We start from the raw sequence: 110,868 nt of genomic DNA on the forward strand, positions 1-110,868 counted from the left end.
CAGGCCGTCTCCGAGTTTGACGCCACGACCACGGGTCTGACCGTCAACGTCGAGGAGCTGTCGCGGAACGTGCCGATCGCGCGTGACGCCGGCGCCGTGGCCCTGCTGGCCCCGGGCGTGACCGCTTCGGACGGTGCCTTCGGCGGCATCCCGACCATCGGCGGTGCCTCGGCCGGTGAAAACACCTACTTCATCAACGGCCTGAACATCACGAAATTCCGTGACTTCACGGGCTCGTCGACCGTTCCGTTCGAATTCTATCAGACGCTCGAAACCAAGACCGGCGGCTATTCGTCGGAATTCGGTCGCGGCACCGGCGGCGTGCTGAACGGCACGACCAAGTCGGGCGGCAATGAGTGGGAATTCGGCATCACGGCCTACTGGGAGCCCGACGCGCTTCGCGATGACTCGCCGGACACCTACCTGGCCCAGAACCGCTTCGACGAAGTCAACACCTCGGACATCATCTTCGACTTCGGGGGTCCGATCATCCAGGACCGCCTGTTCATCTTCGGTCTGGTCGACTTCCGTGACCGTACCTTTGTCAACATCGGTTCCACCACGACCGACCCGGCCTTCGGCTTCGGTGCCAACGGCACCCGCGTCGAGTCCGATGATCCTTTCTACGGTGCCAAGCTCGACTATCTGATCAATGACGACCACCGTCTGGAGTTCACCTACTTCTCGGACGAACAGACCCAGGACACCCGGAACATCTTCGTGGATGCCGCCGGGAACTACGTCGGTGAGTTCACGCCGTCGACCTTCGAATTCGGTGGCTCGAACTGGATCGCCCGCTACACCGGCATCTGGACCGACTGGCTGACGACCTCGATCGCCTATGGCGTCAACGAGTACAACGAATACAACTCCTCGCCGGGCGATGCTGGCGCCCTGATCACCGATCAGCTTCCGGGCTTCCCGCGTCGCGGCGTCTGGGGTGTCGGTCAGCCGTCGGTCAACGAGGACGAGCGCACCATCCTGCGTGCCGACGTCGACATCTACGCCGACTTCTTCGGTTCGCACCACTTCCGCTTCGGTATCGACCAGGAGAAGCTGGAAGCCTACCAGGAGCTCGACTACTCGGGCGCCGGCTACAACTATTGCCGTCCGGGTGGCATCACTCCGACCATCGCCTGTACCGGTGAAGTGACGGGTGGTCTCTGGTATCGCTACCAGTCCGTGGTCGGCGGTCAGCCGACGCGGGTCCGCATCCGCGCCTATGACAACGACGGTGGCTGGACCTCGACCCAGAACGCCTACTACCTGCAGGATTCCTGGCAGGTGACGGACCAGCTGACCCTGAACCTGGGCATCCGGAACGAAGGCTTCGAGAACGAGAACATCGCCGGCGTGGCCTTTGTGGACCTGCAGGATCAATGGGCTCCGCGTGTCGGCTTCACCTATGACGTGACCGGCGATCGCACCTCGAAGCTGTTCGGCTTCTACGGCCGCTACTTCCTGCCGGTCGCGGTCAACACCAACCAGCGTCTGGCCGGTGCCGAGTTCTTCATCCAGGATGTCTGGACGCTGGACCGCACCACCTGCGCGCCGGGTGTTGACGCCAACTGCGACGGCATCAATGACACGACCGACGAGCCCATCCTGGGATCGTTCGTCAGCGGCACCAACCTCGCGGATGGCACGGTCAAGCCGATCTCGACCCAGGTCGACAAGGAAATCGACCCGATGTTCGTGGACGAGTTCATCCTCGGCTACGAGCAGCAAATGTGGGACGGCTGGACCCTGGGCATCAAGGGGACCTACCGTGATCTGGGTACGGCCATCGACGACGTCGCCATCGACGCCGCCGTTCTGGACTACTGCGATAACGTCGCAACGGACCTGACCTACACCCAGTGCTATTCGGTGTGGTACGGCTTCCACCAGTACGTCCTGACCAACCCGGGTGAGGACATGGTCATCACTCTGTCGGGTGCCGACCTGTCGCGCGCCACCGGCGGTGTGATCACGACCGATCGTGAAATCACCCTGACGGCGGACCAGCTGAACTATCCGGAGCCGGAGCGGACCTACAAGGCCGTGGAAGTGTCGATGGAGAAATCCTTCGACGGTATCTGGGGCGCCCGGTTCAGCTACGTCTGGTCGGAAAGCGAAGGCAACTACGAAGGCGCTCTGAAGTCGGACAACGGCCAGACCGACCCCGGTCTGTCGCAAGACTTCGACCAGCCCGGCCTGACCGACAACTCCTACGGCTTCCTGCCGAACCACCGTGCGCACAGCTTCAAGGCGTTCGGTAACTGGCAGGTCACGCCGGCGCTGAACATCGGGGCCAACCTGATCGTTCAGTCGCCGCGGAAGTTCGGCTGTCAGGGCGTTCACCCGACGGACTTCTTCGCCTCGCTGTACGGCCCGGCGTCGTGGTTCTGTCAGGGCGTGGCCACGCCGCGTGGTTCGGTCTTCGAAAGCGACTGGACCAAGAACCTGGACCTGACGTTCGCCTACAACCTGTCGGAAGTCTTCACCATTCCGGGTGACTCCCTGGTTCTGCGGGCCGACGTGTTCAACGTCTTCGGCTTCGAAGCCGAGACGGACTACAACGAGTTCGGCGATCTGGATGCGTCCACCCCGGATCCGAACTATGCCCGTCCGACGGCCTATCAGGCCCCGCGCGGTGTCCGTCTGAGCGTTGCCTACCGCTTCTAATCGGTAGATCAGACACAGGATTGGGGCGGCGAACCTTCGGGTTCGCCGCCCTTTTCTTTGCCGTGGACGGAACCGCCGTCAAAATGCCCGGTTGAACGGTGAGGCTTCGCCGGACTATCGGGGCCAGACCCACAGACTTCAGGACCGCAATGATCGTTCGTACGCTTCTCCTCGGAACCACGCTTGCCCTCGGCCTCGCCGGCACGGCCGTCGCACAGGACGCCGTCATCCGCACGGGCGGCACCGACGCGGTCTTTGCCTCGCAGAACACCGAGCGCATGTGGGAGGCGGTCGCCTATTCCAATCCGTTGCCCCCCGGTGCGCCGACGGCGGACTATCCGCTGGTGGCTTGGTGCGAGGCCATGGTCAGCGGTCATGTTGCCCTGGGACAAAGCCTTGAAACGGATGACGAACTGGATCTGGAGCTGATCCAGCTGGGTCAGGCGGAAGCCCGCAAGTTCACGCGCGCCCTCGAGGCCGCCGCTCCGCGCCAGAGCCCGGAAAGCCTGTCCGCGGCCGAAGCCGCGGCGGCGAGCGTGCGGGCCAGCTGGGCCCAGGTGATGCAGCAGGATCTGGCCACGCGTGATCAGACCTTCGGCCTGTTCTTCGGTCTGCCGGGCCGGTGCGAACACGCGGCGCGCCGAATCCACGACAACATCACCACCCCGCCGGCCACACTGGCCGAAGTGGGACTGGAGCCGGCCGTCGCTGCGGAATAGGGGCGGGTCCCGTCAGGTCCCGGGCGTGTAGTTGAGAATGGGGGCCAGCCAGCGCTCGGCGGTCGCCACGTCCCAGCCCTTCCTCGCCGCATAGTCCTCGACCTGGTCGCGATCGATCTTGCCGACGCCGAAATAGTGGCTGCCCGGGTGGCCGAAATAGAGGCCCGAGACCGAGGCGGGCGGTGTCATCGCGAAGCTGTCGGTCAGATCCATACCGGCAGCCTCGCGGGCGTTCAGTATACGGAACAAGGTCGACTTTTCGGTGTGATCCGGCTGGGCCGGATAGCCGGGAGCCGGGCGGATGCCGAGGTATTTCTCTTCGATCAGGTCCTGGACCGAGGTCGCCTCATCGGGCGCATAGCCCCACAGTTCGGTACGGACCTGTTTGTGCAGACGCTCGGCGAAGGCCTCGGCCAGACGGTCGGCGAGGGCGGTGGCGAGGATGGCCGAATAGTCGTCGCCGGCCTCGCGGAAGCGCCGGGCGATCTCCAGCTCTCCGTGGCCGGCGGTGACCGCGAAGGCGCCGATGTGGTCGGCGCCGTCTTCGGCGACGAAGTCCGACAGGGCCAGATTGGGCTTGCCGTTCGCCTTGGCGATCTGCTGACGCAGGGTGTGGAAGCGGGCCAGCTCGGTCGTGCGCCCGGCGTCGGTCCAGACCACAATGTCGTCGCCGCGCGCATTGGCCGGCCAGAAGCCGACCACCCCACGGGCCGTGAACCAGCGCTCGTCGATGATGCGCTTCAGCATCGCCTGCGCATCCTTGAACAGGTCGCGCGCGGCCTCGCCGACAATGTCGTCTTCCAGAATCTGCGGATAGCGGCCGATCAGCTCCCAGCTGGCGAAGAAGGGGGTCCAGTCGACGTGCTCGGCCAGATCCGCAAGGTCCCAGGCGTCAAACGTCCGTGTACCGATGAATGAGGGAGCGGGGGGCAGGCTGACAGCCTCCTCCGGCCGCCAGCGGTTGGCGCGAGCCTGTCCGATCGGTGCGCGGGCCTTGGTGTCCTGACTGCGCGCATATTGCTCGCGGATGCGGGCGTATTCCTCGCGCGCGACCGCCTCATTGCGGGCGCGGTCGTCCTTCGACAGCAGGCCGGACACCACGCTGACCGCGCGGGAGGCATCGACGACATAGGTGGTCGAGCCCCGCGCATAGGCCGGCTCGATCTTGACCGCCGTATGGGTCCGGCTGGTCGTCGCGCCCCCGATCAGCAGGGGGATGTCGAACCCGCGCCGCTCCATTTCCGAAGCTACGAAGACCATCTCATCCAGGGACGGCGTGATCAGGCCTGACAAGCCGACGATGTCCACCTTGTGCTCGACCGCCGCGTCCAGAATACGATCGGCCGGAACCATGACGCCCAGATCGATGACCTCATAGTTGTTACACTGCAGGACCACGCCGACGATGTTCTTGCCGATGTCGTGGACGTCGCCCTTGACCGTGGCCATCAGGATGCGGCCGGCCTGCTCGCGCGGTTTGCCGGCCTTCTGGGCCTCCATGAAAGGCTCCAGCCAGGCGACGGCCTGCTTCATCACCCGCGCTGACTTCACCACCTGCGGCAGGAACATCTTGCCCGAGCCGAACAGGTCGCCCACGACATTCATGCCGTCCATCAGGGGGCCTTCGATGACGTGCAGCGGCCGTCCCGCGGCCTGCCGCGCCTCCTCGGTGTCGGCCTCGATGAACTCGGTGATGCCGTGGACCAGGGCGTGTTCGATCCGCTTGCCGACCGGGGCCTCACGCCATTTCAGATCGACGACCCGCGCCGCGCCCTTCTCACCCTTGTAGCGAGGAGCGAGGTCGACCAGCCGCTCGGTGTTCGTGACGTTCGTCCGCTGCGGCCGGTTCAGGATCACATCCTCGACCGCCTCGCGCAGGGTCGGGTCGATGTCGTCATAGACCGGCAGGTCACCGGCGTTGACGATGCCCATGTCCATGCCGGCCTGGATGGCGTGGTACAGGAAGACCGAGTGGATCGCCCGGCGCACCGGCTCATTGCCGCGGAATGAAAACGAGACGTTCGACACCCCGCCCGACACGCGGGCAGAGGGCAGGGTCTGCTTGATGACGCGCGTCGCCTCAATGAAGTCGACGGCGTAGTTGTCGTGCTCCTCGATCCCGGTCGCGACCGCGAAGATGTTCGGATCGAAGATGATGTCCTCGGGCGGGAAGCCGACCTCATCGACGAGGATGCGGTAAGCGCGGGTACAGATCTCGATCTTGCGCGCGGCGGTGTCGGCCTGACCCTCCTCGTCAAAGGCCATGACGACCACGGCCGCCCCGTAGCGCAGGCATTTTACCGCCTGCTCGCGGAACTCGGCCTCGCCCGCCTTCAGCGAGATCGAGTTGACGATCGGCTTGCCCTGGACGCACTTCAGGCCCGCCTCGATCACCTCCCACTTCGAGCTGTCGATCATCACCGGCACGCGCGCGATGTCGGGCTCGGCCGCGATCAGGTTGAGGAAGGTGCGCATGGCGACGGCGCCGTCCAGCAGGCCCTCGTCCATATTGATGTCGATGATGGCCGCGCCGGCCTCGACCTGCTGGCGCGCGACCTCGAGGGCCGCCCCATAGTCACCCGCGACGATCAGCTTCCGGAATTTGGCCGAGCCGGTGACGTTCGTCCGCTCACCGACATTGATGAAGGTGGGACGCATCAGACTCGTGTCAGGGTTTTGATCGCGAGCAGGAGGGCCCCCGTTCCCGTCGGCGCGCTGTAGGCACCGATCGCGTCAGATAGGCGAACGACGGCTGCCGTCAGGCGCCAGCCGACCGGCTCCAGGTCGGCCGCGGTGACAGAAGCCTGCGAGAGCTCCTCAATCCCATGCTCGTCGCCGAAGGCCTTGGCCAACGCGCTATCCTGAACAAAGGCGGCGGGCAGGCTCGTGTTTGCCCAAGCCCACAGCCAGTCCTTGGAGCCGCGCGAACCGACAATCTGTACCTCGCCGACGACGCGGACGCCGCTCTCGTCGGAAAAGAAAATCTTCCCGGCTGCGAGGTCTGCGTTCCAAGACGTCCACTGGCCTAGGTTGAACGCGTCCGTCAGCGCGGCCTGCTTGGTTGCGAGCTCAATCTCTGCGGCTGTGATCCACTGGTCGTAGTCGAACCCGCCCGGCCCCTTCTTCTCGAAAATCTTCAGAAATTTCATGCCACCAGCTCAAACGGTTCGAGCCCCGACAGCCGCATGGCCACCGGACGCTGGGGAATCGCGCGCGGTGTCACGCCTGCGACCTCTTCGGCCACATGGCGGATGTGGTCGGGCGTGGTGCCACAACAGCCGCCGACGATATTGACCAGACCCGAGCGGGCCCATTCCTCGAGGTGGTGGGCGGTCTCGTGGGGCTGTTCGTCATACTGGCCCATGGCGTTGGGCAGGCCGGCGTTGGGATAGGCGGCGACCAGGGTGTCGGCCACGCGGCTCAGCTCGGCGATGAACGGCCGCATCAGGTCGGCCCCGAGTGCACAGTTGAAGCCCACGGCGAAAGGCCTTGCGTGGCGCACGCTGTTCCAGAAGGCCTCGGCCGTCTGGCCCGACAGGGTGCGACCCGAGCGGTCGGTGATCGTGCCCGAGATCCAGATCGGCAGGGGCTCCATGCCCTCGTCCTCGAGGTCCTTGATGGCCTTGATCGCCGCCTTGCAGTTCAGCGTGTCGGTGATGGTCTCGATCAGATAGAGGTGCACGCCCCCTTCGTTCAGCGCCTGAACCTGATGGCGATAGGCGTCATAGACCTGATCGAAGGTCACACTGCGGGCGCCGGGATCGTTCACGTCGGACGACATCGACAGCATCTTGTTCAGCGGCCCGATCGAACCGGCGGCAAAGCGGGGCTTGTGGGGTTCCTTCGCCGTCCAGCGGTCGGCGGCGGCGCGGGCCAGTTTCGCGCCCTCCAGATTGATGTCGCGCACCGCGGTGGCGTCGAGGGCGTAATCCTCCTGCGCGATCACGGTGGCCGAAAAGGTATTGGTCTCGGAGATGTCGGCCCCTGCGCCGAAATACCGGTCGTGCAGGTCGGCGATCACGTCTGGCCGGGTCAGGCACAGGATGTCGTTATTGCCCTTCAACTGGCCGGTATGATCCGCGAAGCGCTCGCCGCGAAAGTCTGCCTCGTCGAGGTTGCCGCGCTGGATCATGACGCCCCAGGCCCCGTCGAGGACGAGGATGCGCTCGCGGGCTGCGGCGTGCAGGGCCTCGATGCGGTCGGCGCGGGTCATCGGCGATCTCCCGCCCGCTGACGTTGCAACTCGGCCTCGAAGGCCTCGCGATAGGCCTCAACGATCTCGCCCAAGGCGGCGGAGTCAACGAACGCGTTGGCGTCGCCCTTGATCTGCCGCTCCCGCCGTTCGAACAGATCGGCGACCTCGGGGTGGTTGGCCAGAACCACATCGGTCTTGATCCCGCCCAACCGTTGGAAGGTCCGGCGGTAGTCGTCGACGATCCCCGGATACTCCGTATTGCCGACGAGGCGGTTCCCCCCGATGGAGGCACTGCAGAAGAACAGCACATTGAGATCACGGTCGTGATCCCGGACCGGCAGGCTCCAGTTCGTACATCCTGCCGTGTGGCCGGGCGTGATGATGGCCGTCAGGCGGACGCCGCCCAGCTCGATCGTTTCGCCGTCGGCGATCACCTGATCGACATGGACGGGCGGAAACCACCAGGTTCCGTAGTTGGTCAGGCCGTGATGGCGCCCTGACTCCAGAGCTCCCCGGTCGCCTTCGCTGGCAATAATCCGGGCGCCGGTCACCGCCTGGAGTTCTGCCAGACCGCCCGCATGATCGACGTGGGCGTGGGTGTTGAGAAGGATCCGGACGTCGGTCGGTTCAAAGCCCAGTTCGCGGATGGACTGGATGATGCGCGGAGCTGATTCCGGCAGGCCGCCGTCGATCAGGATGTGCCCCTCGGGGGTCGTGATCAGCCAGGCGCCCAGCCCGGCGACGCCCACGAAATGCACATTGCCGACAACGGTGAACGGCGGGGCGGGGCGGTTCCATTCCACCCGCGCGTCTTCTTCGTCCTGGGCCAGAGCGGGCGCCGCGCCCAGCATCAGGGCCACAGCCAGAAGGATGGATCGCAGCATCAGTCGGCCCCCACGGAGGTTTCTCGCACGCCCAGCACCCGGCAGATGGCATAGACCAGGTCGGCGCGGTTCAGGGTGTAGAAGTGGAAGTCGGCAAAGCCCTCTTCCTGCAGGCGCGCGCACATTTCGGCGGCGACCGAGGCGGCCAGCAGCTTGCGGGTCTCGGGGTCGTTGTCGAGGCCCTCGAAGTGGGCGGCCAGCCAGTCGGGGACGGCGGCGCCGCACCCTGCGCTCATCCGCTTCAGTCCGTTGAAATTCGACACCGGCATGATGCCGGGGGTCAGAGGCACCGTGATGCCAGCGGCCCGCACCCGGTCCCGGAACCGCAGGAAGGCGTCGATGTCGAAGAAGAACTGGCTGACGGCCCGGGTCGCGCCTGCGTCGACCTTGGCCTTCAGCACCTCGATGTCGTGATCCAGCGAGGGGCTCTCGGGGTGCTTCTCGGGATAGACGCCGACCGAGATTTCCATGTCGCCGTGCCGGGCAATGGCGGCGGTCAGCTCGGTGGCATTGGCATAGCCGTCGGCGCGGGGGCGATAGACACCGCCGATGCCCGCTCCGTCCGGCGGGTCCCCGCGCAGGGCCACGATGTGGCGGACCCCGAGGGCCTTGTAGTCGGCGATCACCGCATCGACCTCATCGCGCGAGGCGTCCACGCAGGTCAGGTGCGCTGCGGGCGAAAGCGTTGTCTCGGACAGGATGCGTTCGACGGTGCGGTGCGTCCGCTCGCGCGTTGATCCCCCGGCGCCATAGGTGACCGAGACAAAGCCCGGGTTGAGCGGTTCCAGCCTGCGGATCGCGCGCCACAAAGCCGCCTCGGCATCATCCGAACGGGGCGGGAAGAACTCGAACGAGACATTGACGGCATTGCGGTTGCTGCCCGCCCGCGCGACCGGGCCAAGCGGGGACAGAAGCAGGGCGCGGGCTTCGGCCAGCGAGGTCATGAGGCGCGCTGCCGACGGGCCTCGGCCGGGCGGGTCGCCGTCCAGATCAGAACGGTCAGGCCGTCCTTGTCCGGGGGGAGGGCGATGGGCGCGCTGGCGGTCAGGCCGGCGTGGTCCAGCCAGCCCTTGATCTCGGCATCGGTGAAACCGAGCCGCCGGTGCTGGTGCTCGTCCCGCAGTTCCTCGAGGTCGTGGGGAGCGAAATCGACGATCAGCAGCTTGCCACCCGGCATGACCAGACGCGCCGCCTCGCCGACCGCGGCCGCCGGGTCGGACAGGTAGTGCAGAACCTGATGCACCAGCACCAGGTCGGCGCTCTGCGAGGGCAGGCGGGTGGCAAAGATGTCGCCATGGCGCAGCTCGACGCGGCCCACGCCCGCCTGGGCCACCTTGGCGCGCGCGATGTTCAGCATGTTCTGGGACAGGTCCAGACCCACGGCCATCCGGGCTCGCCCGCCCAGCAGGGTCAGCATCCGGCCCGAGCCCGTGCCCAGATCGACCAGCCGCTCGAACGGGCCGGGTCCGGCGGCACGCTCGATGGCGGCCTCAACCGCCGATTCGCAGACATAGAGGGAGCGGATGCGGTCCCACTGGGGCGCGACCTGCTCGAAGTAGGCCTCGGCGGCGGCGTCGCGATCGCGGCGCACCTCGTCCAGCCGACGATGATCCTGCTCGCTCGACCGGTCATCCAGCAGATCCAGAACCGTGTCGACCAGCCGACGGGCCGTGGGCTCGGACGACAGGCGGTAATAGACGCGCGCGCCGTCGGGGAAACGCTCGATCAGACCGGCCTCGGTCATCAGCTTCAGATGGCGTGAGACCCGGGGCTGGCTCTGGTCGAGGATGTGCGACAGCTCCATCACCGACAGTTCGTCGCCGGCCAGCAGGGCCAGCACGCGCAGGCGCGTGGGCTCTCCTGCCCCTCTCAAGGCTTCGATGGTCTGATCAGCGGTCCAGCTCATCCAATCATATAAAGATATCCTTATACGATTATGCAAGCGAAATTCCGCGACGGAACGCGTGGGCTTGAGCGTATGTTTGTCGAAGGTGCAGCGCGGAGACACGCCATGTCGAAGATTCATCCAACTGCGGTCTTGGGCCTGATCCTCGCCCTCGCCGCCTGCGGCCCGGCGCCGGAGGAAGAGGGGGACGTGGCCCCGGTGGCGCAGGTCGCACCGGAATCCGAAAGCAGACAGCAGATGGCGGAGGAGGCCGGCGCAGCGCCGCCCGCGGGGGCACCGTACGACCGTCTCCCTCGCCGGTCTGGTCCGGGCGGCGCGGACCAGACCCTGCGTGGTCTGGAGCAACGGATGCTGGCGGGCTTCGACCGTCAGGACATCGACGGCGACGGCCGCCTGACGCCGGACGAGCTGGGCGCGGGCGATGGGCCGAACGGGGCCCGCATGCTGCGGCGGGCCGATCTGGACGGCGATGGCACCCTGACCCGCGATGAGGTCCGTCAGGCCGCGACACGCCTGTTCGCCATGATGGATGTGGACGGCGACGGCGTCGTGACCGCCGAGGAGCGTCCGGGCCGCCGGCCTTAGTCCGCCGTGCTGTCGGACGGCCGGTTTCGCGCGGCGGCCAGGCTGGACCAACTGCGGAAATCGACCTTGCCCTGGGGCGTGACGGGCGCCTCGGTCAGACCGGCCAGTCGGCGCTTGTTGACGTGGGCCTCGGCCTTGCGGTCACTGTCCGGGTACTGACCCCGGAAATAGAAGCGCTGCCAGGCCTCGCGCAGTGCCGCCGGGTCGCCGCCCGCCATCCGCTGGTTAAAGTCGGTGCGCTTCTCCTTCCACGCCTCATATTCTCCGGCAAGCGCGGGATCCTGATCGAGGGTGAGCCTGACGGGCTGGAAGGCCTCGATCTGGCGATGGGGCACCGGGCTGATGAAGCAGAAGGGCTCGCCCCTTTCGAAGCGCACCTTGCCCGGGCGGGTGAACTGCCAGTTCATGGTGAAGGGGTAGGGCAGCCAGTCGGTCTCGATCAGCCCCTCCAGCGCGGCGATCCCGTCCTTGGGCCGGTTGGGGGTGCCCGAGGCCCGAAGCGCCCAGCCCGGCGGCGTCCGGAACATCCAGCCGAGATGGAAGGTCAGAACCCCATGGCTGAAGTGCGAGGCGACCACATGGTCAGGGTAGAGCGCGCCCTCGTCGAACGTCAGGCGGATGTCCTCGACATTCATGCCGCCCGACCATTCGGCCTCGAATCCGAACGGGCACAGCACCTCCCAGCCGGTGGTGTTGGCCATGGTCAGGGGCAGGCAGCGATAGGCGTGGCGCGCGGCGAAGGCATCCATCCAGACGCGCTCGGGGCGCCCGGGCTTCAGTTCCGGCGGCTCGGGCGTGAGGGGCACGCATTCCAGGCGAAACTCGGCGGAGGCAGCAGGCTGGGTCACGGGCACCCCTCACAAAAGGCAACAACAGGCGGCACAGACAGGCGCAATTCGCCCGCCCTGTCCATCGTCTAGTCCCTGACGGGACTGACCAGCGGCTGGTCCGCGAACAGGGCGGCCAGGTTCTGCATCAGCAGCATCAGCATGCCCTGGACCGACTCGGTCGTGGCGCCGGCGGTGTGCGGGGTCAGGACCGTATTGGGCACATCGGCCCAGCGGGCGGGATCGGTCGGCTCGTCCTCATAGACGTCGAGGGCTGCGGCTCCCAGCGTTCCGCCCTTGAGGGCACGGATCAGGGCGTCCTCGTCGACGAGGCTGCCGCGCGCGACATTGACCAGCAGGCCGGAGGGCCCCAGCGCGGCCAGCACGTCGGCATCGATCAGGCCCCGGTTGTCGTCTTCGGCCTTGCAGGCCACCACCAGAATGTCGGACTGTCGCGCCAGCGCCAGAAGACTGTCGGCGCGCGGCCATTCGACGTCCTTGGGTCGGGGCCCCCACCAGTCGACGGCCATGCGCAGGGGGCGGGCCCGTTCCGCGATTGCCTGGCCGATCAGGCCCATACCGACGACGCCGAGCCGGGCGCCCTTGAGCGAGGGGGTGATCAGGCGGGACTCGGGCGTCCAACCCCCGCTGCGCAAGGTGCGGTCGCCCTCGACCAGTCGCCGGCGCGACGCGAGGATCAGGCCGATGGCGTGGTCGGCGACGTCTTCGTGATTGACCGCCGGGGCGTGGGTGACGGGCAGGCCGCGCGCCCGGCACCAGTCAACATCGATGCCGTCATAGCCAGAGGTGAAGCAGGCGATCAGCTTGAGCGCCGGCAAACGCTCGATCAGGGCGGTGTCGAGCGGGAACTCTCCGGCGACGATCAGGGCCTGGATATCGCGCTCGGCCTCGACCGGCGGGTGCTCCCAGAACCGGTAGACGTCATAGCTGGATTCCAGAAAACCGGTCAGCGGCGCCAGATGCCGCTGCATGATCAGGACTGCGGGGCGTTGGGTCATGGCTGATCCTTTCCGCTTCAAGGGCCGCTGGCAAGCGCGGCGAACCTGTCACGGGTTTCATGCCGCAGCCTCATTCCTGACTCAATTCGCTACAAACGTAGCGCTACATTTGTAGTGAGAGAACGCCATGACCTCCGGCCCCCTCGAAACCCTGCCCAGACGCGAACGCGAGGTGTTCGAAACCCTGTGTAGGCTGGGATCTGCGACGACCGCCAGCCTGCGCTCGGCCCTCAGCGACCCGCTCAGCGATTCCGCGACGCGCACCCTGTTGGTGCGTCTGGAGGCCAAGGGTCTGGTCGCCCGATCCTCGGAAACAGGGGGCATTGTCTACGCCCCGGTGCCGCGCACCGACTCGGTGGCGGCCGGGGCGCTGCGGCGGATGGTCGACACCTTCTTCGCCGGATCGGCAGCCAGCGCCGCCACCGCCCTGCTGGGCATGGGGACTTCGCTCACACCCGAGGAAGCCGAGGCCCTGCGCAGGACCATAGACAGTCTCAAGTCGCCGTCGGCCGAAGGTGAAGAACAATGATCGCCCCCCTGCTGATGACCCTGACGGTCAAGGCCGCCGTGATCGGCACGGCTGGTCTGGTCGGCTCGCTGCTGCTGACCCGCCGCCCGGTCGAGCGCGTCGACATCCTCCGGGCGACCGTCTGCGTCCTTCTGGCCCTGCCGCTGGTCACCCTCATGGTGCCCGCCTGGAACCTTGCCCTGTTGCCGGCATCATCGGCGGCTGAGGCGGCAGCCCTAACGGTAGGGCCGGCCTGGCAGGGGGAGATCGGTCCCGTGGCGGGCCTGTCCGTCTCGGCCGCCATGCCCTGGCCCGGGCCCTTGCAGATCGCGGCCATCGTCTGGCTGCTCGGCAGTCTGGCTGTTGTGGCGCGGCTGGTGGCCGGGGTGATGACGCTGGATCGCTGGAGCGGGGAGGGCAGTCCCGTGACGCAGCCGGTCTGGCGCGCGGCGCTCGCCCGGCTGGCCCCCCGCCGGACTCCCCGGCTGATCGCGACCCCGCGGCTCGGCGGCCCCGTCAGCTGGGGTGTGCCGCCCGGCACCATCCTGCTCGATTCCGCCAGCCTGTCCGACGCCTCGGCCGCCGAGGCCATCCTCGCCCATGAGCTCGCCCATCTCCGGCGCGGCGACTGGATGTTCCTGATGCTCTCGCGGCTGATGTTGGCGGTCTTCTGGTTCAACCCTGTGGTCTGGATGGTTCACGCTGCCCTGGTCGCGCGGACCGAGGAAGCCGCCGATGCCGCCGCCGTCGCCGGCATGGATCGCCAGACCTATGCCCACGCCCTCGTCCGGTTGGCCAGCCAGCCCGCCTCTTCGTCCCCCGCCCTGTGGGCCTCGACCGCCATGGCGGGAGACGTCCGCCTCCTCAAGAAAAGGATTGCCTGTCTGATGTCTGAACACACCCCCCGTTCGCGGCCCTTCGCCGTGGCCATGGCCGTTGTCGGCCTGTCGCTGGTCGCCACCCCGCTAGCGGCCCTGCAGGTGACCCAGGACCCGCCGCCGCCGCCGCCGGTCCCGGCTGCGCCCCGGGCACCCGCTGCACCTATTCTGGCGCTCGCGCCCGTGCCGGCACCGCCCGCGCCGCCCGCACCCCCGCGCAGGCTTCAGGATCCGCCCGCCCCGCCGGCGCCGCCCGCGCCTCCGGCCAGCACACGCAGCACCACCACACACTACCGTGTGACGTCCTATGAAGACCTCTCGCCACAGGAACAGGCCGAGGTGGACCGCGCCCGGGCCTCGGCCGAGACCGCCCGTCAGGATGCAGAGGCGGCTCGGGTCACCGCCCGGTCGGCGCGGGTGGAAGCCGAGCGCGCGCGCGCCGAAGCGGACGTTGCGCGGGCCGAGGCGGGACGGGCGCGGGCAGAAGCGGCCGGTGCGCGACAGCAGGCGACCGCAGCGCGTCGTGAAGCCGCCCGTCACATGGCCGAGGGAGCGGACGACATGCTGGCCGGCGCCCGCGAGATGCGGGAGGAGGCCGCCCGTCTTGAGGATCCGGCCTATCGAGCCGACCAGATCGCCCGCAACCGTGCCCGCGGCGAGACCGTGACCGATGCCGAACTGCGTGCGCTTGCGCCCCGGCTGCGGGAACAGGCCGACGCGATGGAGCGCCAGGCCGCTGAAATGCGGGCGCAGGCTGCCAATATGGGCTGAAGAAAAGGGCGGGAGGCGCGTCACCGCGCCTCCCGTTCGGTTTATCGTCCGAACTTCTGGAATTTGATGCGGTGGGGGATCAGGGCGTCGGTGCCGAGGCGGCGCTTCTTGTCTTCCTCGTACGCTTCGAAGTTGCCCTCGAACCATTCGACGTGGCTGTCGCCTTCGAAGGCCAGGATGTGGGTGGCCAGACGGTCGAGGAACCAGCGGTCGTGGGAGATGACCACGGCGCAGCCGGCGAACTCCTCCAGAGCCTCCTCGAGGTTCTGCAGGGTCTCGATGTCCAGGTCGTTGGTCGGTTCGTCGAGCAGGATCAAATTGCCGCCGGTGGCCAGGGTGCGCGCCAGGTGCACCCGGTTGCGCTCACCGCCCGACAGCTGGCCGACCTTCTTCTGCTGGTCACCGCCCTTGAAGTTGAAGCTGCCGACATAGGCGCGGGTGTTGATCTCGCGCTTGCCGACCATCATCACATCGGTGCCGCCCGAAATGGCCTGCCAGATGGTCTCGTCGGGCTTCAGGTCGTCGCGTGACTGGTCGACATAGGCGAGCTTGACCGTCTCCCCCACGCGGATCTTGCCGGCGTCGGGCTGGTCCTGGCCGGTGATCAGCTTGAACAGGGTCGACTTGCCCGCGCCGTTCGGGCCGATCACGCCGACGATGCCGTTCGGCGGAAGCTTGAAGGTCAGATCCTTGAACAGCAGCTTGTCGCCATAGGACTTTTCCAGTCCCTCGACCTCCAGCACCACATTGCCGAGGCGCGGCCCGGGCGGGATCTGGATGTGGGCGTGGGTCTGGGCGCCGCGCGCGGCTTCCTGCTCGTCGACCATGCGCTCATAGGCTGCCAGACGGGCCTTGGACTTGGCCTGGCGGGCCTTGGCGCCCGAGCGCACCCACTCCAGTTCGCGGGTAAGGGCCCGCTGACGGGCCTCGGACTCGGACTGTTCCTGCACCACGCGCTTCTGCTTGGCCTCAAGCCAGCTGGAATAGTTGCCCTCGTGCGGGTGGCCCTTGCCGCGGTCCAGCTCCAGCGTCCACTTGGTCACCTGGTCCAGGAAGTAGCGGTCGTGGGTGACCAGGATCACGCAGCCCGGGAAGTTCTCGAGGTGGTGCTGCAGCCAGGCCACCGACTCGGCGTCCAGGTGGTTGGTCGGTTCGTCCATCAGCAGCATGTCGGGCTTGCTGAGCAGCAGGCGGGCCAGCGCCACGCGGCGCTTCTCACCCCCCGACAGATTGGTCACTTCCCAGTCGTCCGGCGGACAGCGCAGGGCGTCCATGGCCATTTCGATACGGCTGTCGATGTCCCAGACGTCGGCAGCGTCGATCTTCTCCTGGAGGGAGGTCATCTCCTCCATCAGTTCGTCGGTGTAGTTTTCACCCAGCTCGCCGGCCACCGCATTGAAGCGGTTCACCCACTGCTTCTCCTCGCACCAGGCCTCGACGTTCTCGCGAACGTTCAGATTGGGGTCCAGCTGGGGCTCCTGCTCCAGATAGCCACGCTTGATGCCGTCGGCGGCCTTGGCCTCGCCCTGGAACTCCTTGTCCAGCCCGGCCATGATCTTCAGCAGGGTCGACTTGCCCGAGCCGTTGACCCCGACCACGCCGATCTTGGCGTCGTTGTAGAACGACAGCCAGATGTTCTCGAAGATCTTCTTGCCGCCGGGGAAGGTCTTGGTCAGACCCTGCATCTGAAAGATGTACTGCTGCGCCATGGAGTGCGGTGCGCCCTTGAAATCGTGTGGGGGGAGGTTGGGGCGGGATGTAGCGACTGCGGGGGCGAAGGGCAACGCCCGCCCCGGCACCGGCCTGCATCCATTCGCCCCGCTCGAAGCCTCCTGAGAGGAAACCTCGGGAAGGATGACCTCACCATGTGCGACCCATTCGCCGGACTTGCCCTCGCCCTCGCGTGCCTTCTGGCACCGGCCGCCAGCGTGAGCGCCCAGTCCACAGATCCTCGCGCAGCGCGGGCTGACGCCTTCATCGCGCGCAGTCTGGAGGCGGTGGACGTCGTGCCTGGCATGGCCGTCGCCGTCGTGATGGATGACGAGATCGTCTATCTGTCAGGGCATGGCGTGGCCGATGTACGCACCGGGACTCTGGTCGACGCGGACACGCGCTTCTACATCGCCTCCTCGACAAAGCCGATCGTGGCCCTGTCGATCGCCGCCATGGATGCCCGTGGAGAGCTGGACCTCGATGCGCCCCTGGGCGCCTGGTCCCACGCCGGCCTGCCATCGGATATCGCCGGCCGCGTGACGCTTCGCGACCTGCTGTCCCATCGATCCGGGCTCCGGAACGAGGGGCTAACCTTTCGCCTGGCCTATTCCGGCGATCATACCGCCGACGTCCGGCGGGACCTGATCCCGGCAACCGCATGGGATGACGAGAGCCCCTATGGCCAGTTTCTCTACTCCAACCTCGGCTACAATCTCGCGACCACGCTGATCGAGGCGGATCGGGGACTCGACTGGCGGGATCTGGCCACGCGCGAGGTGCTGGAGCCTCTGGGCATGGAAGCGACCACCCCCTGGATCGAGGCGGAGCGCGAGCGGGCGACCGTCACCGTCGGGCACCTCGGGCATCTGGCCGGCGGTCCGGTCGTGGCGCCGGTACAGAAGACGGATCAGACGATGCACTCGGCCGGAGGTCTGGTGTCGACCGCGCGGGACATGGCGCGCTGGGTCGAAATCCAGCTGACCGACGGGGTGCTGGACGGCGAGCGGGTGTTTCCGGCGGGTCTGGTGGCATCGACCCACAGGGCGCTTGTCGACACCGACACGACCTTCGGTCCCTATCGGCGTCTGGGATATGGACTGGGCTGGTATGTCGGACGCTATGGCGACGAGACCCTGATCCATCATTTCGGCAATTTCGGCGGATCGCGGGCCCACGTCTCCTTCATGCCCGAACGCGGTATCGGCGTTGTCGTGCTGATCAATGAGGACGCCGTGGCGGGAGGGCTTGCCGACGTGGTCGCCAACTATCTGTATGACCTCTACAGCGACCGGCCCGACGCGGAGACCGTGCACGGGGCGGAGGTGACGGCGCTCGCGGAGCGGATCGCCGGACTCATCCCCCGCATCGCCGCCGATGCCGAGGCCCGGCAGGCCCGTCCCTGGCGTATGGATCATCCGCTGGGCGCCTATGTCGGCGTCTATGAAAACCCTGAGATGGGCCGGCTTCGGATTGCCTCGACCGGAGAGGGACTGATCGTCTCGATCGGCGTCCTGTCCTCCGAGGCCCAGCCCTTCCCGGAACCCAACAGCCTGCGCGTCGAACTCATACCGGTGCGGGGCCAGACCATTACCTTCGTGGGTACAGACCGGCTCACCTATGACGGCGCGGTATTCGAACGCCTGCGCTGAGGGTCATTCGGCGTCTGCGAGCAACGCCTTCGCCGCCTTCAGATCGGCGATGAAGCGGGCGCGTTCGGCCTCGCGCATCTCTGCGTCCGGCAGGCGCAGCAGGTAGGACGGGTGAACGGTGGGCAGGACGGCCGTTCCATCGTCCAGCCGGACGGGGCGGCCCCGCTCCTTCGTCACCGCGATCTTGCGGCCCAGGACGCCCAGCGCCGCCGTCGCCCCCAGCGTCACGATCAGTCGGGGTTTCACCAGCGCCCGCTCGGCGTCCAGCCACCAGCGGCAGGCCTGAACCTCCCCGGCATCCGGGGTCTTGTGCAGGCGTCGCTTGCCGCGGGGTTCGTGCTTGAAATGCTTGACCGCATTGGTGATCCACGCGGCGTTCCGGTCGAGGTCCGCCTCGGCCAGCGCGGCATCCAGCACCTGACCGGCCGGGCCGACGAAGGGCTCGCCGGCCAGATCCTCCTGATCGCCCGGCTGCTCGCCCACGATCATCAGCGGGGCCTGCGTCGGCCCCCGGCCACAGACGGCCTGGGTGGCATCGCGCCACAGGGGGCAACGCCGGCATCCCTGAACCCCAGCCGCCAGCGCGGGGAGCGAGGTCGGCACCACTTCATTGGTCGTGGCGCGCTCGACCACCGGCGCGGTCGCGCGCGACAGGCGGGCATTGGTGGGTGTGGCTGGCGCACGGACCATGGCCTCTTCCCGAACCGCCGCCCGCGCCACCAGTTCCGGGATCAACGCCGCCTCGGGCAGGTTGGCCCAGTAGCGACGCGGCATCTCGCTCTGCATCATCTTCGTCTTCAGCCGGGCCGGATTGAAGGTCGAGGCGTAGTAGGTCTTCCAGAACTCCTCGACATCATCGCCCTCCGGGGCCTGATCCTTCGTCGCGGGTGGTCCGAAGGTCAGGTGTTTGCCGTCCCAGTCGGCCGTGCCGTCGGGCGTCAGGATCGTCCAGCGCATGGTCGTGAACCGCCTTTGGAAAAAGGGCGCCGTCCGCTCCAGAACCCTGTGCGCGGGCTCGAACCAGGCGATCCAGCGCTCATCGCCCGCGTCGCCGATCCGGCGAAAGCGGACGAAGGCCTTCATCTTGTGGCTCGCGCGGCTCACGTTTTTCGCCCGCTCCATGGCGTCAGCGACATCGCGGTCCGAGACGATGTTCAGCAGGTGCCGGTCCTGCTGCAGCCGCCACAGCAGCCGGTACAGCAGGTCGAACCGGTCTTCCGACCGGTGCAGCGCGACCGCGGCCGCCAGATCCATGAAGGCACGCGGCACCGTCAGGGCGAGGCTCGCCGGGGCAGGCGAGGGGGGCGCGACCTCCTCGAACAGGCCGGCGGTCGTCGTCCCCGTGCGGAAGGCCGCATGGGCCGGCTGAACCCCCTCGAACAGCAGGGCGCGGGCATGGGTGCGCCAGCCGTCCAGATCGGTCTCCGACTCCAGCCGCACGGTGCGCATCAAAACAGGCTCAGCTGCTCGGGCTCACGCGGCTTCACCAGACGCGCCTTGAGGTCGGCGGCATCGGTCAGGCCGCCGGGGTTCCAGTCCAGCGTGGTGATGAAGGGCCGGATCTTGTCGAGACTGCGCGTCAGCCGCTGGATGTCCTCCAGCCTCAGCGTCCGGTAGCGCCGGACCTTGAGGATCCGGTCGACCGAGCGCACGCCCAGGCCCGGCACCCGCAACAGGGTCTCGCGCTCCGCCAGGTTCACATCGACCGGAAAGCTGGCCCGGTTGGCCAGGGCCCAGCCCAGCTTGGGATCGACCGCCAGGTCCAGCATGCCGTCGGGCGTCGCCGAGGCGATCTCGGGCGCGGAAAAGCCATAGAACCGCATCAGCCAGTCGGCCTGATACAGCCGATGCTCGCGGATCAACGGCGGCTTTGACAGCGGCAGCTGCGCCGACGAGTCCGGTATCGGGCTGAAAGCGGAGTAATAGACCCGGCGCAAGCCATAGCCGCCATAGAGCGAGGCGGACCGCTCGAGGATTTCCCCGTCCGGCGCGCCATCGGCCCCGACAATCAGCTGGGTCGACTGCCCACCGGGGGCGAAGCGGGGCGGGCGCTTGCGATCCTTCTTCGCCGGGCGGGCGGCCTCGACCCGCTGGCGGACCTGACCCATGGCCTTCTTGATGACGCCAGCGTCCTTCTGTGGGGCCAGCCGGGCCAGCGCCTCGTCCCGCGGCAGTTCGATATTGGCTGACAGCCGGTCGGCATACAGCCCCGCCTGCGCCACCAGATCGGGGTCGGCCTCAGGGATCAGCTTCAGATGGATATAGCCGCGAAAGTCGTGCTCCTCGCGCAGGATGCGCGCGACCCGCACCAGTTCCTCCATCGTATAGTCGCCCGACTGGACAATGCCCGACGACAGGAACAGCCCCTCGATATAGTTGCGCTTGTAGAAGTTCAGCGTCAGGTCGACGACTTCCTGCACCGAGAACCGCGCCCGCGGCACATTGGACGACACCCGGTTGATGCAATAGGCGCAGTCATAGATGCAGAAGTTGGTCAGCAGGATCTTCAGCAGGCTGACGCACCGCCCGTCCGGCGTATAGGCGTGGCAGATGCCCATACCCTCGGTCGAGCCGATCCCCTTGCCCCCGACCGAGTTCCGCTTGCCCGCGCCCGACGACGCACACGACGCATCGTACTTGGCCGCATCGGCGAGGATTTCCAGCTTCTTGCGCAGGTCGAGACGGGCCATGCGTTCATGCTATGTTCCATTCCGGCGGCGACGTCCAGCGTGGCCGTAAAGGGCGGAATGTCGCGGCTTGCGCACGCGACTCCCTTGCCTGTTGCGGTGCAGCATGCGACAGGGCGGGCAACTTGGACCCGCGCCCTCAAGGGGCCTGCGGGTGGCTATTCCGGCCGCCGATCCGCCGGAGCAATGAGACCGGCCCCTGTCTGAACCTCGCCCATGGGCGCGGCCGGTCGTCTGGTGTGTGACCCTTCATGTCCGTCTTCCAATCGGCCCGCGCCCAGTGGCTGGCCCATCCGCGCAAGGACCTGCTGGCCGGCACGGTTGTGGCCCTGGCCCTGATCCCCGAGGCGATCGCCTTTTCCATCATCGCCGGGGTCGATCCGGCGGTCGGCCTGTACGCCAGTGTGGTGATCGCCATCACCATCGCCTTTGCCGGCGGGCGTCCGGCCATGATCAGTGCGGCGACCGGGGCCATGGCCCTGCTGATGGTGACCCTGGTCCGCGATCACGGGCTGGAATATTTGTTCGCTGCCTCGATCCTGACCGGCATCTTCCAGATCGGCATCGGCCTGTTGCGGCTGGGGCGCTACATCAAATTCGTGTCGCGCTCGGTCATGACGGGCTTCGTCAATTCGCTGGCGATCCTGATCTTCATGGCCCAGCTGCCCGAGCTGATTGGCATGGGCTGGCAGACCTATGCCCTGGTCGCCGCGGGGCTTGCGATCATCTACGGCCTGCCGCGCCTGACGAAGGCCGTGCCCTCGGCGCTGGTCGCCATCATCGTCATCAGCGGCTTTGTCATCTGGAGCGGGCTGGATGTCCGAACCGTGGGCGACATGGGCGAGATGCCGACAACCCTGCCGATGTTCCACATCCCCATGGTGCCCCTGACATGGGAGACCCTGGCCATCATCGCCCCGGTCGCCGGGACGCTGGCCTTCGTCGGGCTGCTGGAAAGCCTGCTGACTGCCAATCTGCTGGACGACATCACCGACACCCCGTCCGACAAGGATCGCGAGACCCGGGGCCAGGGCATCGCCAATGTCGCGGCCGGGCTCTTCGGCGGCATGGCGGGATGCGCCATGATCGGCCAGTCGATCATCAATGTGACGTCCGGCGCGCGCGGCCGCCTGTCGACCCTGTGGGCCGGGGTGCTGCTGCTGGTCCTGATCCTGTTGCTACAGGACTGGGTGGCCCGCATTCCCATGGCTGCACTGGTGGCGGTCATGATCATGGTGTCGATCGGCACCTTTGACTGGGGATCTATCCTCAGGCTCAGGACCATGCCGTTCCAGTCGTCCATCGTCATGCTGGCCACGACGATCACCGTGGTCCTGACCCATGACCTGTCGAAGGGCGTGGTACTGGGCGTAGTGCTGTCGGCCATCTTCTTCATGCGCAAGGTCGGCAAGACCGTGGTCGTCGAAGAGGTCGAGGCCCCCGAGGGGGAGCTGAAATACCGCGTCAGCGGCAATCTGTTCTTCGCCTCGGCCGATGTCTTTGCCGCCAGCTTCGAGCACCACGGCCATCCGACGCGCGTCGAGATCGACATGTCGAATGCCCACCTCTGGGACATCACGGGCGTGGTCGCCGTCGACAAGGTGGTGTTCCGCTATCGCCGCCAGGGCGCCGTGGTCGAGGTCAGCGGCATGAATCAGGCCGCCCAGACCCTGGTCACCAAACTGGGGCGCCACGAGAAGGAGCACCTGCCCGACGGGGCCGGCGCGCACTGACGTCAAGGGCACGTCACCCTCGGACTTGATCCGAGGGTCGGTGTCACGCTGGCCGCCGGAGTGCCCGCACCGATCCTCTGGTCAAGCCAGAGGATGACGGGTTCATCGGACTTACGCGTAGTTGAAGCTGATCGAGATGCGCTCGGCCTTTGCGCCGTTCGGCGGCACTTCGTGGCGCAGCCAGCTCTCCCACATCAGCACCGTGCCGGGACGGGGCTTCAGATAGACGAAGGGCTGTTCGGCCTCAGGCGCATCGGGGGCGACGCCGGGGCGGGCCATCATCATGGGCAGGCGGGGGTCTTCCAGCTTGAGCGCGGAGGCTCCCTCGGGCACCTCGATATAGACCGTGCCGGACAGCACGGCATGCGGGTGGATATGGCCGGTGTGGCCGCCGCCGGGCTTCAGGACATTGACCCACAGATTGTCGAGCTTCGGCTTGCGGGCCAGCTGGAAGTTCAGAGCCCTGGCATAGGCCTTCGCATGACGATCCAGTTCCCGCTTCAGCGCCTCGAACTCGGGCATACGCTTGGGCAGGTCATTCAGCGAGCCGTAGGAGGTGTAGCCCGGATAGCGGTGCTCGCGGCACCAGGCCCGGCCCGCACCGTCTTCGGCCGCGAGCAGGCGACAGGCGTCGGCCAGTTCCGGGACCAGTCCGGCTTCGCTCAGTTCGGACTGATAGATCTGGGTGACGAACAGGGGGCGCAGGGTCATGCCCCCGGGATAGCCCGTTCGGGCCGGGTCGAGAAGCCGCTCAGAAGGGCAGGGCCGCCTCGCCGCGCAGAATGGCCCCGGCCTCGGGGGTATGGGGCGCCCCGTTGCGGTCATGCAGGACCAGCGGTGGCAACAGGCGCAGCGGGCCCTTGCCGGTCTTGATCGCCTGAACCAGCACCCGTTTGGCAGGCTGGTCGGCAAAGGGATGGATCGGCCGGATGGCGAACGACCCGGCCTTGGGCGCCAGCAGGGCCAGAATGTCCCCCAGCCGCTCGGCCCGGTGGATCATGACGATGCGCCCGCCCCCGCGCACGGCCTTGAGCAGAAAGCCGGTCCACGCCTCAAGCCCGTCGTCGGCCATCCAGGCGGCGCGACGCTCCGGCGCGGGGGGCCGCAGACGGCCCGGATCGTCAAAGAAGGGCGGATTGCTGATCGCCCAGTCAAAGGGCGGCAGGTCCAGCGCCCGGAAACCCGCAGCGACATCGCCCAGCCGGACATCGGCCCGATCGTCCAGACCATTGGCCTCGATGTTTCGCCGCGCCAGGGCGGCGATCTCCGGCTCACGCTCCACCCCGAACAGCCCGGCCTCGGGGCAGCGCGCGGCCACCTGGGTCAGCACGGCTCCGGGACCGCAGCCGGCCTCGATCACCCGCTCGCCGGGCCCGGCCGCGACCGTCGCCGCCAGCAGGGCCGCATCCATGCCGGCCCGATAGCCCCGCACCGGCTGATGCAGGCGCACGCGCCCGCCCAGCAGGGCGTCTTCGCGGATTTCTGGAGAGGAGGCTGCGACCGTCACGCGTCTTGACCCTTCATGGCCCGGTCACCATTGTGCGCCCGCACCCGCTCCGGCAATACGGGCGCTGAATTTTCTCTCCCCGATTGCCCATCACGAGTACCGCCTTGGACGCTGTTGCTGATCCTGTTCGCCGCCCCGCCGGAGACGTCGCGCCTATCGTGCGGCTCAGCCAGCCCGACATGGACCGCGTCAACCAGCTAATCCGCGACCGGATGGCGTCGGACGTGCCCCTGATCCCGGCGCTGGCCGATCACCTGATCGCGGCGGGTGGCAAACGTCTGCGTCCGATGCTGACCATCGCCGCGGCGCGCGCTTCCGGCGGGGACAGGGGCATCGACAGCCCGCTCAAGCTGGCCGCCGCCGTCGAGTTCATCCACACCGCCACCCTGCTGCACGACGATGTGGTCGACACCTCGGACCTGCGCCGGGGCAAGGTCGCCGCGCACCTGATCTGGGGCGCGCCTTCCAGCGTGCTCGTCGGGGACTTCCTGTTCGCCCGCGCCTTCGAGCTGATGGTCGAGACGGACTCCATGCGCGCGCTGGGCACCCTGGCCCGGGCCTCAAGCGTGATCTCGGAGGGCGAGGTCCTGCAGCTGACCCGCGCCCACGACATCAACCTCGACACCGACGTCTATCTCCAGATCATCACCGCCAAGACCGCCGAACTGTTCGCCGCTGCCGCCGAGGCAGGCGCGGTCGGCGCCGGCGCCGACGACGTGGCCGTCACCGCCCTGCGCGACTATGGCATGGCGCTGGGCATCGCCTTCCAGCTGGCTGACGACGCCCTCGACTATGGCGGCACGGCCGCGGCGCTGGGCAAGAACGCCGGCGACGACTTCCGCGAAGGCAAGGTCACCCTGCCGCTGATCCTGGCCATGGAGCGCTCGCGCGGCGCCGAGGCCGGGTTCTGGACCGAACTGTTCGACAAGTCGTCCCGCGACGACGACGACTTTGCTCGCGCCTGCGAGCGGGTGGTCGGCACCGGCGCGCTTTCGGCCACCCTCGACGTCGCCGGCGACTATGCCGATCAGGCCAAGGCCGCCCTGACGGTCCTGCCCGCCAGCGACTGGTGCGACGCCCTCGACCTGCTGGCCGACTACGCCGTCAGCCGGGTGGTCTAGTTACTCGCCGTTTGGCGGCCTGTCGGTGCTTGCTCGAAGGGCCGCTGAACGGGAGTCGATCTGGGCGGCAAGAGTGTTGATCCGCTTCATGTGGCCGTCGAAGAACTCCAGATCCTCTTCGCGATAGAACGAGAATTGGCCGTTCTGCGCCTCCCATCTCCGAGGGCGGAGGGCGAGGAAATCCAAAATCGCCTCCCACGAGTTGAGGATTTCGCTCTCGAGCAGCCGGAGTGTCTTCATTTCCCGAGTGATGCGGCTCGTGTTCCGATCAAACCCGGTCAGGCCCCGCCCCTTGAAAAGGGCGCTGGTTTCGGAGGCCTCGATCTCGGCGCGGGTGGCTTCTACCTGAGCCTGGTAGGAAGCGTCATCTTCAGCCATCAGCTCGCGGTAGGCGGCAATATTGGCGCGCGCCTGATCAATGCCCCTCTGACGCATCAGTGTTTCGGGCGCCAGGACGTCCCCGCCGAGCAAGGCCTCGTACTGCGCCTCATACTTCCGGGCATCGGCCTCTACGCGTTCGGTGTGCCCGGCATCAATGGCCAGAAGTGTGGCTTCGTCGCCTCCTGTTGCTGAGACAAGGAAGGTCAAGGCGAGCGCCGGCAACGCCCCAAAGAAAGCCGCGCCAAATACGAACGCACTGTGGCGTCCGACCAGTTCGCCTCCCCGCTTCCGCAAGAAGATCAGAAAGTGGATGCCGCTCATCACCACACCCACAAAGGCGACGCTGCCAAAAATCCTGCCCAGCATGTACGAAGTGCGCACGTCGTCGGCATCCGCCGCGATATGTGTCGTCTGCCCGATCGTGCTGACCAGCGACCAGATCACGGCGACAAGGCACGTCGGAATCAGCCAGCCCCAGCGGCGCGGTCGCGGTCGAACAAGGCTGTCGGTCATGCGTTTGATCTCCCCCGACGGGAAGCTTAACGATGACGGTCCGTCTGGCAAGCCGCGTGCGCGCGGCGCGTGGCTGCTAGCGCAGGCTGGCGCAGAAGCGCTGGATGCGTTCGCAGGCGTCTTCCAGCACGGTGTCGCTGGTCGCATAGCTGATGCGGAAATAGGGGCTGAGGCCGAAGGCCGAGCCTTGCACCACGGCCACGCCCTCGGCGTCCAGCAGCGCGCTGGCGAAGGTGTCGTCGCTGTCGATCACCGTCCCGTCCGGCGTCGCCTTGCCGATCAGACCGTCGATCGAGGGATAGACGTAGAAGGCCCCCTCGGGTGTGGCGCAGCGGATGCCATGGGCCTGGTTCAGCATCGACACCACCAGATCCCGACGCGCCTCGAACGCCTTGCCGCGCTCGGCGATGAAGTCCTGGGGTCCGTTCAGCGCCTCGACCGCCGCCCACTGGCTGATCGACGACGGGTTCGACGTCGTCTGCCCGGCCACCTTGCGCATCAGGTCGATCAGGGCTTTCGGCCCGCCCGCATAGCCGATGCGCCAGCCGGTCATGGCATAGGCCTTGGACACGCCGTTGACCGTCAGCGTCCGGTCGTAGAGGTCGGGCGCTACCTGGGCGATCGTCACATAGTCGAAGTCGCCGTAGATCAGGTGCTCGTACATGTCATCTGTCAGCACCCACACCTGCGGGTGGCGACGCAGCACCTCGGCCAGCGCCTCCAGCTCGGCGGCGGTATAGGCCGCGCCGGTCGGGTTCGAGGGGCTGTTGAGGATCAGCCATTTCGTGCGGGGCGTGATCGCCGCCTCCAGCACATCGGGCCGCAGCTTGAAGCCGTCGGCTTCCTCGCCGACCACCCGCACGGGCTCGCCGCCGGCCAGCAGGACCATGTCGGGATAGCTGACCCAGTAAGGCGCCGGCACGATCACCTCATCGCCCGGCGACAGCGTGGCCAGCAGGGCGTTGTAGATCACCGCCTTGCCCCCGCCCGCAACATGGATCTGACTGGTCGCATAGTTCAGGCCGTTCTCGCGCGCGAACTTGGCGACAATGGCGGCCTTAAGCTCGGGCATGCCGTCGGCGTCGGTATATTTGGTCTCGCCCCGGCGGATGGCCTCAATGGCCGCTTCCTTGATGTTGTCGGGGGTGTCGAAGTCCGGTTCGCCCGCCCCCAGCCCGATCACATCGCGTCCCGCCGCCTTCAGCGCGCGCGCCTGGGCGGTGACGGCCAGCGTCGCAGACGGCTTCACGCGGGCAAGGGCCTTGGACTGCAGCTCGGACATGGACAGGGACTCGCAGACGGGGAGGGGAGAGGCCCCTTCTTAAGCAGTCGGGGAAAGCGGAGCAATGTGAGGCTCGCCTGTCGCCGGAGCCGGTGGTAACCGAAGACGAATGATCCGTCGCATCCTCGACTTTGTCCTGAACATGGAGGCGGCCCGCTGGCGGGCGGCGCTGGCGACGGCTGTGCTGCTGGGTGCGGTGGTCGGCCTGTTGCTGCTCGGCAAGGCGGCGCTGGGGCTGGAGGCCGAGCACCGGCTCGAGGCCTGGCTGCAGGGCTATGCCGGCGGGCCGTGGGCGTTTCTGGCGACCGTGGTGCTGTTCGTCGGTGCGGCCTTCATCGGGGCGCCGCAGTTCCTGCTGATCGCGGCCTGTGTCGTGGCCTTCGGACCGTCGCTGGGGTTCTGGTACAGCTGGGCCGCGACGGTGGTGTCGGCGGGGGTTACCTACTGGATGGGGCGCGGACCGACCGCCCGGCTGCTGGATCGCTGGGGCGGCAAGACCGTCACCCGGCTGAAGGGGTTCGTCGGGCGAAATGCCTTCTACGCCAGCTTCATGATCCGCAATGTGCCCTCGGCGCCCTTCATCGTCGTCAACATGGCCTTCGGTGCGGCGCGCGCCGGCTTCGTGCCCTTCCTCGCCGGCTGTGCATTCGGGGTGCTGCCCAAGACGGCGCTGGTGGTCTTCTTCGGCGGAGCGGTCGCGGCGGCGGCCAGCGGCGAGGGCACCTGGACCAGTCTGATCCTCGCCGGAGTGGCCGTGGTCTGGCTTGCCCTGATGCTGGGCGTCCGCGAATGGGTGAAGCGCCGGGAGGCTAAACGCAACTGAAGCGGTTGCAATATGGAGCCGTCTCTCTATCTGTCCGTTCAGGTCGCACCGACCCGAACCTGAAAGGAGAGATCGTTTGTCCCTGACCGTCTATATCTCGCCCGGCGCCTGCGCCATGGCCTCGCACTCGGCCCTCGAAGAGGCCGGTCTCGACTATCAGGCCACGGTCATCGACCTGAAGAAGGGCGAGCAGAAGACGCCCGAATATCTGGCCGTCAATCCGGCGGGCGTGACCCCGGCGCTGAAGACCGACAAGGGCGTGATCACCCAGAATGCCGCCATCCTCGGCTGGGTCGCCGCCGCCCATCCGGACAAGAAGCTGGCCCCCGTTGACGACGCCTTCGCCATGGCGCGCTTCGACGCCTTCAACGGCTGGCTGGCTTCCAGCCTGCACCCGGCGATCGGCAAGGTGCTGTTCAGCCGGCCGCCGCTGGAAGGGCAGGCCAAGGACGATGCCATTGAACAGGCGCTGGCCAAATACGACCTGGCCGAACAGCATCTGGTCGAGGGGCCGTACGTCTTCGGCGACGACTGGACGCTGGCTGACAACTACCTGGCCGTCTTCACCCGCTGGGCGCGTCAGGCGAAGCTTTTGGACGCCGACCGGTTCCCGAAGCTGAACGCCCATCTGGACCGCGTGCAGCAGCGTCCGGCCATGCAGCGCATGCTGAAGGCCGAGGGGCTGGAGCCCGTCGCCGCCTGACGACGATCTCGTGATGCGCCGGGCCGATTCAGGGCTTGTAATCCCTGTCCCATAAGGGCAAACGGGCCACGGTCGGCTCGGCGATATCGATCAGGACGGCCCGTGCGTGGGGATGCGTAGCGGGGCGGGGCTTCGTCGCAGCGGACATAAACGCTGACCGCCCCAAAAAGGCCCAACCCGGAACGGTATCCCACCCCTATGCATCTCTTCGGCATGATCTCGAACGACATCGCCATCGACCTCGGCACGGCCAACACCCTGATCTATATGAAGGGCAAGGGCATCGTCCTGAACGAGCCGTCGGTGGTGGCCCTCAGAAACGTCGGTGGACGGAAGATCGTCCACGCCGTGGGCATCGAGGCCAAACAGATGCTCGGCCGGACCCCCGGTCACATGGAAGCCATCCGTCCGATGCGCGACGGGGTCATCGCCGACTTCGAAGTCGCCGAGGAAATGATCAAGCACTTCATCCGCAAGGTTCACAACCGCAAGGGCTTCGTGAACCCCAAGGTGATCGTGTGCGTGCCGTCGGGCGCCACGGCGGTCGAGCGCCGCGCCATCAATGATTCGTGCCTGAACGCCTCGGCCCGTCGCGTCGGCCTGATCGACGAGCCCATGGCCGCCGCCATCGGCGCGGGCCTGCCCATCCACGAGCCGACCGGTTCGATGGTCGTCGACATCGGCGGCGGCACCACCGAGGTGGCCGTGCTGTCGCTGTCGGGCATCGTCTATTCGCGCTCGGTGCGCGTCGGCGGCGACAAGATGGACGAGGCGATCATCAGCTACATGCGCCGCAACCATAACCTGCTGATCGGCGAGACGACCGCCGAGCGCATCAAGAAGGACATCGGCACTGCCCGTATCCCGGCCGACGGCGAAGGCCTGTCGATCGAGGTCAAGGGCCGCGACCTGATGCAGGGCGTGCCGCGCGAGGTGCGCATGAGCGAGCGTCAGGCCGCCGAGGCGCTGACCGAGCCGGTCAGCCAGATCATCGATGCGGTCAAGGTCGCCCTCGAAGCCACCCCGCCCGAACTGGCCGCCGACATCGCCGACAAGGGCATCATGCTGACCGGCGGCGGTGCGCTGCTGCGCGGTCTGGACGCCGAGATTCGCGATCACACCGGCCTGCCGGTCTCGGTCGCCGATGATCCGCTGTCCTGTGTGGCCATCGGCTGCGGCCGCGTGCTCGAGCATCCGCGCTGGATGAAGGGCGTGCTGGAAAGCTCGCTCTAGAGCGTCCGGTACGGTTGCGGACATCAGCGGTTTTCAAGCTGCGCTGATTCTGCGATAGCCTGAGTTCACGGGCGGATTCGCCCGCCGGCCCCACGGGACCGGTTGACACCAACCCTCTGAATGCAAGGGGCGCCGTGGCGTTTCGCGACGGACCGTTCGAGAATCTGAAGGTTCCGCTGATCTGGACGGCGGGCCTGACTGTGCTCGTGGTGCTGGCCCTGTCGGCCTTCCTGTTGATCAGCCAGCGCCGGGGCGATCCGGAGGCCCAGAGCGCCGTCCGGGGCGCCAGCGATCAGGTGTCGGGCGGAGTCGGTGGCGTGCTCGCCGCGCCCGTTCGCTGGGTGGGTGCTGCCAGCGACTACGTCGGCGACTATTTCTTTGCCGTGTCCGAGAACCGTCGCCTGAAAGCACAGGTGGCCGAACTCCAGGCCGTGGCCGACGCCAATATCGCGCTTCAGAACATCAACAGCCGGTATGAGGCCATGCTCGGCATCCGGGTCGAGCCCCCGGTCCCGACCCAGACCGCGCGGTCGATTTCCGAGTCGCGTGGCCCCTTCGCCCGCTCGCGCCTCATTGATGTCGGCACCGGCCAGGGCGTTCGCATCGGCAATCCGGTCATCAACGAGCACGGACTGGTCGGGCGGGTGGTCGGCACCTCCTCGCGGGTCAGTCGCGTCCTGTTGGTCACCGATGTCTCCAGCCGCATTCCGGTGCTGATCGACCGCACCGATGCCCGGGCCATGCTGAGCGGGGATGGCAGCGGCAATCCCCGGCTGGAATATGTGCGGGGCACGGATTCGGTCGAGGTGGGGGATCGGGTGCTGACCTCGGGCGACGGCGGCGGCATTCCGCGCGGCGTGCCGATCGGGGTGGTGGCGCGCGGCATCGACGGCTCCTGGCGGGTCAAGCTGTTCAGCGACCGGGGCGCCATCGACTTCGTCAAGGTTCTGAAGTTCGAGGACTTCGGCCAGCTGGTGGATGCGGAAGATCTGAACGCCCCGCCGCTCGCCGCACTGGATACGGCCCCTGCGCCGTCCGCGACCGAGGCGGCCGCCATCACCGACGGCGTCACCCGCCGCCAGAACGCCCAGGCCGGTGCCGATCAGCCCGCCGCCACGCCAGCCCAGCCCCCCGCAGGTGGGCCCGAGTGAGACGCCCCGTCGCCGTTCGCGTGGTCGGCCCCCTGCAGTGGATCGTCTATCCCTCGCTGCTGGCGCTCCTTGCGACCCTGATCCTTGCCACGCCCGTGACCCTGTTCGGGCTCAGCCTGCCCGAGCCGGTCATTCCCATGGTTCTGGCCTTTGCCTGGCCGCTGATCCGGCCGTCGATCCTGGCACCGCTGGCCCTGTTCGTCCTCGGCCTGATGCTCGACCTGCTGCTCTACACGCCGCAGGGCCTGTGGGGGCTGGTCCTGCTGTGCATCTATGCGGCTATCCTGCTCGCGCGGAATTTCCTGATCGGCCAGGAAACCCGCGTCCTGTTCGTCTGGTACACGGTGGCCGTCCTGGGGGCCTTCTTTCTGGCGTATGTCATTGTTACAATCGACGCCAAGCGGGCGCCGAGCCTTCTGGCCCTGCTGGGACAGGTGGTGCCGACGCTCCTGATCTTCCCGCTGGCGGATCGACTGATCCAGCGGTTCGATGATGGCGATGTGCGGTTTCGATGAGCAGCGAACCCTCGATCTTCTTTTCGGACGTCAATGAGCGGCAGGGCTCGTTCCTGCGGCGCACCTTCGTGTTGGGTGGATTAACCGGACTGGGCGTGCTGGGCCTGACCGCGCGTCTGGGTCAGCTGCAGGTCGTGCAGGCCCAGGAATATACGACGCTCGCCACCGCCAATCAGTTCAACTTCCGGCTGGTGCCGCCGCCGCGCGGCATCATCCGGGATCGCGACGGGGTGATCATCGCCGGAAACCGCCCCAGTTTCCGCGTGCTGGTGGTTCGCGACGAGACCAAGGATCTGGACCAGACGCTCGACCTGCTGGGTCAGCTGATCCCTGACACACTCGAGCGTCGCCGGGGCATCATCCGTGATGTGAACGCCGCGCCGCGCTTTTCGCCCGTGCCGGTCAAGAGCGACCTCAGCTGGGAAGAGTTCGCCAAGGTCAATCTGTACGCCAATGAGCTGCCCGGCGTGATGGCCGACATGCACGAGACGCGCTTCTATCCGCACGGCGGGGCCTTCGCCCACGTCGTCGGCTATGTCGCCAAGGTCTCGGACCGCGACATCAAGGCCGTCCGCGACAAGGGCGAGGAGCCCTCGCCGCTGCTCTACAACCCCGGCTTCCGGATCGGTCGTCAGGGCGTCGAAGCCGCGCTCGACGAACAATTGCGGGGTGAGGCCGGCGGCCAGCGGGTCGAGGTCGATGCGCGCGGCCGCGTGGTCGGCGAGGATCCCGAGAACTCCCGTCCGGCCGTTCCGGGCAAGGAAGTGGTCCTGACCCTCGATGCCGATATCCAGAACCGGGCGCTCGAGGTGTTCGGCGAGGAGTCGGGCGGCTGCGTCGTGATGGATGTCCGGAACGGCGACATCCTGGCCATGGTGTCCGCGCCGTCGTTCGATCCGAATCTGTTCGTCTCGGGCGTGCCCAGCAACATCTACCGCGCCTGGGCGGACTATGAGCGCCGCCCCCTGCTGGACAAGGCGATCTACGGCACCTTCCCGCCGGGCTCGACCTTCAAGATGACCACGGCGCTGGCGCTGCTGGATGCCGGGATCGATCCGAAAGAGCGGGTGGTCTGCACCGGGGGCTATTTCTTCGGCAACCGCACTTTCCGCTGCTGGAAGCGGGGCGGGCACGGCGCGATGGACATGCACAATGCCATCAAGAACTCGTGCGACACCTATTTCTATCACCTGTGCAATCGCGCGGGGATCGACCGGATCGCGCGGGTGGCCGAGGATCTGGGCTTCGGCCACACCTATGAGATCGGCATCGCGGGCCAGTCGAAGGGCACGGTGCCATCGACCAAATGGAAGCGCGAATACACCGAGGCCACCAGCTGGGACGACGACCCCACTTGGTACCCCGGCGAAACCCTGTCGGTCGCGATCGGGCAGGGGGCCCTGTCCGTCAGCGCGCTCCAGCTGGCAGTAATGGCGTCGCGGCTCGCCAACGGGCGCAAGGCCGTCCAGCCGCGCCTGATCAGGTCGGTTGACGGCCAGCCCTATACCGAGGCCAAATTCCCGGATCTCCCGTTCAGTGACGAGCATCTGGACATCGTGCGCGCCGGCATGGCGGCGGTGGCCAATGACCGGACCGGCACCGCCTACCGCGCGTCCCAGCTGGGGCTCGGCGACATCCTGATGGCCGGCAAGACCGGCACCGCCCAGTCGCGTGACTACAAGGCCGGGGAGTCGCGCGGGCCTCGCAATGCGGTCTGGAGCCGCCGGGACCACGCCCTGTTCGTCGCCTTCGCGCCGCATGATGCGCCGCGCTATGCCATTGCGCTGATCATCCAGCACGCGCCTGCGGGCGGTGCGGCCGACGCCGCGCCCAAGGCGCGCGAGGTCATGAGAGTGGCCTTGCTCAAGGATCCGGACATGCGCGCCCGCATCGAGCGGCCCCTGCCGCCTGAGCCCGAGTCCGGCCCGATTGAGGACGAGGGCGCCGCGCCCCCGCCGCCCGAACCGACGGCGGCTGCGCCCGAGCCGACGCCGGCCGAGCCCACTCCGGTCGCGCCGCAGGACCAGACCGGTCCGCAGCCCTATCTGTCGGAGCCTCAATGACTGCCTCGGCCCTGACCCGCCCCGGAGAGCGCGACCGGCTGAGCGTCAAGATTACCCAGATCGACTGGCGGCTGCTGGTCCTGCTGTGCGCCATCGCCGGCATGGGCGCGGCCATGCTCTATTCCGTGGCCAAGGGGTCGTGGGAGCCGTGGGCCGCCAAACACCTGATCCGCTTTGCCATATGTCTGGTCATCATGCTGGGCCTGTCGATGGTGAACCTGAAATGGTGGTTCCATCTGGCCTATCCGGTCTATTTCCTGGCGCTGCTGATGCTGGCGGCTATCGAGATACCGGGGCTGGGCTATACGGCCATGGGCGCGACCCGCTGGCTGAACCTGGGCGTCACCCGCATCCAGCCGTCCGAGATCATGAAGATCGCTCTCGTGCTGGCTTTGGCCCGCTGGTACCACGGGGCGACGGCGAATGAGGCCCGCTTCCACTGGAAGCTGATATTCCCGGTCCTGCTGATCGGCGCGCCCTTCGCCCTCGTGGCCCACCAGCCCGACCTCGGCAGTGCCATGCTGCTGGGCCTGACGGGCGCGGCCATCATGTTCGCCGCCGGTCTCAGCTGGAAGGTCATCGTCGCCGCCGGTGGCGCTGCCGTCGCCGGTGTCTGGCCCTTCATCCAGTTCGTCATGCACGACTATCAGCGGAACCGCGTGCTGACCTTCCTGCACCCCGAGGCCGACCCCTCGGGTGAGGGCTATCAGATCATGCAGTCCAAGATCGCCATGGGCTCAGGCGGTCTGCTGGGCAAGGGCTTTGGCCTCGGCAGTCAGAGCCAGTTGGAGTTCCTGCCCGAGCGCCACACCGACTTCATCTTCGCGGCGGTCTCCGAAGAGTTCGGCTTCGTCGGCTCGTTCGGCATGCTGCTGTGCTACCTCGGCGTCATCCTGATCGCCCTGCGCATCGCCTCGCTGTCGCACAGCCATTTCGGCCGGCTGGCGACCGCCGGCGTGACGGCCACCTTTGCCCTCTATGTGCTGATCAACGGCGCCATGGTCATGGGTCTGGCCCCGGTCGTGGGCGTGCCCATGCCGCTGATGTCCAACGGCGGCACGGTCATGCTGACAGTGATGATCGGCTTCGGGCTGGTGATGGCCACGCGGGTCCACCGCTACGTCGAACTGCCCAAGGGGCACGGCCTGTTCTAGAGGCTGCAGGCCTCAGTCCGGCAGGCCGGCGGCCCAGTCGGTCGCCCGCACCAGACTGTCGATGATGCCCGGCTCGGTCGAGGCATGCCCCGCGTCGCCGATCACCTCCAGCCGCGCTTCCGGCCAGGCCCGGTGCAGGGCCCACGCACCCGACATCGGTGTCACCACATCGAACCGGCCCTGGGCGATCCAGCCCGGGATGTGGCGGATGCGGTCGATCTTCTTCAGCAGCCAGCCGTCCTCCGGCAGGAAGCCCTCGTTGCGGAAATAGTGGTTCTCGATCCGGGCAAAGGCCACGGCGAATTCGGCCTCTGCGAACTTGTCAGGGCGGGAATCGGGCCCGCGCACACTGACGGTCTCCCCCTCCCAGCTGGACCAGGCGACCGCGCATTCGCGCTTGGCGGCTTCGTCATTGCCGGTCAGCCGCTTCTGGTAGGCGGCCATCAGGTCGTCGCGCTCACCCTCCGGAATGGGCGCCAGGAACCGCTCCCAGGCATCCGGGAAGATCATTGAGGCGCCGTCCTGGTAGAACCAGTGCAACTCCTTCTTCGTCAGCAGGAAGATGCCGCGCAGGACCAGCGCCTTGACCCGCTCGGGGTGGGTCACCGCATAGGTCAGCGACAGGGTCGAGCCCCACGAACCGCCGAACACCACCCATTTGTCGACACCGCACCGCTCGCGCAGGCGCTCGATGTCCTCAATCAGCGTCCAGGTGGTGTTGTTCTCAAGCGAGGCATAGGGGCGCGACTGACCACAGCCCCGCTGGTCGAACATGATGATGCGATAGACCGCCGGATCGAAGTAGCGGCGCATGCCGGGGCTGGTCGCGCCCCCGGGTCCGCCGTGCAGCACCAGCACGGGCTTGCCCTGCGGATTACCGCTCTCCTCGAAATAGATGTCGTGCCCGTCCGGCGTCTTCATCATCCCTGTGGCGAAGGCCTCGATCTCGGGGAACAGGTCGCGACGCTCGCCGTCAGGCTTGGGAAAGGACATGGGCACTCACTCTGGGGTTTCAGGACAAATCAGACGGGGGTGGGGCGGTCCGCACCACCCCCCACGCAAACAGCAACCAGGACAGAATCATCAGAAGGCCGCCGACGGGTGCCACAGCACCCATGGCTCTCAGACCGGCCATGCCCACCAGGGCGAGGGAGGCGGCGAACACGGCCCCGCCGATCACCGCCAGCCAGCCGGCCCAGCGCACAGGCGGTGTGCCGGCCCATGCCGCCGCCAAAAGGGCGAGAAGGGCATGCACCATGCCGTAGTGCGCCCCTGTGGTCAGCAGGGGTTTCACCTGCGGACCGGCTCCATGCGCCGCGAACGCTCCCAGAACGACACAGATTGCGCCGAGGCCACAGGCCGTCACCGCAAGGGGGCGATTCAGTCTCATAAGGTCAAGCTAGCCCACGGAATCGCCGGAGTCTGCTATCGGAGCGCGTATGTCGTCATCGATCCGCCTCGCCTTCCACTATGTGTTGCTCTTCGGCGTCACCGGGGTGAGCCTGCCGTTCGCCGGTCTCTGGCTCAAAAGCCTGGGACTGGACGGGGCCGAGATCGGGACCCTGCTGGCGGTGCCCATGCTGGCGCGGTTCGTGACCGGGCCCCTGATCGCCGTCTGGGCCGACGGCTTCGCCTCGCGGCGCACCCCCATCGCCATCCTCGGGGCAGTGGCCATGGTCGGCTACGGCCTCGCTGCCCTGGTCGAGGGCTATCTGCTGTGGACGCTCTGCTGGTTCGTGGCGGCCACGGCGACCGCGGCGGTCATCCCCCTGATCGATGTGCTGAACCTGCGCCTTGCCCGGCGCGAGGGGTTCTCCTTCTCGGTCCCGCGCGGCTGCGGTTCGGCGGCCTTTGTCGTGGCCAATCTGGCCATGGGCGCGCTGCTGGTGCGCCTGCCGGTCGACGCCGTTATCGTCTGGATTGTGATCGCCAGCGGGGCCATGGCGCTCTATGCGGCGTTCGGCCTGCCGCACGAGGTGGTCAGTGCGGCCGGGCGCGCCACGGGCCGCAACCGCTTCCTCGGCCTCGGACGTTTGCTCGCCGATCCGGTCTTCATGCTGGCCATTCTGGCGATCGGCGCCGTGCAGGCCAGCCACGGCTTCTACTATGGCTTTTCGGCCATCCTCTGGACCAACCAGGGCCTGTCGACCGGACTGGTCGGCGCCCTGTGGGCGGCCTCCGTCGTCATTGAGATCGGCTTCATGTGGTGGCTGGACCCCTGGCGTCGGCGACTGGGGATCGGACCCTGGTCCATGCTGATGCTGGGCGTGGCGGCCGGGGTGGTCCGCTGGACGGCGCTGGCCTTCAGTCCGTCGCTGGCGTGGCTGTGGCCGCTGCAGGCCCTGCACGCCCTGACCTTTGCCGCCACCTATCTGGCCGGGGTCGAGATCGTCGAGCGACTGGCACCCGAGGATGCCCAGACCGCGGCCCAGACCCTGTCCTCCACCCTGTCGGCCGGGGTGCTGATCGGCATCGCCACCGTCCTGTCCGGCCCGCTCTACGACGCGCACGGGGCCGGGGGCTATCTGGCGATGGCCGGCATGGTGGTGATCGGGGGGATGGCAGCGCTGGCGGTGCGGACGCGCCTGTCGCCGGGCTCAGGCCGCGCGGGGGCCGGGCAGGGGTGACAGGTGCCGGGCCATGGCCTCCGCCGCCAGACGGATGGCGCGGGTCACGGCGGCGCCCCCTTCATCGGGAACGCGCAGAAGGCCCACCAGCGGGGCCTCCGGGTCGTCGGGCAGCGAGCTGAGCACGCGGTACAGCAGATAGTTTCCGGTATCCGATCCGGGTTCGGACGAAAGCTGGGTGCTCAGGCCGGCCTCTGACAGGGTCTGGGCCATTTCCAGCGCCGGGGCCGTGGCGCGCGCGACGCCCGGACCCGTCGGGACCAGCCGTCCCTTGCCGTTCAGGACCCGGTTCTCGGCCCGCGTCTGGATCAGGAATTCATGGGCGCCGGTCGCCCGGCCGATCAGCAGGGCTGCGCGGCAGGCGGGATCCTTCAGGCGTTCGACCAGGGTCCGGGCCAAGGGCTCAGGGGCATCCGCCTCGACCGGGATCAGGCGCGCGCCCGGTGGGGTCCAGTCGGTCGCAGGCGAGTCGTCTCCCGACCAGTCAACGTCGGGTTCGTAGGCACATAGCACCAGCCCCGGGCGCAAATCAGGCTGGGCATCGGCGGGCGTGTCGAGCATGGACCTGGCAAGCTGTGACGGACGTATGACGGCGGGGACCGTGTCTTTATCGTGGCGCGCCCGTCAACCCCAAAACCGGCCCGTAACGCCGGTTTCTCCTCTCAGGAGAGATCGCCGACCGCCGCATCCAGCAGCAGGAAGGCGCGCCCTCCATCCGAGGCCAGACGGTTCAGCACCGCCGCCGCATCGCCGTTCGCCGCATGGTCGCGCACGATGCGGGACCAGCTGTGGACATAGGCCTCGGCGTCCGCCTTCAGGCCTGCATCGCTCAGCACACGGCGTGACACGCTGCGCACCGCTGCGGGCGCCACCCGCCGCACGATCTGGCGGGCGCCGCCGGGATCGCGCGCGACAAAGGCCTCGGCGGCCTCCTCGATGCGCGAGCGCGGCAGCAGGGCATTGGGGTCGACCCCCATGCGCCGGATGGAGTCCAGCATGCGGGCGTTCAGGACCTCGGTGTCCTCGGGCGGCATGACGGGGGTGTCCAGATCCATCGGGGTCTCGTCCCGATCATCCCCCATCAGGTCCTTCCAGCCGATGCGGTCGTCGGTGGCCCGGTCCTTGCCCGCCTCGCTGCGATTGCGCAGGCCAAAACCCCGGCCCTCGGGCTCGGTCCGGGCGCGGCGCAGGGCAGGGGCCTCGTCGGTCGCCGGCGGGGCGTCGGGGGCCGCACGCCGGTTCCGCCCGCTGTCACCCGACACCACGCCCATCAGACGCACGGCCTCGGTCAGCATTTCGTAGTTGCGCTTCACCCGTTCCTGGAAGCCGGCATCCAGTGCCTCGGTGTCGTCGGCTGCCTTGCGGGAGGCTTCGGACAGGGCCGCCAGGCCTTCTTCCACGGCGTTGCGGACCGCCTCGACCCGCTCGCGGGCCTGTTCCGGCAAGTCGGCGGCGCGCTGGTCGAGGTCGCTGATCGCGTCGTCGACCCGCTGCATGGCCGCGTTCATCCGCTCGATCGTGGCTTCCAGCCGCTGCAGGGCCCGCTCGCCGGCCTCGTCGACCAGCTCGGCCGTATGGGTGACCACCTTGCGGGCGCCGTCGATGCGCGCCTCGGCGGCCGCCTCGGCCTTCTGCGAGGCCTCGAACACGGCCTCGCCCAGCCGGTCGGCCCGTAGCTGGGCCTGTTCCGTGGCGTCGGCGGCGGCCTGACGGCTCTCCTCGGCGGTGGCCTTGAGGATATCCAGTGCCTTGCGGGTCTCCTCCAGCAGGGCGTCACGGGCGTCGGCCGACAGGGCCTCGAACCGGTCCAGCGAGACCTTGGTCGCACTGTCGAAATTGTCGGCCTCGCGTTGCGACATTTCGATCAGGGCCCGGAACTGGTCGCCCGCCGCCTCGACCAGATCGCGCAGCGCCTCGGTGCCGATGGTCGTGGACTCGGTCAGCTGGGTGCTGCTGCTGCGCACCAGCGACAGCTGTTCGGTCAGCTGGGCGCGCTGGCTCTCGACCTGAGCCGAGAAATCCTCCTGATCGGTGCGCAGGGCATAGGCGGCCGTGACCAGGGCGGCGCGCTGCTGGCCCAGCCCTTCCTCGACCGACTGAATCTGTTCGGCCACACCGGCGCCGGCGTTCTCCAGACGCAGGGTCTGGCGCGCCAGATCATCGGCGGCGGCCCGGGCGGCTTCCTGCGCTTCGCCGGCGGCGGCGGCCATGTCGGCGGCGCGGGCGGCGAGCGCCGTTTCGGCCTCGCGCAGCTGGGTCTGGGCCAGATCCGACGCCTCGACCACCATCCGCGACTGGCGGTCCACGACCTCCAGCACATGGGCAGCCTGACCTTCCAGGGTCTGCCCCAGTCCGGCCATGGCGTCGCGTTCGCCCGACAGGCTCTCGACCAGACGGCGGGCCGTGCGGCTGGCGGTCTCGGCGGCTTCGTTCAACAGGCGGCTTTCCTCGGCCAGCGACTGACGCAGCTCGGCCATGTCCTGACGCGCGCGCTCAGCGGCCAGCGCGGCCTGGTCGATGTCCTGCTTCAATCCCACCAGCACAGCCCCGGTCTGGTGCGCGGCCAGCGCCGTCGGCGCCAGCAGGGCTTCGGACAGGCCCCGCGCCCGGCGGGTCTCGGCGGCGATCAGGCGCGACTGGTGCGCGGCCCGGGCCAGCAGGAAGGCCAGACCGGCAGGCGCCAGGGCGACCAGAATATAGAAGGCCAGACGCAGCGGCTCGATCGGCGCGGCGCCGAACCCGGCTTCATAGGCGGCCCAGGCGCCGACGCCCCCCGCCCACAGCAGGGCGGCAAGCGCGGCGGTCCAGTAGGCGCCGCTCGCGCTGACGGTCTCGACGGGCACGGCCTGAAGCGCGGCCTGAATGGGCGCCAGATCCCCCTTGGTATCGTCGGGGGCGGTGTCGGTGCGCGCCGCCTCTCCCTTCGACTGGGGGATCGACAGCGAGGTCTCGGTCTTGGCCGCTTCTTCGTCGCGCGCGGCTTCCGCGGCAGCGGCCTTCGCTTCGGCCTCCTCGCGCTGGCGGCGCTTGCGGCGTTCGGCGCGGCTTTCGGGAGCCGGCTCGGGCTCGGGCGTGACCTCGGCCTCGGCTTTGGTCTCGATCGCTGCGTCCGTGCCCTCGGGCGCGTCCGTCGCTGCATCCTCCTGCGGAGCGGTCAGGTTCAGCGGCGGCCGGTGGCGGGATTTCATGGACTGTGTGCTCGATGCGCGGGCGTCGCACCCCCCGGCGCGACCTCGAAAATGCAACCTAACGACTCAGAGCGCAGGCGCAAAGCGGTTCGGGCCGTCAACCGTCCCGTGACTGAGGATGGATCAGCAGTCGCGCTTGGCGGTCGCGCTCACCAGCACCGTCGAGGCGGGCTGCCGGTCACAGTCGGTGACGCGATGGACTTCCTGTGGAGTCGTGGGTTCGGCGCGCGATTCCACGCCGAACTGGGCAAGCGCCGCCGCCGCCATCATGGCGATGAAGCCGATGATCATTTCGATCAAGGCCTGCATTGGCGGTCCAGTCTCCCCCAGATGCCGTGGAACGACGGCAACACAGGGTCATTTATGCTCCAAATCGGTGCTCCGGACAATCGTCGGGAGAACAAGAATCGCGCATGATCGGTCCGGCGTGTGCGACAGGACACGGGAATCGCGGTCATCGGCCGGGCACATCGGGTGGGGCATGAGCCAGTTCGCAGACGGGGAAGGGCGGCTCGAACCCGCCACAGCCTCGCTGATCGATCGCCCGGGCCTGTGCTGGAAAACAGCCCGCGCCGGCCGGTTCGCCGTCCTGATGGACAATGAGGCCTATTTCGAAGCCCTCGCCTCGTCGCTGGCCAAGGCGCAGAAGTCGATCGTCGTGCTCGGCTGGCAGTTCGATCCCCGCACCCGCCTCGATCCGGAAACCCGTCCCGACGACTATCAGGCCCAGATCGGTCACCAGCTGCGCATGCTGGTCAAGACGCGGCCCGAGCTGGATGTCCGCCTGCTGATCTGGAATTCGCCGCTCCTGATCGCCGCATCGCAGGGCTTCTATCCGCACCGGGCCCAGGGCTGGTTCCGCAAGCGCATGGTCGAGTTCCGGCTGGACCAGCCCGGGCCCCTGGGCGCCTGCCACCACCAGAAGGTGATCGTGATCGACGATGCCGTGGCCTTCACCGGGGGCGGCGACGTCGCCACGGATCGCTGGGACAACCCCGATCATCTCGACGATGACCCGCGTCGCTGCATGCCGTCAGGCCTGATCGCACCCCCGCGGCATGAGACCATGTGCGTGATGGACGGCGACGCCGCCCGCGCCTTGGGCGATCTGGCCCGCGAGCGCTGGTTCCGGGCGACCTGGGAGCGGACCCTGCCGGACCATGTCGAGACCGATCCCTGGCCGGATGGGGTCGAGCCGGACCTCTACGACGTGCCCATGGGCGTCTCGCGCACCGAGCCGCGCTGGGCCGGACGCCGCGAGGTGCGCGAGATCGAGGCTCTCCATCTGGAATCAATACGTTCGGCGAAGAAGCTGATCTATTTTGAGAACCAGTATTTCACCTCTCCGCGCATCGCCGCGGCGCTGGCCGAGCGTCTGGAGGAGCCCGACGGGCCCGAGGTTGTGCTGATCTCGACCGGCAAGAGCCCCAGCTGGTTCGACCAGTGGACCATGGACACCACCCGCTCCGAGGTCCTGTTCCGGCTGGAGCAGGCCGACCGCCACAACCGCTTCTTTGCCTTCAGCCCGATGACCGTGGGCGGCCAGCGCCTGATCGTGCACGCCAAGGTGACCGTGATCGATGACCAGGTGCTGCGCATCGGCTCGGCCAACCTCAACAACCGCTCCATGGGCTTTGACACCGAGTGCGACGTGGCGGTCGAGCCGGGCACCGAGGATGGGGAGCGCACCATCCGCCGCCTGCGCCAGACCTCCATCGCCCACTTCATCGGCGCCCCGACCGAGGCCTATCGCATGGCCGAGGAAGTCACCGGCTCGGTGGGTCAGGCCATCCAGACCTTCAGCGAAGGCCGCATGAATCCGCTGGGTGCGGACCCGCCCTCGCGCCTCGAGGCCTTCATCGCCGAATGGCAGCTGGGCGATCCGTCCTCGACCGCCGATGCCTGGCGCCCGTGGAAGCGGCGCAGCCCGACGCAGCGCCCGCTTCAGTCCGCGGACGGCTCCACCTCGAAATCGAGGATCAGCGGCAGGTGATCCGAGGCCATCCGCGCCAGCGGTGAAAAGGAGGACCTCACCTGGGTCACCCGGATCTCGGGGCTGACGAAGGCGTGGTCGATGCGGATCGCCGGGAAGCTGGACGGGAAGGTCTTGACCGAGGGCTTCAGGCCCAGTCGCCGCTGCGCATCATCCAGCCGACCCGCTAGAATACGATAGGGACGCGTGATCGAGGTGGCGTTGAAGTCCCCGGTCAGGATGGTCGGCCCGGTGCAGTCGCGGCGTCCCAGCCAGTCCCGTCCGACCAGGGCGGTCGCCTGCCGCCGCTGCTCGCGGGGCACCAGACCCAGATGGGTGTTCAGCACATTGACCCACTGACCCGCGACGCCGATCCGGGTCCACAGCGCCCCGCGCGGTTCCAGTCCGGGAATGCCCGCGACCGAGGGCAGGGCGTCGGTCTTGACCAGCTGTTCGGGCAGATGGGTCAGGATGGCATCGCCATACAGCTCGGCCTCGACCCGCATGGCCGGATGGAAGTGGACCGACATGGCCAGTTTGCTGGCGATCTCTGCCGCCTGGTCGACCCCGCCCGTGCGGGCCCGGCCGACATCCAGTTCCTGCAGGCAGACGATGTCGGGCTCGAACTCGGCGATCACGCCCGCGACCCGGTCGAGGTCCAGCTTGCGGTCCATGCCCACACACCGGTGGACGTTATAGGTGATCAGCCGCGTCATGCCGTCGTCCTGACAGGGCAGACAGGCGACGAAGGGTCGGCAATCGGGCCGTTATGGGGCGTCACAGCTCGACCAGCCGGTCCGACAGCTCGTTCGGATTGTCGGGCGCCGGCGGGAAATGCGGCTCCAGGATTTCGCCGCACAGGGCAATGGCCTTCTCGAAGCCCTCGATCGGTCGGCGCGCCTTCATCTCGCGGATCAGCACGGCGGCCACCTGACCCCAAGTCTCGGGCGGCACCTGGCTGCGGATGCCCTCGTCGGCCACGACCTCGACCCGATGTTCCTCCAGCGCGCAGAAGATCAGCACGCCAGTGCGGGTGGAGGTGGCGTGGATGCCATGCGCCAGAAACTGATGGACGGCGGCCTTGCGGACGCGGTGGCGCCGTATGCCGGCCGGCGTCGTCCAGCGGCGCACGGCGGGCAATTCGTGAATCAGAAAGACGACCAGAAAGACGCAAATCTGCACCAGCCCATAGGCCGCCAGCGTCAGGGCCGTGTTGGCCGGCGCGGCGGCCAGCTGCGCCGCCTGCCAGCCGTCTGAATAGCCGGGCAGCCACGCCGGATTGAACCCCAACGGCACCAGCAGCAGCGGCAGGATCATGGCCGCGGCGGCCGCCCAGGCCAATCCGACTTCGCGATAGGCTGAGACGCGCTGCGCGATGACACAGAAGATCTCGCCCGAGGTGTCCTGTTCGGCTTCCTCGATGGCGCGTCTGACGCGCGCGTGGTCCTGTTCGGTGATGCGCATTACCAGCCTCCCGAGGCGCCGCCGCCGCCGAAGCTGCCGCCCCCGCCGCCGAAGCCACCGCTGCCGCCAAAGCCGCCACCGCGCCCTCCACCCCGGCCGCCCCGCGACCGCAGGGCCTCGGACGCCGCCCAGATCAGGATCGGCGAAATGTCAGAACCACCGCCCTTCCAGCGCCGTCCCCCGCGCCCCAGCGCGCCGATGAAGGCCAGCAGGATGAAGCCGAACACGATGACGATCATGATCAGGGCGCCCACCGGCACATCGGCCTTGGCGGTTTCGGCCGCCGCCGCGCGGGCATTCGCCTCCTCCGGGTCCAGCCTCAGCTGCTGTTCGATGGCCACGACCCCCTGTTCGATCCCGCGCTCGAACTCGCCGGTCTTGAACGCGGGGGTGATCTGGTCGTGGATGATCAGGGCCGACAGGGCGTCGGTCAGTATGCCTTCCAGCCCATAGCCGACCTCGATGCGGATCTTGCGCTCGTCCACGGCGACGATCAGCAGGACGCCGTTGTCCTTGTCCGCCTGGCCGATGCCCCAGTGGCGGCCCAGCCGGGTGCCGTAATCGGCGATGTCATAGCCCTCCAGCGACTGCAGGGTCACCACCACCACCTGATCGGTGGTGTCGCGCTCCAGGGCGGCCAGACGCGCCTCCAGTTCGGCTTCCCTCGCCGGACTCAGCAGATTGCCCTGATCGACGACCCGGCCGGTCAGCTCGGGAAAGCGCGGGTCCGCATGGCTAGGCAGGGCCAGCATCGTCCACGCCAGCAGCAGGACCAGTCCGGCCAGCAGGGGCTGCAGGGCCGTCCGCGTCCTCAGCAGGGCCGGGGAGACGGCGAGGGTGGCTGCGAGGCTCACTGTGCGGGTGTCGATCCGACGTTGAACTGCACCTGCGGCGCGGCATCGGCGCCCGGCGCCGCGCTGAACAGCGGGAGGGGTTCAGAGCCCGAGTGGAAGGTCGAGGCCCAGATGTTGCCGGGGAAGGTCCGCAGGGTGGTGTTATAAACCCGCGCCGCCTCGTTGTAATCGCGCCGGGCCACGGCGATCCGGTTCTCGGTCCCCTCCAGCTCGCTTTGCAGGGCGATGAAACTCGCAGTCGACCTGACCTCCGGATAGCGTTCGACCACCAGCATCAGCCGCGACAGGGCCTGACTGAGCTCGCCCTGGGCCGCCTGATAGCGTGCGACGGCGGCCGGGTCCGACAGGGCGTCCGCGTCCAGCTGGATCGAAGTGGCGCGCGACCGCGCGTCGATCACCTGCGTCAGCGTCTCGCGTTCGGCAATGGCCGACGCCTGCACCGTGGCCACGAGATTCGGAATCAGGTCTGCGCGCCGCTGGTACTGGGCCTCAACGTTGGCCCAGGCTTCCTTGGCGGCCTCGTGCTGCATAGGGATTGTGTTGTAGCCACAGCCGCCCAGGGTCAGGGTCACGGCGGCCACCGCCAGAACAGGCGCACGCAGAACGGTCATGGATAGCCCCCTCGAAAAGGTGCGGCCGACGATCCGGCCTCTTTCAGAGTATCGGCGCGGTTGGTCCGGGCTTCAAGCGTCCAGCTGTGACGGTTCGATGCCGGCCGCACGACAGGCTGCGGAATAGGTATTGGCCAGCAGGCAGGCGATCGTCATCGGCCCGACCCCGCCCGGCACCGGGGTGATGGCGCCAGCAACCTCGGCCGCCGAGGCATAGTCCACATCGCCGACCACGCGGGTCTTGCCTTCGGCCGCCTTGACCGGATCGGCCGAGGGCACGCGGTTGATGCCGACATCGATGACCGTTGCGCCGGGCTTCACCCAGTCACCCGGGATCATCATCGGCCGGCCCACCGCCGCCACGAGGATGTCGGCCCGGCGGCAGACCTCGGCCAGATCCCGGGTGCGCGAATGGGCCACGGTGACGGTACAGCTTTCGGCCAGCAGCAACTGCGCCATCGGCTTGCCGACGATGTTCGACCGCCCGACCACGACCGCGTTCAGGCCGGACAGATCACCCAGCGTCGCCTTCAACAGCTTGATGCAGCCCAGGGGGGTACAGGGCACCAGCCCCGGCTGGCCGGTCGCCAGCCGACCGGCGTTGATCACGTGAAAGCCGTCGACATCCTTGTCCGGATCGATCGCCGCCAGCACCGCCGTCTCGCGGATGTGCGCGGGCAGGGGCAGCTGTACCAGAATGCCGTGCACCGCCGGATCGGCATTGAGCCGCGCCACCAGATCCAGCAGCTCTTCCTCGGTCGTCTCGGCGCCGAGCGTGTGGGTGAACGAGTTCAGTCCCGCGCGCGCGGCCGTCTCGCCCTTGCTCTTCACATAGATTCGGCTGGCCGGGTCCTCGCCGACCAGCACGGCGGCGAGGCCGGGAACGACGCCGGTCTCTTCCTTCAGCCGGGCCGCGGCTTCGGCCACCCGATCGACCAGGGCCGCCGCCCGCGCCTTGCCGTCGATGATCCGGGCGGTGGGGGAGGGTGTCGCGGTCATGGCGTGTCCATTCTGCCGATCCCTCGTCAGGAATCGTTGCGGTCAGGCGATTTACATAGGCCGGGGTTCGGCGTCTATGATCGGGAAAAGATGTGAAGGGGACACCATGCGCCGATTCCGCGGGATCAAACTCATCGGACTTGCCACCGTTTCGTGGGCAGCCCTGTCGGCCGGCGGCGCGCTGGCGCAGGACGCCACCCCCCTGATGTTCGGCGAGGGCGTGGACGCCAGTCTCGACGACGGGGATGCCCGTAGCGAGCTGGGGCAGCCCTATGACGCCTGGACCCTGAACCTCTCCGCCGGTCAGCGGATCGAGGTGATGATGAACTCCGACGACTTCGACGCCTATCTCGAGCTGTACGACCCGGAGAGCGATGGCAGCGCGCCGGTCTCGGTCGACGACGACGGTGCGGGTGAGGGCACCAATGCCCGCTTGCGCTACACCGTGCCGGCCGACGGCACCTACACCCTGCGCGCCCGGGCCTTCAGCGAGGAAGCCCGCGGCACCTATAATCTGATCGCGCAGGAACGGCCGCCGGCGCCTCCCGCGCCCGAGCCCAGGGCCCTCAGTCTCGGCCAGACGGTCTCCGGCACGATCGACGATACCCACCCCGTGAACGACGAGGACGTGCCCTATGAAGCCTGGCGCTTCAGCGCGCGCGAGGGGGAACGCGTCCTGATCACACTGACCTCGGACGACTTCGACAGCTTCGTTCAGGTCGGCCATGCCTACACCGAGGTGTTTGAGGAGTTGGCTTACAACGACGACGACGGTGACACCCTGAACTCGCGCCTGATCTTCACCGCTCCGGCCACGGGCGACTACGTCGTGCGCGCCCGCCCCCTCAGCCTGGACGAAACCGGCAGCTACAGCCTGACGGTGGCAGAGGCGCCGCCTGCCCCGCAGCCGCGGTCCATCCGCATCGGCGGTGAAGCCGAGGGCAGTCTGTCGGCCGATTCGGCGCTGGATGAGGCCGGCTACCGCAGTGATGTCTATGAGTTCCGTGGCCGCGAGGGGCAGCGGGTCCAGATCCGCCTCGGCTCGGAAGACTTCGACACCTATCTCGTCCTGTATCAGGGCGCGGCGGAGGGCGTGGCGCTCAGCGAGGACGACGACGGTGGCGGCCAGGGCACCAATTCCCGCATCGTCAGCACCCTGCCAGCCGACGGCCTCTACAGCGTCGAGGTGCGCGGCTTCAGCCAGACGGCGGCGGGCGACTACACCCTCAGCGTGACCGAGATGGCGCCCGAGCGCCCGCCGGCCCCGCTGGCATGGGGCAGGGTGGTCGAGGGCGCCATTGACGATCAGGACCCGCAAGATGCCGAGGAGCGCGGCTATGACTCCTTCCGCTTCAGCGGCGTGGAGGGCAATCGCGTCCAGGTCATCGCCCGGTCTGGCGACTTCGACACCTTCCTGCGTCTCGGGTCGGCCGACGGGGAGTTCGACGCCCTGGCCCAGGACGACGACGGTCTGGGTGAAGGCACGGATTCCCGCCTGAACTTCACCCTGCCGGAAACCGGCGACTATGTGGTGCGTGTCTCGCCGCTGTCGTCCGGGAGTGAGGGTCTCTATTCGATCGAGCTGATCGATCGCGGTCCGGCGCCCACGCCCGGCAGCATCCTGATCGGGTCCACCGCCCGCGGCACCCTGACCGAGACCGACGCCGCCGCTGGTGACAACAGCTATTTCGACGCCTACCGGATCAATGCCAAGGCCGGTGAGACCCTGGTCATCACCATGATTTCCAACAGCTTCGATGCTTTCGTTATCGTCGGACGTGAAAAGGACGGCGACGATATCGAGGTGCTGGCCAGCGACGACGACGGCCTGTCGGACACCCACGCCCGTCTGGAGTGGGAAGTGCCGGACGACGGCGTCTACATCATCCGCGCCGGCAGCTATGCGCCCAGCGAAACCGGCACCTACGCCCTGAAGGTCGAGCGCCAGCCCTGAGCGGGCGTCAGGCCTCTACAGGCGCTCGAAGGCCTTGCCGTCCGCGTCGAACAGATAGGCGTGTTCGGCCGGCACCTTGAGGTCCAGCCGGTCACCCGAGGCCGGACGCACGGACCCCGCCAACTGGGCCGTCAGGGTGTCATGGCCCGCGCCGATGTCGACATAGGCATAGGTGGCATTGCCCAGGGTCTCGACGAAGTCGGCCTTGCCGTGCAGCGCCTCACCCGGCCCGTCGAGTGACAGGTGCTCGGGGCGGATGCCCAGCGTCAGCGCATCCCCCGGTTTCGCCCCGTCGGCCTTGACCGCCGCGCGCAGCGTATCGCCGCCGGCCGTCTTCAGCACAGCGCCCTTGGGCCCGGCCTCGACCAGGGTCACCGGGATCATGTTCATCTTCGGACTGCCGATGAACTCGGCGACGAAGCGATTGCAGGGCCGCTCATACAGCTCCATCGGCGCCCCGACCTGTTCGACGATCCCGCCGTTCAGCACCACGATCCGGTCGGCCAGGGTCATGGCCTCCACCTGGTCATGGGTCACATAGACCATGGTCGTCTTCAACCGCTGGTGCAGGGCGGCGAACTCATAGCGCATCCGGACCCGGAGCGCCGCGTCGAGGTTCGACAGAGGCTCGTCGAACAGGAAGACGCGCGGCTCGCGCACGATGGCCCGGCCGATGGCCACACGCTGGCGCTGGCCCCCGGACAGGGCCTTGGGCTTGCGGTCCAGATAGTCGGTGATGTTCAGGATTTCGGCGGCCGCCGCCACGCGGCGCTCGATCTCGGCCTTGTCGTGCTTGGCCAGCTTGAGCCCGAACGCCATGTTGTCGCGCACGCTCATGTGCGGATAGAGCGCATAGGACTGGAACACCATGGCGATGCCGCGGTCCGAGGGCGACAGGTCGTTGACCACTTGGTCGCCGATGATCACCTCGCCGGCACTGGCCTCCTCTAGGCCCGCAATGGTCCGGAGCAGGGTCGACTTGCCACAGCCCGAGGGGCCGACGAACACCACGAACTCGCCGTCGGCGATGTCCAGGTCGATGCCCTTCAGCACCTGCACGGCGCCAAAGTCTTTCCGCACGCCGTTGAGACGGACGCCTGCCATCGCGTTACCTGCCCTTCGCTTTTCGTTGGCGCCAACGTAACCGGTTACAGGCCCCGATCAAGCGCGGCGTGACAGGAATATGTCGCAGGTCACCTCACGCGCCCGACCGGGCGTCGGCGAGCGTTCGCCGCCCCCACGGAGCGGATCGCGCCAGCGGTCCCGGCGTGAGTGAAATGAGGGGAAGGAATGGTGGATGCGACAGGGATTGAACCTGTGACCCCCTCGGTGTGAACGAGGTGCTCTCCCGCTGAGCTACGCATCCGACCGGTCAGGAGGCGGGGTGTTTAGCCCGGCGATCCGGCAAGGGCAAGGCCCTGTTCGGTCTCATTCACACAGCGGCGCACGAGGGCCGGAAAGCCGTCGTAGTGGTCCAGCACCGCCCACGGCGCCATCGCCGGAATCGCCACGTCCGCATAGCCGAAGCCGACCGCCACGAACGGCAGGCCGGCCGCATGGGCGGCACCCGCATCCAGACTGCTGTCACCGACCATCAGGGCGCGCCCCCGATCGCCGCCGCAGGCCGCAAGCGCGTCGAACAGATGGGCGGCGTCGGGCTTCCTCGCCGACACCCGGTCCGGCCCCAGCACACAGGCGAACAGGCCGGTCATTTCCAGTGCGTCCAGCAGGGCCAGCGACAGGTCCGTCCGCTTGTTGGTCGCCACCGCCAGCGTATAGCTCTCGGCCTTTAGCGCCGTCAGTGCCTCGACACAGCCGGGATAGGGCCGGGTCAGGTCGGCGATCCGCCCGACATAGAGGTCGAGGAACAGGGCGAACCGCACGTCCAGCGCCTCGTCGGTCAGCGGCGCGCCCGCCGTCTCATACCCCCGCCGCAGCAGCGCCCGTGCCCCGTGACCGATCAGGTCGCGTCCCTGGTCCAGCGGCAGGGCGGGCAGATCATCCGTGTCCAGAACGGCATTCAGCGTGCCCACCAGATCCGGAGCCGAATCAACCAGGGTGCCATCCAGATCGAACAGCAGTGTCCATCCGTTCGCCTTCGAGGACATCCAGCCTCCCTTTTATCCGTTTGATGCGTTATGGCCCCCGGACGACTAGACGAGGGCTTGCCACGTGACCACCGAAACCCACGCCGGGCTCCCCCGCGCCGCCGTTATTCTGGCAGCGGGGCAGGGCACCCGGATGAAATCCCGCCTGCCCAAGGTCCTGCACCCGGTCGGCGGGCGCGCCATGCTGGATCACGCCATCGATGCCGCCGAGGCCTTGGGCTGTGAACGGATCGTCGTCGTTGTCGGCAATCATTCGCCCGAGGTGCGTGCCCACGTCGTCGCCCGGCTGGGTGAGGCCGCCGTCGCGGTCCAGGACCCGCCCATGGGCACCGGCCACGCCGTCCTGTGCGCGCGAGAGGCCCTGAACGGTTTTGATGGCCAGGTCGTCATCACCTATGGCGATGTGCCCCTGCTGAAGGCCCGCGACATTGCCCCGGTGTTCGAGGCCGCCGACGCCCTTTCGGTGATCGGCTTCGAGGCGCGCGACCCGGGAGCCTACGGGCGTCTGGTGATTGAGGGCGGCGAACTGACCGCCATCACCGAAGCCAAGGAAGCCTCCGCCGAGGTCCTGGCCATCCGCACCTGCAACTCGGGCGTCATGTCGGCCCCGGCGCGCGTGCTGTTCGACCTGCTCGACAAGGTCGGCAACGACAATGCCAAGGGCGAGTACTATCTGACCGATGTGGTCCAGCTGGGCCGCGAGGCCGGTGTGCCTACCCGCGCCGTCATGGCGTCAGAGGATGCGGTCATGGGCGTCAACGCCCAGTCCGAACTGGCCGAGGCCGAGGCCCTGTTCCAGAAGGTCCAGCGCGAGACCTTCCTCGCGCGCGGCGTGACCATGCCAGCGCCCGACACCGTACATTTCGCCTGGGATACCGACATCGAGGCGGGCGCTGTCGTCGAGCCCTATGTTGTCTTCGGCCCGGGGGTGAAGGTCGCCTCGGGCGCCCGCATCCGCAGCTTTAGCCATATGGAAGGCGCCACGGTCGGCGAGGACGCCATCGTCGGCCCCTATGCCCGCCTGCGCCCCGGTGCGCGTCTGGACCGCGATGTCCACATCGGCAACTTCGTCGAGGTCAAGAACAGCCACATCGCCGAGGGCGCCAAGGCCAACCACCTGTCCTATCTGGGCGACGGCCATGTCGGCCCGCGCGCCAACATCGGCGCGGGTACAATCTTCTGCAACTACGACGGCGTGTTCAAACACAAGACCACAGTGGGCGAGGGGGCTTTCGTCGGCTCCAACAGCTCGCTGGTCGCCCCGGTCACCATCGGCGCCGGCGCCATGACCGCCTCTGGCTCGGTCATCACCGAAGACGTCCCCGACGGCGCCCTCGCCCTCGGCCGCTCTGCCCAGACCGTCAAGGAAGGCTGGGCCGAGCGCTTCATGCAGATGATGAAGGCCAAGAAGGCGAGCCAGAAGAAGTAATGAGCGCAGACGATCAGAAACGCATCGCCGGCGAGGCCGCCGCCCTTCGGGTCGAGGCGGGCATGAAGGTGGGCCTTGGCACCGGCTCGACCGCCGCCTGGTTTGTCCGGGCGCTGGCGGCGCGCAACCTGCCTGACCTGCGCTGCGTGCCGACGTCGGAGGCCACCGCCGATCTGGCGCGTGAGCTGGGCCTGACGCTCGCGACGCTGGAAGACACCCCCCGCCTCGACCTGACCGTCGATGGGGCGGACGAGGTCGGACCGGGTCTGGCCCTGATCAAGGGCGGCGGCGCGGCCCTGCTGCGCGAAAAGCTGGTGTGGGAGGCCTCGGACCGCTGCATCGTCATCGCCGACGCGGCTAAGGTGGTGAAGACGCTGGGCGCCTTCCCGCTGCCGATCGAGGTCGTTGCCTTCGGGCACAAGACCACCGGCAACCGCATCGCCGATGTACTGGCCGACCACGACATCACCATGCCTGCCCGTGTGCGGACGGCCGAGCGCGGGCTGGTCAGAACGGACGGCGGCAATCTGATCTATGACGCCAGATGCGGGGCTATCACCGACCCCAGCCGCCTCGCGGATGATCTGAAACTGATCACCGGCGTCGTCGAACACGGCCTGTTCCTCGACCTCGCCGACGAGGCCATCATCGGCACCGATGACGGGGTTGAGGTGCTGGTGCCGTGACGGATGATCGGGTCTGAACGAGCGGGGGCAATGTAATGCTGGCGGAGATTGTCCTTTCATTGGTGCTGCAGGACCCACCGCCCGGTGCCGCTCCGCCGACGGCGCCGCCAGGGGTTGATGCGCAATCGGCGGAATTCCCATTGCGTGTTTTGCGGCAGCCGCTCCCCAGTTTCAGCGAGCAAGGTCATGCGGCGGGCCACACAGGGTCGGCCGTCGTGGAAGCAGTGCTCTACCCGGATGGTTCGCTTGGATCGGTAACACTTGTCCAATCTTCACGCTCCGAATTCCTTGATGCCGATGCGGTGGCTTCAGTGGAGGAGGCCGGGTTTTCGCGGTTGCCGGAAGAGCCTGTCCGGCTGAGACTAACCGTCGAATTTCGACCCGTTGATCTGCTGACCATGAGCTGCGGGGCCGTCGTGCAACAAATCCGCTGGTATGAATCGGCTTGGCCCGAGCGGACCTATGCCGACACGATCACCTACATCATGCAGCTCGGCTACGAAGTCCTCAAGCTGAGAGACAGCGCTGGCGTTAGGCAGTCCTTGGCGCTGGGAGAGACTTTCGGAGCGACTTTCGAGCGTACCCTGGCGGCGTGCGAAAGGTCGCCCAACCAGAACTTTCACGATACCCTGCATCGGGAGATGCGGCGCGGCTGAGCGGATCTCCAGGGGATGGGTCACTGACAGGCTACCGGCTCCTTGCCCCTCCCACCCCTGATCCCTAAGTCCCTGACGCGACGGGGGCCAGGCGTTCCCGGACCATGCCTGTCCCCAATTCGCCGGAGCGGATTCCAGACCATTCAGACGATTCAGACGGTCTTTTTCATCGTCTGATTTCTGCACCGCCCCCGGTTTCAGACCATTCAGACGATTCAGACGGTCTTTTTTCACCGTGTGAATTCAGGAGCCCCGAATGCCCACGACCTACGACTACGACCTCTTCGTCATCGGTGCGGGCTCGGGCGGGGTGCGGGCGGCGCGGCTGACGGCCCTGTCGGGCAAGAAGGTGGCTGTGGCCGAGGAGCACCGCGTTGGCGGCACCTGCGTCATCCGCGGCTGTGTGCCCAAGAAATTCATGGTCATGGCCTCCGAGGTCAGCCACGCGCTGGAAATCGCCGGGGGCTATGGCTGGGACATCGAGGGTGCGACCTTCGACTGGAAGCGCTTCCTCGAGGCCAAGGACGTCGAGATCGCCCGGCTGTCCGGCATCTATGTCGCCAATCTGGGCAAGGCCGGCGCCGAGCTGATCCACGGCCGGGCCCGGCTGAAGGACGCCCACACGGTCGAGGTCCTGAACAAGGACGGCTCGGTTGACCGCACCGTCACGGCCGAAACCATCCTGATAGCGACCGGCGGCCGCCCCTGGGTGCCCGAAGACCTGCCGGGCATCGAGCACGCCATCACTTCGGAAGAGGCCTTCCACCTGCCCGAGCTGCCGAAGAGCATCCTGATCGCGGGCGGCGGCTATATCGCGGTCGAGTTCGCCGGCATCTTTGCGGGTCTGGGGGTCGAGACCACCCTGGTCTATCGCGGCCCGAACATTTTGCGCGGCTTTGACGATGACGTCCGCGCCCATCTGGCGGGCGAGATCGAGCGGCGCGGCATCAAGGTCGTGCTGGGCTGCCAGCATTCCTCGATCGAAAAGACCGCCGACGGTCTTGTCAGCCACCTCGAGAATGACATGTCGCTGACGACCGAGGCCGTCATGTTCGCCACGGGCCGCACCCCCTACGTCAAGGGTCTGGGGCTGGAGGAGGCCGGGGTCGAACTGACCGAGGGCGGCGCCATCAAGGTGGACCAATACTCGCGCACCAGCGTCGACAACATCTGGGCCATCGGCGACGTCACCGACCGGATCAATCTGACCCCCGTCGCCATTCGCGAGGCCGTGGCCTTCCACGAGACCCGCTACAAGGACAACCCCTCGTCGTTCGACTATGAGGCCGTTGCCACCGGCGTCTTCAGCCAGCCGCCGGTCGGCGTGGTCGGCCTCAGTGAGGCCGAGGCCCGGCGTCATTGCGCGAAGGGCGTCGATGTCTATCTGACCCGCTTCCGGCCCATGAAGACCGTCTTTGTCGGCTCGGACGAGCGGGTGCTTATGAAGCTGGTGGTCGATGCCGACACCCAGCGCGTCGTCGGTGTCCATATCGTCGGCCCGGAGGCGCCCGAGATGATCCAGCTGGCCGCCATAGCCGTGAAGGCCGGCCTGACCAAGGCCCAGTGGGACGCGACCTGCGCCGTTCACCCGACCCTGGCCGAGGAACTGGTCACCCTGAAGGACAAGCAGTCGGTCGCCGCGACCGCCGCCGAATAGGGGCTCAGAAGCCCTCCAGCCGGTCCCGGATCGGCTTCAGGCCCGCCAGCAGGGGCTCGATCTCCGCCGCATTCTTCTTCCACTTGTCGGGCGCGGGCGGGGTCAGGGTGTGGCGCGACTCCGGCAGCTTGCCGCCGGTCCGCTCCTCCAGCGCCGCGTCGAACTCAAGGTCGGCGAAGTCACAGATGCCGCGCATCACCGCCGCGGGATCGGCGACGAAGTCGGCGTAGCGGACCACGTGGCGCCGGTCGGCCGGCAGGGCGGACAGGTCGTCCATGATGGTCTGGTTGGTGGTCGCCCACTGATAGGCCGCGATCTCGGGTAGAGGCTTGCCCTTCAGGCCCTGCCAGCCCTGCGGCAGCAGCAGTGACCAGGGGCCGTCCCAGCCGGGCAGCTGCGGATAGGTGACCCAGCCGCCGGCCCGCCAGGCGTCGATGATGCTGGAGACGTTCTCCTCCGGCTCGCGCCACAGGAAGACAAACCGGGCGTCCGGGAACAGGGCGTTGAAGAAGGGGATGCGCAGGGCGTTCTTGGGCGTCTTCTCCAGCAGGCGGACGCTGTCCTGGTTGGCGAAGGGCCGCTCGGCCCCGTCGCGCAGCTTCTCGGCCAGCCGGGCCTTCATCGCAAGGCCGATCTGGTCGCTGTAGTGGTCGGCCGTCACCCGGTTGGAGTCGATGCCGGGCGCGCCGGGCCGCAGGGCCTTGAAGCCCTCGACCAGCCAGTGAGCCTCGCCGCCCACGGTGTGCAACTGGGGCGTCACCGCCAGGGTCTCGAACAGGGCCGTGCTGCCCGAGCGGGGCGCGGCCACGATGATCACGGGGCGGTCATAGTCCGGCGTCTGCATGACCGCCGCAGGGCGGGCCGGGGCCGGGCTCGCACCGGCGGCTGCGGGGACGGGCTGACCCATCATGCCCGTGGCGACACCGCCGCCCATCGGCGCCACGCCCGGATTGACGCCATAGGCGCCGATCCGCTGCCGGACGACCGCGGGCACCGGCATCATGTTGGAGCTGACCCTCAGGTCGTCGCCCAGCGCCGTGACCTGCTGCATCAGCATCTGCAGCCGCTTCTGGTAATGCGGGATGCCCCGGTCGGTGTCGGCGAACAGGGACCACAGCTGGCGCCAGTCCTGCCGGAAGCCGTGCATCAGCCGCGCGAACTGCTGCAGGTGCGCCCGGCCCTCGTCGCCCTGACGCACCGACCCGGTCTCGGCCACCAGGTCGCTGAGCAGCTCGTCAACTTCAGACGGCGGCATGACGCGATAGATGTTGTACTGCTCCAGGGCCAGCGGGGCCCGTTGCCCGGGCCGGAAGGGGATGGGGGTCTCAGGCAGGGACTGGGTGGCCGCGGCTTCCGCGAGGTCCCAGAAGCGGCCGTTGCCTGTCGTGTCCGCCACCAGGTGCACGCGCGAGATGTCCGACCCGTTGTCGACCTTGTGGATCCGCCAGTTGTCGAAGATCCAGGCCTCGCCCGCGGCCATGTGGACCTCTTCCCCGTCGCAGTGGAAGCGCACCTCCGGCGTTGTCACGATCGGCACATGCAGCCGCACCCGGTGGAACCAGTGATAGTTGATGTCCGTGTGCTCGGGCACCGAAGACCCCGGCCCCAGCCGCATCAGCCGCGAGCGGCTCCACACCACGCCGAAGTGGCTGAGCACCTGCTGGATGTACGGCGAGGACTGCAGGTGCGGCGTCGGCGCCATGGCCCCGGCCACGTCGTCGTTCTCGGTCCCGCCGACCGTGATCAGGCGCAGGGCGCTGTTGCCGGGGATGTTGTTCGGATGCTTGGCCCAGGCGTCGTCGGGGAAGGCCTCGACCTCGCGCCGCAGCTGGTCCACGTCGAAGCGGAAGGGCAGCTTGATGAAGGGGCGGGACAGTTTCACGCGATCAGCCGGACACTCTGAACAGAAGGGGTGTCCGTGATAGACCCGCCCCCGGAGGGCGTCAAAGTCGCTCGATGCGGTGGCGCCCGTTCAGCTGGCGCACGAAGGGGCGTCCCGGGTCCTCGCCGGCCAGTCGCGCCTTCACCTCTCCGACGACGAAGCGGGTGATGGCGGGCAGGGGCAGGTCGTCCAGATCGTCCAGCGGCACCCAGGCCACGCGCTCCAGCTCGTCGCCGTGGTCCGTGCGCGCGGGCAGGTCCAGCGCGTCCGCGTCGGCCAGGAAGAAGCGGGCGTCGTAACGCCGCGGCCGACCCGGCGGTGTGATGGCGCGGGCGATGTAGCTGAGGCCCGCCAGGTCCGCCTGATGGCCCGTCGACAGGAAGTCCCGCCAAGGACCGGCCACGCTCCGACGGACGGCGGGGCGTCCGACGATGACGCCGGTCTCCTCATGGGTCTCCCGCACGGCTGCCATGGCCAGCGCCCGCGCCCGGCGCTCGGTCATCTCGCGCGACAGCATGGCAAGTTCGCTTGCGGGCAGGTCGGCGGCGAACGGCGCGGTGAAGTCGGCCCGCTCCACCCGTCCCCCCGGAAACACCCACTTCGAGGCCATGAAGACATGCCCGGGGGCCCGACGCCCCATCAGCGCCTCGACCTTGCCCGAGCGGCTCCGGGTCAGGATCAGGGTCGCGGCATCCCGGGGGCGCATCCGGGCCCCGACATCCGGCGAGTCCGCCAGATCGGCGCGGGCATCGAAGGGCCGGGAAGTCTCGGGAGTCTCACGCACCATGGACCAGCGATGCCACGATCCGCCATCCCGGGAAAGGCCGGGGCCTAGGTCTCTATCCGACCGATCCGGATCAGGGCGCCATTGGGGTCGCTGACCGAGAACTCGTAACAGCCCCAGGGCTTCAGCGAGGGATCACCCGGTTCGATGATGCGGTCCCGCACCCGTTCGGCAACAGCGTCCACATCCTCGACATAGAGATACAGCCCAAGCGCATTGTCCTCGATCCTGGCCGGCCAGCCGGGCACGAGCCGTAGATGCAGGTGCCAGCCGCGCCCGTCGCTGAGGATGCGGTAGTCCCCGTAATCTGCCGTGACGGTCAGGCCCAGTCTCTCGTAGAAGTCGGTCGAGGCTGCCAGGTCCCGGGCGGGGACGATGGCTGCGATCCGGTGCGTGTCGCTCATGGGGTGTCTTCCTTCAGAAGCCATGCGCCGGTCGCAAGGGCCCAGATCGCAAACAGTCCCATGGAAGCGGTCGCAGCGTGAAGTCCGAAATGGCCGCCGGATGTCAGCGCCCATACAGGTGCCGCCACGAACATGAGCAGCCCCGGCGCTGCTGCCAGACGCGCCATGGTGCCTCGTGTCAGCATGGGAACCGCGAAGGCGCCTGTGGCAAGGCCCAGCCCCGCAGTCCGAACGTGGCGAGTGTCTGGTTCAGGGCCCGGAGTGCCCCGGCGGCTTCCGGCGCGGCGGGCATGGCGAACCCATTGGTCAGAGCTGCCGTGACGAACGCCGCAATCGCCCCGTTGAAGGCCAGACCGCCGCTGACCACCGTTGGCCGATCCCGGCCAAGGCGTTTGACCAGGGCCGTCCCGCCAAGGGCAAAGGCGAACAGGCACACGACCATCGCGCCGTGAACGGTTGCGTTCGGCCAGTCCGCGAGCAGCTGTCCGTCGTCTGGCCCGTGCAGCGAGGTGGGGTGGTGCAGCATCAGGGCCGAAGCCGCGACGGCCCCTGAAATGAGTGCGCCGGCGCCGGCCTTGTCGAGTGTAGTGTTTGCCATCGGTGAGCCCCTGTCCTGTTCGGGTCGTCTCTGGCGGGAGCAAGGCCGGAGGGCCACGGACGAAAACGATCCGGAGTCCGCTTCCGGACAATCGCCGCGAATTGTCCGGTGGTTTCCGGCTCGCCCTCTTTCTCCGTGGGGCTATGGTGCGGGGATGACGATGCGGCCACCCGAAACCGACCGACGCAAGATCCGCACCCGACTGGCGATTACCGACGCCATGACGGCGCTCATGTTCAGCCGCAAGTGGCGGGACATTCGTACCGCCGATCTGATTGCCCGAGCGGGCGTCGGACGCTCGACCTTCTATGAGCATTTCCGCAGCAAGGACGAGGTGCTGCTGGCGATGATCGAGCCGCTCTGGAGGCCGCTCGCGGAGGCGGCGGTGGGCCGCGCGAACCGCTTCGACCTGCAGGCTATCCTGGCGCACATGTGGGACAGGCGTGCGCCGGCCCGGGCCCTCTTTGAGCCCCCGCTCGCCCCGCGATTGCAGCGAAAGCTCGCCCAGATGATCGAGTACCGCCTGCCGCCGACCGTCAGCGGTGTCCCGGCTGCGCTCAGGGCCACCGGGTCTGCCGCGGCAACACTCGCCGTCCTCAAGGCGTGGCTGACGGGCGAGCAGATGTGCTCGGTTGAAGCCATGGCCGCCTGGCTCGCCAATCTCGAACCGCTCAGCGGCGACGGCCCTTCCTCACGCCTTTGAGCCCTCCGGAAGGCGGCTTGCCACCGCCCTTGCGCGGCGGCTTGCCGGAGGGCCGGCCGCGCGGGCCGCCGCCGGTCGGGGGTTTGCCCTCTTCCGCGTCGGACAGCATCTCCAGCACCAGGCCGCCGGTCAGGGGGGTGGCCTCGACCAGCTTGACCTCGACCCGGCGCCCCAGGGTCCAGCGCTGGCCAGACCGTTGGCCGACCAAGGCGTGGGCCGCCTCGTCGTGCTGGAAATAGTCGCGGCCCAGCGACGAGATGGGGATCAGGCCGTCCGCGCCGGTCTCGTCCAGCCGCACGAACAGGCCGAAGCGGGTCACGCCCGTGATCCGGCCCGTGAAGGTCGCGCCCACCCGCTCCTCGAGGAAGGCGGCGATGTAGCGGTCGGTGGCGTCGCGCTCGGCGGCCATCGAGCGCCGCTCGGTCATGACCAGATGCTCGGCGATGGCGGGCAGTTCGGAGGCCTCGCGGTCGGTCAGCCCGTCCTTGCCCAGCCCCAGCGCCCGGATCAGGGCCCGGTGCACGATCAGGTCCGAGTACCGCCGGATCGGTGAGGTGAAGTGGGCGTAGCGGTCGAGGTTCAGCCCGAAGTGGCCGATGTTCTCGGGCGTGTAGATCGCCTGCATCTGGCTGCGCAGGACCACTTCGTTGACGATCTCGGCGTGGGGCGTGTCGCGCATGCTGTCGAGCAGGGCGTTGAGCTTCTTGGTGGTCGGCGCCTCGCCCTTGTTCCAGGGACGGCCCAGCGTCTGCAGGAAGTCGGCGAGGTTGAAGACCTTTTCCTGGCTGGGCGTGTCGTGCACCCGATAGATCAGGGGGGTGCGCTTCTGCTCCAGCGTCTCGGCAGCCGAGACGTTGGCCTGGATCATCATCTCCTCGATCAGGCGGTGCGCTTCCAGCGAGGCGCGCGGTTCGATCGAGAGGATCTCGCCCTTCGGCGACATGTTGATCTTGCGTTCCAGGCTTTCGATGGCCAGCGGGGCGCGCTTCCTGCGGCCCTTGAGCATGGTGCGATAGGCGGTCCACAGGGGCTTAAGGACGGCGTCGACGATCGGGCCCGTCACATCGTCGAAACGACCGTCGGCGGCGGCCTGGGCCTGTTCGTACGACAGGCTGGCGTGCGACCGCATCAGGCCCCGGACGAAGCGATGGCTGCGCTTCCTGCCCTCTGCATCGAAGACCATGCGCACGGCGAGGCAGGCACGGTTCTCGCCGACCTTCAGACTGCACAGGCCGTTCGACAGCACCTCGGGCAGCATGGGTTCGACCCGGTCGGGGAAGTAGGTGGAGTTGCCCTTGTCGCGCGCCTGCTGGTCCAGCGCGCTGCCGGGTCGGACGTAGGCGGCCACGTCGGCGATCGCGACCCAGACGATCCAGCCCCCGGGGTTCTTCGCGTCATCATCAGCGTGGGCATAGACGGCGTCGTCGTGGTCGCGCGCGTCGGCGGGATCGATGGTGATCAGCGGCAGGTCGCGCAGGTCTTCGCGCCCCTTGAGCGAGGGCAGGGCCTGATCCTCGGCTTCGGCCTCGACGGTTTCGGAGAAGCCTGTGGGCAGGCCGTGGGCATGGATGGCGATGAGCGAGGCCGCGCGCGGGTCGTCCTCGCGGCCCAGCCGCTCCAGCACCTTGCCGCGTTTGGGGCCGTGGCGGCTGCTGCCCTTTTCGACCGCGGCCAGTACCAGGTCGCCGTCCTTGAGACCCTCGACCTGGCTTTCCGGGACGATCAGCGTGTCCTTGCCCCGACGGTCGACGGACTCGATGCGCACCTGTCGGGCGGAACGGCGGATCACGCCCAGCACCCGGTCGGCCCCGGTGTCGAGCTTCTTGATCAGGCGGGCTTCCCAGCCCTCTTCACCCCGCGCGAAGCGGACCAGCAGGCGATCCCCCAGCCCCGGCGCGGCGCCGGCCGCCTTGCGATCCGGCATCAGCAGCGCGGTCGGAGCGTCGACGGACGCCTCGACCAGCCGGACGATCAGCTCGCCGTCGATATCGCGCTCGACGACGTCAGCCACCCCGACGGGGGGCAGGCCACCGGCCTCGCTGAGGCCCTTGCGCCCGCGCCGGCCGAGACGGCCCTCTTCCTCCAGCTCGCGGATCATCTCGCGCAGGGCGCGCCGGTCGGCGCCCTTCAGGCCGAAGTGACGGGCGATGTCGGTCTTCTCGGCCGACCCTGCCTCGCGCAGATAGGCCAGCAGGGTGTCCTTGTCGGGCAGCCCCGGGGCGGGGCGACGGGGGCTCTTTGTCATCTTCCTCCCTTAACGCGCTTCGCCCCGCTTTGTCGTCAGGTTCCGGAGGTTGAGCGCCGGACGGCGGCGCGCAAGGTGCAGGCCTCATCCTGGAGCTTCACATGTTCATCACCGCCCTGGCCCTGTCCTTCGCCCTGTCCACCGCCCCGCAGGACCCCCCGACCCATCAGCAGGCCGTCAACTGCACCGGCGTGTTCCTGTTCACCGCCGTACTGGCCGCCCAGGTGGTCGAGAACGACCCGACGGACGAGAATCGGGAGACCGCTGAGCTTGCGGCCACCCTGCTGAAGGCTGCTGATGCCAGCCGACTGCAGGCTGCGTCGCGCGAAGGCCTGTCGATCGACGACAGCGGCAACGCCCTGAACGCGTGGCTGGATTCCAATGAAGACGGCGGGGGCACCATTCTGGAGCGCGAACTGGATGGCTGCATCGGCCTCTACGCCTACGCCATTCCCTGAGGGTATGAGGCGTTCGGCTTGACCTGAGCGGGAGACCGGACCAGCTTCCGGCCCAAAGCCCAGGAGTCAGAATGTCGCTTGCCCCCAAACCGGTCCTTGCCGGTCCTACCGCTTCGCTGCTCGATCTGATCGGCAAGACGCCCATGGTCGAGGTGAGCCGCATGGACACCGGCAAGTGCCGGCTGTTCCTGAAGCTGGAAAGCCAGAATCCGGGCGGGTCAATCAAGGACCGCATCGCCCTGTCGATGATTGCGGCCGCCGAGAAGGAAGGTTGGCTCAAGCCCGGCGGCACGATTGTTGAGGCGACGGCCGGCAATACCGGTCTGGCGTTGACCCTGGTCGGACAGGCCAAGGGCTACAAGGTGCTGCTGGTCATCCCGGACAAGATGTCCAGGGAGAAGATCCAGCACCTGCGCGCCATGGGTGCCGATGTACGGTTGACCCGCTCGGACGTGCCGCACGGCCACCCCGAATACTATACCGACATGGCCGAACGCCTGGCCCAGCAGATTCCGGGCGGCTACTACGTCAACCAGTTCGCCAATGACGCCAACTCGGCCGCGCATTTCGAGACCACGGGGCCCGAGATCTGGGAGCAGATGGACGGCAAGGTGGACGGCTTTGTCGCCGGCATCGGCTCGGGCGGCACCATCACGGGGATCGCCCGCTTCCTGAAGTCAAAGGGCTCGGACGCCAGGATCATTCTGGCCGACCCGGTCGGGTCGACGCTGGCCGGGATCGTCAATGACGGGGAGCCGGGACCCGAGGGCAGCTATACGGTCGAGGGGATCGGCCAGAATTTCGTGCCTGACACTGCCGACATGGACCTGATCGACAAGGCCTATTCCATCCCCGACGCCGAGGCGATCGCCACCGTGCGCGACCTGCTGCTCAAGGAGGGCATTCTCGCCGGATCGTCGTCGGGCACCCTGATCGCGGCGGCCCTGCGCTGGTGCCGCGAGCAGACCGAACCCAAGACGTGCGTGACCTTCGTCTGTGACACCGGGGCCAAGTATCTGTCCAAGGTCTACAACGACGCCTGGCTGGCCGATCAGGGACTGGGCGAGCGCGAGTTGCACGGCGACCTGTCGGACCTGATCACCCGCAAATATGAGGACGGCGCCGTGGTCTTTGCCGGGCCGGACGACACGGTGGACACGGTGTTCAAGCGCATGCGCGGGGCCGATGTCTCGCAACTGCCGATCTTCAGCGAGGGGCGGCTGGTCGGCATCGTTGACGAGAGCGATCTGGTGCACACGATGAACACCGACGAGATCACCCGCGAGGAGCGCTTCAGGCTGCCGGTGTCAAAGGTGATGACGCGCGAGCTGGACACCGTTCAGGTCAATGAACCGCTGGAGGCGCTGGTGCCCCTGTTCGACCGGGATCGGGTGGCGATCGTGCTGGACGGCGAGAGGTTCGTCGGCCTGATCACCCGCACGGACCTGATCAACCACCTCAGCCTGAATCGGTGAGATGACCCCGGACCGTCGCCAGCTGCTGATCGGGGGCCTGGCCGCGACGACGGTCGGGAGTGCGGGCGCGGTCAAGGCCCAGGATCCGGCGGCACTGGGCATCTCCGTGGTCAGCTATCAAAGTGGGGCGTTCCCCATCAACGGCCTGCTGTTCTCGCCGGTCGGCGACGCGCGGCGCGGTCCGATGGCCGGATCCGCCGTCGCCCTGCTGCACGGGGGAGGCGGGGCGCAGGACGATGTGCACATCTTCACCGAAGGGGCCCTGTCCCTGACGGCGAGGGGCTATCACTGCCTGATGCCCAACTACTTCGACGCGACGCCGAGACAGCGCCGCACGACCGCCGTGGCGGCGGAGCGGTGGCGCCGGGCGATCCTCGACGGGCTGGACTGGCTGGGTGGGCGGTCGGGTGTCGAGCCGGACCGGGTGGGTGCGCTGGGGTTCTCGCGCGGGGGCTCCCTCGGGCTGGACGGGGTGCTGGAGGAGGGAAGCGCCGCGGCCTTCGTCGGTGTAGCTTCCGGCGGGTCGCTGGACACGGACAGGATCGGTCACCGCCCGCCGGTGCTGCTGATCTATGCGGACGGCGACCCTCTGGTCGCGGCGCGTCGGGTGCGCGAGCGGGCCCGGACCCTCGCCGACGCCAGAGTGCCTGTGGAGTTGCATGAGCTGACCTCACCCCGCCACCGCTTTGACGCGGGCGAGTGGCGGACGGTGTTTGACGTGGCAGGGCGGTTCTTCGACCGCACCCTGACATGACCCGCACGCGCCGGCAGCTTCTGGTCGCGGCCGCAGCCACGCCCTGGCTGGCGGGTATGGCACGCGTGCAGGACGCGCCGTTCTCGGTCGAGACCCTGACGTTCCGCAGCCGGCGCAAGGACATCCGTGCCGCGCTCTATCGCCCGACCGCGCCCAATGGGGCAGGCGTGGTCTTCATGCACGGTGCAGGCGGCATCGGTCCGCCGTATCTGACGCTGGCCGAGCGTTTCGCCGCCGAGGGCTTCGTGGCGATGGTGCCGGCCTATTATGACGCGGCGGCGGATGACGGGGTGCGGCCGGAGCCCATGATGGATGCCTGGCGGACTGTCGGCAGCGACGCCATCAACTGGCTGATCGCGGACGGTATCGACCGCCGCCGCACCGGCATCATGGGCTATTCGCTGGGCTCCTATGTCGCCGTGGATGGAGCGCTGGGCAACAGCCGGGCGGCCGCCGCCATCGGCTTGGCCGGAGGGTGGGACGTCTATATCCCGCGGTCGCCGCGCCGCCGGATCCCCGTGCTGGTCATCCAGTCGGAGAACGACAGCCACGTCTCTCCGGAGAGCACACGCCGCTGGGTCGAGTTCCTGCGTCGCGCCGATGTGCCGGTGCAGCATGAGGTGGTGCGCGGGGCCGGGCATATCTATACGCCGGCCCAATGGCTTGAAGTCCATCGCCTGGCGTCCGACTTCTTCAAGCAGACCCTTCTGTAGAGAGACCGATTCCGCATGACCGACCGCAAGAACCGTCCGGGCTTTTCCACGCGTGCCATCCACGCCGGACAGCGGCCCGATCCCACGACGGGTGCGGTCATGACGCCGATCTACGCCACCTCGACCTACGCCCAGGAAAGCCCGGGGGTGAACAAGGGCTATGAGTATGCGCGGGGTAAGAACCCCACGCGTGAGGCGTTCGAGGCCTGTATCGCGGACCTGGAGGGGGGCACGCACGGCTTTGCCTTCGGCAGCGGCATGGCCGCGACCTCGACGGCGCTCGAACTGCTGGACGCCGGCAGCCACATCGTCACCGGCGACGATCTGTACGGCGGGTCGTGGCGGCTGTTCGAGCGGGTGCGGCGCCGGTCCATGGGGCTGGACTTCGCCTATGTGAACATGGCCGATCCGGCGGCGGTCGAGGCGGCCATCACTGACAAGACCCGGATGATCTGGGTCGAGACCCCGACCAATCCGCTGATGAAGCTGGCCGACATCGCGGCCCTGTCGAAGATCGCGAAGGCGCGCGGCCTGATCCTGGTGGTCGACAACACCTTCGCAACGCCCTGGTGCCAGCAGCCGATCAGCCTGGGTGCCGACATCGTCATGCACTCGGCCACCAAGTATCTGAACGGGCACTCGGACATCGTCGGCGGGGTGCTGGTCACGGCCAACCCCGAGCTGGCGACACAGCTGAAGTTCCTGCAGAACTCGGTCGGCGGCATCATGGGACCATTCGACGCCTTCCTCGCCAACCGGGGACTGAAGACGCTGGGCCTGCGGATGAAGGCCCACTGCGAGAATGCGCTCGCGGTGGCGCGCTGGCTGGAGACGCGCAAGGGCGTGGCCAGGGTCATCTATCCGGGCCTGATCAGCCATCCGGGGCATGAGCTGGCGGCACGCCAGATGACCGGCGGCTTCGGCGGCATGGTCAGCGTGGTCATCGACGGCGATCTGGAGCGGACACGCCGGGTGCTGGAGCGGGTCGAGGTTTTCACCCTGGCCGAGTCGCTGGGCGGGGTCGAAAGCCTGGTGAACCACCCGGCCATCATGACCCATGCCTCGGTGCCGAAGGAGGTGCGCGAGGCGGGCGGCATCACCGACAGCCTGATCCGGCTGTCCGTCGGGGTCGAGGACATCGACGACCTGATCGCCGACCTCGACCAGGCGCTGGGCTAGGCGCCGCTGTCGGCCTCGGCCGCGGCATAATGCTCGCGGCAGAGGTCGCGAAGGGCGGCGTTGAGGGTGCCGCCATACAGCGACTCGCGGATGCGCTCGTAGCCCTCGATCTTCAGCTGGATCTTGATGTCGCCGACGGTGCGGCAGCGGCCCTCGCGCGCCAGCTCATAGGCGCGCTCGAGTGTCGTGGGTCGGAAGGTCATGCCCCTATATAGGGGCTACGGCCAAGGTTTAGAAGTAGAAGCCGATGTTGGCCACCACGGCCGAGCCGTACTGGTCGCCGAACAGGGACGGGTCGGCGTCGGTGTCGTGATAGCGGACATCGAGGTCGATCGCGGGCGTCAGCTGCCAGGTCACGCCGGCGTCCCAGCCCGTGTAGTCGACCGACAGGTCCTGTTCGCGGCGGCCGATTCCGGCCGAGATCGCGGTGGTGAGGGTCAGGTCCCAGCTGGCGCGCGCCTCGACCCAGGTCCAGGATTCGGTCGGGCCGGTGCCGTCCGGCGAGTACTGCAGGCGCAGCTTGCCCTTGGCCGGGCCAATGGCGCGGCTGACGTCGGCGGTGAGCTCCCAGGCGTCGTCGTCCGTGCCCGGATTGGCATCGACCCGCCACTTGTGCGTGGCGTTCAGGTCGAAGTCGAAGCCGCCCCACTGGGGCCGGATGCCGACGCCCGCCTCAATCTCCAGATCCGAGCCCGAGCTGTCGATGGTTTCGGCCCCGGCGCCCGTGTAAAAGAAGCCGTCGCCGCTGGTCCATTCCGCGAGCGCCCAGCCATAGGCGTCCGTGCCCGACTTGGAGACGTCCTTGGAGCGGTTGTCGGTACCGGCGCCGACGCCAAATGCCCAATCGCCACCGGCCATGCTCTGGGCGGCAGCCGGGGTCGAGACGGCCAGAAGGGTCAGGGCCGAAAGGCCGGTCAGGAGGGCGCGCATGATGGCTCCGTATAAGGACGAATCCGTGGGACGCCGCCCCCTTAGCTGAACTTGTCGCCGCTGGCGAATTGGGTCGCGGCGTGACAGCACATTTGTTGCCGCCGCGCCACGCAGTCAGGCGGGGTGCCGCGAGGCCTGCTCGGCCCGCCGCAGGGTATAGCGACCCGGCTCGGCCTGACCGTCCGGACCCTGATAGACCTCCGTGCGGACGAGAGCGCCGTCGCGGGCGGTCGAGAACGCCAGATCGTGCTGGTAGCTTTCGCCGGGGTCGAGGTCGGTCACGTCGCGGAAGGTGAATCGGATATCCGGACCGTCCGAGCCATGCGAAACTAGGCGCGGCTGGTTCCCCTGGGGGCAGTAGTGGGTCGCCACCAGGGCGTCGCCGTCCATGTGATAGACGGTCATTGAGTGCAGACCGTTGGGCGTCTCCCAGCGTTCGACGATGGTCCGGCCGTTGGCCGTGCTTTCGAAGACGATGGTCAGCACCTCGGTTTCGTCTACCCGCCAGCGCCCAACCCATTGCGCGATCTGTTCGAACTGCTGCGTGGCCGAGCGCGCGTCGGGAGCCGGAGCCGGGGGCAGGGGAGCTGCGCCGGAGCACAGCGCTACGCACAGGGCTCCGAGGGCAATCGACGCGAACTTCATAGAGGCCTCCGCTTTTGTGACCCGGTTCCTCAGCCGTAGCGCTTGTGGACGTTGGAGAGTGCGGATCGGAACTCACCCGTGAGACGCTGGACCAGCTCGGCCGCCGGCACAACATCGTGGATGGAACCTGCGCCCTGTCCGGCGGACCATACGGTCTTCCAGGCCTTGGCCTCGTCGGCCATGTCCAGCTTGTGCTCGGGCAGGGTCTTCGGGTCGATGCCGTTCTCGATCAGCGAAGGCGTCAGGAAGTTGGCCGGGATGCCCGAAACCGCCGGGGTGTAGGTGATGTCCGAGGCCCCGGAGTCCACAATCATGGCCTTGTAGGCGTCCTGTGCCATGGCCTCGGTCGTGTTGATAAATCGGGTGCCCATATAGGCAAAGTCGGCCCCAAGAGTGATGGCGCCGGCAATGTCCTGGCCGGTCGAGAGACAGCCGGACAGGATGATGGTGCCGTCGAAGAAGGACCGCACCTCATTGATCAGGGCAAAGGGATTGATGATCCCCGCGTGGCCGCCTGCGCCATTGGCCACGAGGATCAGGCCGTCGACCCCGGCCTCGGCGGCCTTGCGGGCGTGGCGGACATTGGCGATGTCGTGGAACACCACCCCGCCATAGCCGTGCACCGCATCAACGACATCGCGCACGGCGCCCAGGGAGGTGATAATCAGGGGCACCTGTTCCTCGACCGAGACCATCATGTCGGCCATCAGGCGCGGATTGGTCGGGTGGACGATGTGGTTGACGCCAAAGGCGGCGGCGTCGGGCTTCAGGCGGGCCTTGATGTCCTTCAGCCACTCCCGATAGCCCTCGGTGGTGCGCTGGTTCAGCGAGGGGAAGGTGCCGATGACCCCCGCATTGCAGGCCTCGACCACCAGATCCGGCCCGGACACCAGGAACATGGGCGCCGCGATCACCGGCAGCTTCAGCCCTTTTTGTAGGGAAGCGGGAATGGTCATGGGCGGCTCCTCCGTTGTCTTTCGCTACGGATAGACGGCTGTCGCGGGGTAAGGCAACGGGGGAAGGCGGTGCCGAGGGCGCGAAAAATACCGTCTGAATGGTCTGAATTGGCCTTCCTCTGACAAGGTGGTCCCCTTCTTCCGATGGGAGAAGGTGGCGCGTGAGCGCCGGATGAGGGGCGGCGGTGTCCGTCGGCGACAGCCGTGGCAGGACCGGTGCGACGGCTCACGCCGAAGGACATGGAGAGCCCCTCACCCCCTGCCCCCTCTCCCACGGGAGAGGGGGGAAATTTACCGTCTGAATCGTCTGAAATCATGGGATGGGGTGTGCGGCGACGTTGGCAACCGGACAGTATGGGCGGGCCGCGACCCAGGGCGGGAAGAACGGTCCGGGAAACGGCGGGAGCGTTGAAGGGGCGAGGGAATTCGGATGCGGCTTTGATAGCAGCAGCCGCCGGACCTTCGTCATGCCCAACCCCGCCATTTTCAGCCCGCCCGCAACCCGCTAAAGGCCTTCCATGACCACAGACACTTCCGGCCTGAGCCAGCTGGGCGCGCATACGGCGCAGCCGGCTGATCCTGACTCCGCAACGCTTGAGCGGGTGCCCAATCCGCACGCCGACACCCTGTATGTCGCGCGATTCACAGCGCCCGAATTCACCAGCCTGTGCCCCGTCACGGGCCAGCCGGACTTTGCCCATCTGGTGATCGACTATGTGCCGGGGGACTGGCTGGTCGAATCGAAGAGTCTGAAGCTGTACCTGACCAGCTTCCGCAATCACGGCGCCTTCCACGAGGATTGCACCGTGGCCATCGGCAAGCGGCTCGCGGGACTGCTGGAGCCCAAATGGCTGCGTATCGGCGGCTACTGGTACCCGCGCGGCGGCATCCCCATCGACGTCTTCTGGCAGACCGGACCGGTGCCCGAGGGTGTCTGGCTGCCCGATCAGGGTGTGCCGGGGTATCGCGGGCGGGGTTAGTCACCCGTTCCTCACCCCCCGCTCATGACGCTCAGCGGTGCTCCGTGATCCAACCGGGGCATGAGCGCTTCCTATCGCCGTCCGCCGCTGGAAATCCTGGGTCGCCGCTGGCTGGCGGGGGCGCAGGCCTGGGCGGATCGGGGGCGAGGGCGGGGGTATGCGTTCGAGCTGTTGATGTTCGGGATCAAGCAGGGCTGGGCGTGCCTGTTCGGCGGGCTGTTATTGGTGCTGATCGTCGCGACCTTCCTGTGGTGGCCCGAGGACCTCGGCATCGCCCGCTATGACGCCCTGGTCGTGGGGGCGGTGGCGATCCAGGCAGGCATGCTGGTCTTCAAGCTGGAGAGTTGGGAGGAGGCGCGGGTCATCCTGCTGTTCCATATCGCGGGCACGATCATGGAGCTGTTCAAGACGGCGCACGGGTCGTGGGTCTATCCCGAGGCCTCGATGCTGAGGATCGGCGATGTGCCGCTGTTCTCGGGCTTCATGTACGCGGCAGTCGGCAGCTATATCGCGCGGGTTCAGCGCATCTTTCACATCCGGGTGCGGGACTATCCGCCGGTGTGGATGACGGGGGTGCTGGCGGCGGGGATCTATCTGAACTTCTTCCTGCACCACTGGCTGCCGGACGTGCGGGGTGCGCTGTTCCTGATGGCCGGCGTGCTGTTCGGCCGGGGCTGGTTCTGGTTCACGCCGGACCGGAGGCGGCGGGCGATGCCCCTGTTGGCGGGCTATGGACTGGTGGCGCTGTTCATCTGGCTGGCCGAGAACATCGGCACCCTGGCGCGGGCTTGGACCTATCCGGGGCAGGAGGCGGGCTGGGAGCCGGTGTCACTGGACAAGCTGGGCAGCTGGTTCCTGCTGATGATCATCTCGATCGTGCTGGTGTCGCTGGTGCATCGTCCGGAGACGGAGCCGCGGAGCCCGTGCCGGATTCGCTCGCCTGGGTCTTAAGAAGCGTTAGCCATCGCGAATAACGCGATTTTATGACACCTGGGCGATAGTGGGGGCATGGCGGGGAATCCCACATCTCAAAGGCTTGATCTGCGGCGGGTTCTGCTCGTCGCCTTGCTGGTCGGCGCCCTTGTGCTCGCGGGGGCCGCGGGGCTGTTCGCCTTTGCGGCGCGCTCCATCGACAAAATCCACAAGGATGAGGAAATCCACCTGGCCTGGGTGGGCCTGCAGCGGATGCAGGCGCGGACGCTGGAGGAGGTACAGACCTCAAGCATATGGGCGGAGGCGGTGAGCGCCTTTGCCCGCAATGACACCCAGTGGATGAAGGACTATTTCGCGGACTACTACAACGAGTACATGCACCACGACGTGACGGTGGCGGTGGGAAGCGACGGTCAGGTGGTGATGGCCGAGCGGGTCGGTGCGCCGCTGACCGACGCGGAGCGGGAGGCCCTTGCGGCTGCGACCCGGCCGGTGGCGCTGGCCCTGCAGCAAAACCACCCGCCGGGGCTGGGCCTCGAGGTCGCCCAGAGCTGGACCGGAATGATGGAGGCGGACGGTGTCACCTATGTCGTCGCGGCCTCGACCGTGGTGCCGGAGGATGACTCGGTCGCGCGGCTCGCGACCGATCCGGTCGTGATCTCGATGCGCAACATCTCGGCGATGGTCGACAGTCTTAGCCGCGATCTGGCGCTGGAAGGCGTCGAGTATGTGACGGAGCCGCGCGTCAATCAGGTGGCCTTTCCAATCGTCGGGCCTGAAGGCAAGCGGCTGGGCGTGCTGGCGTGGACTCCCAGCCGGCCGGGCGCCGCCGTCCTGAAGCGGGCCAAGCCGATGTTCATCGTGCTGATCTCCGCCCTGATCGGCGGGGCGGTGCTGCTGTGGGTGTCTCTGGACCGTATCGCTAAGGCGCTGGAGCAGAACCAGGCCGACCTGTCAGAGGCGCGCGACCGGGCCGAGGCGGCCAGTGAGGCCAAGACGCGTTTTCTGGCCAACATCAGTCACGAGCTGCGCACGCCCCTGAACGGAGTGTTGGGCATGGCCGAGATCATGGCGCATGGCGAGTTGAGCCCGATCCAGCAGGGCCATCTGAAGATTCTCAAGGCGTCGGGTCAGGACCTGCTGGGCATGATCGAACAGATCCTGCTGGTCACGCGTCTGGAGCGCGAGCGAGTGGATCTGGAGACGGCGCCGTTCGATCTGGACGCCCTGATGGAGGACATCGCGGATCGCACCCGCGCAGCCGTGCAGACCAAGCCGATTTCGGTGCTGGTCGACTCGGGTGTGAAGGGCCTCTGGATGGGGGACGGCCCGCACCTGAAACAGGCGCTGGAATGCCTGACCCGCAATGCTGCGAACTTCACCACCGAGGGGCATATCCGTCTGTCGTCGACCGTGAAGGGCGGGGTGGTGCACCTGAGCGTGTCGGACACAGGGCCGGGTCTCGACCCGGATTTTGTCCCGCGCATGTTCGATGACTTTGCCCAGGCTGACGAGTCGGTGACCCGCGCCCACGACGGGGCCGGGCTGGGGCTGGCGATCTGCAAGCGGCTGATCCGCGCGATGGGCGGGGACATCTCGGTGAACAGTACGCTCGGCCAAGGCGCGACCTTCACCCTGCGCCTGCCGATGGTACCGGCGCCGGTCGAAGACGCACCGGCCAAGGCCGCCTGAGGCCTATCGGCGGACGACCTTGTCTTCCGGGTCGGGGCGGGGGCGTTCCATGGGCGGGGTCTCGAGCGTGCCCATATGGATGAAGCCGGCGATGCGCTCGGCCTCGCCAATGCCGAACAGGCTGAGGGCCCGGGGGTCATAGGCGTACCAGTCGGTGATCCAGCTGGCCGAAAAGCCGTGAGCGAAGGCCGCGTGGCTGAGGTTCATCGCCAGTGCCCCGGCGGACAGTTCCTGCTCCCAGACGGGGACCTTGTGATCCCGGACCGGAGTGGAGATCACCATGACCGTGACGGGCGGGGCGGTCAGCTTGGCGAGGACGGCGCGGGCCTTGTTGGGGTCGGGCTGGTCGTCAGCGAGGGGCTGCAGCGCATGGGCAAGGGCCGCGCGCGTCTCATTGGACAGGACGACCAGCCGCCAGGGGAAGAGCTTGCCGTGGTCGGGGGTGCGAAGGCCGATCCGCAGGATGGCCTCAAGGTCCGCATCGGACGGTCCGGGGCCCGCGAGGGCCTGGGCCGGAGCCGAGCGCCGGGTCGACAGATAGTCGATCAGGGCGGGGTCGCGGCGGGGAAGGGCGAGGGGGGCGGCAAGCTCGGTCATGAGCCCTAGCTAGGGGCGCGGGCGCGGGGCCGCCAGTGCCCGGGGTGGCGATATGCGGGTGGTGGGCCTATCTTTCGGCCTGAACCAATAAGCGAGGATGCATGGCCACGCCCCGACTGGAGGCCGTTCCCGAAACGTCTGACCTGTGGAACCAGCTGAGGCGCGCCGCCGAGCAGGCCTCTCGCGATGAGCCGGATCTGGCCTCGCAGATGAATGCCGTGATCCTGTCGCATGGCAATCTGGGCGCGGCGTTGAGTTTCCAGATCGCGAGGAAGCTGGGCGATGCCGAGCTGGGCGCCATGACGGTGCGCGAGGTGTGTCTTGCGGCGTTCGAGGCCGACCCGGGGATTGTCGCCGCCGCCGAGGCCGATCTGCAGGCCGTCGAGGAACGCGATCCGGCGATCCGCTCGCTGCTGCAGCCCTTCCTGTACTTCAAGGGCTTTCAGGCGCTGCAGGGCTGGCGCGTGGCCCACTGGCTGTGGACCGAGGGGCGTGAGACCCTGGCGCTGCATTTCCAGAGTCGCATCTCGGAACTGTTCCAGGTCGATATCCACCCGGGTGCCCAGATGGGCTCGGGGCTGTTCCTCGATCATGGGACGGGCATCGTTATCGGCGAAACGGCGGTGGTCGGCGACGAGGTGTCCATGCTGCATGCGGTGACGCTGGGCGGCACCGGCGCCGAGCGCGGCGACCGCCACCCCAAGATCGGCAAGGGCGTACTGCTGGGGGCCGGGGCCAAGGTGCTGGGCAATATTACGATCGGCGACTACGCCAAGGTAGCGTCGGGCTCGGTGGTGCTGAAGCCGGTGCCCGCCGGATGCACCGTGGCCGGGGTGCCCGCGCGGCTGGTCAACTGTCCGACCGATGCCACGCCGGCCCGCACCATGGACCACACCCTGGCCGACATTGTGTATGACTTTGTGATCTAGGCCCGGTCGGGCTTTCCCTTGCGGGCCGCCTTCTCTAGGGTCCGCGCCGAACGAACCGAGAGGCATCCCGTGAACGAGAACGACCAACGCCGGCTGGAAAGCCACCTGAAGCGCACCTTCAACCACGGAGGGATCAAGCTGAAGGCCCGCAAGACCGCCGACTCGGTCGAGGTCTATGTCGACGATGAATTCCTCGGCCTGGTCTTCGAGGACGAGGACGGCGACGGCTCCTTCATGTTCGAGATGGCGATCCTCGCCGAGGACCTGCCGCCAGCCTGACGACCCGCGCCAGCGCACAAGAAAAAACCCCCGCCGGTGCCACTCCGGCGGGGGTTTTCTGTTTGGGCGGTCGCCGGATCAGCGCTTGCCGAAAATGGCGTCGAGGATGCCGCCGATGAAGCTCTTCTTCTCGGCCGGCTTGGCCGCGGTCGAGGAGGAAGCGGCGGGGGCAGGGGCCGGAGCCGCCGAGGTCGGAGCCGGGTGAACCGGAGCCGGGGTAACGGCCGCAGCCTTGGGCGTGGTGGCCGGTTTGGCAGCGGCGCGCGCGGCGGCGGGCTTCTTCGCCGCAGCCGGACGGGCCGGAGTGGCGCGCGAGGCGGCCGGCTTCTTCGCGGCCGGGGCGGCCTTGGCCGGGGCCGCCTTGGCAACAGCGGGCTTGGCAGCCGCGGTCTTCGTCGCCGGCTTGGCAGCGGCCGGCTTGGTCGCCGCAGCAGGCTTCTTCACGGCCGGTGCCTTGGCCGCAGCGGGGGCCTTGGCGGTAGCCGGAGCCTTGGGTGCGGGCCGCGCGGCGGCCTTAGCAGCCGGGGCTTTCGCCTTGGCCGGAGCGGCCTTGGGCGCGGTCGCCTTGGCAGTCGCCGGCTTGGCCGTCGCTGCTTTCGCCGTAGACTTCGGCGCGGCTTTAGGCTTGGAAGCGCCCGATGCAGTTGCGCCCGGCTTGGACGTACTCGACTTGGATGGAACCTTGGCCATGTATTCCCCGACCCCTCGGATGGATTTGACGCGAGACGCCGCGCCGACGATTCATGCGATTCGGTATGATAGCGGCGTTTGAGAAATGTCAGAGTCCGCAGTTCAGATAATCGCACATGGGTCGAGAGACGCAACCGAAGCGCGGGTGGCGGCGTGGGACGCCGACCCCCTGCTGGAGGGCGTGACCTATTCCATCCTCGAGGAAGACGAGGACCGGGGTATCTGGCGCATCGACGCCTTTCCGACCACGGACGCCGAGGTCGAGCGACTGGTGACCTCGCTGAAGGGTGACACAGCCCTGAGCACCACGGTCGAGGATCTGGCCGATGCGGACTGGCTGGCGATGTCGCTGTCGGGTCTGCCGCCGGTGCGGGCGGGGCGGTTCTTCGTCTATGGCGCGCACGATCAGGGGCGGGTGCCGCAGAATACCGTGAACCTGAAGATTGATGCCGGCGCGGCCTTCGGCACCGGGCACCATGGCACGACGGTTGGGTGCCTGATGGCGTTCGATGACCTGTTGAAGCGCGAGCGGTTCGAGCGGGTGCTGGACGTCGGGGCGGGCACGGGTGTGCTGGCCATCGCCGCGGCGAAGACCGGCAGCCGGGTCGCGGTCGGGACCGATATCGACGCGCCGTCGGTGCGCATCGCCAACGAGAATGCGGCGCTCAACCAGGCGAAGGCCAGCTTTGTCCACGCCTCCGGCCTGAGCGACCGGAAGGTCCGTCGGCATGGCCCCTACGACCTGGTGTTCGCGAACATTCTGGCGCCGCCGCTGGTGGCGCTGGCGCAGGACATCAAGGAGGCGCTGCAGCTGGAGGGCGTGGCCATCCTGTCAGGCCTGTTGCGGACGCAGGAGCGTCGGGTGACCGCCGCCTATCTGTCGCGCGGCTTCGTGCTGGAGCGGCGCATCCGGCGCGATGCCTGGAGCGCGCTGGTGCTGAGGCGAAAGGGTTAAGGAACGCGGGCACAGGCGGGGCCGTTTTCAGGTCTGAAGACCCTGAGGAGCCCTCCCGTGACCTACCTTGATCCGAACGACCCCCGCCAGCCGACCGTGATCGTCGAGCCGGCGCCCGCCTATTCCGAAACGACCGAGACCGTCATCGTGCGCGAGAGCAACACCGGCTGGTGGATTGCCGGGATTCTCGGCGGGCTGGTGCTGGTGGCCGTCATGCTCATCCTGTTCAACCGTCAGGCCCCGCAGACCGAGCCGGTGGTGGTTGAACGCGAGGTGGCGGTGCCGGTCGCGGTACCGGTGCCGGCTGCCGAAGCCCCGGCCGGAACTCCGGCACAGCAATAGGCCAGCTCCCTTCCCGCATGGGCGAGGGAGATGCTAAGCCGCGCGCATGAGACAGACATTCGACGAGACCACCGACCCCGGCTTTGGCGAGCGCCACCTGCCGCTTCTGCGACGCGAGATGCAGGCCCAGGGCCTGGACGGCTTTCTGGTGCCGCATGAGGATGAGCACCAGAACGAGTATCTTCCGGCCGCCAATGACCGGCTGGCGTGGATCTCGGGCTTTACGGGCTCGGCCGGCGCGGGCGTGGTGATGAAGGACAAGGCCGCCGTGTTCGCCGACGGGCGCTATACGGTGCAGGTGAAGGCCCAGGTCGATCAGGGCCAGTTCGAGCTGCGTGATTTCAACGAGACGGCGGTCGCCCGCTATCTGTCGGAGCAGCCCAGGGGGTCGGTCGTCGGATACGATCCGCGGCTGCACAGCCCTGATGCGCTGAAGCGTTTGCAGACGGCGGCGAAGCGCGCAGGGGTGACGCTGAAGCCCGTCGACAGCAATCCGCTGGACAGCGCCTGGGGATCGGAACGTCCCGCGCAGCCGCAGGCGAAGGTCGTGCCCCACCCGATCGACTATGCGGGCGAGGACGCGGCCGACAAGCGCGCCCGTGTGGGCAAGGCTGTGGCGGAGGTCGGGGCCGATGTGGCCCTGCTGACGGCGCCGACCTCGGTCGCCTGGCTGTTCAACATCCGGGGCGGGGACGTGATCCGCTCGCCCCTGCCGCTGGGACAGGCGCTGGTCGAGGCGGACGGGCGGGCGCGGCTGTTCCTCGACCCGGCCAAGGTGACCAATGAGCTGCCCGGCTGGCTGGGCGAGGATGTGACGCTGGAGACGCCCGAGACCCTGGCCTCGGCGCTGGACGAGATGAAGGGCCGGTCGGTGCTGATCGATCCGGCCCAGAGCGCGGCCTGGTATTTCGACCGGGTGGAAGCCACCGGGGGCACCGTCGTGCGCGGTCAGGACCCCTGCACCCTGCCGCGCGCGGTCAAGAATCCGGTGGAGATCGAAGGCGCGCGTCAGGCGCATATCCGCGACGGCGCGGCGCTGGCCCGCTTCCTCCACTGGCTGGACACCGAGGCGCAGGAGACCCTGCCGGACGAGCGGGCCGTGGTCGAGAAGCTGGAGCAGTTACGCGAGGGCACCGGCGCCCTGATGGACCTGAGCTTCGACACGATCGCGGGGGCCGGTCCGAACGGCGCCCTGCCGCACTACAAGCCCGTGACCCGCACCATCCGACGGATGGAAAAGGGCTCGCTGCTGCTGGTGGACGGCGGCGGACAATACCTGGACGGCACGACCGATGTGACGCGGACCATCGCGGTGGGCGAGCCGTCGCAGGGTCAGCGGCGCATGTTCACCCTTGTGCTCAAGGGTCATATCGCCATGGCCGTGGTGCGCTTCCCCGAGGGCACAACCGGGCATCAGCTGGACGCGCTGGCGCGGCTGCCGCTGTGGATGGCCGGGCATGACTATGATCACGGCACCGGCCATGGCGTCGGCAGCTATCTGGGGGTCCACGAGGGCCCGCAGCGGATCGCCAAGGCGGTCAACACCCAGCCGCTGCTGACCGGCATGATCGTGTCGAACGAGCCGGGATACTACCGCGAAGGCCACTGGGGCATCCGCATCGAGACGCTGCAGGTGGTGACGGCGCCGGAGGCCATTCCGGGCGGCGAGCGGCCGATGCATGGCTTCGAACAGCTGACGCTGGCGCCGCTGGATCGTCGGCTGATCGACGTTGACCTGCTGACGGCGGACGAGCGGGCCTATGTCGATGCCTACCATGCCGAGGTGCTGGCCAAGGTCGGGCCGCTGCTGGACGGCGAGGTTCTCGACTGGCTGACGGTGCAGTGCGCCGCGCTCTGATCGCGCTGGCGGTCTGGCTGGCCGCCGGGCCAGTGGTGGCCCAGAGCCAGCCAAGGCTGCCCCGCGCGGTGTTCGATGTGATCCCGCCGTCCGAGCGGGTCACCGGACGGCGCGGGGCGATGCAGATCGTGCAGCCCGGGTGCCGGGTGGGCCCGACCCACTGGGCGCGCAGGCGGATCGTCGATGTGGCCGTGCAGGAATGGGGCGTGTTCGGCTTCCAGACCATCGATCTGCGCGGCCTGCGCGAGCGGCGCCTGCCGGAGGGTGTGGTGCCGGATGCGCTCAATCCCGCCCTCGAGGCGCCCGAGCAGGACCGGGTGATCCGCGCGGTCGGACGGTGGGAGCATACGCCGTCGCTGGCGGCCACCATCGCCGGCTACTGGAGCGCTACGCCGGACGGGGCCGACGTCCTGTCCCGCCAGAACCGCCAGTGGCGGCAGGGCGAGGGCGAGATCAACTGGGTCGAGCCCTGGTCGGCGGCCTTCATCAGCTGGGTGATGTGCGAGGCGGGCCTGGGCGAGATGGACCAGTTCGAGCGGGACATTGCCCACCGCGTCTATATCGATCAGGCCATCCGGGCACGGGACGGCGAGCGCCCGAAGGCGGCCTATGTCGCCCATGACCGGGGCGAGGTGCCGATCCGGCCCGGGGACCTGCTGTGCAATTCGCGGGGTGGGGTCGACTATCGCAGCCTCGCCGACCGCCGGCCTGATCTCGGACGCTATGCCGGGACGCATTGCGATGTGGTCGTGCGCATCGAGGGCGACACAGTCGCGGTGATCGGCGGCAATGTGCTGAACGGGGTCAGCCTGACCCTGCTGCCGCTGGCGGCCATGGCCGGAGGCTATCCGGCGGTGGTGGCGGCGAACGACCTCGACGAGGCGCGGACCATCTTCGCCCATCTGTCTTTGCAGGCCGATCCGGTGGAGGACACCGCGCTGGACGCCTCGCCGACCATCCGGGCGCTGAACGCGCCTTGAAACCCGGCCGGGCGCCGACCACCTGAAGGGCTCTCCGCCACGAGGACCTTTCCCATGAAGACGCGCACACTGGGTCCGAAGGGCCCCGAGGTTTCGGCCATCGGCCTGGGCTGTATGGGGATGAGCGCCTTCTATGGTCCACCCAGCGAGGAGGTCGGCGCCATCGCCGTGATCCACCGCGCGCTGGATCTGGGTGTCACCCTGTTCGACACGGCCGAGATGTATGGCCCGCACACCAATGAGATGCTGCTGGGCAAGGCGCTGAAGGGGCGGCGCGCAGACGCCTTCGTCGCGACCAAATTCGGCATCGGCTACAACGCCGACCGGACCGCGCTGAAGGTCGACGGCTCCCCCGCCAATGTGCGCCGCGCCATTGAAGGCAGTCTCTCCCGGCTGGGGATGGACCACGTCGATCTCTATTATCTGCACCGGGTCGATCCGGACACGCCGATCGAGGAGACGGTGGGCGCGATGGGCGATCTGGTCACGGAGGGCAAGGTGCGCTTCCTCGGCCTGTCGGAGGCCGCGCCGGCGACGCTGCGGCGGGCCCATGCCACCCACCCGATCACGGCGCTGCAGACGGAATATTCCCTGTGGAGTCGCGAGCCGGAGGACGAGATTCTGGCCACCTGTCGCGAGCTCGGCATCGGCTTCGTGCCCTACAGCCCGCTGGGCCGGGGCTTCCTGTCCGGGCAGATCCGGACGCCCGAGGATCTGGCGCCCGACGATTTCCGCCGGTCCAATCCGCGCTTCCAGGGCGAGAATTTCGACCGCAATCTGAAGCTGGTCGAGGCGGTCTCGGCGCTGGCGGCCGACAAGGGAGTCACGCCCGCCCAGCTGGCGCTGGCCTGGGTGCTGGCGCAGGGCGACGATCTGGTGCCGATCCCTGGCACGCGCCGCATTCCGACGCTGGAAGAGAATGTCGCCGCCGTGGAAATCTCCCTGTCCAACGACGAGCTGGCGGCCATCGAGGCGGTCTTCCCGCGGGATGCGGCGCAGGGCCATCGCTATGCGGAAGCGGCGCAGGCAGCCCTGAACCGCTGAGCCATTACGCCGAATTCACTGGCGCCAAGCGGAGTCGCCTAGCTAGTATTTGCATATGCAAACACTACAGACGAGCGATGACGCGGAAGCCGGGCTGAAGGCGCTGGGGTTCACCGAACTGGAGGCGCGGCTGTACTGCACCTTGCTGCAGGCGGGGCCGTCGACCGGCTACCGGCTGGCCAAGCTGTGCGGAAAGGCGCCGCCGAATGTGTACCAGGCGCTGGGGCAGCTGACGCAGAAGGGCGTGGTGCTGGTCGAGCAGGGGGAGCCGTCGGCCTATCGGGCCGCCGCCCCGTCCGAAGTGCTGGCCGCTCTTGAAGCCGGGTTCGAGCGGGCCCGGGAGCGGGCCGACGGAGCGTTGCAATCGCTGGGCCGGCCGCAGGACGATGACCGCATCTACCAGATCGGTGAAGCCGGACAGGTGATCGAGCGGGCGCGGGCCATGCTGGCGTCGGCGCGCGAGATCGTGCTGTTCGACCTGTTTCCGGCGCCGCTTGACGCCTTGCGCGAGGACTTGGCCCGGTGCGCGGCGCGGGGGGTGACGGTCGCGGGCCTGATCTATGGCGAGAGCACCGGGATCGAGGGGGTCATCCAGCGTCGCGCGACAGCCGAGGCGCGGGTGGCCTCGGACTGGCCCGGCCATCAGCTGACGCTGGTGGTCGACGGGCGTGAGCATCTGGTGGCCCTGATGGCCGAGGGGCTGGCCGGCGTCCACCGGGCCCTGTGGAGCGACAGCGCCTATCTGTCGTGCCTGCAACACAGCGGGCTGTCGGCCGAAATCCGCCTGACAGGTCAGGACAGGTCTTCGTCTGATCCCCTTGCAAACCTGTCGCTTTTTGCCAGCGCGCCGGCCGGTCTGGCGGCGCTGACGCGACGCACCCTCCCGGAGGTGAAACAATGAAGCAGACCCTGATGACGGCGGCCGCATGGCTGGTGCTGGCCGGCCCTCTGGCGGCGCAGGACGCGTCGGTGACCGAGGTGGTCGAGCGCTACCGCGACTGGCGCGGCGGCGCGGCCTTCGAGGCGATGAAGGCGGTCCGGCAGGAGGGGCAGATCCGCGCTTCGGGGCTGGAGGGCCCACTCATCCTGCTGGCCGAGGCCGACGGCGACCTGCGCCGCGAACAGGACCTCGGCATCGTGCGTACGGCCACAGCGCGCCACGGGTCCGACGGCTGGGTCCTGACGAACTCGGGGCAGATCGAGCCGCTGAGCCCGCATGCCGCCGAGGACCTGAGGCGAGATGCCCTGTTGCGGTTCGAGGGGGTGCTGGATGATCCGTCGCGGCTGAGCCGTCGTCCGGACATCGAGATCGACGGGCGAACCCTGGCGGTCATTGCGGTGGATTTCGGCCCGGATGCCGATGAGCACGAGCTGTGGATCGACGCGGAAACGGGCGAGCTGTACGGCCTGCGCACCGCGCGGGACCGGCGGGAGTCGGTCGTGACCTTCGGCGACTGGCGGATGGTCGAGGGCGTACGCATGCCCTTCCACGAGCAGGTGACAGGCGATGTCGGCGAGCCCGGCGAGGTCAGCTGGTCCACCATTGATATCGACCCTGTGACCCCGGCTTCGGCGTGGGATCGCCCCGAGGTCGTGGCCGCCCACCGGATGGCGAGCGAGGGCGCGCCGGACAGCGGCCCCATCGCTTTCGATCTCTATGCCGGGACCCGCATCTACATCCCGGCGACGGTCAACGGCACGGCGACCCAGGTGCTGCTGGACAGCGGCGCCGAGATGACCGTACTGGACAAGACCTTTGCCGAAAGCCTCGGTCTGGAGTTCGAGGGAGAGGTCGCGGCCGTCGGCACCGGCGGCGTGGGCGAGGCGCGCTTTGCCAAGGGGGTGACACTGGATCTGGGCGGGATCGCTTTCGTCGACCGGACGGTGGCGGTCATCGATCTGGCGGCGATCAGCCAGGCGCTGGGCCGGCCCCTGCCGGTCATCCTGGGCAAGGACGCGTTCAACGGTCTGGTGGTGGATATCGACTTTCCGACGCGCAGCCTGACCTTCCACGAACCTGCGGGCTATGTCCCGCCGGAAGGGGCGACCGAGCTGGCGCTGGTGTCGTCGGGGGCCATCCGCGCGGTGCCGGTGTCGATCGAGGGCCGTGCGCCCGTGCTGTTCGATTTCGACATCGGAAATGGCGGGGCGCTGATCATCTATCCGGCCTATGCCGAGGCCGAGGGCCTGCTGGAGGGGCGTCCGGCCACGACGACGCTGTCCGGCGCGGTGGGCGGCGTACGCGAGAGCGGTCTGGCCACCATCCGGTCGCTCGAGATCGGCGGGTTCGAGGTGAACGACATCCCGACCGTCTTCCCGCCCGCGGGCCCGTCGGCGGTCGACGCTGACCGGACAGCCGGCAACATCGGCATGGGGGTGTTGGGCCGGTTTCGTCTGGTGACCGACTTTGCCAACAACCGGCTGTGGCTCTCGGCCACGCCCGAGGCCTTGGTCGCGCCGTTTCCGAAGGACCGGCTGGGGCTGGGTATCCGGCTGGACCCGGGTGTGATCGTGGTGACGCGGGTGTCGGCCGGATCGCCTGCCGAGGCTGCGGGCCTGACGCCGGACGCGCGCATCGTCGCGGTAGACGGGCGCCCTGCCGCCGAAATGGATGCCGGGGCGCTCCGCGCCATGCTGACCAGCCCCGCCGGACACGAAGTGGTGCTGACACTGGAGGACGGCGCGACCGTCAGGCTGGTGGCGCGCAACTTCTACTGAGCGCCGATCAGCGCCAGCCATTCGTCCTCGGTCAGGACGGTGACGCCGTGCTTTTCGGCCTCGGCCAGTTTGGAACCGGCGCCGGGACCCGCGACCAGATAGTCGGTCTTCTTCGACACCGAGCCGGAGACCTTGGCGCCCAGAGAGGAGGCGCGGGCCTTGGCCTCGTCACGGGTGAAGCGTTCGAGCGAACCGGTGAAGACGACGGTCTTGCCGGTGACCGGACTATCGGCCTCGGGACGTTCGGCGTCCTCGATGGTGGTCAGCTCCGCTTCCAGAGCCTCGACCACGTCGCGGTTGTGGGCCTCATGGAAGAAGTGGGCGATCTCGCGGGCGGCCACCGGGCCGACCCCGGCGACCGAGGCGATGCCGGTCAGGGCGAGGCCAGGGCCCTCGGTGCGGGCGATGTCGGCCAGACGGCGGATGCCGGACCAGTCGGAGGCGCGGTCGGCAAGGGCGCGACGGGCGGGGGAGGCGAGGCCGGGGAAGGCGAGGCTGAGCTTCTGGTCCAGCGGCGCCTCGGGCCAGGGATCGGTCTCGGCCAGATGGGCGTCGGCCAGGATCGACAGCACGCGCGCCGACACGCCGTGACCCTCGGACAGGCGGGTCCAGGCCTCCGTCTGGATGCCGGTCGAGGCCTCGATGCCCGCTGCCTTGAAGGCGGACCAGCTACCGAAATGGCGGGCCAGCAGCAGCGAGGTCTGGTCGCCGATGTCGGGGATGCCGAGGGCGTAAATCATCCGCTGGAGGGTGATGGTCCGGCGGGCGTCGATGCCGGCCACCAGATTGCCGACGCTGGTCTCGCCATAGCCGTCCTCGGCCCGCAGTTCGTCGAGACGCGCGGTGTCGCGGGCGAGGCGGAAGATGTCGGCGGGTTCGCGGATCCAGCCGCGCTCGTGAAAGGCGGTCAGCTGTTTCTCGCCCAACCCCTCGATGTCAAAGGCGCGGCGGCTGACGAAATGCTTGAGGCGTTCGACGATCTGGGAAGCGCAGATCAGTCCGCCGGTGCACCGCCGGCGGGCCTCGCCTTCCTCGCGCACGGCCTCGGAGCCACAGACGGGGCAGTGGGTCGGGAAAGCGTAGGGCTCGGTGCCATCGGGCCGCAGGTCGGGCACGATGCCGACGATCTGGGGAATGACGTCGCCGGCGCGCTGGACGATGACGGTGTCGCCGAGGCGGACGTCCTTGCGGGCGATCTCGTCCTCATTGTGCAGGGTGGCGTTGGAGACCACCACGCCGCCGACGGTGACGGGCTCCAGCCGCGCGACGGGCGTAAGGGAGCCGGTGCGGCCGACCTGGATGTCGATGGCGTTGACGACGGTGCGGGCCTGTTCGGCGGCAAATTTGTGGGCGATGGCCCAGCGGGGGCTGCGGGCGATGAAGCCGAGGCGCTTCTGCCAGTCCAGCCGGTCGACCTTGTAGACCACGCCGTCGATGTCATAGCCGAGGCGGGCGCGGTCGGTTTCGAGGCTGCGATAGACCTCGATCAGGCCGGTTGCGTCCTCGACCACGCGGCGGCGGTCGTTGACCGGAAAGCCCCATTCGGCCAGCCGATCGATGGCGCCGCTCTGGGTCTCGGCAAAGTCGTCCGAAAACTCGCCCCAGCCATAGGCGAAGAAGCGCAAGGGGCGTTTGGCCGTGATGGTCGGGTCCTTCTGGCGGAGCGAGCCGGCCGCGAAATTGCGCGGGTTGGCATAGGTGCGGCGGCCCTCGGCCTCCGCCTCGGCATTGAAGGCGAGGAAGGCGTTGGTGGGCGTATAGACCTCGCCCCGTACCTCGATGACATCGGGCCAGCCGCTGCCGGACAGCTGTTCGGGGATGTCGTCGAGGGTGCGCAGATTGGCTGTGACGTCCTCGCCCTCGCGACCGTCGCCCCGGGTCGCACCGACGACCAGCTTGCCCTTTTCGTAGCGCAGATTGGCGGACAGGCCGTCGATCTTGGGCTCGGCGATGAAGGCCATGGGGGTGTCGGCGTCGAGGTTCAGGAAGCGCCGGACACGGGCGACGAAGTCGGTGATGTCACCCTCGTCAAAGGCATTGTCGAGCGACAGCATGGGGATGCCGTGGCGCACGGGAGCAAAGGCACCGGACGGCGCGGCGCCGACCCGGGCCGAGGGGGTGTCGGCGGTGCTGAGCTCGGGGAAGCGGGCCTCGATCGCCAGGGCGCGGTGCTTGAGGGCGTCATAGTCGGCGTCGGAGACCTCGGGGGCGTCCTCGTTGAAATAGAGGGCGTCGTGCCGGGCCAGTTCGGCGGACAGGCGGTCCAGCTCCACGCGGGCCTGATCGAGGGTCAGGGTCTCGACATCGGGGGAGGTGGGGGAGGGGGCGTCGGTCATGGTCGGGTCCGGGAATCTGCAGCCCCCTGTCTAGCATCGTCGGCCCGGCTTCCCAGCGCCGATGACAGGAAGTTAATCTGACGGCGGTCGCGCCCGGGTCTAGGGTTCGGGCGAACAGTTCCGGAGGTTCCATGCGTCGTCTGTCGAAGCCCGCGTCTGCCGTGCTGGCCCTTGTGGCCGCCGGGGCGCTTGCGGCCTGTGTGCCCGGCACGTCCGAGGTGTCGTCGCCCGCCCAGCCTGAGGTCTCGTCGCAGCTGTGGGCTGACCTCACGACCCTGTCGGCGGACGACATGGAAGGACGCGGGACGGGGACGCCCGGCGGCGAACGCGCCCGGGCCTATATCGTGTCGCGCTTTGAAGAGCTGGGCATTGCCGCGCCGGCCATGGGGCGTCTGCAGCCGTTTTCCGCCGAGGGGCGCTCGCACGAGGGACGCCGGACCTTCAACGGTGTGAATGTGCTGGGTCTGATCCCCGGCACCCGTGTCGGCAACCGCTATATCGTGGTGACGGCCCACTATGATCACGTGGGGATGTACGGCGGGCAGATCTACAACGGGGCCGACGACAATGCCTCGGGCGTCGCGACCATGCTGGCCTTGGCCGAGGAGCTGAAGCGCAATCCGCCCGAGCACAGCGTGCTGTTCGTGGCCTTCGACGGCGAGGAGCGGGGCCTGCTGGGCGCGAAGCATTTCGTCGAGGCGCCGCCGTTCCCGCTGGAATCGATCTCGATGAACCTCAACTTCGACATGACGGCCCGGGCGGAGACCGACGGGCATCTGTGGGTCACGGGCACCTATCAGAACCCGACGCTGCGGCCGTATCTTGACGGGATTGCGCCGGTCGGCCCGGTGTCGCTGGCATTTGGCAAGGATACGCCTGAGGACACGGGTTCGGACAACTGGGTCAGCGCCTCGGACCACGGGGCCTTCCACGCGGCGGGGGTGCCCTTCCTGTACCTCGGGGTCGAGTTCCACCCCGACTATCACAAGCCCAGTGACGACCCTGAGCGGATCACGCCCGAGGTTTTCCAGGCGGCCACCACCCTGTCGATCCAGTCCTTCCGGGCGCTGGATCGCGGACTGGACCGCTAGGATGAGGACGGTGATGCGCACCGCCGCCCTGATCGCCGGGGGCATGGCCGCCCTGGCGCTGGCCGCCTGCGATCCGCCGCTGGAGCCGGCCGATGCGCCCAAGGACACGGGGGCAGAGACGGCGTCCCTGCCCGAGGGGTTCAGCAATGACCTGAGCGCGGACGTGTCCGGCTACTACCGGCCGACGACCGAGGTCCGGCAGGCCAGCTGGCGGCTGGATCACGTGTTCCTCGGCCAGACGCAGGACTTTGCGGCCTGGGAGAATGGCGCGCGCGAGGGCCGGTTCGCGCCGGTCATGCTTGAGTTCGTGGATGAATCCAGCCCGACGGTCCAGACCGAAAGCGGCGAGATCCACACCGGCCGCGTGCGGGTGCTGCCGCGCTTCTACAGTCTGGAGAAGGGCATGCTGCGCTTCGTCGGCGTGTCGGACGAGCTGGGTGTGGTGCGGCTGGACGCCCAGCTGAATGGCGATGCGCTGGCGACGGCGCGGCGCAATCTGGGCGAGGAAGGCTCGGTGCTGAACGGCACGCTCAGCATCGGTCAGGGCGCCCCGCAGGCGGTGGGCTTCCGCTGGTGGGCGGGGGACTGACGTCACCCCGCCCGGATAGGCGAAATCGATCTAGTTAACGGTCGCCTTGACGATCTTGCCCGGATTGCGGGGCGGCTCGCCCTTGGGCAGGGCGTCGACGTGTTCCATGCCCGACTCGACCACGCCCCAGACCGTGTACTGGCGGTCGAGGAAGGTCGCATCGTCGAAGCAGATGAAGAACTGGCTGTTGGCGCTGTTCGGGTCGTTGGTGCGGGCCATCGAGCAGACGCCGCGCACGTGCGGCTCGGCCGAGAACTCGGCCTTCAGGTTCGGCTTGTTCGAGCCCGAGGTGCCGGTGCCGGTCGGATCGCCGCCCTGGGCCATGAAGCCGGGGATGACGCGGTGGAAGACCACGCCGTCGTAGAAGCCTTCCTGCGCCAGTTCGGTGATGCGCGCGACGTGGCCGGGGGCCAGGTCCGGGCGCAGGCGAATGACGACGTCGCCGCCGGTGTCATTGCCGGTGTCGAGGGTGAAGGTGAGGGTCTGTGCAGTCATACGGGCTCCTTTTGTCGAGGCGGGGTCATAGCGGCTCAACGCGCGGGGCGCTATGTCGGGAGCCATGACCGACGAAGAAAACCCCGCCCCTCGCCGCCGGATGGTGCGACCGCCGACCAAGGGCACGGCGGCGGGCCGGGGCATGGGCACCAGGATGAAGACGGCGGACGACAAGTCCATGTCCAGCCAGCAGTGGATCAAGCGACAGCTGGCCGACCCCTGGTCCGACCGGGCCCGGGCCGAGGGCTGGCGCAGCCGCGCGGCCTTCAAACTGATGGAAATCGACGACCGGTTCGGCCTGATCCGCCCGGGCTCGCGGGTTATCGATCTGGGCGCCGCGCCCGGCGGCTGGGTGCAGGTGGCGCTGAAGCGCGGGGCCCAGGCCGTGGTCGGCGTGGACCTGTTGATGATCGAGCCTATCCCCGGCGCCGAACTGGTGCAGGCCGACTTCACCCACCCGGGCGTGGACCGGCAGCTGATCGAGGCACTGGGCGGGGCGCCGGACGTGGTGCTGTCCGACATGGCCCACAACACCATCGGCCACCGCCAGACCGACCACCTGAAGATCGTCGCCCTGATCGAGATCGCCGCCGAGTTCGCCCTCAGGACGCTGAAGCCCGGCGGCCATTTCGTGACAAAGAACTTCCAGGGCGGTGACGCCGGGGGCGTGCTGGCCGAGCTGCGCGCCGGCTTCCGCGAGGTGAAGTACGTCAAGCCGGCGTCCAGCCGGAAGGACAGTTCGGAAGTCTATCTGGTGGCGATGGGACGGCAGCCCTGACGCCCCGCCTCAGGGTTGGGGGTCGTCGGCAAGGCTGCCGTAGGTGGGCGCGGCGCGCTGGGCTTCGCGGCGCGCCTCGATCCGGGTCCATATGCGGTCGTGGACGGTGAAGAACAGCGTCTGCACCAGGGGCTCGACGATGCCGATAGCCAGGGCGATGCGAATGTCGCGCGTGATGGCAAAGGCCACGATGACGGCCACGGTGAAGTGCATCAGGCCGTAGGTGACGGTCTTGAGTGCCACCTGTTTGAACGAGGTGGGCAGGGCATGGCTGTGGCCCGCATGTCCGTGCGAGCGGGCCTGCTCGCGGGCGTCCATCAGTTCGAGGCGGGCGGTGAAGGCCTCGGCCGTTTCCTCGACGCGGGTGAGGCGCTTGCGGCGCTCGATCCGGTGCCAGATGCGGTCGTGAATGGAATAGGCGATGGTCTGGAAGAAGGGCTCGACCATGCCGACCGCCAGGGCCATGCGCCAGTCGCGGGTCAGGGCAAAGGCCACCAGAATGGCGACCACCAGGTGCATGACGCCGTAGCTGGCGATCTTGAGCGCCAGGCTGCGCGCGGTTCTGAGGATCATTCGCACCATCGAAGCGAAAATGGGCGGGAACTGAGAGGGTTGCAACGTCAGAATTTCTATCGTTGCCATAAGCCCGGGTGACAGTTGCGCGGGAATGCGCGTCGCGGGGGCGATTGCCCCTTGCAGACTCGGCGCCGCCGCCGTTATACGCGGCCCGCAAAACGGAGACTCCCTATGGAGATACGCGAAGGCCTTACCTTCGATGATGTTTTGCTTGAACCCGGCAAGTCGGAGGTCATGCCCGCCGAGACAGACGTCTCGACGCGACTGACCCGCAGCCTGAAGCTGAACATACCGCTCGTGTCCTCGGCGATGGACACGGTGACTGAAAGCCGGCTGGCGATCGCCATGGCGCAGGCCGGCGGGCTGGGTGTGCTTCACCGCAATCTGACGGTCGACGAACAGGCCGAGCAGGTCCGCGTGGTGAAGCGGTACGAGAGCGGCATGGTCATCAATCCGGTGACCATCCACCCCGACACGACCCTGGGCGAGGTGCGCGACATCGTGGCCCGCAAGAAGATCTCGGGCTTTCCCGTCGTGGACCGCGAGACGGGACGTCTGGTCGGTATGCTGACCAACCGCGACATGCGGTTCGATACCTCGCCGGACCGCAAGGCCGCCGAGCTGATGACGCGCGATCCACTCTACACCGTGCCCGAGGGGGCCGGGCGCGACGAGGCGATCGCCATCCTGCGGGAGCGCAAGATCGAGCGGGTGATTGTGGTGGACGGCGACATGCGCGCCACCGGCCTGATCACCATGAAGGACATCGAGAAGGCCCAGGCCCACCCCTATGCCGCCAAGGACGATCAGGGGCGTCTGCTGGTCGGGGCGGCCTCGACGGTCGGTGACAGCGGCTATGAGCGGTCGCTGGCGCTGGCGGACGCGGGCGTCGATGTGATCGTGATCGACACGGCGCACGGACACTCGGTGCAGGTGTCAAAGGCCGTCGAGCGGATCAAGCGTGAGACCAACCGGGTGCAGATCGTGGCCGGCAATGTCGCGACCTATGATGCGGCGCGGGCGCTGATCGACGCCGGGGCCGATGCGGTCAAGGTCGGGATCGGGCCGGGCAGTATCTGCACGACCCGCATCGTGGCGGGCGTGGGCGTGCCCCAGCTGACCGCCGTCATGGATGCGGCCCGCGCGGCGCGGGACAGCGGCGTGCCGGTGATCGCCGACGGCGGCATCAAATATTCGGGCGATCTGGCCAAGGCCATCGCGGCCGGGGCGAGCGTGGCCATGATGGGCTCGATGTTCGCCGGCACCGACGAAAGCCCGGGCGAGGTCTTCCTGTACCAGGGCCGGTCCTACAAGTCGTACCGCGGCATGGGCTCGGTCGGGGCCATGGCCCGCGGCTCGGCCGATCGCTACTTCCAGAAGGAAGTGTCGTCCGAGAAGCTGGTGCCGGAAGGCATTGAAGGGCAGACGCCCTACAAGGGGCCGATCTCGCCGGTCATCCACCAGATGGTCGGGGGCCTGCGCGCCGCCATGGGCTATGTCGGGGCCGCCACCATTCCGGAGTATCAGGAGCGGGCGCGGTTCGTGCGCATCACCAATGCGGGCCTGCGCGAAAGCCATGTGCACGATGTGATGATCACGCGCGAAGCGCCCAACTATCGTCAGGGCTAGGGGAGAGAACCGGTCATGGACATGACACCGGAATTCATCGCCCTGGCCGGAACGCTCGTGCTGGCGCTGGTTCAGATCCTGGCGGCGGGTGCGGCACGCACGGCCGAGCTGGGCGCCAAATGGAATGCCGGTCCGCGGGACGGCAATCCGCCCCCGCCCGGACCGCTGGCCGGACGCCTCAAGCGGGCGCAGGACAATCTGCTCGAGACCCTGCCGCTGTTCATCGCTGCCGTGCTGATGGCCGTGGTGGCGGACAAGACCGGCACGCTGACGCAGTGGGGCGCCTGGCTGTACCTGCTGGGTCGCATCGTCTACGTGCCGCTCTACGCCCTGGGTGTGCCCTATGTCCGCAGCCTTGTGTGGATGGCCGCCCTGGCCGGCCTGGTCATGGTGATCGTGGCCCTGTTTGTCTGAAAGCCCTGAATGACTCCTGCTGCCCGACTGGCTGCCGCCGCTTCCATCCTCGACTCCATCGCGCAGGGTCGCCACCCGGCCGAGGTCGTGATCAAGGCCTGGGGGCAGCAGAACCGCTATGCGGGCTCCAAGGACCGGCGCGCGATCGCCGACCGGGTCTACAAGGTGCTGCGGGCCCGGGGCCGACTGTCGTGGATCATGGGCGGGCGCGAGGACGGCCGGGCGCTGGTGATCGGGTCGCTGGGCGTGCTGGACGGCCTGTCGCTTGAAGAGATCGAGGCCCTGCATACGGGCGAGGGCTATGGCCCCGGACCGCTGTCGAAGCACGAGCGCGGGCGACTGGCGGTCAAGGACAGCGAACTGCCCGGCTGGGTCGAGGCGGGGCTGCCGGAGTTTGTGGTCGAGGACCTGAAGCAGACCTTCGGCGATCAGTGGGCCGCCGAGGCCCGGGCCCTGATGGCGCCGCGCGCGCCGATCGATCTCCGGGTCAATACCGGCCGGGCCAGCCTCGAGGCGGTCGAGGGTGAGTTGCGCGCCGCCGGACTGTCGCCCGAGCGCACGCCCTGGTCGCCGGTCGGCCTGAGACTGACGGCCGAACCGCCGCCCAACATCCAGACGCTTGGTGCCTTCCGCGAAGGCCGTATCGAGATCCAGGACGAAGGCAGTCAGGTCGTCTGTGCCCTCGCCGGGGCCAAGCCCGGCATGACCGTCGTCGACTATTGCGCCGGGGGCGGGGGCAAGACCCTGGGGCTGGCAGCCGCGCTTCAGGGCGAGGGGCGACTGATCGCCTCGGACGTGGTGCAGAAGCGGCTGAACAACATCCAGCCCCGACTGGAACGCGCGGGCGCCGAGGCTGACCTGCGCCTGATCGGCCAGAACGGCGGGGGGCTGGAGGACCTGAACGGTCAGGCAGATCTGGTGTTCGTCGATGCACCCTGTTCGGGGTCGGGGACGTTGAGGCGTCACCCCGAGGCGGCGTGGCGCCTCAAGCCCGACGAGGTCGAGCGCCTGCATGCCCTGCAGGTCCGAATCCTGGATCAGGCGGCGAAGCTGGTGAAGCCCGGCGGTCGGCTGGCCTATGTGACCTGTTCGGTGCTGACGCGCGAGAACAAGGCCAGCGCCGATGCCTTCGAGGCGGCCCACCCGGATATGCGCCCGGTCGCCGTGACGCCGCCGTGGGCCGACGGGCCGATGACGCGGGTCCGGCTGTCGCCCGGTGCGACCGACACCGACGGCTTCTTCCTTGCCCTCTATGAGCGAGCGGCATGACAGGACGGCTGGAGCGTCGGGGCGGAGTGACGGTGTTGCCGGTCATGGCTGCACCGGCCGAATACGGCGCGCATCTGAAGGCCCGCATCGACCCGCTGATGACCGGCGTTGGCCCGGTCGAGGCGGCGGTGTCGCTGACCGCCGCGCTCGCCCGGCTGGAGGGGAGGGACGGACGGCCCGACCTGATCGTGTCGCTGGGGTCCTGCGGATCGCGCACGCTGGAGCATGCTGCGGTCTATCAGGTAGCCTCGGTCGGCTATCGCGACATGGATGCCAGCGCGCTGGGCTTCCCGAAGGGCGTGACGCCGTTGTCGGACCTGCCGGCGGTCCTGCCGCTGCCGTGTCCGATCCCGGGCCTGCCGACCGCGACCCTGTCGACCGGAGCCAATGTCGTCTCTGGGGCGGCCTATGACGCGATCGATGCCGACATGGTGGATATGGAGACCTGGGCGCTGGCCCGGGCCGCCCAGACGTTTGACGTGCCATTGGTTGCCCTGCGCGGCGTGTCTGACGGACGGACCGAGCTGAAGGCGCTGGAGGACTGGACCGGCACCCTGCATCTGATTGACGAACACCTTGCCACGGCGTGGGATCGGTTGACGGACGTGCTGGAGGCCGGGGGCCTCGCCGCCCTCGACCGCATCCCCTCCACCCGCCAGGATATGTCCCAGCCCGCCTCCCCGGAACCGATCGCATGAGCCAACCCGAACACCAGAAAGTCCTGATCGTCGATTTCGGCAGCCAGGTGACGCAGCTGATCGCGCGGCGCCTGCGTGAGGCCAAGGTCTATTGCGAGATCCATCCCTTCCAGAAGGCCGAGGCCGCCATGGCGGCGATGAACCCGGCGGCGATCATCCTGTCGGGTGGGCCCGAGAGCGTGCACGAGGAAGGCAGCCCGCGGGCGCCCGAGGCAGTGTTCACCGCCGGCGTCCCGGTGCTGGGCATCTGCTACGGCGAGATGACGATGTGCGAGCAGCTGGGCGGCAAGGTCGAGGGGGGGCACCATCGCGAGTTCGGCCGGGCCGAGATCACGGTTCAGAAGGCCTCCCCCCTGCTGGAGGGCCTGGCCGGGATCGGCGAGGACGAGCCGGTCTGGATGAGCCACGGCGACAAGATCGTCGCCATCCCCGAGGGTTTTGACGTGATCGCCACCTCGCCCGGCTCGCCCTATGCGGTGATTGGCGACGAGGCGCGGCGCTTCTATGGCATCCAGTTCCACCCCGAGGTCATGCATACGCCGCGCGGTGACCGGATGCTGAAGAATTTCACCCACGGCATCGCCGGTCTGAAGGGCGACTGGACCATGGCCGCCTATCGCGAGGAGAAGATCGCCCAGATTCGCGAACAGGTGGGCGACGCGAAAGTGATCTGCGGCCTGTCGGGCGGGGTCGACAGCTCGGTCGCCGCCGTTCTGATCCACGAGGCGATCGGCGACCAGCTGACCTGTGTGTTCGTCGACACCGGCCTGTTGCGCAAGGACGAGGCGAAACAGGTCACGACCCTGTTCCGGGATCACTACAACATTCCGCTGATCCACGTTGATGCGTCGAAGGAATTCTTGGGCGAACTGGCCGGTCAGTCGGATCCCGAGACCAAGCGCAAGACGATCGGCCGGGTCTTCATCGAGGTATTCGACCGCGAGGCCGGCAAGATCGACGGCGCCGAATTCCTGGCGCAGGGGACGCTGTACCCCGATGTGATCGAGAGTGTGTCCTCCTCCAGCGGCAAGGCCCATGTGATCAAAAGCCACCACAATGTCGGGGGCCTGCCCGACTATATGAAGCTGAAGCTGGTCGAGCCGCTGCGTGAACTGTTCAAGGACGAGGTGCGGGCGCTGGGCCGCGAGCTGGGCCTGACCGACGCCTTTGTCGGACGCCATCCCTTCCCCGGACCGGGTCTGGCCATCCGCATCCCCGGCGAGATCACGCCGGATGCGGTGGCGACGCTGCAGGAGGCCGACGCCATCTACCTCGAGGAAATCCGCAAGGCCGGCCTGTACGACGACATCTGGCAGGCCTTTGCCGTGCTGCTGCCGGTCAAGACCGTCGGCGTGATGGGCGACGCCCGGACCTATGAAAAGGTGCTGGCCCTGCGCGCCGTGACCTCGACCGACGGCATGACGGCGGACTTCTATCAGTTCCCGTGGGAGGTACTGGGCCGGACCGCCACCCGCATCATCAACGAGGTGCGGGGCGTCAACCGCGTCGTCTACGACGTGACGTCCAAGCCGCCGGGCACCATCGAGTGGGAATAGGGCGCTAGGCCCTGATCCCGAGCGCCCCTGCGCTGCGGTAGAGCATGTAGGCGGCGACGACGAAGATCAGGGTCGCGAACACGGCGTTGAGCGCGCCCTTGTGGCTGGAGAGGGTCTTGGCCAGCCCTGCGCCCAGCATGCCACCGGCGATCCCTCCGGCCAGGAAGACACCGGCCAGCGGCCAGTCAACCCAGCCGGACAGGGCATAGTTCGCGGCCGTCGTCAGGCCGAAGGCTGTGACCCCGACCAGCGACGATCCGACGGCGTAGAAGATCGGCATGCGGGTGGCATACATCAGGCTGGGAACGATCAGGAAACCGCCCCCGATGCCGAAGAAGCCGGAGAGGATGCCGGTGGCCGCTCCGGTGCCGAGCAGCTTCGGCGCATTGCCCCGGGTGAGGGTGACATCGGGATCGCCGTCGCCCTTGCGGCCGCGCAGCATGAGGACTCCGACGATCACCATCAGGAGGGCGAACAGGGCCAGCAGCTTCTGGCCGTCAAAGGCCTTGCCGAGCGTAGAGCCGAGCAAGGCTCCGACCACACCGGCCAGGGCGAACAGGCCGGCGATCTTCCACTTCACCGTGCCGTGGCGGGCATGGTTGACCAGATTGGCGGCGGCATTGGCGGCCACGGCGAGGGCACTGGTCCCGATCGCCAGGTGCGGCTCCTTGACCCCGACCAGATAGACGATCAGCGGCACGGCGAGGATCGATCCGCCGCCGCCGACAAGGCCGAGCGAGAAGCCGACCAGGGACCCGGCGGCCGCGCCGAGTCCGTACTGCAGCAGGGAAAGGTCCACGGGAGGTGTCCTTGGAAGGGGCCGGCCCTAGAGACGGGAGCGCAGGCCGGAAAGGTCATAGCCGGCCTCGCGGGCGGCGTTGATCAGGGTGTGCGGGTCGGACTGCGGCGCGCGGGCCAGCGCCCAGAGCATGGCGGTGCGGGTGCCGCTGCGACAGAAGCCGAAGATGGGAGCGGGCAGGGTCTCGAGCGCCTCGGCCATGGCCGCGACGTCGTCCGGACCGATGTTGCCGCCGGTGACCGGGATGTGGCGGAAGGCCAGTCCGTGCTGGTCGGCTGCAGCCTTCATCTCGGCCGCGGTGGGCTGACCGGGATCCTCGCCGTCGGGCCGGTTGGAAATGACCGAGCGGAAACCGGCCGCCGCAATGATCTCGAGTTCCTCGGGGGCCACCTGGGGCGAGGTGCTGAGGGTGTCGTCCAGTTTACGTCCTGCCATGGGGGGCTCCTTGAACTACGACCGCGCGGGCCGGGAAGAAGTGGAACACGGCCATGCCCGCGAGCATGGCGGCAACGAAGACCACGCCCTGCCAGGCGCCGGTCGTGAGTGAAGCAAGGGCAGGCCCGGGGCACAGGCCGACCAGGCCCCAGCCCAAGCCGAACAGGACGGCGCCGCCGATCAGGGGACGATCGATCCTGCGGCTGGTCGGAATGGCGAAATCCTTGGCCAGCATCGGGGCATGCATGCGCCGGTGCATCAGATAGGCCAGGCCGGACGGGATCAGGGCGCCGCCCATGACAAAGGCCAGCGCGGGGTCCCAGTTGCCGGTCACGTCGAGGAAGGCCAGCACCCGGGCCGGGTTGACCATGTCGGAGACGATCATACCGGCACCGAACAGGACGCCGCAGAGAATGGCGATGAGCAGGCGCATCCTACATCCCTCCGATCAGATGACGGGTGACGAAGACGGTCACGGCCGCCGTCCCCATGAACAGGGCGGTGGCCGCCAGCGACCGGGGCGACAGGCGGGCAATGCCGCAGACCCCGTGCCCGCTGGTGCAGCCGGAGCCCCAGCGTGTGCCGAAGCCCACCAGCAGGCCGCCGATGATCAGCAGCGGAAGGCTGCTGGTCACGATCACCTCCGGGCGGCGGATCAGGGCGCCGGCCAGCAGGGCCCCGCCCAGCAGGCCGCCGAGGAAGCCGAGGCTGAGATCGCGGGGGCCGCTGCCGCCCAGCCGCAGGCCACTGGCCATCAGGCCGGATATGCCGGCGATGCGCCCGTGCATCAGCAGGAACAGGCCCGCCGAGGCCCCGATCAGCAGGCCGCCGGTCAGGGGCCATATGAAGGACAGCGTGCTCACAGCAGGTTCAACGGCAGTTTGAGATAGCGGGTGCCGTTGGCCTCCGGCTCGGGCGGGCGCCCGCCGTTCATATTGACCTGCACCGAGGGCAGGATCAGGCGCGGCATGGCCAGCGTCGCGTCGCGCTGGGTGCGCATGGCGACGAACTCGTCCTCGCTGATGCCCTCGCGCACATGGATGTTGCCCGTGCGCTCGGCGCCGACGGTGGTCTCCCAGGCGAACTCGGTCCGGCCCGGGGGGGCCTTGTAGTCGTGGCACAGGAACAGGCGCGCCTCGTCGGGCAGGCTGAGCAACCGGTGGATCGAGCGATAGAGGGTGCGGGCATCGCCACCGGGGAAGTCGCAACGCGCGGTGCCATAGTCCGGCATGAACAGGGTGTCGCCCGGGAAGATGGCGTCGCCGATGACATAGGCCAGACAGGCCGGGGTGTGGCCGGGTACGTGCAGGACCGTCGCGTCCAGCGAGCCGACGGTGAAGCGATCCCCGTCATTGAACAACTGGTCGAACTGGCTGCCATCGCGGCGGAATTCGGTGCCTTCGTTGAAGATCTTCCCGAACACGTCCTGCACGGTCAGGATCTCGTGGCCGATGGCGAGGCGCCCGCCCAGCTTTTCCTGAAGATAGGGCGCGGCCGACAGGTGATCGGCGTGGGCGTGGGTTTCCAGAATCCAGTCGACCGTCAGGTCCTGGGCCTCGACATAGGCGATCAGGGCGTCAGCCGAGGCGTGGGACGTGCGCCCCGAGGCCTGGTCGAAGTCGAGCACGCTGTCGATCAGCGCCGCGCGACGGGTCGCCGGGTCATGGACGACGTGACTGATGGTGAAGGTGGCCTGGTCGAAGAAGGATTTCACGACAGGGCGTTTGACGGAATCGGCGAGGGCGGCTTCGATGATGGAAGCGGCGTGGTCGCGGGCGGGGTCCGACATCGGGAATCTCCGTTCAGTGGAGTCCCGATATAAACAGTTTCATAATTACTGCAAGTATGTAATTATGTGGACGTGATGACGCACCAGCCCCATATGTCCGACATGACCGTTGAAACCCTGCCGCCCCCGGATTTCGAGGCCATGGCCCGCCTCAAGGAAAAGGCCCCCGAGGCCGCTGACCTGTTGCGTCAGCTGGCCAATCCGACGCGTCTGCTGATCCTGTGCCACATCACCCGTCAGGAGCGGGCCGTCGGCGAGATGGAGCGGGACCTTGGCCTGAAACAGCCGGGTCTGTCGCAGCAACTGGCCGAGCTGCGTCAGGCCGGTCTGGTCAAGACGCGACGCGAGTCGCGCTCCATCTATTATTCGATCGCCGACGACCGGGTGCAGGGCATCATGGGCATGCTGCACGATATCTTCTGCGCCGAGCCGGTCAGCGCGCCCTAGTCTTCGTAGGCGGCCTCTAGAGCCGCGATGTCGAGGCGCTTCATGTCCATCATGGCGTGGAAGACGCGTCTGGCCCGCGCGGGATCCGGATCCGACAGCATGGCCGGCATGTCACGGGGGATGAGCTGCCACGACAGGCCGTATTTGTCTTTCAGCCAGCCGCACTGTTCGGCCTCGGGCACGACGGACAAGGCGGCATAGAGGCGGTCCAGTTCGTCCTGATCATCGCAGATCACCTGGATCGAAATGGCCTCGGTAAAGGTGAAATACGGGCCGCCGTTCAGGGCGGAGTAGGGCTGACCCGCGAGCGTGAACTGGATTTCAAGCGCCTGGCCTGCCTTCCCGCCCGGATAGTCGTCGGGAGCACGGGTTATGTGGTCGATCCGCGAGTTGGGAAGCAGCGAGACGTAGAAGTCTGCGGCGTCCTCGCCCTGATCGTCAAACCAGAGACAGGGGATCACACGGGTCGTCTGATCGGCGTAGGTCATGAGGCGCCTCATTCGCTGAGAGAGTGCCGAGGATATTAAACCATAGAGTTAAATGCAAGGGCTGGCCCGGGATGGACAGAGGCTTCAGGATCAGGCCCCGTGATTCACAGGAGCTCCCCATGACCCTCACTCTCTATGGCATTCCCAACTGCGACACGGTCAAGAAGGCGCGGGTCTGGCTGGACGGAGAGGGGCATGCCTACGCCTTCCACGATTACAAGAAGGCGGGGATCGACGAGGGACGGCTGCGCGGCTGGGTGGATCAGGTGGGCTGGGAAAAGCTGCTCAACCGGGCCGGCACCACCTTTCGGAAGCTGCCCGACGCGGACAAGGCGGACCTGAATGCCGACAAGGCGGTGGCGCTGATGCTGGCCCAGCCTTCGATGATCAAGCGGCCGGTGGTCGAGACGGGCGGGACGCTGCTGGTTGGCTTCAAGCCGGACGAGTGGAAGGCCGCCCTGGACTAGACCCCGACGAACCGCGCCACCTTGGCGAAGTGGTCCGAGGGCCAGACCTCGCCGACCGGCTGATCACCGAGGATGGCGGCCTCTACGGGGCGGAACGCGCCGGCATCGTACAGGATGTGGTCGATCTGGGCCGAGCGGTGGCCGAGCGCGGTGTTGAGCGTGGTGCGGTCGGCCTGATCGGGATGAACGGTGCGCAGGGCTTCGGAGAAGCGGGCGCGGAGGGGTTCCATTTCCGGATTGTCGAGCGGCGCATTGAGGTCCCCCGTCAGGATCAGCGGCACGCCGTCGTCCGGCAGCCAGTCCAGCAGATGGGCAATCTGGCGGGCCCGGATCGCACCACCCTCGGGCGTGTGATGGAAATGGGTATTGGCAAAGTCGACGATCCGGCCGTCGGCCATCCGGCAGCGGATGCGCTGGGCGGTGCGGTAGTCATCGAGGGGCTCCAGCTTGACCCAGTCATGGTCAAGGATCGGCAGCCGGGAGAGCAGGGCATTGCCGTAGCGCCGCGGGCGGTCCGCGTCGTCGACCGAGCTGAAGACCATCTGCATGCCCAGCCGGTCGGCCAGGGTCTGCGCCTGGTTGGGCAGCGCGTCGCCGTCCTGCAGGATCTCCTGGAGGCCGATGACGTCGGCGTTCGCGGCGCGGAGGGTGGCCTCGACCAGCGGCAGGCGGGCGGGCCAGTCTCCCTGATCGTGCCAGATGTTGAAGGTGGCGACCGTGGGCCCCGCGGCATTGCGGGACGGCAGGCCCGCACAGGCGGCAAGCGACAGGGCGGGCAGGGCGGCGAGAAGCCGGCGGCGGGTGGTCATAAGGGGAGCCTTTCCGATCGGCTGTGCCAACCTTACGAAGATTTCACCCGGGGCATCGCATCTGTTCAACCCTGTCGGCGCCTCTTCCCCCATAGAAGCCGGGAACATTCTGTTTCAGGCCCCTGAGAGGATTAGTCATGGAAGACTTCATTCCCGTCGTGGCCATTCTGGCGGTGTTCGGCACCATCACGGCCATTGTCGTCGGACCGAGCTGGCTGAAGAGTCGCGAACGCCGCGAGATTCAGGCCACGGTCAGGAGCGCGATCGACAAGGGTCAGCCCCTGCCGCCGGAAGTGATCGACGCCCTGAGCAAGGACATCACCAAGAATCTTCCGTCACGCACCCGGGACATCCGTCGCGGCGTGATGTGGCTGGCCGTCGGGATCGGCATCGCCGGGTTCGGCCTGGTCCAGGACCTGGGCGATCGCAACTGGAGCGACAACGTCGGTGACGGCATGCTGGCCTTCGCCGTGATCCCGGCCACCATCGGCCTGGCCTTCCTGGTGCTGAGCTTCTTCAACAAAAACGTGGACTGAGGTCGGGATCCGAGGGGACGAATGTCATGACCCGATCCGGCCTGTCCGACCGGCACGATGTGGAGCTGGCCGCCCTGGCGGCGGCCAGCGACCGCGCGGCCTTCGGTGAACTGGTGCGCCGACACTCCTCGTCGGTCCGCGCCCTGCTTCGCCGGATGGGTGCGCAGCCCGCCCTGGCCGACGATATTGCGCAGGACGCCTTCATCGTCGCCTTCGAGCGGAGCGCCGAATTTCGCGGGGAGGGGACGTTCTCCGCCTGGGTCCGGCGTATCGCGGCGCGCCTCTATCTGAAGCGGCGCGACAAGGAAGCCCGCTATGTCTCCGAAGATGCGGCCGGGGACGAGGCGGTCAGCGTCGACCCTCTCGGGCGGTTCGACCTGGATGCGGCCCTGCAGACCCTGAGTGAGGTAGAGCGACTGTGCGTCTCTCTCGGTCACGGCGCCGGAATGACCCATCCGGAGATCGCGACTGCCCTAAATCTGCCGCTTGGAACGGTGAAGTCTCATGTCAAACGTGGTCTGGATAAACTCCGCCAGATCCTCGATCCGGGGATGGGCGAAAGCGGGAGGGCGTCACATGTCAGCGGATGAATTCGACCCCTTCATCGAGCGCGCCTTCGAGCGCGCGGCCCCGATGGCCGACACCCCCCTGTTCGTGGCCGGTGTCGAGACGCGACTGCAGTCCGGTGCCCGTTGGCGCGCCGCCGGCCTTGGCGTCGCCGGCGCCTTCGGCGGTGTGCTGGCGCTCCGGGAAATGCTGAGCCTCGATGTCGACCTGTCGGGCGCCGACAACGTCCCGGGCGTCCAGATGGCGGAATCGGCCTCCCGTTCTGTGAACATGGATGTGGCGACCGCGATCCACGGAGTTCTGGAGAACTGGGGCGTGGCGGACCTGACGCTCGGCGGCGTGGGCAGCATGCAGATGTTCTGGATTGCCGCCGGTGCGCTGGTCGCCCTGGCCCTCGCCGGAGTGGTGCGCCTGTCGCAGGACGTCTGAGCGGCGGGTGACGCCGCGGGCGTCCGGGTCTATGCTGCGCCGCACAAGCCGACCGGGAGCCCACTATGTCGAGCCAGAAACAGGAGACCGTCCGCAGACTGGCGGCGCCGGACATCCAGGCCCGCAAGGGCAAGGAGCCCCTGGTCTGCCTGACGGCCTATGACGCACCGACCGCCACCCTGCTGGACGATTACTGCGATCTGCTGCTGGTCGGCGACAGCGTCGGCATGGTGGTCCACGGCCTGCCGAACACTGTCGGTGTAACCCTTGAGATGATGATCCTGCACGGCCAGGCCGTCATGCGCGGCGCGCGGCGGGCCATGGTGGTCGTCGACATGCCGTTCGGTAGTTATGAGGGCGGCAAGGAACTGGCCTACGAGAACTGCGCCCGGGTGATGAAGGAAACCGGCGCCCAGGGGGTCAAGCTGGAAAGCGGCCCCACAGTCCCCCAGACCATCGCCTATCTGGTCGAGCGGGGCATTCCGGTGATGGGCCATGTCGGATTGCGCCCCCAGGCGGTGCTGACCGAGGGCGGGTTCAAGGCCAAGGGGCGTACCGAGGCTGAACGCCTGAGGGTCATGGCCGAGGCCGAGGCCACCGCCGATGCCGGAGCCTTTGCCGTGGTCATCGAGGGCGTGGCGGCGGATCTGGCGGGCGAGATCACCCGTGCCATCCCCGTGCCGACGGTCGGAATCGGCGCCTCAGCCGAGTGCGACGGCCAGATTCTGGTGACGCCGGACATGTTGGGCCTGTTCGACTGGACGCCCAAATTCGTGCGCCGCTATGGCGATATGCGCGGCCATATCGTCGAGGGCGTGACCGCCTATGCCGATGACGTGCGGGCCCGCCGTTTTCCTGCCGAAGTCGAGACCTATTTCTCGCGCAAGCCGGTCGGCACCTAGCGGGCGATCCGCGACGGACGATTATGCGGTTTTTTCAAGGGGGGACGTCTCGACCCGGGCGGAAAATGCTCTAGGGTCGCGCCGAACTCTGAACAACGACTTGGGGCGTGCTTTTCGTGACGGATATCTTCGAGCAGGTCGAGGAGGAGCTTCGCTCCGAACGCTACAAGCGTCTGGCCAGGACCTGGCTGCCGGTGCTGGGTGGCGTGCTGCTGCTGGCGCTGATCGCGGCGCTGGGCTGGTGGGGCTGGCAGGCCAATGAGAGCTCGCGCGCCGGCAAGGCGTCGGTCGCCTATGAGCGCGGCATCGAAGCCCTGCGCTCGAATGATCTGGCCGCGGCCGAGTCGGCCTTCCAGGAAGCCGCCCAGGTGGGCAATGGCGCCTACAAGTCGATGGCCCTGGCGCAGCGCGCCGGTCTGGCCCTGACGTCCAACCGTGTGGACGACGCCATCAATCTGCTGGACCAGTCGGCCAAGGCGATCGGCGATCCGCTGATGTCGGACTCCTCGGCGTTCAAGGCCGCCCTGCTGGTGATGGATACCGATGCCAGCTACGAGGATGTTGAAAAGCGTCTGACCCCGCTGACCCGCGAGGGCCGTCCCTTCCGGGCTGAGGCGCTCGAGGCGCTGGCCATGGCGCAGATCCAGCACGGCAAGACCACCGAGGCCCGCGCTACCTTCGTTCAGCTGCAACTCGGCCAGAACGTGCCGGATACGATCCGCCAGCGCGCCCAGGCGGCGATCGGCATGATCGACGGCGGAACCCTGGGCGGCATCGGACAGGTGCTGGAAGCCCAGTCGGCCGCGCCCGAAATCGTATCGCCTGACGCCGCGCCGGCCGGCGGAGCCCCCGCGGAAGCCCAGGCTCCGGCCGCCGAATGACGTCACAGTTCAGGAGTTCTCCAATGAACCGGTTCGCCAGAACACTCATGGTCTGTGGCGCTGCCCTCACCGTCACGGCCTGCGGCACGGTCAGCAATCTGCTGCCCTTCAGCCTCGGGCGCTCGCCGGACGCCGGTGCGGTCGCCTCGGAAGGGGAACGCCTGTCGGTTCTCGAATTCGACCAGGCCCTCGCGCCTTCGCCCGCGCTGGCCGGTCGTGACTTCTTCCTGCCCGGTCCGCAGGCTGTCGTGTCCTGGCCCGCGCCGGGCGGCAACGCCGAAAACGCGGTCGAGCACGCCATCGCCGGTGCTGACTTCACCATCGCCTGGCGTCGTGACATCGGGGCCGGCTCTGCGCGCACCCGTCAGATCATGGCTCAGCCGGTCGCCGAGAACGGCCGCATCTTCGTGATGGACGGCGAGGCCACGGTCTCGGCTGTCGACGCGCAGACGGGTGCTGTGGCCTGGCGTGCCTCGGTCAAGCCCGAGGGGCGTGAAGGCGGCGGCTTTGGCGGTGGCGTGGCCCTCGGCGGCGGCAAGGTGTTCGTGTCGTCGGGCTATCGCACCATGACGGCCTTCGACCAGGCGACCGGTGCCATGCTGTGGCAGACGCCCGTGGACGTGCCGATTCACGGCGCCCCGACGGTGGCCGGCACCAAGGTCTATGTGGTCGACATCGACAACCAGATCATCGCCTTCGACACCCAGACCGGGGAGATCGAGTGGTCCTATCGCGGGATCGTCGAGCCGGCCCGCATCATGCGTGCCTCCAGCCCGGCGGTGACGGGCGAAACGGTCATCGCGCCGATGTCGTCAGGGGAAGTGTTCGCCCTGCGCGCCTCGACCGGCCAACCGGTCTGGCAACAGGAACTGTCGCGCTCGACCCGCACCAGCGCCCTGTCGGACATTCGCGACATCGCCGGTCGGCCGGTCGTCAGCCGCGGCTTCGTCTATGCTGTCAGCCACGCCGGCGTGCTGGCCTCGATGGATGTCCGCAGCGGCCAGCCCCGCTGGCAGGTGCCGGTCGCCTCGGTCAACGCTCCCCTGCCGGTCGGTGACGTGGTCTATGTGGTGTCCAAGCTGGGCGAACTGACGGTGGTCAACCGCGAGTCGGGCCAGGTCTACTGGACCCGTGACCTGAACGAAGGTCGCGTGCGTCAGGAAGGTGGCTTCTTCGGCTTCTTTGATCGCACCGTGCGCCCGACCTGGTCGGGCCCGCTGCTGGCGTCGAACCGGCTGGTGCTGACCAATTCGGACGGTGAGCTGGTGGCCCTCAACCCCAAGACGGGCGAGGTCACCGCGACCCTGCGTCTGGGCGCCCCCGCATTCGTCGCGCCGAGCGCCTATAACGGGGCCCTGCTGGTCGTCACCGATCGGGGCGAGCTGATCAGCATCCGCTGATCCGCCTTCCAGCCACGCCAGAAACAGGCTAGACGCCGATATGGCCCTGAAACTCGCCATTGTCGGCCGCCCCAATGTGGGTAAGTCCACCCTGTTCAACAGGCTGGTGGGAAAGCGTGTGGCGCTGGTCGATGACCGGCCGGGCGTCACCCGCGACCGCCGCTATGCCAAGGGCACTCTCGGCGATCTGGACCTGACCCTGATCGACACGGCGGGCTTTGAGGACATCAGCGACGACAGTCTGGAATCGCGCATGCGCGAGCAGACCGAGGCCGCCATCAGCGACGGCGACCTGATCCTGTTCATGATGGATGCGCGCGAGGGGGTAACGCCGCTGGACCGCATCTTCGCTGAACGCCTCAGGCGTCAGCCCAAGCCGGTCGTGCTGGTCGCCAACAAGTCGGAAAGCCGCGAGAGCGGCGGGGGCGTGGGCGAGGCCCACTCGCTGGGCTTTGGCGAGCCTGTTCCGCTGTCGGCCGAGCATGGCGAGGGCATGGCAGACCTCTATGCCGCTCTGGTCGCCGCGGCCGGACAGGAATCCTTCGTCGATGATGACGAGGATGAGGCCGACAAGCCGATCCGCATCGCCGTTATCGGCCGTCCGAATGCGGGCAAGTCGACCCTGGTCAACCGGATGCTGGGCGAGGACCGTCTGCTGACCGGCCCCGAGGCGGGCATCACGCGCGACTCCATCTCGGTCGACTGGGAATGGGAGGGCCGGGCCGTCCGCTTCGTCGACACCGCCGGTCTGCGGCGCAAAGCGCGGGTGCAGGAGAAGCTCGAAAAGCTTTCGGTCGCCGACACCCTGCGCGCCATCACCTTCGCCGAGGTCGTCGTGCTGGTGATGGACAAGGACAATGCCTTTGACATCCAGGACCTGCAGCTGGCCGATCTGGTCGAGCGCGAGGGCCGGGCGCTGGTCTATGTCGCCTCCAAATGGGATCTCGAGGAAGAGCCCCAGGCGCGTCTGGCCGAACTGACCCGCCTGGCCGACAGCAAGCTGCCTCAGCTGCGCGGCACGCCGTTCGTGGCCCTGTCGGCCCACTCCGGCTGGGGCGTCGACCGGTTGATGCCGGCGATCATCAAGGCGCACGAGACCTGGTCGGTGAAGGTCAAGACCCGTGACCTGAACGACTGGCTGGCCATGGCAACCCAGCGGCACCCGCCGCCCGCCGTCGACGGCAAGCGTATCAAGCCGAAATACATGGCCCAGACCAAGGCCCGGCCGCCGACCTTCGTGCTGTTCGCCAGCCGGGCCTCGGCCATGCCCGACACCTATAAACGCTATCTGATCAACACTCTGCGTGAGAGTTTTGATCTGCCAGGTACGCCGATCCGATTGACGGTCAAGTCGGGCGGCGCCAACCCCTATGCCGAGGGCGGGGCCAAGTCGGGGCCGGAACGCTACAAGGGCACGGCCAAGACCGCGCCGCGGCGGATCAAGAAGGCCGAAAAGGCCGAGGCCCTCTCGAACCTGCCCGGCAAGGCGCTGGAGCAGAAGAAGGCCAGCGGTCCCAAACCCAAGGTGATCAGCGGCCTGAAGGCCCGGTCCTCCAAGAAGGCTGGCCAGAGCGTGGCCATCCAGAAGGGGGCCCGCGGCGGCGCCCGCCAGGTCAGCCGCTCCGGCCGCATCCGCACCGGCCAGAAGCACGCGCCGAAGAAGTAGGGTAAGGTCAGCCGGATCAAACCGAGGGACCGACCATGATCTCAACTCTGATGGTGCTGGCCCTGCTTCAGGCGGACCCTGTCGGCTGTCATGAGGTTGCTCCAGAAGACCGCCTCGCCTGTGGCCGTCGCGCCGTCGAAGCGGCCGAAGCGCGCGTTGCAGAGTTCGACGTCACCGATTGTGCGGAGGCGATGACCACGCTGGAGATGAACGTCTGTGGCGCGCTCGACGTCGCGCGGGCCGAAGAGCAGATGTTCCGCTACCTCGATGTGGCTCTCGACCGCGCAGAGGAGTCGGATGCGGAAACCGTCGGATCCGTGCGGGTGGAGACGGCGCGCTATCTCGAAGCCTCGCAGGTCACCTGGGTATTCTATGCCGACCAGGCGTGTCAGGCCGTCTATGAGCAGTGGAAAGGCGGGACCATTCGCGGCATCATGTGGCAGGGCTGCTGGATCGAGCTGACGGAGCAACGGACGCACACGATCTGGGCCAACCATCTGACCCATATGGACAACTCTCCGCCGGTGTTGCCGGAGCCCTAGGCGCTCTGCGGATCAGGCCTGCGCGGCCTTCCACTCCCTGAAGCTGACCATGACCGGCGGCACCTGATCGCCGCGGGCCAGATCGACAATCAGCGGCACGATTTCCGACGGGTGGGGCAGGGTCTCGGGATCCTCGCCGGGGAAAGCCTGGGCGCGCAGGCGGGTGCGCATGCGGCCGGGATCCAGCACGGTGGCGCGGATCGGGGTGGACTCGATCTCGTCGGCCCAGCAGCGGACCAGCACCTCGGCGGCCGCCTTGGTCGCGGCATAGCTGCCCCAGAAGGCCTTGGGCGCATTGGCGAGACTGGTGGTCAGATGGATGGCGCGGCCGGCATCAGACGCCCGCAGCAGCGGTTCCAGCGACCGGATCAGCCGGTAGACGGCGGTCAGATTGACCTTTTCGATCTTGGCGAACTGGCGGGGGTCGGCATGGGCGACGGGGGTCAGGCCCTCGGCGCCCAGGGTGGCGGCCGTGTTGACCCAGATGTCCAGTCGGCCGAAGCGCTCATAGAGGGCGCCGCCCAGCCGGTCGATCGCCCCGCCATCGACCAGATCGAACGGGATCAGGGTGGCATGCTGGCCGGTCGCGGCGAAGATGGCGTCGTCCAGCTCCTCCAGGCCGCCCTGGGTGCGGGCCGTGGCCACGACATGGGCGCCAGCGCGGGCCAGGCCCAGCGCCGCTTCATAGCCGATGCCGCGCGAGGCGCCGGTGATCAGGGCTATACGGTCTTTCAGGGGGAAGTCGGACATGGGCGGCTCAATAGCGCGCGCCGCGCCCCGCCGAAAGGCCTGTCGCGCCCGGCGTGCCTACTGTCGCAGGCTGTCGTAAACGCGGTCGAAGGCTTTGAGGGCCTCGACATTCGGCAGGTCGCCGACTTTTGGCGTCGCATCGAGTATCAGGGCCGGCCCCTCGGGTCCCGCGAAGACCGGCCAGAACACGTCGTCGGATGGGTTCGGATCGCCGGTGCGGGCGAAACGGACCCAGGAGCCGGCCATCAGGTCTGCCAGTCGATGATCCTCATGGGTCCAGGCCCAGGGGTGTTGATCCAGGGAATCGAACATGTACCAGAGGTCGACGAAGTGCCCGGCTTGCCAGTGGGCCTGAACGGCATCGGACGGCACCGGCGGCACCCGCTCGAAGTGGTAGAGCCAGGCCGGCGAACCGCTGTCGGTCTGCAGTCTGGCCCAGCGCCAGATGTCCCACCCGAACCGGAGATCTCGCTCGAAGGCGGCCATGCCCTCTGACGGAGGCAGGGCCCGGTAGGGATCAATCAGCGCGGGCGGCAGATCGCCCCAACGGCGTTGGACCTCCGCCTCAAGGTCAGTCACGTCGTCGAACCGGCTCAGTGATCGGGCTTCGTCGGCGTTGAACCCCAGCAATAGCGGAACGCGGGCCTGATCCCCGGCGACGAATACATCGAACGGAGCCCGGGGAAGCACGCGCCCCTCGAGGGTCGGGTGGGCCCGGCGGTTTTGCGGCGCGCTGGCGATCGTCTCGGCGGGGATCAGACGAAGCTCATCCAGGGTCTCCGCGCCCATCGCTGTGGCAAAGGCAAGGCCTTCAGCCTCGGACGCCGGCAGTCGATATCGCGGTGCCAGCTCGATCGGCTCGAACAGGCCGCCGCTTTGCGCGATGGCGCGTTGAAACAACCCTCTGGCCCGTGGAGAGGCCATCAGGATGGTGACCGACGTGGCCCCCGCAGACTGGCCGGCAATCGTCACCCGATCAGGGTCGCCGCCAAAGGCGGCGATGTTGTCGCGAACCCATTCAAGCGCCGCGATCTGGTCCATCAGGCCATAGTTGCCGGAGCCGACACCGTCGGCCTCGGCAGTGAGCTCCGGATGGGCGAGAAAGCCTAGGAGGCCGAGGCGATAGGAGATCGTCACGACGATGGCGCCGTGGCGGGCCAGCCCTGCGCCATCATAAACCGGCGCCGCGGTCGCCCCATTCACGAAGCCGCCTCCGTGAATCCAGACGATAACCGGCAGGGGGCGATCGCCAGCGTCCTGCGGCACCCAGATGTTCAGGTAGAGGCAGTCCTCGCTGACCGGCGTCGGCGCTTCGTCCGGCATGGACGTGCCGGTCTGCATGCAGGCGGGTGCGAAGTGATCTGCGCTGCGCACGCCGGTCCAGCTTTCCGGGGGCAGGGGGTCATGCCATCTGAGGTCACCAACCGGCGGGCGGGCATAGGGCACGCCGCGGTACACGGCTCCGCCGTCTTCGAGCGTGACCCCGCGCAGATCTCCCTGATGAACGTGGACGGTCGGGTCCGCGACCATAAGGTGGAACAGGGCAGCCAGGATCAACATGGAACGTCCCCCTCAGCAGCAAGCTACCGACTTCGCAAGCGTCGGCGCAAGTTAAAGGGAGGCAAGGATCAGGCGCTGACCAGCAGCGACAGCTGGCGCGGATTGGCGCTGCGACCGCCCTCGGCGATTTCCCGGTCCAGAAGGCGGGTCGGATAGTCGCCGGTGAAGTAGTGATCGGTGAACTGGGGATTGGCCGGGTCGCGCGGACCGGCCTCCATGGCGGCATACAGGCCGTCGACCGACAGGAAGCCCAGGCTGTCGACCTCGAGGTGGGCGCACATTTCCTCGAGCGTCTTGTTGGCGGCCAGCAGCTGCTCCCGCTCGGGCATGTCGATGCCGTAGAAGTCGGGATAGACGATCGGCGGGCTGGCCGAGCGCAGGTGGACTTCGGTGGCTCCGGCGGCACGCACGGCGCGCACCAGTTTGACCGAGGTGGTGCCGCGCACGATCGAGTCGTCGATCAGCACCACCCGCTTGCCCTCGAGCACCGAGCGGTTGGGGCTGTGCTTCATGCGCACGCCCTTCTGGCGGGCGCCCTGGCTGGGCTGGATGAAGGTCCGACCCAGATAGTGGCTGCGGATGATGCCCATCTCATAGGGAATGCCGCTGGCCTGGGCATAGCCGAGGGCGGCGGGCACGCCCGAGTCGGGCACCGGTACGACCACATCGGCCTCCACCGCATGCTCGCGGGCCAGACCCTGACCCATGCGCTTGCGAACCTCATAGACCGAGCGGCCGTTCACCACGCTGTCGGGGCGGGCGAAATAGACGTATTCGAACAGGCAGGGACGGGCCGCGCGCGCCGGGAAGGGCTTGATCGAGCTGACGCCGTTCTCATCGATCACCACGACCTCGCCGTGCTCGACGTCACGCACGAAGGTGGCGCCCATGGAGTCGAGCGCACAGGTCTCGGAGGCCAGCACCCAGGCGTCGCCCAGCTGACCCAGCACCAGCGGGCGGATGCCCAGCGGGTCGCGCGCGCCGATCATCTTCTTCGGCGTCTGGGCGACGAGGGCATAGCCGCCCTCGATCCGGGCCAGGGCGTCGATGAAGCGGTCGACCACCCTGGCCTTACGGCTGCGGGCGATCAGGTGAAGGATGACTTCGGAGTCGGAGGTCGACTGGAAGATGGCACCTTCCGAGACCAGCTGGTTCCGCAGGAACAGGAAGTTGGTCAGATTGCCGTTGTGCGCCACGGCGATGCCGCCGGTGTCCAGATCGGCGAACATCGGCTGGATATTGCGCAGGAAGCTGCCGCCCGAGGTGGAATAACGGGTATGGCCGACCGCGGCCGAGCCGGGCAGGCGACCGGTCAGGTCGGTGCTGCCGAAAGCTTCCCCCACCAGGCCCACATGCCGCTCGGTGTGGAAATGAGTGTCGGCGACGCTGGCGATGCCGCAGGCTTCCTGTCCGCGGTGCTGTAGCGCATGCAGGCCCAGCGCGACGATGGAAGAAGCTTCGTTGGCCGCAGCGCCCCAGACCCCGCACACTCCGCACTCCAGCCGCAGCTGATCATCCTCAGCCTCGCGCTCGGGCCAATGGTGGACGACGGGATCGGCGAGGCGGTGGGACATCGTCGGCGGCTCCGATGACCTGGGGGAAATAACTAGCGGGCGGTGTCGGGCGAGTTAGGCGCTGTTTGTGTTTTCGGCAAGGCATCCTGATCGGAAAACCCTTGGCGTACGGACGAGTCTACCACGGGCACGAGGGCGTCGGCGCCCCGTCCGATACCGGGCAGGATGAACTGGATCATGCGCGCGGCGCCGGCGCTGACGGGATAGAGGGCGGCTTCGCCCAGCCAGCGTGGCGTCTTCTCTCCGGGCATGGCGGCCACGACCACCAGATGGATCGCCCC

Annotated in this window: 111 protein-coding genes, 1 tRNA gene and 1 other annotated feature (1 of these 113 only partly in view); of the genes, 58 read left to right on the plus strand and 54 right to left on the minus strand. The window is 67.9% G+C overall.

The features are described 5' to 3' along the window. Both LC068_RS00005 and LC068_RS00010 read left to right on the plus strand, forming a co-directional pair. On the plus strand, nt 1-2,667 hold a 2,667-nt coding region (locus tag LC068_RS00005), incomplete at its 5' end, for a TonB-dependent receptor plug domain-containing protein (protein WP_226633455.1). A gap of 149 nt (nt 2,668-2,816) precedes the next feature. Continuing rightward, entirely contained in the window at nt 2,817-3,386 is a 570-nt protein-coding gene (locus tag LC068_RS00010) for a hypothetical protein (RefSeq protein ID WP_226633457.1), read from the plus strand. Nucleotides 3,387-3,398: 12 nt separating this feature from the next. On the opposite strand, the gene metH is transcribed toward LC068_RS00010, so the two are convergent. The 6 genes from metH to LC068_RS00040 are packed head-to-tail and all read right to left on the minus strand — an operon-like array spanning nt 3,399 to nt 10,371. Further along, on the minus strand, nt 3,399-6,044 hold the full coding sequence (gene metH / locus LC068_RS00015; protein WP_226633459.1) for a methionine synthase: 2,646 nt from the start codon (nt 6,042-6,044) through the stop codon (nt 3,399-3,401). Then, nucleotides 6,044-6,535, minus strand: coding sequence for a DUF6882 domain-containing protein (locus LC068_RS00020; protein ID WP_226633460.1), 492 nt, complete (start codon nt 6,533-6,535; stop codon nt 6,044-6,046). The genes metH and LC068_RS00020 overlap by 1 nt, the downstream gene beginning before the upstream one ends. Further along, nucleotides 6,532-7,599 (minus strand): homocysteine S-methyltransferase family protein, encoded by a 1,068-nt coding sequence (locus LC068_RS00025; RefSeq protein ID WP_226633461.1) that lies wholly within the window; start codon nt 7,597-7,599, stop codon nt 6,532-6,534. The genes LC068_RS00020 and LC068_RS00025 overlap by 4 nt, the downstream gene beginning before the upstream one ends. Continuing rightward, nucleotides 7,596-8,465, minus strand: a complete 870-nt coding sequence (gene bla, locus LC068_RS00030) for a subclass B3 metallo-beta-lactamase (protein WP_226633462.1) — start codon at nt 8,463-8,465, stop codon at nt 7,596-7,598. The genes LC068_RS00025 and bla overlap by 4 nt, the downstream gene beginning before the upstream one ends. Continuing rightward, entirely contained in the window at nt 8,465-9,409 is a 945-nt protein-coding gene (gene metF, locus LC068_RS00035; RefSeq protein WP_226633463.1) for a methylenetetrahydrofolate reductase [NAD(P)H], read from the minus strand. Before metF ends, bla begins: the two co-directional genes overlap by 1 nt. Next, a complete protein-coding gene (locus LC068_RS00040; protein ID WP_226633464.1) occupies nt 9,406-10,371 on the minus strand; it encodes an ArsR/SmtB family transcription factor in 966 nt (321 codons plus the stop codon). Before LC068_RS00040 ends, metF begins: the two co-directional genes overlap by 4 nt. A 105-nt stretch (nt 10,372-10,476) precedes the next feature. Between LC068_RS00040 and LC068_RS00045 the strand changes: the two genes are divergently transcribed. Then, a complete protein-coding gene (locus LC068_RS00045; RefSeq protein WP_226633465.1) occupies nt 10,477-10,956 on the plus strand; it encodes an EF-hand domain-containing protein in 480 nt (159 codons plus the stop codon). On the opposite strand, the gene LC068_RS00050 is transcribed toward LC068_RS00045, so the two are convergent. Together LC068_RS00050 and LC068_RS00055 are read right to left on the minus strand one after the other, a co-directional pair. Then, on the minus strand, nt 10,953-11,804 hold the full coding sequence (locus LC068_RS00050) for a DUF6065 family protein (RefSeq protein ID WP_226633467.1): 852 nt from the start codon (nt 11,802-11,804) through the stop codon (nt 10,953-10,955). The two genes, LC068_RS00045 and LC068_RS00050, sit on opposite strands and share 4 nt — an antisense overlap. 68 nt (nt 11,805-11,872) lie before the next feature. After that, complete coding sequence (locus LC068_RS00055; protein WP_226633469.1) at nt 11,873-12,802, minus strand: 2-hydroxyacid dehydrogenase; 930 nt, start codon at nt 12,800-12,802, stop codon at nt 11,873-11,875. 127 nt (nt 12,803-12,929) lie between these two features. On the opposite strand from LC068_RS00055, the gene LC068_RS00060 reads away from it, so the two are divergent. Together LC068_RS00060 and LC068_RS13765 are read left to right on the plus strand one after the other, a co-directional pair. Continuing rightward, nucleotides 12,930-13,331: a BlaI/MecI/CopY family transcriptional regulator gene (locus LC068_RS00060; RefSeq protein ID WP_226633472.1), complete on the plus strand. Its 402-nt coding sequence runs from the start codon at nt 12,930-12,932 to the stop codon at nt 13,329-13,331. Beyond that, nucleotides 13,328-14,959 (plus strand): M56 family metallopeptidase, encoded by a 1,632-nt coding sequence (locus tag LC068_RS13765; protein ID WP_264182043.1) that lies wholly within the window; start codon nt 13,328-13,330, stop codon nt 14,957-14,959. Before LC068_RS00060 ends, LC068_RS13765 begins: the two co-directional genes overlap by 4 nt. Nucleotides 14,960-15,000: 41 nt before the next feature. Here LC068_RS13765 and ettA read toward each other — a convergent pair whose 3' ends face one another. Further along, nucleotides 15,001-16,668, minus strand: coding sequence for an energy-dependent translational throttle protein EttA (gene ettA, locus LC068_RS00070; RefSeq protein ID WP_226633474.1), 1,668 nt, complete (start codon nt 16,666-16,668; stop codon nt 15,001-15,003). Nucleotides 16,669-16,824: 156 nt separating this feature from the next. Between ettA and LC068_RS00075 the strand changes: the two genes are divergently transcribed. Continuing rightward, complete coding sequence (locus tag LC068_RS00075) at nt 16,825-18,321, plus strand: serine hydrolase domain-containing protein (protein WP_226633476.1); 1,497 nt, start codon at nt 16,825-16,827, stop codon at nt 18,319-18,321. Nucleotides 18,322-18,324: 3 nt separating this feature from the next. Here LC068_RS00075 and LC068_RS00080 read toward each other — a convergent pair whose 3' ends face one another. Continuing rightward, entirely contained in the window at nt 18,325-19,770 is a 1,446-nt protein-coding gene (locus LC068_RS00080; protein WP_226633478.1) for a UdgX family uracil-DNA binding protein, read from the minus strand. After that, nucleotides 19,770-21,011: a putative DNA modification/repair radical SAM protein gene (locus LC068_RS00085; RefSeq protein ID WP_226633480.1), complete on the minus strand. Its 1,242-nt coding sequence runs from the start codon at nt 21,009-21,011 to the stop codon at nt 19,770-19,772. The genes LC068_RS00080 and LC068_RS00085 overlap by 1 nt, the downstream gene beginning before the upstream one ends. Before the next feature lie 121 nt (nt 21,012-21,132). Next, nucleotides 21,133-21,196 (plus strand) — a sequence feature (sul1 is cis-regulatory element that is thought to sense ions involved in sulfur or methionine metabolism; They are found in Alphaproteobacteria). Between the two features lie 63 nt (nt 21,197-21,259). Here LC068_RS00085 and LC068_RS00090 point away from each other — a divergent pair. Next, a complete protein-coding gene (locus tag LC068_RS00090) occupies nt 21,260-22,741 on the plus strand; it encodes a SulP family inorganic anion transporter (protein ID WP_226633482.1) in 1,482 nt (493 codons plus the stop codon). 111 nt (nt 22,742-22,852) lie between these two features. On the opposite strand, the gene LC068_RS00095 is transcribed toward LC068_RS00090, so the two are convergent. Further along, nucleotides 22,853-23,452, minus strand: coding sequence for a TIGR02466 family protein (locus LC068_RS00095; RefSeq protein ID WP_226633485.1), 600 nt, complete (start codon nt 23,450-23,452; stop codon nt 22,853-22,855). A 40-nt stretch (nt 23,453-23,492) separates the two neighbouring features. After that, nucleotides 23,493-24,248, minus strand: a complete 756-nt coding sequence (locus tag LC068_RS00100) for a tRNA1(Val) (adenine(37)-N6)-methyltransferase (protein ID WP_226633488.1) — start codon at nt 24,246-24,248, stop codon at nt 23,493-23,495. 104 nt (nt 24,249-24,352) lie between these two features. Between LC068_RS00100 and LC068_RS00105 the strand changes: the two genes are divergently transcribed. Beyond that, complete coding sequence (locus tag LC068_RS00105) at nt 24,353-25,369, plus strand: polyprenyl synthetase family protein (protein ID WP_226633490.1); 1,017 nt, start codon at nt 24,353-24,355, stop codon at nt 25,367-25,369. On the opposite strand, the gene LC068_RS00110 is transcribed toward LC068_RS00105, so the two are convergent. Next, nucleotides 25,370-26,263, minus strand: a complete 894-nt coding sequence (locus LC068_RS00110; RefSeq protein ID WP_226633492.1) for a hypothetical protein — start codon at nt 26,261-26,263, stop codon at nt 25,370-25,372. Between the two features lie 76 nt (nt 26,264-26,339). After that, nucleotides 26,340-27,545, minus strand: coding sequence for a pyridoxal phosphate-dependent aminotransferase (locus LC068_RS00115; protein ID WP_226633495.1), 1,206 nt, complete (start codon nt 27,543-27,545; stop codon nt 26,340-26,342). A gap of 109 nt (nt 27,546-27,654) precedes the next feature. Here LC068_RS00115 and LC068_RS00120 point away from each other — a divergent pair, with 109 nt between their 5' ends. The 7 genes from LC068_RS00120 to rodA all read left to right on the plus strand — a co-directional run bounded on the left by LC068_RS00120 (nt 27,655) and on the right by rodA (nt 35,187). After that, nucleotides 27,655-28,368, plus strand: coding sequence for a TVP38/TMEM64 family protein (locus LC068_RS00120; protein ID WP_226633498.1), 714 nt, complete (start codon nt 27,655-27,657; stop codon nt 28,366-28,368). A 76-nt stretch (nt 28,369-28,444) separates the two neighbouring features. After that, nucleotides 28,445-29,071, plus strand: a complete 627-nt coding sequence (locus LC068_RS00125; RefSeq protein WP_226633500.1) for a glutathione S-transferase family protein — start codon at nt 28,445-28,447, stop codon at nt 29,069-29,071. A gap of 198 nt (nt 29,072-29,269) precedes the next feature. Further along, nucleotides 29,270-30,304 carry a rod shape-determining protein gene (locus LC068_RS00130; protein WP_209120518.1) on the plus strand — a complete coding sequence of 345 codons (1,035 nt, stop codon included), beginning with the start codon at nt 29,270-29,272 and terminating at the stop codon, nt 30,302-30,304. Nucleotides 30,305-30,438: 134 nt separating this feature from the next. Beyond that, nucleotides 30,439-31,455 (plus strand): rod shape-determining protein MreC, encoded by a 1,017-nt coding sequence (gene mreC / locus LC068_RS00135; RefSeq protein WP_226633503.1) that lies wholly within the window; start codon nt 30,439-30,441, stop codon nt 31,453-31,455. Next, nucleotides 31,452-31,970, plus strand: a complete 519-nt coding sequence (locus tag LC068_RS00140) for a hypothetical protein (RefSeq protein ID WP_226633506.1) — start codon at nt 31,452-31,454, stop codon at nt 31,968-31,970. The genes mreC and LC068_RS00140 overlap by 4 nt, the downstream gene beginning before the upstream one ends. Further along, entirely contained in the window at nt 31,967-34,033 is a 2,067-nt protein-coding gene (gene mrdA / locus LC068_RS00145) for a penicillin-binding protein 2 (RefSeq protein ID WP_226633509.1), read from the plus strand. Before LC068_RS00140 ends, mrdA begins: the two co-directional genes overlap by 4 nt. Then, on the plus strand, nt 34,030-35,187 hold the full coding sequence (gene rodA / locus LC068_RS00150; RefSeq protein ID WP_226633512.1) for a rod shape-determining protein RodA: 1,158 nt from the start codon (nt 34,030-34,032) through the stop codon (nt 35,185-35,187). The genes mrdA and rodA overlap by 4 nt, the downstream gene beginning before the upstream one ends. 12 nt (nt 35,188-35,199) lie before the next feature. Here the strand turns inward: rodA and pip are convergent, their stop codons facing one another. Then, entirely contained in the window at nt 35,200-36,180 is a 981-nt protein-coding gene (gene pip, locus LC068_RS00155) for a prolyl aminopeptidase (protein ID WP_226633514.1), read from the minus strand. A 19-nt stretch (nt 36,181-36,199) separates the two neighbouring features. After that, the gene (locus LC068_RS00160; RefSeq protein ID WP_226633517.1) at nt 36,200-36,577 is read right to left on the minus strand and encodes a DUF423 domain-containing protein; all 378 of its coding nucleotides are present in this window, start codon (nt 36,575-36,577) and stop codon (nt 36,200-36,202) included. Nucleotides 36,578-36,626: 49 nt separating this feature from the next. Here LC068_RS00160 and LC068_RS00165 point away from each other — a divergent pair, with 49 nt between their 5' ends. Then, nucleotides 36,627-37,814: an MFS transporter gene (locus LC068_RS00165; RefSeq protein ID WP_226633519.1), complete on the plus strand. Its 1,188-nt coding sequence runs from the start codon at nt 36,627-36,629 to the stop codon at nt 37,812-37,814. On the opposite strand, the gene LC068_RS00170 is transcribed toward LC068_RS00165, so the two are convergent. From LC068_RS00170 to LC068_RS00180, 3 genes are all read right to left on the minus strand, one after another. Next, a complete protein-coding gene (locus LC068_RS00170) occupies nt 37,785-38,375 on the minus strand; it encodes a C15 family peptidase (protein WP_226633521.1) in 591 nt (196 codons plus the stop codon). The two genes, LC068_RS00165 and LC068_RS00170, sit on opposite strands and share 30 nt — an antisense overlap. A 101-nt stretch (nt 38,376-38,476) precedes the next feature. Next, nucleotides 38,477-41,002, minus strand: coding sequence for a coiled-coil domain-containing protein (locus LC068_RS00175; protein ID WP_226633523.1), 2,526 nt, complete (start codon nt 41,000-41,002; stop codon nt 38,477-38,479). 123 nt (nt 41,003-41,125) lie between these two features. Beyond that, the gene (locus LC068_RS00180; protein WP_226633525.1) at nt 41,126-41,311 is read right to left on the minus strand and encodes a hypothetical protein; all 186 of its coding nucleotides are present in this window, start codon (nt 41,309-41,311) and stop codon (nt 41,126-41,128) included. A gap of 172 nt (nt 41,312-41,483) precedes the next feature. Between LC068_RS00180 and LC068_RS00185 the strand changes: the two genes are divergently transcribed. Next, on the plus strand, nt 41,484-42,995 hold the full coding sequence (locus tag LC068_RS00185) for a phospholipase D-like domain-containing protein (protein ID WP_226633527.1): 1,512 nt from the start codon (nt 41,484-41,486) through the stop codon (nt 42,993-42,995). Here LC068_RS00185 and LC068_RS00190 read toward each other — a convergent pair. The 5 genes from LC068_RS00190 to folD form a co-directional block, all read right to left on the minus strand. Continuing rightward, complete coding sequence (locus LC068_RS00190) at nt 42,947-43,690, minus strand: endonuclease/exonuclease/phosphatase family protein (RefSeq protein WP_226633529.1); 744 nt, start codon at nt 43,688-43,690, stop codon at nt 42,947-42,949. The genes LC068_RS00185 and LC068_RS00190 overlap by 49 nt on opposite strands. 61 nt (nt 43,691-43,751) lie before the next feature. Further along, nucleotides 43,752-44,438 carry a TPM domain-containing protein gene (locus LC068_RS00195; protein ID WP_226633531.1) on the minus strand — a complete coding sequence of 229 codons (687 nt, stop codon included), beginning with the start codon at nt 44,436-44,438 and terminating at the stop codon, nt 43,752-43,754. After that, the gene (locus tag LC068_RS00200; protein WP_226633533.1) at nt 44,438-45,292 is read right to left on the minus strand and encodes a TPM domain-containing protein; all 855 of its coding nucleotides are present in this window, start codon (nt 45,290-45,292) and stop codon (nt 44,438-44,440) included. Before LC068_RS00200 ends, LC068_RS00195 begins: the two co-directional genes overlap by 1 nt. Next, nucleotides 45,289-45,903: a LemA family protein gene (locus tag LC068_RS00205; RefSeq protein WP_226633535.1), complete on the minus strand. Its 615-nt coding sequence runs from the start codon at nt 45,901-45,903 to the stop codon at nt 45,289-45,291. The genes LC068_RS00200 and LC068_RS00205 overlap by 4 nt, the downstream gene beginning before the upstream one ends. 72 nt (nt 45,904-45,975) lie before the next feature. Then, the gene (gene folD / locus LC068_RS00210; protein ID WP_226633537.1) at nt 45,976-46,902 is read right to left on the minus strand and encodes a bifunctional methylenetetrahydrofolate dehydrogenase/methenyltetrahydrofolate cyclohydrolase FolD; all 927 of its coding nucleotides are present in this window, start codon (nt 46,900-46,902) and stop codon (nt 45,976-45,978) included. Between the two features lie 106 nt (nt 46,903-47,008). Here folD and LC068_RS00215 point away from each other — a divergent pair, with 106 nt between their 5' ends. Next, complete coding sequence (locus LC068_RS00215; RefSeq protein WP_226633538.1) at nt 47,009-48,856, plus strand: pre-peptidase C-terminal domain-containing protein; 1,848 nt, start codon at nt 47,009-47,011, stop codon at nt 48,854-48,856. Between the two features lie 15 nt (nt 48,857-48,871). On the opposite strand, the gene LC068_RS00220 is transcribed toward LC068_RS00215, so the two are convergent. From LC068_RS00220 to LC068_RS00230, 3 genes are all read right to left on the minus strand, one after another. Further along, on the minus strand, nt 48,872-49,960 hold the full coding sequence (locus tag LC068_RS00220) for an ABC transporter ATP-binding protein (protein ID WP_226633539.1): 1,089 nt from the start codon (nt 49,958-49,960) through the stop codon (nt 48,872-48,874). 187 nt (nt 49,961-50,147) lie between these two features. Next, nucleotides 50,148-50,222, minus strand: a tRNA-Val gene (locus tag LC068_RS00225). A 22-nt stretch (nt 50,223-50,244) separates the two neighbouring features. Further along, nucleotides 50,245-50,964, minus strand: a complete 720-nt coding sequence (locus LC068_RS00230; RefSeq protein ID WP_226633540.1) for an HAD hydrolase-like protein — start codon at nt 50,962-50,964, stop codon at nt 50,245-50,247. 64 nt (nt 50,965-51,028) lie between these two features. Between LC068_RS00230 and glmU the strand changes: the two genes are divergently transcribed. From glmU to gor, 4 genes are all read left to right on the plus strand, one after another. Beyond that, a complete protein-coding gene (gene glmU, locus LC068_RS00235; RefSeq protein ID WP_226633541.1) occupies nt 51,029-52,393 on the plus strand; it encodes a bifunctional UDP-N-acetylglucosamine diphosphorylase/glucosamine-1-phosphate N-acetyltransferase GlmU in 1,365 nt (454 codons plus the stop codon). Then, nucleotides 52,393-53,079 (plus strand): ribose-5-phosphate isomerase RpiA, encoded by a 687-nt coding sequence (gene rpiA / locus LC068_RS00240; RefSeq protein ID WP_226633542.1) that lies wholly within the window; start codon nt 52,393-52,395, stop codon nt 53,077-53,079. The genes glmU and rpiA overlap by 1 nt, the downstream gene beginning before the upstream one ends. Nucleotides 53,080-53,114: 35 nt before the next feature. Further along, nucleotides 53,115-53,735 carry an energy transducer TonB family protein gene (locus tag LC068_RS00245; protein ID WP_226633543.1) on the plus strand — a complete coding sequence of 207 codons (621 nt, stop codon included), beginning with the start codon at nt 53,115-53,117 and terminating at the stop codon, nt 53,733-53,735. A 256-nt stretch (nt 53,736-53,991) separates the two neighbouring features. Continuing rightward, nucleotides 53,992-55,392, plus strand: a complete 1,401-nt coding sequence (gene gor / locus LC068_RS00250) for a glutathione-disulfide reductase (protein ID WP_226633546.1) — start codon at nt 53,992-53,994, stop codon at nt 55,390-55,392. Nucleotides 55,393-55,396: 4 nt separating this feature from the next. On the opposite strand, the gene LC068_RS00255 is transcribed toward gor, so the two are convergent. From LC068_RS00255 to LC068_RS00275, 5 genes are all read right to left on the minus strand, one after another. Further along, a complete protein-coding gene (locus tag LC068_RS00255; protein ID WP_226633548.1) occupies nt 55,397-57,274 on the minus strand; it encodes a sulfotransferase in 1,878 nt (625 codons plus the stop codon). 61 nt (nt 57,275-57,335) lie between these two features. Next, the gene (locus LC068_RS00260; protein ID WP_226633550.1) at nt 57,336-58,061 is read right to left on the minus strand and encodes an NUDIX hydrolase; all 726 of its coding nucleotides are present in this window, start codon (nt 58,059-58,061) and stop codon (nt 57,336-57,338) included. A gap of 44 nt (nt 58,062-58,105) precedes the next feature. Next, nucleotides 58,106-58,462 (minus strand): VOC family protein, encoded by a 357-nt coding sequence (locus LC068_RS00265; protein WP_226633552.1) that lies wholly within the window; start codon nt 58,460-58,462, stop codon nt 58,106-58,108. Then, the gene (locus LC068_RS00270; protein ID WP_226633554.1) at nt 58,459-58,629 is read right to left on the minus strand and encodes a sortase B protein-sorting domain-containing protein; all 171 of its coding nucleotides are present in this window, start codon (nt 58,627-58,629) and stop codon (nt 58,459-58,461) included. The genes LC068_RS00265 and LC068_RS00270 overlap by 4 nt, the downstream gene beginning before the upstream one ends. Before the next feature lie 11 nt (nt 58,630-58,640). Further along, nucleotides 58,641-59,060, minus strand: coding sequence for a hypothetical protein (locus tag LC068_RS00275; protein ID WP_226633556.1), 420 nt, complete (start codon nt 59,058-59,060; stop codon nt 58,641-58,643). A gap of 160 nt (nt 59,061-59,220) precedes the next feature. On the opposite strand from LC068_RS00275, the gene LC068_RS00280 reads away from it, so the two are divergent. Beyond that, a complete protein-coding gene (locus LC068_RS00280; RefSeq protein ID WP_226633559.1) occupies nt 59,221-59,763 on the plus strand; it encodes a TetR/AcrR family transcriptional regulator in 543 nt (180 codons plus the stop codon). On the opposite strand, the gene rnr is transcribed toward LC068_RS00280, so the two are convergent. Beyond that, on the minus strand, nt 59,732-62,008 hold the full coding sequence (gene rnr / locus LC068_RS00285) for a ribonuclease R (RefSeq protein ID WP_226633561.1): 2,277 nt from the start codon (nt 62,006-62,008) through the stop codon (nt 59,732-59,734). The genes LC068_RS00280 and rnr overlap by 32 nt on opposite strands. Before the next feature lie 101 nt (nt 62,009-62,109). Here rnr and LC068_RS00290 point away from each other — a divergent pair, with 101 nt between their 5' ends. The 5 genes from LC068_RS00290 (at nt 62,110) to LC068_RS00310 (ending at nt 66,587) form a co-directional block, all read left to right on the plus strand. Continuing rightward, the gene (locus LC068_RS00290) at nt 62,110-62,466 is read left to right on the plus strand and encodes a hypothetical protein (RefSeq protein WP_226633564.1); all 357 of its coding nucleotides are present in this window, start codon (nt 62,110-62,112) and stop codon (nt 62,464-62,466) included. A gap of 71 nt (nt 62,467-62,537) precedes the next feature. Next, nucleotides 62,538-63,941 carry a pyridoxal-phosphate dependent enzyme gene (locus LC068_RS00295; RefSeq protein ID WP_226633566.1) on the plus strand — a complete coding sequence of 468 codons (1,404 nt, stop codon included), beginning with the start codon at nt 62,538-62,540 and terminating at the stop codon, nt 63,939-63,941. A gap of 1 nt (nt 63,942) precedes the next feature. Next, entirely contained in the window at nt 63,943-64,695 is a 753-nt protein-coding gene (locus tag LC068_RS00300; protein ID WP_226633568.1) for a dienelactone hydrolase family protein, read from the plus strand. Then, complete coding sequence (locus tag LC068_RS00305; protein WP_226633569.1) at nt 64,692-65,408, plus strand: dienelactone hydrolase family protein; 717 nt, start codon at nt 64,692-64,694, stop codon at nt 65,406-65,408. Before LC068_RS00300 ends, LC068_RS00305 begins: the two co-directional genes overlap by 4 nt. Before the next feature lie 15 nt (nt 65,409-65,423). Beyond that, nucleotides 65,424-66,587, plus strand: a complete 1,164-nt coding sequence (locus LC068_RS00310; RefSeq protein ID WP_209119438.1) for a cystathionine gamma-synthase — start codon at nt 65,424-65,426, stop codon at nt 66,585-66,587. Here the strand turns inward: LC068_RS00310 and LC068_RS00315 are convergent. The 4 genes from LC068_RS00315 to LC068_RS00330 form a co-directional block, all read right to left on the minus strand. Then, entirely contained in the window at nt 66,584-66,790 is a 207-nt protein-coding gene (locus tag LC068_RS00315; RefSeq protein WP_226633570.1) for a hypothetical protein, read from the minus strand. The two genes, LC068_RS00310 and LC068_RS00315, sit on opposite strands and share 4 nt — an antisense overlap. Nucleotides 66,791-66,818: 28 nt before the next feature. Then, nucleotides 66,819-67,517 (minus strand): TorF family putative porin, encoded by a 699-nt coding sequence (locus LC068_RS00320; RefSeq protein ID WP_226633571.1) that lies wholly within the window; start codon nt 67,515-67,517, stop codon nt 66,819-66,821. Nucleotides 67,518-67,631: 114 nt separating this feature from the next. Beyond that, on the minus strand, nt 67,632-68,162 hold the full coding sequence (locus LC068_RS00325) for a hypothetical protein (RefSeq protein ID WP_226633572.1): 531 nt from the start codon (nt 68,160-68,162) through the stop codon (nt 67,632-67,634). Between the two features lie 29 nt (nt 68,163-68,191). Then, nucleotides 68,192-69,118, minus strand: coding sequence for an NAD(P)H-dependent flavin oxidoreductase (locus tag LC068_RS00330; protein WP_226633574.1), 927 nt, complete (start codon nt 69,116-69,118; stop codon nt 68,192-68,194). 518 nt (nt 69,119-69,636) lie between these two features. Between LC068_RS00330 and queF the strand changes: the two genes are divergently transcribed. From queF to LC068_RS00345, 3 genes are read left to right on the plus strand one after another with little or no spacing between them, the layout of a single operon-like run. Continuing rightward, nucleotides 69,637-70,098: a preQ(1) synthase gene (gene queF / locus LC068_RS00335; RefSeq protein WP_226633575.1), complete on the plus strand. Its 462-nt coding sequence runs from the start codon at nt 69,637-69,639 to the stop codon at nt 70,096-70,098. A gap of 60 nt (nt 70,099-70,158) precedes the next feature. Further along, nucleotides 70,159-71,049, plus strand: a complete 891-nt coding sequence (locus LC068_RS00340; RefSeq protein WP_226633577.1) for a DUF817 domain-containing protein — start codon at nt 70,159-70,161, stop codon at nt 71,047-71,049. Between the two features lie 57 nt (nt 71,050-71,106). Further along, nucleotides 71,107-72,723: a sensor histidine kinase gene (locus LC068_RS00345; RefSeq protein ID WP_226633579.1), complete on the plus strand. Its 1,617-nt coding sequence runs from the start codon at nt 71,107-71,109 to the stop codon at nt 72,721-72,723. Between the two features lie 3 nt (nt 72,724-72,726). Here LC068_RS00345 and LC068_RS00350 read toward each other — a convergent pair whose 3' ends face one another. Beyond that, nucleotides 72,727-73,320, minus strand: a complete 594-nt coding sequence (locus LC068_RS00350; RefSeq protein ID WP_226633583.1) for a nitroreductase family protein — start codon at nt 73,318-73,320, stop codon at nt 72,727-72,729. Between the two features lie 101 nt (nt 73,321-73,421). Between LC068_RS00350 and cysE the strand changes: the two genes are divergently transcribed. Together cysE and LC068_RS00360 are read left to right on the plus strand one after the other, a co-directional pair. Further along, nucleotides 73,422-74,249, plus strand: coding sequence for a serine O-acetyltransferase (gene cysE / locus LC068_RS00355; protein WP_226633585.1), 828 nt, complete (start codon nt 73,422-73,424; stop codon nt 74,247-74,249). A gap of 69 nt (nt 74,250-74,318) precedes the next feature. Further along, nucleotides 74,319-74,528, plus strand: coding sequence for a DUF3126 family protein (locus tag LC068_RS00360; RefSeq protein ID WP_209119425.1), 210 nt, complete (start codon nt 74,319-74,321; stop codon nt 74,526-74,528). 78 nt (nt 74,529-74,606) lie between these two features. On the opposite strand, the gene LC068_RS00365 is transcribed toward LC068_RS00360, so the two are convergent. Further along, nucleotides 74,607-75,218 (minus strand): hypothetical protein, encoded by a 612-nt coding sequence (locus tag LC068_RS00365; RefSeq protein WP_226633588.1) that lies wholly within the window; start codon nt 75,216-75,218, stop codon nt 74,607-74,609. Between the two features lie 85 nt (nt 75,219-75,303). Here LC068_RS00365 and LC068_RS00370 point away from each other — a divergent pair, with 85 nt between their 5' ends. From LC068_RS00370 to LC068_RS00400, 7 genes are read left to right on the plus strand one after another with little or no spacing between them, the layout of a single operon-like run. Continuing rightward, on the plus strand, nt 75,304-76,173 hold the full coding sequence (locus tag LC068_RS00370) for a 50S ribosomal protein L11 methyltransferase (protein ID WP_226633590.1): 870 nt from the start codon (nt 75,304-75,306) through the stop codon (nt 76,171-76,173). Between the two features lie 57 nt (nt 76,174-76,230). Further along, nucleotides 76,231-76,515, plus strand: coding sequence for a hypothetical protein (locus LC068_RS00375; RefSeq protein ID WP_226633591.1), 285 nt, complete (start codon nt 76,231-76,233; stop codon nt 76,513-76,515). 46 nt (nt 76,516-76,561) lie between these two features. After that, nucleotides 76,562-78,373, plus strand: coding sequence for an aminopeptidase P family protein (locus LC068_RS00380; RefSeq protein WP_226633592.1), 1,812 nt, complete (start codon nt 76,562-76,564; stop codon nt 78,371-78,373). Then, complete coding sequence (locus tag LC068_RS00385; protein ID WP_226633593.1) at nt 78,358-79,353, plus strand: DUF2272 domain-containing protein; 996 nt, start codon at nt 78,358-78,360, stop codon at nt 79,351-79,353. Before LC068_RS00380 ends, LC068_RS00385 begins: the two co-directional genes overlap by 16 nt. Nucleotides 79,354-79,407: 54 nt before the next feature. Continuing rightward, nucleotides 79,408-80,397, plus strand: a complete 990-nt coding sequence (locus LC068_RS00390) for an aldo/keto reductase (RefSeq protein ID WP_226633594.1) — start codon at nt 79,408-79,410, stop codon at nt 80,395-80,397. A gap of 55 nt (nt 80,398-80,452) precedes the next feature. Next, entirely contained in the window at nt 80,453-81,298 is an 846-nt protein-coding gene (locus tag LC068_RS00395) for a TrmB family transcriptional regulator (RefSeq protein WP_226633595.1), read from the plus strand. Then, on the plus strand, nt 81,295-83,115 hold the full coding sequence (locus tag LC068_RS00400; RefSeq protein ID WP_226633596.1) for an aspartyl protease family protein: 1,821 nt from the start codon (nt 81,295-81,297) through the stop codon (nt 83,113-83,115). Before LC068_RS00395 ends, LC068_RS00400 begins: the two co-directional genes overlap by 4 nt. Here the strand turns inward: LC068_RS00400 and ligA are convergent. Continuing rightward, nucleotides 83,109-85,451: an NAD-dependent DNA ligase LigA gene (gene ligA / locus LC068_RS00405; RefSeq protein ID WP_226633598.1), complete on the minus strand. Its 2,343-nt coding sequence runs from the start codon at nt 85,449-85,451 to the stop codon at nt 83,109-83,111. The two genes, LC068_RS00400 and ligA, sit on opposite strands and share 7 nt — an antisense overlap. A gap of 131 nt (nt 85,452-85,582) precedes the next feature. Between ligA and LC068_RS00410 the strand changes: the two genes are divergently transcribed. Together LC068_RS00410 and LC068_RS00415 are read left to right on the plus strand one after the other, a co-directional pair. Beyond that, a complete protein-coding gene (locus LC068_RS00410) occupies nt 85,583-86,542 on the plus strand; it encodes a M20/M25/M40 family metallo-hydrolase (RefSeq protein WP_226633601.1) in 960 nt (319 codons plus the stop codon). A gap of 13 nt (nt 86,543-86,555) precedes the next feature. Then, complete coding sequence (locus LC068_RS00415) at nt 86,556-87,131, plus strand: hypothetical protein (protein ID WP_226633603.1); 576 nt, start codon at nt 86,556-86,558, stop codon at nt 87,129-87,131. Between the two features lie 30 nt (nt 87,132-87,161). Here the strand turns inward: LC068_RS00415 and LC068_RS00420 are convergent, their stop codons facing one another. Beyond that, entirely contained in the window at nt 87,162-87,626 is a 465-nt protein-coding gene (locus LC068_RS00420) for a peptidylprolyl isomerase (RefSeq protein ID WP_209119413.1), read from the minus strand. Between the two features lie 64 nt (nt 87,627-87,690). Between LC068_RS00420 and LC068_RS00425 the strand changes: the two genes are divergently transcribed. Beyond that, nucleotides 87,691-88,404 (plus strand): RlmE family RNA methyltransferase, encoded by a 714-nt coding sequence (locus tag LC068_RS00425; protein ID WP_226633605.1) that lies wholly within the window; start codon nt 87,691-87,693, stop codon nt 88,402-88,404. A gap of 9 nt (nt 88,405-88,413) precedes the next feature. On the opposite strand, the gene LC068_RS00430 is transcribed toward LC068_RS00425, so the two are convergent. Beyond that, nucleotides 88,414-88,977, minus strand: a complete 564-nt coding sequence (locus tag LC068_RS00430) for a DUF2061 domain-containing protein (RefSeq protein ID WP_226633608.1) — start codon at nt 88,975-88,977, stop codon at nt 88,414-88,416. 174 nt (nt 88,978-89,151) lie between these two features. On the opposite strand from LC068_RS00430, the gene guaB reads away from it, so the two are divergent. From guaB to guaA, 5 genes are read left to right on the plus strand one after another with little or no spacing between them, the layout of a single operon-like run. Further along, nucleotides 89,152-90,609 carry an IMP dehydrogenase gene (gene guaB / locus LC068_RS00435; protein ID WP_226633610.1) on the plus strand — a complete coding sequence of 486 codons (1,458 nt, stop codon included), beginning with the start codon at nt 89,152-89,154 and terminating at the stop codon, nt 90,607-90,609. 15 nt (nt 90,610-90,624) lie between these two features. Beyond that, nucleotides 90,625-91,023, plus strand: coding sequence for an MAPEG family protein (locus tag LC068_RS00440; RefSeq protein WP_226633613.1), 399 nt, complete (start codon nt 90,625-90,627; stop codon nt 91,021-91,023). Between the two features lie 9 nt (nt 91,024-91,032). Further along, on the plus strand, nt 91,033-92,292 hold the full coding sequence (locus LC068_RS00445) for an RsmB/NOP family class I SAM-dependent RNA methyltransferase (RefSeq protein WP_226633616.1): 1,260 nt from the start codon (nt 91,033-91,035) through the stop codon (nt 92,290-92,292). After that, nucleotides 92,289-92,990 carry a 5'-methylthioadenosine/S-adenosylhomocysteine nucleosidase gene (locus LC068_RS00450; protein ID WP_226633619.1) on the plus strand — a complete coding sequence of 234 codons (702 nt, stop codon included), beginning with the start codon at nt 92,289-92,291 and terminating at the stop codon, nt 92,988-92,990. The genes LC068_RS00445 and LC068_RS00450 overlap by 4 nt, the downstream gene beginning before the upstream one ends. Continuing rightward, on the plus strand, nt 92,987-94,546 hold the full coding sequence (guaA, locus tag LC068_RS00455) for a glutamine-hydrolyzing GMP synthase (RefSeq protein WP_226633622.1): 1,560 nt from the start codon (nt 92,987-92,989) through the stop codon (nt 94,544-94,546). The genes LC068_RS00450 and guaA overlap by 4 nt, the downstream gene beginning before the upstream one ends. Before the next feature lie 4 nt (nt 94,547-94,550). Here the strand turns inward: guaA and LC068_RS00460 are convergent, their stop codons facing one another. Genes LC068_RS00460 through LC068_RS00480 form a run of 5 tightly spaced genes read right to left on the minus strand, consistent with a single transcriptional unit; the run spans nt 94,551 to nt 97,569 of the window. Next, complete coding sequence (locus tag LC068_RS00460; protein WP_226633623.1) at nt 94,551-95,345, minus strand: sulfite exporter TauE/SafE family protein; 795 nt, start codon at nt 95,343-95,345, stop codon at nt 94,551-94,553. Between the two features lie 27 nt (nt 95,346-95,372). Next, nucleotides 95,373-95,780 carry a TIGR01244 family sulfur transferase gene (locus LC068_RS00465; protein WP_226633624.1) on the minus strand — a complete coding sequence of 136 codons (408 nt, stop codon included), beginning with the start codon at nt 95,778-95,780 and terminating at the stop codon, nt 95,373-95,375. Then, nucleotides 95,767-96,213 carry a DUF6691 family protein gene (locus LC068_RS00470; RefSeq protein ID WP_226633625.1) on the minus strand — a complete coding sequence of 149 codons (447 nt, stop codon included), beginning with the start codon at nt 96,211-96,213 and terminating at the stop codon, nt 95,767-95,769. The genes LC068_RS00465 and LC068_RS00470 overlap by 14 nt, the downstream gene beginning before the upstream one ends. 1 nt (nt 96,214) lies before the next feature. Continuing rightward, complete coding sequence (locus tag LC068_RS00475) at nt 96,215-96,643, minus strand: YeeE/YedE family protein (protein ID WP_226633626.1); 429 nt, start codon at nt 96,641-96,643, stop codon at nt 96,215-96,217. After that, complete coding sequence (locus LC068_RS00480; protein WP_226633629.1) at nt 96,640-97,569, minus strand: MBL fold metallo-hydrolase; 930 nt, start codon at nt 97,567-97,569, stop codon at nt 96,640-96,642. The genes LC068_RS00475 and LC068_RS00480 overlap by 4 nt, the downstream gene beginning before the upstream one ends. Before the next feature lie 75 nt (nt 97,570-97,644). On the opposite strand from LC068_RS00480, the gene LC068_RS00485 reads away from it, so the two are divergent. Next, complete coding sequence (locus tag LC068_RS00485) at nt 97,645-98,016, plus strand: ArsR/SmtB family transcription factor (RefSeq protein WP_226633631.1); 372 nt, start codon at nt 97,645-97,647, stop codon at nt 98,014-98,016. On the opposite strand, the gene LC068_RS00490 is transcribed toward LC068_RS00485, so the two are convergent. Continuing rightward, the gene (locus LC068_RS00490) at nt 98,013-98,504 is read right to left on the minus strand and encodes a VOC family protein (RefSeq protein WP_226633634.1); all 492 of its coding nucleotides are present in this window, start codon (nt 98,502-98,504) and stop codon (nt 98,013-98,015) included. The two genes, LC068_RS00485 and LC068_RS00490, sit on opposite strands and share 4 nt — an antisense overlap. A 119-nt stretch (nt 98,505-98,623) precedes the next feature. Here LC068_RS00490 and LC068_RS00495 point away from each other — a divergent pair, with 119 nt between their 5' ends. After that, nucleotides 98,624-98,971 (plus strand): ArsC family reductase, encoded by a 348-nt coding sequence (locus LC068_RS00495; protein ID WP_226633636.1) that lies wholly within the window; start codon nt 98,624-98,626, stop codon nt 98,969-98,971. Here LC068_RS00495 and LC068_RS00500 read toward each other — a convergent pair. Continuing rightward, a complete protein-coding gene (locus tag LC068_RS00500) occupies nt 98,968-99,780 on the minus strand; it encodes an endonuclease/exonuclease/phosphatase family protein (RefSeq protein WP_226633638.1) in 813 nt (270 codons plus the stop codon). The two genes, LC068_RS00495 and LC068_RS00500, sit on opposite strands and share 4 nt — an antisense overlap. Nucleotides 99,781-99,917: 137 nt before the next feature. On the opposite strand from LC068_RS00500, the gene LC068_RS00505 reads away from it, so the two are divergent. From LC068_RS00505 to LC068_RS00540, 8 genes are all read left to right on the plus strand, one after another. After that, nucleotides 99,918-100,316: a DUF6249 domain-containing protein gene (locus tag LC068_RS00505; protein WP_226633640.1), complete on the plus strand. Its 399-nt coding sequence runs from the start codon at nt 99,918-99,920 to the stop codon at nt 100,314-100,316. A 26-nt stretch (nt 100,317-100,342) separates the two neighbouring features. Beyond that, on the plus strand, nt 100,343-100,906 hold the full coding sequence (locus LC068_RS00510) for an RNA polymerase sigma factor (RefSeq protein ID WP_226633642.1): 564 nt from the start codon (nt 100,343-100,345) through the stop codon (nt 100,904-100,906). After that, the gene (locus tag LC068_RS00515; protein ID WP_226633644.1) at nt 100,893-101,312 is read left to right on the plus strand and encodes a hypothetical protein; all 420 of its coding nucleotides are present in this window, start codon (nt 100,893-100,895) and stop codon (nt 101,310-101,312) included. The genes LC068_RS00510 and LC068_RS00515 overlap by 14 nt, the downstream gene beginning before the upstream one ends. A gap of 65 nt (nt 101,313-101,377) precedes the next feature. Further along, on the plus strand, nt 101,378-102,214 hold the full coding sequence (gene panB / locus LC068_RS00520) for a 3-methyl-2-oxobutanoate hydroxymethyltransferase (RefSeq protein WP_226633646.1): 837 nt from the start codon (nt 101,378-101,380) through the stop codon (nt 102,212-102,214). Between the two features lie 116 nt (nt 102,215-102,330). Continuing rightward, nucleotides 102,331-103,095, plus strand: a complete 765-nt coding sequence (locus LC068_RS00525) for a tetratricopeptide repeat protein (RefSeq protein WP_226633647.1) — start codon at nt 102,331-102,333, stop codon at nt 103,093-103,095. A 23-nt stretch (nt 103,096-103,118) separates the two neighbouring features. Further along, nucleotides 103,119-104,495, plus strand: coding sequence for a PQQ-like beta-propeller repeat protein (locus tag LC068_RS00530; RefSeq protein ID WP_226633648.1), 1,377 nt, complete (start codon nt 103,119-103,121; stop codon nt 104,493-104,495). A 40-nt stretch (nt 104,496-104,535) separates the two neighbouring features. Then, a complete protein-coding gene (gene der, locus LC068_RS00535; protein WP_226633649.1) occupies nt 104,536-106,161 on the plus strand; it encodes a ribosome biogenesis GTPase Der in 1,626 nt (541 codons plus the stop codon). Nucleotides 106,162-106,196: 35 nt separating this feature from the next. Then, entirely contained in the window at nt 106,197-106,703 is a 507-nt protein-coding gene (locus tag LC068_RS00540) for a lysozyme inhibitor LprI family protein (RefSeq protein WP_226633650.1), read from the plus strand. Between the two features lie 12 nt (nt 106,704-106,715). On the opposite strand, the gene LC068_RS00545 is transcribed toward LC068_RS00540, so the two are convergent. The 4 genes from LC068_RS00545 to LC068_RS00560 all read right to left on the minus strand — a co-directional run. Then, the gene (locus LC068_RS00545; protein ID WP_226633651.1) at nt 106,716-107,453 is read right to left on the minus strand and encodes an SDR family NAD(P)-dependent oxidoreductase; all 738 of its coding nucleotides are present in this window, start codon (nt 107,451-107,453) and stop codon (nt 106,716-106,718) included. A 57-nt stretch (nt 107,454-107,510) separates the two neighbouring features. Further along, a complete protein-coding gene (locus tag LC068_RS00550; protein ID WP_226633652.1) occupies nt 107,511-109,013 on the minus strand; it encodes a carboxylesterase/lipase family protein in 1,503 nt (500 codons plus the stop codon). 68 nt (nt 109,014-109,081) lie between these two features. Continuing rightward, the gene (gene purF / locus LC068_RS00555) at nt 109,082-110,587 is read right to left on the minus strand and encodes an amidophosphoribosyltransferase (protein WP_226633653.1); all 1,506 of its coding nucleotides are present in this window, start codon (nt 110,585-110,587) and stop codon (nt 109,082-109,084) included. A gap of 32 nt (nt 110,588-110,619) precedes the next feature. Next, on the minus strand, nt 110,620-110,868 hold the 3' portion of the coding sequence (locus LC068_RS00560; RefSeq protein ID WP_226633654.1) for a CvpA family protein. Its footprint extends 345 nt past the window's final position; the window shows 249 of its 594 coding nt (coding positions 346-594); its start codon lies off the right edge, out of view; it ends in the stop codon at nt 110,620-110,622.

It is taken from the genome of Brevundimonas poindexterae (assembly GCF_020524625.1).
GTDB classification, from domain to species: Bacteria; Pseudomonadota; Alphaproteobacteria; order Caulobacterales; family Caulobacteraceae; genus Brevundimonas; species Brevundimonas poindexterae_A.

Coding starts and splice junctions, on each gene's coding strand:
- LC068_RS00550 (WP_226633652.1), bottom strand. CDS start 109,013: ATGTTGATCCTGGCTGCCCTGTTCCACCTTATGGTCGCGGACCCGACC.
- LC068_RS00270 (WP_226633554.1), bottom strand. CDS start 58,629: ATGGCGCGTCTGGCAGCAGCGCCGGGGCTGCTCATGTTCGTGGCGGCA.
- LC068_RS00265 (WP_226633552.1), bottom strand. CDS start 58,462: ATGAGCGACACGCACCGGATCGCAGCCATCGTCCCCGCCCGGGACCTG.
- LC068_RS00440 (WP_226633613.1), top strand. CDS start 90,625: ATGGACATGACACCGGAATTCATCGCCCTGGCCGGAACGCTCGTGCTG.
- LC068_RS00485 (WP_226633631.1), top strand. CDS start 97,645: ATGACGCACCAGCCCCATATGTCCGACATGACCGTTGAAACCCTGCCG.
- guaB (WP_226633610.1), top strand. CDS start 89,152: ATGGAGATACGCGAAGGCCTTACCTTCGATGATGTTTTGCTTGAACCC.
- rodA (WP_226633512.1), top strand. CDS start 34,030: ATGACTGCCTCGGCCCTGACCCGCCCCGGAGAGCGCGACCGGCTGAGC.
- LC068_RS00220 (WP_226633539.1), bottom strand. CDS start 49,960: ATGGCAGGCGTCCGTCTCAACGGCGTGCGGAAAGACTTTGGCGCCGTG.
- LC068_RS00410 (WP_226633601.1), top strand. CDS start 85,583: ATGCGTCGTCTGTCGAAGCCCGCGTCTGCCGTGCTGGCCCTTGTGGCC.
- LC068_RS00175 (WP_226633523.1), bottom strand. CDS start 41,002: ATGAAATCCCGCCACCGGCCGCCGCTGAACCTGACCGCTCCGCAGGAG.
- LC068_RS00095 (WP_226633485.1), bottom strand. CDS start 23,452: ATGACCCTGCGCCCCCTGTTCGTCACCCAGATCTATCAGTCCGAACTG.
- LC068_RS00160 (WP_226633517.1), bottom strand. CDS start 36,577: ATGAGACTGAATCGCCCCCTTGCGGTGACGGCCTGTGGCCTCGGCGCA.
- LC068_RS00205 (WP_226633535.1), bottom strand. CDS start 45,903: ATGACCGTTCTGCGTGCGCCTGTTCTGGCGGTGGCCGCCGTGACCCTG.
- mrdA (WP_226633509.1), top strand. CDS start 31,967: ATGAGCAGCGAACCCTCGATCTTCTTTTCGGACGTCAATGAGCGGCAG.
- LC068_RS00390 (WP_226633594.1), top strand. CDS start 79,408: ATGAAGACGCGCACACTGGGTCCGAAGGGCCCCGAGGTTTCGGCCATC.
- rpiA (WP_226633542.1), top strand. CDS start 52,393: ATGAGCGCAGACGATCAGAAACGCATCGCCGGCGAGGCCGCCGCCCTT.
- LC068_RS00315 (WP_226633570.1), bottom strand. CDS start 66,790: ATGACCTTCCGACCCACGACACTCGAGCGCGCCTATGAGCTGGCGCGC.
- LC068_RS00500 (WP_226633638.1), bottom strand. CDS start 99,780: ATGACCACCCGCCGCCGGCTTCTCGCCGCCCTGCCCGCCCTGTCGCTT.
- pip (WP_226633514.1), bottom strand. CDS start 36,180: ATGTCCTTTCCCAAGCCTGACGGCGAGCGTCGCGACCTGTTCCCCGAG.
- LC068_RS00020 (WP_226633460.1), bottom strand. CDS start 6,535: ATGAAATTTCTGAAGATTTTCGAGAAGAAGGGGCCGGGCGGGTTCGAC.
- LC068_RS00330 (WP_226633574.1), bottom strand. CDS start 69,118: ATGACCATTCCCGCTTCCCTACAAAAAGGGCTGAAGCTGCCGGTGATC.
- LC068_RS00495 (WP_226633636.1), top strand. CDS start 98,624: ATGACCCTCACTCTCTATGGCATTCCCAACTGCGACACGGTCAAGAAG.
- LC068_RS00465 (WP_226633624.1), bottom strand. CDS start 95,780: ATGGCAGGACGTAAACTGGACGACACCCTCAGCACCTCGCCCCAGGTG.
- LC068_RS00055 (WP_226633469.1), bottom strand. CDS start 12,802: ATGACCCAACGCCCCGCAGTCCTGATCATGCAGCGGCATCTGGCGCCG.
- LC068_RS00045 (WP_226633465.1), top strand. CDS start 10,477: ATGTCGAAGATTCATCCAACTGCGGTCTTGGGCCTGATCCTCGCCCTC.
- LC068_RS00275 (WP_226633556.1), bottom strand. CDS start 59,060: ATGGCAAACACTACACTCGACAAGGCCGGCGCCGGCGCACTCATTTCA.
- rnr (WP_226633561.1), bottom strand. CDS start 62,008: ATGACAAAGAGCCCCCGTCGCCCCGCCCCGGGGCTGCCCGACAAGGAC.
- folD (WP_226633537.1), bottom strand. CDS start 46,902: ATGACCGCGACACCCTCCCCCACCGCCCGGATCATCGACGGCAAGGCG.
- LC068_RS00530 (WP_226633648.1), top strand. CDS start 103,119: ATGAACCGGTTCGCCAGAACACTCATGGTCTGTGGCGCTGCCCTCACC.
- LC068_RS00340 (WP_226633577.1), top strand. CDS start 70,159: ATGAGCGCTTCCTATCGCCGTCCGCCGCTGGAAATCCTGGGTCGCCGC.
- LC068_RS00130 (WP_209120518.1), top strand. CDS start 29,270: ATGCATCTCTTCGGCATGATCTCGAACGACATCGCCATCGACCTCGGC.
- ettA (WP_226633474.1), bottom strand. CDS start 16,668: ATGGCGCAGCAGTACATCTTTCAGATGCAGGGTCTGACCAAGACCTTC.
- LC068_RS00445 (WP_226633616.1), top strand. CDS start 91,033: ATGACTCCTGCTGCCCGACTGGCTGCCGCCGCTTCCATCCTCGACTCC.
- LC068_RS00305 (WP_226633569.1), top strand. CDS start 64,692: ATGACCCGCACGCGCCGGCAGCTTCTGGTCGCGGCCGCAGCCACGCCC.
- metH (WP_226633459.1), bottom strand. CDS start 6,044: ATGCGTCCCACCTTCATCAATGTCGGTGAGCGGACGAACGTCACCGGC.
- LC068_RS00480 (WP_226633629.1), bottom strand. CDS start 97,569: ATGTCGGACCCCGCCCGCGACCACGCCGCTTCCATCATCGAAGCCGCC.
- panB (WP_226633646.1), top strand. CDS start 101,378: ATGTCGAGCCAGAAACAGGAGACCGTCCGCAGACTGGCGGCGCCGGAC.
- metF (WP_226633463.1), bottom strand. CDS start 9,409: ATGACCTCGCTGGCCGAAGCCCGCGCCCTGCTTCTGTCCCCGCTTGGC.
- LC068_RS13765 (WP_264182043.1), top strand. CDS start 13,328: ATGATCGCCCCCCTGCTGATGACCCTGACGGTCAAGGCCGCCGTGATC.
- LC068_RS00080 (WP_226633478.1), bottom strand. CDS start 19,770: ATGCGCACCGTGCGGCTGGAGTCGGAGACCGATCTGGACGGCTGGCGC.
- LC068_RS00320 (WP_226633571.1), bottom strand. CDS start 67,517: ATGCGCGCCCTCCTGACCGGCCTTTCGGCCCTGACCCTTCTGGCCGTC.
- LC068_RS00545 (WP_226633651.1), bottom strand. CDS start 107,453: ATGTCCGACTTCCCCCTGAAAGACCGTATAGCCCTGATCACCGGCGCC.
- der (WP_226633649.1), top strand. CDS start 104,536: ATGGCCCTGAAACTCGCCATTGTCGGCCGCCCCAATGTGGGTAAGTCC.
- LC068_RS00515 (WP_226633644.1), top strand. CDS start 100,893: ATGTCAGCGGATGAATTCGACCCCTTCATCGAGCGCGCCTTCGAGCGC.
- LC068_RS00450 (WP_226633619.1), top strand. CDS start 92,289: ATGACAGGACGGCTGGAGCGTCGGGGCGGAGTGACGGTGTTGCCGGTC.
- cysE (WP_226633585.1), top strand. CDS start 73,422: ATGGCCACGCCCCGACTGGAGGCCGTTCCCGAAACGTCTGACCTGTGG.
- bla (WP_226633462.1), bottom strand. CDS start 8,465: ATGCTGCGATCCATCCTTCTGGCTGTGGCCCTGATGCTGGGCGCGGCG.
- LC068_RS00350 (WP_226633583.1), bottom strand. CDS start 73,320: ATGACCGAGCTTGCCGCCCCCCTCGCCCTTCCCCGCCGCGACCCCGCC.
- LC068_RS00025 (WP_226633461.1), bottom strand. CDS start 7,599: ATGACCCGCGCCGACCGCATCGAGGCCCTGCACGCCGCAGCCCGCGAG.
- LC068_RS00165 (WP_226633519.1), top strand. CDS start 36,627: ATGTCGTCATCGATCCGCCTCGCCTTCCACTATGTGTTGCTCTTCGGC.
- LC068_RS00430 (WP_226633608.1), bottom strand. CDS start 88,977: ATGATCCTCAGAACCGCGCGCAGCCTGGCGCTCAAGATCGCCAGCTAC.
- LC068_RS00295 (WP_226633566.1), top strand. CDS start 62,538: ATGTCGCTTGCCCCCAAACCGGTCCTTGCCGGTCCTACCGCTTCGCTG.
- LC068_RS00290 (WP_226633564.1), top strand. CDS start 62,110: ATGTTCATCACCGCCCTGGCCCTGTCCTTCGCCCTGTCCACCGCCCCG.
- LC068_RS00510 (WP_226633642.1), top strand. CDS start 100,343: ATGACCCGATCCGGCCTGTCCGACCGGCACGATGTGGAGCTGGCCGCC.
- LC068_RS00185 (WP_226633527.1), top strand. CDS start 41,484: ATGAGCCAGTTCGCAGACGGGGAAGGGCGGCTCGAACCCGCCACAGCC.
- LC068_RS00280 (WP_226633559.1), top strand. CDS start 59,221: ATGCGGCCACCCGAAACCGACCGACGCAAGATCCGCACCCGACTGGCG.
- LC068_RS00260 (WP_226633550.1), bottom strand. CDS start 58,061: ATGGTGCGTGAGACTCCCGAGACTTCCCGGCCCTTCGATGCCCGCGCC.
- LC068_RS00470 (WP_226633625.1), bottom strand. CDS start 96,213: ATGCGCCTGCTCATCGCCATTCTCTGCGGCGTCCTGTTCGGTGCCGGT.
- LC068_RS00085 (WP_226633480.1), bottom strand. CDS start 21,011: ATGGCCCGTCTCGACCTGCGCAAGAAGCTGGAAATCCTCGCCGATGCG.
- LC068_RS00365 (WP_226633588.1), bottom strand. CDS start 75,218: ATGGCCAAGGTTCCATCCAAGTCGAGTACGTCCAAGCCGGGCGCAACT.
- LC068_RS00300 (WP_226633568.1), top strand. CDS start 63,943: ATGACCCCGGACCGTCGCCAGCTGCTGATCGGGGGCCTGGCCGCGACG.
- LC068_RS00230 (WP_226633540.1), bottom strand. CDS start 50,964: ATGTCCTCGAAGGCGAACGGATGGACACTGCTGTTCGATCTGGATGGC.
- LC068_RS00170 (WP_226633521.1), bottom strand. CDS start 38,375: ATGCTCGACACGCCCGCCGATGCCCAGCCTGATTTGCGCCCGGGGCTG.
- LC068_RS00075 (WP_226633476.1), top strand. CDS start 16,825: ATGTGCGACCCATTCGCCGGACTTGCCCTCGCCCTCGCGTGCCTTCTG.
- LC068_RS00115 (WP_226633495.1), bottom strand. CDS start 27,545: ATGTCCGAGCTGCAGTCCAAGGCCCTTGCCCGCGTGAAGCCGTCTGCG.
- LC068_RS00540 (WP_226633650.1), top strand. CDS start 106,197: ATGATCTCAACTCTGATGGTGCTGGCCCTGCTTCAGGCGGACCCTGTC.
- LC068_RS00195 (WP_226633531.1), bottom strand. CDS start 44,438: ATGCGCATCACCGAACAGGACCACGCGCGCGTCAGACGCGCCATCGAG.
- LC068_RS00380 (WP_226633592.1), top strand. CDS start 76,562: ATGAGACAGACATTCGACGAGACCACCGACCCCGGCTTTGGCGAGCGC.
- LC068_RS00505 (WP_226633640.1), top strand. CDS start 99,918: ATGGAAGACTTCATTCCCGTCGTGGCCATTCTGGCGGTGTTCGGCACC.
- purF (WP_226633653.1), bottom strand. CDS start 110,587: ATGTCCCACCGCCTCGCCGATCCCGTCGTCCACCATTGGCCCGAGCGC.
- ligA (WP_226633598.1), bottom strand. CDS start 85,451: ATGACCGACGCCCCCTCCCCCACCTCCCCCGATGTCGAGACCCTGACC.
- LC068_RS00215 (WP_226633538.1), top strand. CDS start 47,009: ATGCGCCGATTCCGCGGGATCAAACTCATCGGACTTGCCACCGTTTCG.
- LC068_RS00420 (WP_209119413.1), bottom strand. CDS start 87,626: ATGACTGCACAGACCCTCACCTTCACCCTCGACACCGGCAATGACACC.
- LC068_RS00425 (WP_226633605.1), top strand. CDS start 87,691: ATGACCGACGAAGAAAACCCCGCCCCTCGCCGCCGGATGGTGCGACCG.
- LC068_RS00395 (WP_226633595.1), top strand. CDS start 80,453: ATGCAAACACTACAGACGAGCGATGACGCGGAAGCCGGGCTGAAGGCG.
- LC068_RS00090 (WP_226633482.1), top strand. CDS start 21,260: ATGTCCGTCTTCCAATCGGCCCGCGCCCAGTGGCTGGCCCATCCGCGC.
- LC068_RS00490 (WP_226633634.1), bottom strand. CDS start 98,504: ATGACCTACGCCGATCAGACGACCCGTGTGATCCCCTGTCTCTGGTTT.
- LC068_RS00040 (WP_226633464.1), bottom strand. CDS start 10,371: ATGAGCTGGACCGCTGATCAGACCATCGAAGCCTTGAGAGGGGCAGGA.
- LC068_RS00190 (WP_226633529.1), bottom strand. CDS start 43,690: ATGACGCGGCTGATCACCTATAACGTCCACCGGTGTGTGGGCATGGAC.
- LC068_RS00120 (WP_226633498.1), top strand. CDS start 27,655: ATGATCCGTCGCATCCTCGACTTTGTCCTGAACATGGAGGCGGCCCGC.
- LC068_RS00180 (WP_226633525.1), bottom strand. CDS start 41,311: ATGCAGGCCTTGATCGAAATGATCATCGGCTTCATCGCCATGATGGCG.
- LC068_RS00245 (WP_226633543.1), top strand. CDS start 53,115: ATGCTGGCGGAGATTGTCCTTTCATTGGTGCTGCAGGACCCACCGCCC.
- LC068_RS00325 (WP_226633572.1), bottom strand. CDS start 68,162: ATGAAGTTCGCGTCGATTGCCCTCGGAGCCCTGTGCGTAGCGCTGTGC.
- gor (WP_226633546.1), top strand. CDS start 53,992: ATGCCCACGACCTACGACTACGACCTCTTCGTCATCGGTGCGGGCTCG.
- LC068_RS00400 (WP_226633596.1), top strand. CDS start 81,295: ATGAAGCAGACCCTGATGACGGCGGCCGCATGGCTGGTGCTGGCCGGC.
- LC068_RS00010 (WP_226633457.1), top strand. CDS start 2,817: ATGATCGTTCGTACGCTTCTCCTCGGAACCACGCTTGCCCTCGGCCTC.
- LC068_RS00310 (WP_209119438.1), top strand. CDS start 65,424: ATGACCGACCGCAAGAACCGTCCGGGCTTTTCCACGCGTGCCATCCAC.
- LC068_RS00415 (WP_226633603.1), top strand. CDS start 86,556: ATGCGCACCGCCGCCCTGATCGCCGGGGGCATGGCCGCCCTGGCGCTG.
- LC068_RS00345 (WP_226633579.1), top strand. CDS start 71,107: ATGGCGGGGAATCCCACATCTCAAAGGCTTGATCTGCGGCGGGTTCTG.
- LC068_RS00060 (WP_226633472.1), top strand. CDS start 12,930: ATGACCTCCGGCCCCCTCGAAACCCTGCCCAGACGCGAACGCGAGGTG.
- queF (WP_226633575.1), top strand. CDS start 69,637: ATGACCACAGACACTTCCGGCCTGAGCCAGCTGGGCGCGCATACGGCG.
- LC068_RS00370 (WP_226633590.1), top strand. CDS start 75,304: ATGTCAGAGTCCGCAGTTCAGATAATCGCACATGGGTCGAGAGACGCA.
- guaA (WP_226633622.1), top strand. CDS start 92,987: ATGAGCCAACCCGAACACCAGAAAGTCCTGATCGTCGATTTCGGCAGC.
- LC068_RS00110 (WP_226633492.1), bottom strand. CDS start 26,263: ATGACCGACAGCCTTGTTCGACCGCGACCGCGCCGCTGGGGCTGGCTG.